97 protein-coding genes, 3 pseudogenes and 1 riboswitch (2 of these 101 running past the window's edge) are annotated in these 115,343 nt (G+C 71.6%); of the genes and pseudogenes, 67 read left to right on the forward strand and 33 right to left on the reverse strand.

Annotated elements, in window-relative coordinates:
* From ACGFRB_RS09495 to ACGFRB_RS09510, 4 genes are all read right to left on the reverse strand, one after another.
* On the reverse strand, window positions 1-1,599 hold the 5' portion of the coding sequence (locus ACGFRB_RS09495; protein ID WP_393241133.1) for a B12-binding domain-containing radical SAM protein. The gene continues 900 nt to the left of window position 1, outside the view; only the first 1,599 of its 2,499 coding nucleotides appear in the window; its start codon is at window positions 1,597-1,599; the stop codon falls past the left edge of the window.
* Window positions 1,600-1,708: 109 nt separating this feature from the next.
* Entirely contained in the window at window positions 1,709-1,858 is a 150-nt protein-coding gene (locus tag ACGFRB_RS09500; RefSeq protein ID WP_393241136.1) for a hypothetical protein, read from the reverse strand.
* Between the two features lie 294 nt (window positions 1,859-2,152).
* Window positions 2,153-4,153 carry an ABC transporter ATP-binding protein gene (locus tag ACGFRB_RS09505; RefSeq protein ID WP_393241139.1) on the reverse strand — a complete coding sequence of 667 codons (2,001 nt, stop codon included), beginning with the start codon at window positions 4,151-4,153 and terminating at the stop codon, window positions 2,153-2,155.
* A complete protein-coding gene (locus tag ACGFRB_RS09510) occupies window positions 4,150-6,012 on the reverse strand; it encodes an ABC transporter ATP-binding protein (RefSeq protein ID WP_393241142.1) in 1,863 nt (620 codons plus the stop codon). The genes ACGFRB_RS09505 and ACGFRB_RS09510 overlap by 4 nt, the downstream gene beginning before the upstream one ends.
* A gap of 281 nt (window positions 6,013-6,293) precedes the next feature.
* Between ACGFRB_RS09510 and ACGFRB_RS09515 the strand changes: the two genes are divergently transcribed.
* The 11 genes from ACGFRB_RS09515 (at window position 6,294) to ACGFRB_RS09565 (ending at window position 19,044) form a co-directional block, all read left to right on the forward strand.
* Window positions 6,294-7,196, forward strand: coding sequence for an ABC transporter ATP-binding protein (locus tag ACGFRB_RS09515; protein WP_393241145.1), 903 nt, complete (start codon window positions 6,294-6,296; stop codon window positions 7,194-7,196).
* Window positions 7,197-7,273: 77 nt separating this feature from the next.
* Complete coding sequence (locus ACGFRB_RS09520) at window positions 7,274-7,993, forward strand: ABC transporter permease (protein ID WP_393241551.1); 720 nt, start codon at window positions 7,274-7,276, stop codon at window positions 7,991-7,993.
* Between the two features lie 285 nt (window positions 7,994-8,278).
* Complete coding sequence (locus ACGFRB_RS09525) at window positions 8,279-9,673, forward strand: sensor histidine kinase (RefSeq protein ID WP_393241148.1); 1,395 nt, start codon at window positions 8,279-8,281, stop codon at window positions 9,671-9,673.
* Entirely contained in the window at window positions 9,663-10,322 is a 660-nt protein-coding gene (locus ACGFRB_RS09530; protein WP_393241151.1) for a response regulator, read from the forward strand. Before ACGFRB_RS09525 ends, ACGFRB_RS09530 begins: the two co-directional genes overlap by 11 nt.
* 135 nt (window positions 10,323-10,457) lie before the next feature.
* Window positions 10,458-11,723 carry a hypothetical protein gene (locus ACGFRB_RS09535; RefSeq protein WP_393241154.1) on the forward strand — a complete coding sequence of 422 codons (1,266 nt, stop codon included), beginning with the start codon at window positions 10,458-10,460 and terminating at the stop codon, window positions 11,721-11,723.
* Window positions 11,724-11,904: 181 nt separating this feature from the next.
* The gene (locus ACGFRB_RS09540; protein WP_393241157.1) at window positions 11,905-13,140 is read left to right on the forward strand and encodes an Ig-like domain-containing protein; all 1,236 of its coding nucleotides are present in this window, start codon (window positions 11,905-11,907) and stop codon (window positions 13,138-13,140) included.
* Between the two features lie 376 nt (window positions 13,141-13,516).
* Window positions 13,517-14,755, forward strand: a complete 1,239-nt coding sequence (locus ACGFRB_RS09545; RefSeq protein WP_393241160.1) for an Ig-like domain-containing protein — start codon at window positions 13,517-13,519, stop codon at window positions 14,753-14,755.
* A 138-nt stretch (window positions 14,756-14,893) separates the two neighbouring features.
* Window positions 14,894-15,661: an enoyl-CoA hydratase-related protein gene (locus ACGFRB_RS09550; protein ID WP_361225016.1), complete on the forward strand. Its 768-nt coding sequence runs from the start codon at window positions 14,894-14,896 to the stop codon at window positions 15,659-15,661.
* Window positions 15,662-15,989: 328 nt separating this feature from the next.
* The gene (locus ACGFRB_RS09555; RefSeq protein ID WP_393241163.1) at window positions 15,990-16,514 is read left to right on the forward strand and encodes an ATP-binding protein; all 525 of its coding nucleotides are present in this window, start codon (window positions 15,990-15,992) and stop codon (window positions 16,512-16,514) included.
* Between the two features lie 470 nt (window positions 16,515-16,984).
* Complete coding sequence (locus tag ACGFRB_RS09560) at window positions 16,985-17,764, forward strand: polysaccharide deacetylase family protein (RefSeq protein WP_393241166.1); 780 nt, start codon at window positions 16,985-16,987, stop codon at window positions 17,762-17,764.
* Entirely contained in the window at window positions 17,764-19,044 is a 1,281-nt protein-coding gene (locus ACGFRB_RS09565) for a beta-propeller fold lactonase family protein (protein WP_393241169.1), read from the forward strand. Before ACGFRB_RS09560 ends, ACGFRB_RS09565 begins: the two co-directional genes overlap by 1 nt.
* Before the next feature lie 72 nt (window positions 19,045-19,116).
* Here the strand turns inward: ACGFRB_RS09565 and ACGFRB_RS09570 are convergent, their stop codons facing one another.
* On the reverse strand, window positions 19,117-19,755 hold the full coding sequence (locus ACGFRB_RS09570) for a GNAT family N-acetyltransferase (RefSeq protein WP_361225005.1): 639 nt from the start codon (window positions 19,753-19,755) through the stop codon (window positions 19,117-19,119).
* Between the two features lie 73 nt (window positions 19,756-19,828).
* Here ACGFRB_RS09570 and ACGFRB_RS09575 point away from each other — a divergent pair, with 73 nt between their 5' ends.
* Window positions 19,829-20,044, forward strand: a complete 216-nt coding sequence (locus ACGFRB_RS09575) for an EF-hand domain-containing protein (protein ID WP_363001107.1) — start codon at window positions 19,829-19,831, stop codon at window positions 20,042-20,044.
* A 109-nt stretch (window positions 20,045-20,153) separates the two neighbouring features.
* Window positions 20,154-21,092, forward strand: a complete 939-nt coding sequence (locus ACGFRB_RS09580) for a CopD family protein (protein ID WP_393241173.1) — start codon at window positions 20,154-20,156, stop codon at window positions 21,090-21,092.
* A 77-nt stretch (window positions 21,093-21,169) separates the two neighbouring features.
* On the opposite strand, the gene ACGFRB_RS09585 is transcribed toward ACGFRB_RS09580, so the two are convergent.
* Complete coding sequence (locus tag ACGFRB_RS09585; RefSeq protein WP_393241176.1) at window positions 21,170-21,745, reverse strand: hypothetical protein; 576 nt, start codon at window positions 21,743-21,745, stop codon at window positions 21,170-21,172.
* 369 nt (window positions 21,746-22,114) lie between these two features.
* Here ACGFRB_RS09585 and ACGFRB_RS09590 point away from each other — a divergent pair, with 369 nt between their 5' ends.
* From ACGFRB_RS09590 to ACGFRB_RS09600, 3 genes are all read left to right on the forward strand, one after another.
* A complete protein-coding gene (locus ACGFRB_RS09590) occupies window positions 22,115-22,897 on the forward strand; it encodes an SAM-dependent methyltransferase (RefSeq protein ID WP_361224999.1) in 783 nt (260 codons plus the stop codon).
* Between the two features lie 187 nt (window positions 22,898-23,084).
* The gene (locus ACGFRB_RS09595) at window positions 23,085-24,593 is read left to right on the forward strand and encodes a class I adenylate-forming enzyme family protein (RefSeq protein ID WP_393241554.1); all 1,509 of its coding nucleotides are present in this window, start codon (window positions 23,085-23,087) and stop codon (window positions 24,591-24,593) included.
* 205 nt (window positions 24,594-24,798) lie between these two features.
* Window positions 24,799-25,560 (forward strand): hypothetical protein, encoded by a 762-nt coding sequence (locus ACGFRB_RS09600; RefSeq protein ID WP_393241179.1) that lies wholly within the window; start codon window positions 24,799-24,801, stop codon window positions 25,558-25,560.
* 90 nt (window positions 25,561-25,650) lie between these two features.
* On the opposite strand, the gene ACGFRB_RS09605 is transcribed toward ACGFRB_RS09600, so the two are convergent.
* From ACGFRB_RS09605 to gcvT, 9 genes are all read right to left on the reverse strand, one after another.
* Window positions 25,651-26,076: a PaaI family thioesterase gene (locus ACGFRB_RS09605; protein ID WP_361224994.1), complete on the reverse strand. Its 426-nt coding sequence runs from the start codon at window positions 26,074-26,076 to the stop codon at window positions 25,651-25,653.
* Complete coding sequence (locus ACGFRB_RS09610; RefSeq protein WP_393241557.1) at window positions 26,073-27,308, reverse strand: aromatic ring-hydroxylating dioxygenase subunit alpha; 1,236 nt, start codon at window positions 27,306-27,308, stop codon at window positions 26,073-26,075. Before ACGFRB_RS09610 ends, ACGFRB_RS09605 begins: the two co-directional genes overlap by 4 nt.
* Before the next feature lie 151 nt (window positions 27,309-27,459).
* Window positions 27,460-28,065 carry a TetR/AcrR family transcriptional regulator gene (locus ACGFRB_RS09615; protein ID WP_393241182.1) on the reverse strand — a complete coding sequence of 202 codons (606 nt, stop codon included), beginning with the start codon at window positions 28,063-28,065 and terminating at the stop codon, window positions 27,460-27,462.
* A gap of 161 nt (window positions 28,066-28,226) precedes the next feature.
* Window positions 28,227-28,451 carry a hypothetical protein gene (locus tag ACGFRB_RS09620; RefSeq protein ID WP_393241185.1) on the reverse strand — a complete coding sequence of 75 codons (225 nt, stop codon included), beginning with the start codon at window positions 28,449-28,451 and terminating at the stop codon, window positions 28,227-28,229.
* Window positions 28,452-28,562: 111 nt separating this feature from the next.
* Window positions 28,563-28,979, reverse strand: a complete 417-nt coding sequence (locus tag ACGFRB_RS09625; RefSeq protein WP_363001090.1) for a DUF6281 family protein — start codon at window positions 28,977-28,979, stop codon at window positions 28,563-28,565.
* Window positions 28,980-29,242: 263 nt separating this feature from the next.
* The gene (locus ACGFRB_RS09630) at window positions 29,243-30,628 is read right to left on the reverse strand and encodes an L-serine ammonia-lyase (protein WP_363001088.1); all 1,386 of its coding nucleotides are present in this window, start codon (window positions 30,626-30,628) and stop codon (window positions 29,243-29,245) included.
* 353 nt (window positions 30,629-30,981) lie between these two features.
* Entirely contained in the window at window positions 30,982-32,238 is a 1,257-nt protein-coding gene (gene glyA, locus ACGFRB_RS09635; protein WP_363001086.1) for a serine hydroxymethyltransferase, read from the reverse strand.
* 10 nt (window positions 32,239-32,248) lie between these two features.
* Window positions 32,249-32,626 carry a glycine cleavage system protein GcvH gene (gene gcvH / locus ACGFRB_RS09640; RefSeq protein ID WP_361224979.1) on the reverse strand — a complete coding sequence of 126 codons (378 nt, stop codon included), beginning with the start codon at window positions 32,624-32,626 and terminating at the stop codon, window positions 32,249-32,251.
* Window positions 32,627-32,769: 143 nt separating this feature from the next.
* Window positions 32,770-33,894 (reverse strand): glycine cleavage system aminomethyltransferase GcvT, encoded by a 1,125-nt coding sequence (gcvT, locus tag ACGFRB_RS09645; RefSeq protein ID WP_393241190.1) that lies wholly within the window; start codon window positions 33,892-33,894, stop codon window positions 32,770-32,772.
* 157 nt (window positions 33,895-34,051) lie between these two features.
* Window positions 34,052-34,158: riboswitch (glycine riboswitch) on the reverse strand.
* Window positions 34,159-34,560: 402 nt separating this feature from the next.
* Between gcvT and ACGFRB_RS09650 the strand changes: the two genes are divergently transcribed.
* The 11 genes from ACGFRB_RS09650 (at window position 34,561) to ACGFRB_RS09700 (ending at window position 46,942) form a co-directional block, all read left to right on the forward strand.
* Window positions 34,561-35,190, forward strand: a complete 630-nt coding sequence (locus ACGFRB_RS09650) for an AAA family ATPase (RefSeq protein ID WP_363001765.1) — start codon at window positions 34,561-34,563, stop codon at window positions 35,188-35,190.
* Between the two features lie 307 nt (window positions 35,191-35,497).
* On the forward strand, window positions 35,498-36,238 hold the full coding sequence (locus tag ACGFRB_RS09655) for an enhanced serine sensitivity protein SseB (protein ID WP_361224974.1): 741 nt from the start codon (window positions 35,498-35,500) through the stop codon (window positions 36,236-36,238).
* Between the two features lie 231 nt (window positions 36,239-36,469).
* Window positions 36,470-37,321 carry an enhanced serine sensitivity protein SseB C-terminal domain-containing protein gene (locus tag ACGFRB_RS09660; RefSeq protein WP_393241193.1) on the forward strand — a complete coding sequence of 284 codons (852 nt, stop codon included), beginning with the start codon at window positions 36,470-36,472 and terminating at the stop codon, window positions 37,319-37,321.
* A 356-nt stretch (window positions 37,322-37,677) separates the two neighbouring features.
* Entirely contained in the window at window positions 37,678-38,679 is a 1,002-nt protein-coding gene (locus tag ACGFRB_RS09665; RefSeq protein WP_393241196.1) for an ABC transporter permease, read from the forward strand.
* Between the two features lie 120 nt (window positions 38,680-38,799).
* Window positions 38,800-40,560, forward strand: a complete 1,761-nt coding sequence (locus ACGFRB_RS09670) for an ABC transporter substrate-binding protein (protein ID WP_393241561.1) — start codon at window positions 38,800-38,802, stop codon at window positions 40,558-40,560.
* A 114-nt stretch (window positions 40,561-40,674) separates the two neighbouring features.
* Complete coding sequence (locus ACGFRB_RS09675; RefSeq protein WP_393241199.1) at window positions 40,675-41,673, forward strand: ABC transporter permease; 999 nt, start codon at window positions 40,675-40,677, stop codon at window positions 41,671-41,673.
* On the forward strand, window positions 41,670-42,782 hold the full coding sequence (locus tag ACGFRB_RS09680) for an ABC transporter ATP-binding protein (RefSeq protein ID WP_363001073.1): 1,113 nt from the start codon (window positions 41,670-41,672) through the stop codon (window positions 42,780-42,782). The genes ACGFRB_RS09675 and ACGFRB_RS09680 overlap by 4 nt, the downstream gene beginning before the upstream one ends.
* Window positions 42,783-42,844: 62 nt before the next feature.
* Window positions 42,845-44,062 carry an ABC transporter ATP-binding protein gene (locus tag ACGFRB_RS09685; RefSeq protein ID WP_393241563.1) on the forward strand — a complete coding sequence of 406 codons (1,218 nt, stop codon included), beginning with the start codon at window positions 42,845-42,847 and terminating at the stop codon, window positions 44,060-44,062.
* Between the two features lie 94 nt (window positions 44,063-44,156).
* Window positions 44,157-44,831 carry a trimeric intracellular cation channel family protein gene (locus ACGFRB_RS09690; protein WP_363001071.1) on the forward strand — a complete coding sequence of 225 codons (675 nt, stop codon included), beginning with the start codon at window positions 44,157-44,159 and terminating at the stop codon, window positions 44,829-44,831.
* Window positions 44,832-44,855: 24 nt separating this feature from the next.
* On the forward strand, window positions 44,856-45,743 hold the full coding sequence (locus ACGFRB_RS09695) for a thioesterase family protein (RefSeq protein WP_393241204.1): 888 nt from the start codon (window positions 44,856-44,858) through the stop codon (window positions 45,741-45,743).
* A 905-nt stretch (window positions 45,744-46,648) separates the two neighbouring features.
* On the forward strand, window positions 46,649-46,942 hold the full coding sequence (locus ACGFRB_RS09700) for a hypothetical protein (protein WP_393241207.1): 294 nt from the start codon (window positions 46,649-46,651) through the stop codon (window positions 46,940-46,942).
* Window positions 46,943-46,964: 22 nt separating this feature from the next.
* Here ACGFRB_RS09700 and ACGFRB_RS09705 read toward each other — a convergent pair.
* Window positions 46,965-47,089: pseudogene (locus ACGFRB_RS09705) on the reverse strand (IS5/IS1182 family transposase); the annotation flags it as partial.
* 229 nt (window positions 47,090-47,318) lie between these two features.
* Between ACGFRB_RS09705 and ACGFRB_RS09710 the strand changes: the two are divergent.
* Window positions 47,319-48,482: a cysteine desulfurase family protein gene (locus ACGFRB_RS09710; RefSeq protein ID WP_393241210.1), complete on the forward strand. Its 1,164-nt coding sequence runs from the start codon at window positions 47,319-47,321 to the stop codon at window positions 48,480-48,482.
* A 100-nt stretch (window positions 48,483-48,582) separates the two neighbouring features.
* On the opposite strand, the gene ACGFRB_RS09715 is transcribed toward ACGFRB_RS09710, so the two are convergent.
* On the reverse strand, window positions 48,583-49,272 hold the full coding sequence (locus tag ACGFRB_RS09715) for a peptidoglycan recognition family protein (RefSeq protein WP_363001759.1): 690 nt from the start codon (window positions 49,270-49,272) through the stop codon (window positions 48,583-48,585).
* 193 nt (window positions 49,273-49,465) lie between these two features.
* Between ACGFRB_RS09715 and mnmA the strand changes: the two genes are divergently transcribed.
* Window positions 49,466-50,602 carry a tRNA 2-thiouridine(34) synthase MnmA gene (gene mnmA / locus ACGFRB_RS09720; RefSeq protein ID WP_393241213.1) on the forward strand — a complete coding sequence of 379 codons (1,137 nt, stop codon included), beginning with the start codon at window positions 49,466-49,468 and terminating at the stop codon, window positions 50,600-50,602.
* Window positions 50,603-50,746: 144 nt separating this feature from the next.
* Here the strand turns inward: mnmA and ACGFRB_RS09725 are convergent, their stop codons facing one another.
* Window positions 50,747-51,727, reverse strand: a complete 981-nt coding sequence (locus tag ACGFRB_RS09725) for an endonuclease/exonuclease/phosphatase family protein (RefSeq protein ID WP_393241567.1) — start codon at window positions 51,725-51,727, stop codon at window positions 50,747-50,749.
* Window positions 51,728-52,106: 379 nt separating this feature from the next.
* Complete coding sequence (locus tag ACGFRB_RS09730; protein WP_393241216.1) at window positions 52,107-52,814, reverse strand: alpha/beta fold hydrolase; 708 nt, start codon at window positions 52,812-52,814, stop codon at window positions 52,107-52,109.
* Window positions 52,815-52,920: 106 nt separating this feature from the next.
* On the opposite strand from ACGFRB_RS09730, the gene ACGFRB_RS09735 reads away from it, so the two are divergent.
* The 11 genes from ACGFRB_RS09735 to gatB all read left to right on the forward strand — a co-directional run bounded on the left by ACGFRB_RS09735 (window position 52,921) and on the right by gatB (window position 66,947).
* Window positions 52,921-53,457, forward strand: a complete 537-nt coding sequence (locus ACGFRB_RS09735; protein ID WP_363001059.1) for a TIGR00730 family Rossman fold protein — start codon at window positions 52,921-52,923, stop codon at window positions 53,455-53,457.
* A gap of 347 nt (window positions 53,458-53,804) precedes the next feature.
* A complete protein-coding gene (locus tag ACGFRB_RS09740; RefSeq protein ID WP_393241219.1) occupies window positions 53,805-55,592 on the forward strand; it encodes an alpha/beta hydrolase in 1,788 nt (595 codons plus the stop codon).
* Window positions 55,589-56,200: a hypothetical protein gene (locus ACGFRB_RS09745; RefSeq protein WP_393241222.1), complete on the forward strand. Its 612-nt coding sequence runs from the start codon at window positions 55,589-55,591 to the stop codon at window positions 56,198-56,200. Before ACGFRB_RS09740 ends, ACGFRB_RS09745 begins: the two co-directional genes overlap by 4 nt.
* Before the next feature lie 122 nt (window positions 56,201-56,322).
* Window positions 56,323-57,018: an SDR family oxidoreductase gene (locus ACGFRB_RS09750; RefSeq protein WP_363001053.1), complete on the forward strand. Its 696-nt coding sequence runs from the start codon at window positions 56,323-56,325 to the stop codon at window positions 57,016-57,018.
* Window positions 57,019-57,169: 151 nt separating this feature from the next.
* Entirely contained in the window at window positions 57,170-58,225 is a 1,056-nt protein-coding gene (locus ACGFRB_RS09755) for a methionine synthase (protein ID WP_393241225.1), read from the forward strand.
* Between the two features lie 32 nt (window positions 58,226-58,257).
* Window positions 58,258-60,444, forward strand: coding sequence for an NAD-dependent DNA ligase LigA (gene ligA / locus ACGFRB_RS09760; protein WP_393241228.1), 2,187 nt, complete (start codon window positions 58,258-58,260; stop codon window positions 60,442-60,444).
* A gap of 430 nt (window positions 60,445-60,874) precedes the next feature.
* Window positions 60,875-63,097, forward strand: coding sequence for an EAL domain-containing protein (locus tag ACGFRB_RS09765; protein ID WP_363001047.1), 2,223 nt, complete (start codon window positions 60,875-60,877; stop codon window positions 63,095-63,097).
* Between the two features lie 277 nt (window positions 63,098-63,374).
* Window positions 63,375-63,671: an Asp-tRNA(Asn)/Glu-tRNA(Gln) amidotransferase subunit GatC gene (gene gatC / locus ACGFRB_RS09770; protein ID WP_361224921.1), complete on the forward strand. Its 297-nt coding sequence runs from the start codon at window positions 63,375-63,377 to the stop codon at window positions 63,669-63,671.
* A gap of 7 nt (window positions 63,672-63,678) precedes the next feature.
* Window positions 63,679-65,181: an Asp-tRNA(Asn)/Glu-tRNA(Gln) amidotransferase subunit GatA gene (gatA, locus tag ACGFRB_RS09775; protein ID WP_361224918.1), complete on the forward strand. Its 1,503-nt coding sequence runs from the start codon at window positions 63,679-63,681 to the stop codon at window positions 65,179-65,181.
* A complete protein-coding gene (locus ACGFRB_RS09780; RefSeq protein WP_393241233.1) occupies window positions 65,178-65,420 on the forward strand; it encodes a hypothetical protein in 243 nt (80 codons plus the stop codon). Before gatA ends, ACGFRB_RS09780 begins: the two co-directional genes overlap by 4 nt.
* Before the next feature lie 15 nt (window positions 65,421-65,435).
* The gene (gatB, locus tag ACGFRB_RS09785) at window positions 65,436-66,947 is read left to right on the forward strand and encodes an Asp-tRNA(Asn)/Glu-tRNA(Gln) amidotransferase subunit GatB (RefSeq protein WP_363001043.1); all 1,512 of its coding nucleotides are present in this window, start codon (window positions 65,436-65,438) and stop codon (window positions 66,945-66,947) included.
* Between the two features lie 83 nt (window positions 66,948-67,030).
* Here gatB and ACGFRB_RS09790 read toward each other — a convergent pair whose 3' ends face one another.
* The 3 genes from ACGFRB_RS09790 to ACGFRB_RS09800 form a co-directional block, all read right to left on the reverse strand.
* Window positions 67,031-67,333: a DUF397 domain-containing protein gene (locus ACGFRB_RS09790; RefSeq protein ID WP_393241236.1), complete on the reverse strand. Its 303-nt coding sequence runs from the start codon at window positions 67,331-67,333 to the stop codon at window positions 67,031-67,033.
* A 126-nt stretch (window positions 67,334-67,459) separates the two neighbouring features.
* Window positions 67,460-67,702: a DUF397 domain-containing protein gene (locus tag ACGFRB_RS09795; RefSeq protein WP_393241239.1), complete on the reverse strand. Its 243-nt coding sequence runs from the start codon at window positions 67,700-67,702 to the stop codon at window positions 67,460-67,462.
* Window positions 67,699-68,523, reverse strand: a complete 825-nt coding sequence (locus ACGFRB_RS09800; protein ID WP_393241242.1) for a Scr1 family TA system antitoxin-like transcriptional regulator — start codon at window positions 68,521-68,523, stop codon at window positions 67,699-67,701. Before ACGFRB_RS09800 ends, ACGFRB_RS09795 begins: the two co-directional genes overlap by 4 nt.
* Before the next feature lie 31 nt (window positions 68,524-68,554).
* On the opposite strand from ACGFRB_RS09800, the gene ACGFRB_RS09805 reads away from it, so the two are divergent.
* The 5 genes from ACGFRB_RS09805 (at window position 68,555) to ACGFRB_RS09825 (ending at window position 72,527) form a co-directional block, all read left to right on the forward strand.
* Window positions 68,555-69,094 (forward strand): ATP-binding protein, encoded by a 540-nt coding sequence (locus tag ACGFRB_RS09805; RefSeq protein ID WP_393241245.1) that lies wholly within the window; start codon window positions 68,555-68,557, stop codon window positions 69,092-69,094.
* Window positions 69,095-69,177: 83 nt separating this feature from the next.
* A complete protein-coding gene (locus ACGFRB_RS09810; protein WP_393241248.1) occupies window positions 69,178-69,465 on the forward strand; it encodes a lactococcin 972 family bacteriocin in 288 nt (95 codons plus the stop codon).
* Between the two features lie 134 nt (window positions 69,466-69,599).
* On the forward strand, window positions 69,600-71,690 hold the full coding sequence (locus ACGFRB_RS09815; RefSeq protein WP_393241251.1) for a bacteriocin-associated integral membrane family protein: 2,091 nt from the start codon (window positions 69,600-69,602) through the stop codon (window positions 71,688-71,690).
* Between the two features lie 46 nt (window positions 71,691-71,736).
* The gene (locus ACGFRB_RS09820; RefSeq protein WP_363001029.1) at window positions 71,737-72,405 is read left to right on the forward strand and encodes an ABC transporter ATP-binding protein; all 669 of its coding nucleotides are present in this window, start codon (window positions 71,737-71,739) and stop codon (window positions 72,403-72,405) included.
* The gene (locus tag ACGFRB_RS09825) at window positions 72,402-72,527 is read left to right on the forward strand and encodes a hypothetical protein (RefSeq protein ID WP_363001027.1); all 126 of its coding nucleotides are present in this window, start codon (window positions 72,402-72,404) and stop codon (window positions 72,525-72,527) included. The genes ACGFRB_RS09820 and ACGFRB_RS09825 overlap by 4 nt, the downstream gene beginning before the upstream one ends.
* A 90-nt stretch (window positions 72,528-72,617) precedes the next feature.
* On the opposite strand, the gene ACGFRB_RS09830 is transcribed toward ACGFRB_RS09825, so the two are convergent.
* Complete coding sequence (locus ACGFRB_RS09830; protein ID WP_393241256.1) at window positions 72,618-73,367, reverse strand: hypothetical protein; 750 nt, start codon at window positions 73,365-73,367, stop codon at window positions 72,618-72,620.
* 236 nt (window positions 73,368-73,603) lie between these two features.
* Between ACGFRB_RS09830 and ACGFRB_RS09835 the strand changes: the two genes are divergently transcribed.
* Together ACGFRB_RS09835 and ACGFRB_RS09840 are read left to right on the forward strand one after the other, a co-directional pair.
* Window positions 73,604-75,886 (forward strand): MMPL family transporter, encoded by a 2,283-nt coding sequence (locus ACGFRB_RS09835; protein WP_393241259.1) that lies wholly within the window; start codon window positions 73,604-73,606, stop codon window positions 75,884-75,886.
* Between the two features lie 89 nt (window positions 75,887-75,975).
* A complete protein-coding gene (locus tag ACGFRB_RS09840) occupies window positions 75,976-76,590 on the forward strand; it encodes a GNAT family N-acetyltransferase (protein WP_393241262.1) in 615 nt (204 codons plus the stop codon).
* Between the two features lie 95 nt (window positions 76,591-76,685).
* Here ACGFRB_RS09840 and ACGFRB_RS09845 read toward each other — a convergent pair whose 3' ends face one another.
* On the reverse strand, window positions 76,686-77,096 hold the full coding sequence (locus tag ACGFRB_RS09845) for a peptidoglycan-binding protein (protein ID WP_393241265.1): 411 nt from the start codon (window positions 77,094-77,096) through the stop codon (window positions 76,686-76,688).
* A gap of 139 nt (window positions 77,097-77,235) precedes the next feature.
* Entirely contained in the window at window positions 77,236-78,276 is a 1,041-nt protein-coding gene (locus tag ACGFRB_RS09850; protein WP_393241268.1) for an AraC family transcriptional regulator, read from the reverse strand.
* Between the two features lie 393 nt (window positions 78,277-78,669).
* Here ACGFRB_RS09850 and ACGFRB_RS09855 point away from each other — a divergent pair, with 393 nt between their 5' ends.
* Window positions 78,670-78,861, forward strand: a complete 192-nt coding sequence (locus tag ACGFRB_RS09855) for a hypothetical protein (RefSeq protein ID WP_363001015.1) — start codon at window positions 78,670-78,672, stop codon at window positions 78,859-78,861.
* Window positions 78,862-78,950: 89 nt separating this feature from the next.
* Window positions 78,951-81,992: an AAA family ATPase gene (locus tag ACGFRB_RS09860; RefSeq protein ID WP_393241271.1), complete on the forward strand. Its 3,042-nt coding sequence runs from the start codon at window positions 78,951-78,953 to the stop codon at window positions 81,990-81,992.
* On the opposite strand, the gene ACGFRB_RS09865 is transcribed toward ACGFRB_RS09860, so the two are convergent.
* The 3 genes from ACGFRB_RS09865 to ACGFRB_RS09875 all read right to left on the reverse strand — a co-directional run bounded on the left by ACGFRB_RS09865 (window position 81,876) and on the right by ACGFRB_RS09875 (window position 84,545).
* Window positions 81,876-82,277, reverse strand: coding sequence for a DUF6191 domain-containing protein (locus ACGFRB_RS09865; protein WP_393241274.1), 402 nt, complete (start codon window positions 82,275-82,277; stop codon window positions 81,876-81,878). The genes ACGFRB_RS09860 and ACGFRB_RS09865 overlap by 117 nt on opposite strands.
* Window positions 82,278-82,298: 21 nt before the next feature.
* Window positions 82,299-83,423 carry a PQQ-dependent sugar dehydrogenase gene (locus ACGFRB_RS09870; RefSeq protein WP_393241277.1) on the reverse strand — a complete coding sequence of 375 codons (1,125 nt, stop codon included), beginning with the start codon at window positions 83,421-83,423 and terminating at the stop codon, window positions 82,299-82,301.
* Window positions 83,424-83,543: 120 nt separating this feature from the next.
* Window positions 83,544-84,545 (reverse strand): aldo/keto reductase, encoded by a 1,002-nt coding sequence (locus tag ACGFRB_RS09875; RefSeq protein ID WP_363001009.1) that lies wholly within the window; start codon window positions 84,543-84,545, stop codon window positions 83,544-83,546.
* A gap of 75 nt (window positions 84,546-84,620) precedes the next feature.
* On the opposite strand from ACGFRB_RS09875, the gene ACGFRB_RS09880 reads away from it, so the two are divergent.
* From ACGFRB_RS09880 to serA, 6 genes are all read left to right on the forward strand, one after another.
* Window positions 84,621-85,583 carry a 2-hydroxyacid dehydrogenase gene (locus tag ACGFRB_RS09880; protein ID WP_393241280.1) on the forward strand — a complete coding sequence of 321 codons (963 nt, stop codon included), beginning with the start codon at window positions 84,621-84,623 and terminating at the stop codon, window positions 85,581-85,583.
* A 365-nt stretch (window positions 85,584-85,948) separates the two neighbouring features.
* Window positions 85,949-89,329: a putative bifunctional diguanylate cyclase/phosphodiesterase gene (locus ACGFRB_RS09885; RefSeq protein ID WP_393241283.1), complete on the forward strand. Its 3,381-nt coding sequence runs from the start codon at window positions 85,949-85,951 to the stop codon at window positions 89,327-89,329.
* A 233-nt stretch (window positions 89,330-89,562) separates the two neighbouring features.
* Window positions 89,563-91,410, forward strand: a complete 1,848-nt coding sequence (locus ACGFRB_RS09890; protein WP_363001003.1) for an acetolactate synthase large subunit — start codon at window positions 89,563-89,565, stop codon at window positions 91,408-91,410.
* A 38-nt stretch (window positions 91,411-91,448) separates the two neighbouring features.
* On the forward strand, window positions 91,449-91,976 hold the full coding sequence (gene ilvN / locus ACGFRB_RS09895) for an acetolactate synthase small subunit (RefSeq protein WP_363001001.1): 528 nt from the start codon (window positions 91,449-91,451) through the stop codon (window positions 91,974-91,976).
* A 159-nt stretch (window positions 91,977-92,135) separates the two neighbouring features.
* A complete protein-coding gene (gene ilvC, locus ACGFRB_RS09900; RefSeq protein WP_393241287.1) occupies window positions 92,136-93,134 on the forward strand; it encodes a ketol-acid reductoisomerase in 999 nt (332 codons plus the stop codon).
* Window positions 93,135-93,449: 315 nt separating this feature from the next.
* Window positions 93,450-95,039 (forward strand): phosphoglycerate dehydrogenase, encoded by a 1,590-nt coding sequence (gene serA / locus ACGFRB_RS09905; protein ID WP_363000997.1) that lies wholly within the window; start codon window positions 93,450-93,452, stop codon window positions 95,037-95,039.
* A 108-nt stretch (window positions 95,040-95,147) separates the two neighbouring features.
* Here the strand turns inward: serA and ACGFRB_RS09910 are convergent, their stop codons facing one another.
* Window positions 95,148-96,371 (reverse strand): PucR family transcriptional regulator, encoded by a 1,224-nt coding sequence (locus ACGFRB_RS09910; protein WP_393241290.1) that lies wholly within the window; start codon window positions 96,369-96,371, stop codon window positions 95,148-95,150.
* 192 nt (window positions 96,372-96,563) lie between these two features.
* Between ACGFRB_RS09910 and ACGFRB_RS09915 the strand changes: the two genes are divergently transcribed.
* Window positions 96,564-97,490, forward strand: a complete 927-nt coding sequence (locus ACGFRB_RS09915; protein WP_361224859.1) for a proline dehydrogenase family protein — start codon at window positions 96,564-96,566, stop codon at window positions 97,488-97,490.
* A gap of 33 nt (window positions 97,491-97,523) precedes the next feature.
* Window positions 97,524-99,164 carry an L-glutamate gamma-semialdehyde dehydrogenase gene (gene pruA, locus ACGFRB_RS09920; RefSeq protein WP_393241293.1) on the forward strand — a complete coding sequence of 547 codons (1,641 nt, stop codon included), beginning with the start codon at window positions 97,524-97,526 and terminating at the stop codon, window positions 99,162-99,164.
* Between the two features lie 204 nt (window positions 99,165-99,368).
* On the opposite strand, the gene ACGFRB_RS09925 is transcribed toward pruA, so the two are convergent.
* From ACGFRB_RS09925 to ACGFRB_RS09935, 3 genes are read right to left on the reverse strand one after another with little or no spacing between them, the layout of a single operon-like run.
* Window positions 99,369-100,139: a hypothetical protein gene (locus ACGFRB_RS09925; protein WP_393241296.1), complete on the reverse strand. Its 771-nt coding sequence runs from the start codon at window positions 100,137-100,139 to the stop codon at window positions 99,369-99,371.
* Complete coding sequence (locus ACGFRB_RS09930) at window positions 100,136-100,654, reverse strand: hypothetical protein (RefSeq protein ID WP_363000988.1); 519 nt, start codon at window positions 100,652-100,654, stop codon at window positions 100,136-100,138. The genes ACGFRB_RS09925 and ACGFRB_RS09930 overlap by 4 nt, the downstream gene beginning before the upstream one ends.
* A 9-nt stretch (window positions 100,655-100,663) precedes the next feature.
* Window positions 100,664-102,901 (reverse strand): glycoside hydrolase domain-containing protein, encoded by a 2,238-nt coding sequence (locus ACGFRB_RS09935; protein ID WP_393241299.1) that lies wholly within the window; start codon window positions 102,899-102,901, stop codon window positions 100,664-100,666.
* 956 nt (window positions 102,902-103,857) lie between these two features.
* Between ACGFRB_RS09935 and ACGFRB_RS09940 the strand changes: the two genes are divergently transcribed.
* From ACGFRB_RS09940 to ACGFRB_RS09980, 9 genes and pseudogenes are all read left to right on the forward strand, one after another.
* Complete coding sequence (locus ACGFRB_RS09940; protein WP_361224853.1) at window positions 103,858-103,989, forward strand: hypothetical protein; 132 nt, start codon at window positions 103,858-103,860, stop codon at window positions 103,987-103,989.
* Between the two features lie 167 nt (window positions 103,990-104,156).
* Window positions 104,157-105,197, forward strand: coding sequence for a 3-isopropylmalate dehydrogenase (locus ACGFRB_RS09945; RefSeq protein ID WP_393241302.1), 1,041 nt, complete (start codon window positions 104,157-104,159; stop codon window positions 105,195-105,197).
* Window positions 105,198-105,460: 263 nt separating this feature from the next.
* Window positions 105,461-106,573, forward strand: a complete 1,113-nt coding sequence (locus ACGFRB_RS09950; protein WP_363000981.1) for a branched-chain amino acid aminotransferase — start codon at window positions 105,461-105,463, stop codon at window positions 106,571-106,573.
* 99 nt (window positions 106,574-106,672) lie between these two features.
* Window positions 106,673-106,941, forward strand: a pseudogene (locus ACGFRB_RS09955) (agmatine deiminase family protein); the annotation flags it as partial.
* A gap of 69 nt (window positions 106,942-107,010) precedes the next feature.
* Window positions 107,011-107,463, forward strand: coding sequence for a hypothetical protein (locus ACGFRB_RS09960; RefSeq protein ID WP_363000979.1), 453 nt, complete (start codon window positions 107,011-107,013; stop codon window positions 107,461-107,463).
* A 55-nt stretch (window positions 107,464-107,518) separates the two neighbouring features.
* Window positions 107,519-107,668 (forward strand): annotated as a pseudogene (locus tag ACGFRB_RS09965) (TetR family transcriptional regulator C-terminal domain-containing protein); the annotation flags it as partial.
* Between the two features lie 81 nt (window positions 107,669-107,749).
* Window positions 107,750-109,144 carry an MFS transporter gene (locus ACGFRB_RS09970; protein ID WP_393241306.1) on the forward strand — a complete coding sequence of 465 codons (1,395 nt, stop codon included), beginning with the start codon at window positions 107,750-107,752 and terminating at the stop codon, window positions 109,142-109,144.
* 287 nt (window positions 109,145-109,431) lie between these two features.
* Complete coding sequence (gene cimA, locus ACGFRB_RS09975; RefSeq protein ID WP_363000975.1) at window positions 109,432-111,063, forward strand: citramalate synthase; 1,632 nt, start codon at window positions 109,432-109,434, stop codon at window positions 111,061-111,063.
* Between the two features lie 183 nt (window positions 111,064-111,246).
* Window positions 111,247-112,608, forward strand: coding sequence for a hypothetical protein (locus ACGFRB_RS09980; RefSeq protein ID WP_393241309.1), 1,362 nt, complete (start codon window positions 111,247-111,249; stop codon window positions 112,606-112,608).
* A 279-nt stretch (window positions 112,609-112,887) separates the two neighbouring features.
* Here ACGFRB_RS09980 and dnaN read toward each other — a convergent pair whose 3' ends face one another.
* A complete protein-coding gene (dnaN, locus tag ACGFRB_RS09985) occupies window positions 112,888-114,039 on the reverse strand; it encodes a DNA polymerase III subunit beta (RefSeq protein WP_393241312.1) in 1,152 nt (383 codons plus the stop codon).
* Between the two features lie 218 nt (window positions 114,040-114,257).
* Between dnaN and ACGFRB_RS09990 the strand changes: the two genes are divergently transcribed.
* On the forward strand, window positions 114,258-115,343 hold the 5' portion of the coding sequence (locus ACGFRB_RS09990; protein WP_393241315.1) for a serine hydrolase domain-containing protein. It continues 69 nt past the right edge of the window; 1,086 of the gene's 1,155 nt are visible here — the first part of the coding sequence; its start codon is at window positions 114,258-114,260; the stop codon falls past the right edge of the window.

The following is a 115,343-nucleotide window of genomic DNA, read 5'->3' on the forward strand; positions in this document are numbered from 1 at the left end:
GCCGGCGGTGACGGTGTAGTCGACGTCGAAGGCCAGATCCTCGCCCTCCTCGGTGGGGACCAGCTCCACGCCGAACAGATCGGGGCGCTCGCCCACGGGGGACAGGACGTCCAGGATGAAGGGGCCGTTGGCGGCGGTGGAGTACGGGACGTCGTACTCCTCGACCGAGCGGCGCAGCGCCTCGTCGGCGAACTCCTGGGTCCGCAGCGCCTCTTGCTCGGTCTCCCCGGGGAAGCCGGTCATGCAGAACAGGTGGACCGGGACCTTGTTGCCCAGCAGGGCATCGAGCGAGGGCTCGATGTCGGCGACCTTGGTGCCCTTGCGCATCAGATCCAGCACGCGCTGGTTGTAGGACTCCAGGCCGAGATCGAGGCGTCGGCAGCCCGACTTCCGCAGCGCGGCGGCGAGTTCGTTGTCGAGTCCCTTGCTGAACCGGGTCTCTCCGTACCAGAACAGGTCGTGCCCGCCGTCGTTCAGCTCGCGCGACACCCCGCGCAGCGAGGTGAGCGTCATGATCTCGTCCACGAACATGAAGGTGTCGGTGCCGTGCCGTTCGGCCAGGGCGGCCATGTCGGCGACGACCCGCTCGGGGCGCCGGACGCGGAACTTGTTGCTGGCGAAGGGGATCGAGCAGAAGGCGCAGTCCCACGCGCAGCTCCGGGACGCCTGGAGCGGGAGGACCGGGCCCGGCGCGAAGTAGCGGTCCAGGGGCAGGTCGCTGAAGTCCGGTGTCGGCAGGTCGGAGATATCGACCATGGCGGCCGGGGTGCGCAGCAGTCCGCCGCGGCCGTCCCGCTCCAGCAGTCCGGGCACGGGGCGGTCGTCGGCGCCGGTGATCCGGTCGCACAGCGCGGGCAGGGCGTCCTCTCCCTCGTAGGACACGAAGGAGTCCACGTACTGGAAGAAGGGGTGCTCCTCCTGCCAGCGGCCCACCATGCGGGTGGTCAGGTTTCCGCCCATCACCACATGGACGTCGGGGCGGGCCCGCTTGACATGGCGGGCCACGGTGAGGGCCGCGATGAGCTGGGTGTCGGCGGATACGGAAATGCCGACCACGGCCAGATCGGAATCGTCCAATGCGGGGATCGGACGGTTCTCCAGGGCCCAGCCGTACACATTCCGGTCCGGCGATCCGGCGGCTTCCAGGACGGAGTCCGAGCGCCGGTGGGAGAAACAGGAGAAATTCCCCCGCAAATCGAAGTTCAGACCGGGAAAGGACGCGGAGACACAGGCGAGCCCATTCCGGACGACGGTCGCCGCGTCGGTGAATGCGGCCGGGTCCGTCAGAACGGAGCGCGATTTCAGGATGGCGCGCGCCTGGTCGATACGGGAAACGGTGTCCCCGAACACGGCGAGGGCCTGCTCGTGGGAATGCCGCTCTTCGGTGGGAATCGTGCGGTGAAGCCGTTCGGCCTTCGGGAGCAGCGCCGTCAGTCCGTCACCCGAGAGCAGCCAGTCCGTCTGCTCGATGCTCAGGTCGAGGGAGGACACCTGCCAGCCGTGCCGGCGCATCGTCGCCGCGAGCAGCGGGACCGCGAGGTGCGGAGCGAAGACGTTCCAGATGGGGGGATTGACGAGAAGAATTCGGGGTTGCCGCATATGAGGTCCCGTGGGATTCCGTGCCGGACAGGGGAGTCGAGTTCAGCCGTGTTTCAGCGTGCGTGCGGTGTGTGCCTCACAGGCTCACGGCGGATCAGCTCAGGGCTGGTCAGCTGTTGGAGGAGTCCTGGAGAAGGGCGTACTTGCTGTTGCTGCGGTTCGGGACGATGGCCTCGACGGAGAGGGCCTCGTCGACCTCGGCGAGGGCGAGCAGGGCGTCGACGTCGAACTCGTTGGCGATCTCGGCGTTCATGTTCATGAAGTGCTCCTTTTGGGGTAGAAGTTGCTTCGTGAAACGCGGTGTGACTGGGCGGCTTTCACTCGACTCCCCAACCGCTCGGCACGCGAAGGAACGTATCTTCATGATCGGCCCATGACAAGATCCCCTACGGCGGAAAGTAGCAAGGCGGCTACTTTCGGCCATGTGGGGGCTTGAAGGGGAGGGGTGGGGGGGGGGGGGGGGGGGGGGGGGGCGGGGCGCGCCGCGCCCCCCCCCCCCCCCCCCCCCCCCCCCCCCCCCCTCGGGGTGGCCGGGCGGGGCCCGTCCGGCGGGTCAGCCCGCCAGGCTGTCGCGCCAGGCCCGGTGCAGTCCCGCGTACCGTCCCTCGCCCCGCACCAGCTCGCCCGGCGCACCGTCCTCGACGATCCGGCCCGCCTCCATCACCAGGACCCGGTCGGCCACTTCGACCGTCGACAGCCGGTGCGCGATCACCACGGCCGTCCGTCCCGCGAGCACCGTGTCCATCGCCCGCTGCACCGCCCGCTCGCCCGGTACATCGAGCGAACTGGTCGCCTCGTCGAGGATCAGTACGGCCGGATCGGCCAGCAACGCACGTGCGAACGCCACGAGTTGGCGCTGTCCGGCGGAGATGCGACCGCCGCGCTTGCGGACGTCCGTGTCGTAGCCGTCGGGCAGGCTCATGATGAAGTCGTGCGCGCCGATCGCCTTCGCCGCCTGCTCGATCTCCGCGCGGGTGGCGTCCGGCCGGCCGATCGCGATGTTGTCGGCGACCGTTCCCGAGAAGAGGAACGCCTCCTGCGTCACCATCACCACGCCCCGCCGCAGTTCGGCCGTGCCGAGGTCGCGCAGATCGACGCCGTCGAGGAGGACCCGGCCGTCGGTGGGGTCGTAGAAGCGGGCCAGCAGTTTCGCGAGCGTCGACTTGCCCGCGCCCGTCGCGCCGACGACCGCGACGGTCTGGCCCGCCGGGATCGTGAGATCGAAGCGCGGCAGCACCTCGCCGCCCGTGCGGTACGCGAACCGGGCCCCTTCGAACGTGACCGCGCGCCCCGGCGTCCCGGTACGGGCGGGGAGTTCGCGGGGCGCGGTCGCCTCCGGCACGCCCGGCTCCTGCGCGAGCAGTCCGGCGATCTTGGCGAGGGAGGCGGCGGCCGACTCGTAGGAGTTGAGGAACATGCCGAGCCGGTCGATCGGGTCGTACAGCCGCCGTACGTACAGCACCGCCGCCGCGAGGACACCGAGCTCCAGCGACCCGTGGGCGACCCGCCACGCGCCCCACAAGCACATGCCGGCGACGGCCGTGTTGGCGACCAGCCGCGATCCGACGACGTAGCGGGCCATTTCGAGCAGCGCGTCCCCGTTGCTGCGCTCGTGGCGGGAGTTGAGGGCGGCGTACTCGGCCTCGTTGGCCCGCTCCCGGCGGAACGCCCGTACCGGGCGGATGCCGTTCATCGTCTCCGCGAACTTCACGATCACCCCGGCGATGGCCGTGGACCGGACCGCGAACACCCGTGCCCCGCGCCGCCGATAGCTCCGTACGAGCAGATACAGCGGCCCGAAGGAGGCGACGGCGACCGCGCCGATTCCGAGGTCCAGCCACAGCAGCAGCGCCGCGATCGACACGAACGACAGGGCGACGCCGATCAGTTCCTGGAGCCCCTCGGACAGCAGCTCGCGCAGCGACTCGACGTCGGTGGTGGAGCGGGAGATCAGCCGCCCGGAGGTGTAGCGCTCGTGGAAGTCGACGCTGAGCTGCTGCGCGTGGCGGAAGATCCGGCCGCGCAGATCGAGCAGGACGTCCTGGTTGATCCGCGCCGAGACCCGGATGAAGGCGTACTGGAGCAGCGCGCCGCCCGCCGCGCACAGCAGATAGCCGAGCGCGACCGCCAGTAGCGGCCCGTGGTCCCCGGCCCGGAAGGCGGGCACCGCGCGGTCGATCGCGTACGCCACGAGCAGCGGGCCCGCCTGGAGCGCGGCCTGCTGGACGAGCAGGGCGAGCGCCGCGAGGGTGACCCGGCGGCGGTGGCCGGCGAGCAGCGAGCGCAGCAGCCGGCCGGTCGCGCCGGGCGCGGAGGGCAGGTCGTCCTGGTCGAAGGGGTCTTTGGCGGCGGCGGGCGACTTGTCGGTGGTGGAGGTGGAGGTGGAGGCGGAGGTGCCGGTGCCGGTGGCGGAGGGCGTACGCGGGCCCGGGCCCGCGCCGGCGTCCGCCGCGCGCATGTCCGTGTCCGTGTCCGCCGGGCCGGGGCCCGCGTCCGTCTCCGTGCCAGGACCCGTACCCCGGTCCGTGCCCCTGTTCGTGCTGATGTCCGTCATCGCGTCTCGACCCTTTCGCCGGTCATCAGCCAGGCGTACTCGGCGCTGGTGCGCAGCAGTTCGTGGTGGGTGCCGACGGCCGTGATCCGTCCGTCCGACAGGAGCGCGACCCGGTCGGCGAGCAGCACCGTGGACGGGCGGTGCGCGACGACCAGGGCGGTCGTCTCGCGCAGCACCTCGCGCAGCGCCGCCTCCACCCGGGCCTCCGTGTGGACGTCGAGCGCCGACAGCGGGTCGTCCAGGATGAGGAAGCGCGGCCGGCCGACGACCGCGCGGGCGAGCGCGAGCCGCTGCCGCTGGCCGCCGGACAGGCTCAGCCCCTGCTCGCCCACCTCGGTCGCGGCGCCGTCCGGCAGCCGGTCCACGAAGCCGTCCGCCTGGGCCACGGCGAGCGCGCGCCGCAGTTCCGGCTCGCCGGCGCCCGGGCCGGTGCCCATCAGGACGTTCGCGCCGACGCTCGCCGAGAACAGGGTCGGCTCCTCGAACGCCACCGCCACCAGCGACCGCAGCCGCTCGCGCGGCATCAGCGCGATGTCCTCGCCGTCGAGCAGGATGCGCCCGCCGGTGGCCTCGTAGAGCCGGGGGACGAGCGCGGTGAGCGTGGTCTTGCCGCAGCCCGTCCCGCCGACGAGCGCCAGGGTCTCGCCGGGCCGGATGTGCAGGTCGACGCCGTCGAGGACGGGCGGCGCGCCGGCCGGGGCGTCCGGGTAATGGAAGGAGACGTTCTCGAACCGCACCCCGTCCGCGCCCGCGCCGGTGGTCGAGCCGACGGCCGCGCCGGTGACCGGGCCCGGGGCCGTTTCCGCAGCCGCACCGGTGACCGGGCCCGCCGCCGGGCCGGCCGGCCGGTCCGTCTCCTCCGGGGCGTCCATCACCTCGAAGTAACGTTCCACCGCGGTACCCGCCTCCTGGCTCATCGCCAGCAGGAAGCCGATCGACTCCACCGGCCAGCGCAGCGCGAGCGCCGTCGACAGGAACGCCACCAGCGTGCCCGCCGACAGATCCCCGTCCGCCACCTGGACGGTCCCGAGGACCAGTGCCCCGCCCACCGCCAGCTCCGGCAGCAGGGTGATCACCGTCCAGATCCCGGCGAGCAGACGGGCCTTGATCAGCTCCGTGCCGCGCAGCCGCTCGGCCAGCTCGCGGAACGCCTCCGCCTGCGCGCGATGGCGCCCGAAACCCTTGACGATCCGGATGCCGAGGACGCTCTCCTCGACGACGGTCGTCAGATCGCCCACCTGGTCCTGCGCCGTGCGCGCCACCACCGCGTACCGCCGCTCGAAGAGCGTGCAGGCGATCATCAGCGGCGCGGCCGGTGCGAGCAGCACCAGGCCGAGCGTCCACTCCTGGGCGAGCAGCACCGCGTAACCGGCCAGGATCGTCACACCGTTGACCAGCAGGAACGTCAGCGGGAACGCCAGGAACATCCGGACCAGCATCAGATCCGTCGTCGCCCGCGACAGCAACTGCCCCGAGGCCCAGCGGTCGTGGAAGGCGACCGGCAGCCGCTGGAGCCGTTCGTAGAGCGCGCCCCGCATCCGCGCCTCGACGCCGGCGAGGGGCCGGGCGACCAGCCAGCGCCGTACGCCGAACAGGACGGCCTCGGCGAGTCCGAGCAGCAGGATGGAGAGCGCGCCGAGCCACACCCCGGTCGTGTCGCCGTCCGTGACCGGGCCGTCGACCAGCCATTTCAGGACGAGCGGAATGACGATCGAGAGCAGCGAGGCGACGATCGCGACGGCGGCGGCGGTGAACAGGCGGGCTCGTACCGGCCGTACGTACGGCCACAGACGCAGCAGCACGCGCACGGTGGAACGTTGGCGCGGCGCTTGCTTGGCGGGGACATCTATTTCGGGCATCAGGACCGAGCGTAGGGTTCACGGCTGACCGCGCTCACCTGGTTTTCGGTCACCCTCGGTTGCCTTCCCGCCGGGCCCTTCCGTCGCGCCTTCCCCCATCCTCGCCCTCCGGACCCTCGCGGACTCACCCCTCCCGCCCCGCCTTCACCTCGCCCCGTCCCCTCCCTCTGGCTCCGCGCCGCCGCGCCCCGGGTCGTAGCCCCGCATCAACCGATCGGTTGACCGCGCTTCGAGCGCGATGGCCGATACCGGCGGCGGGCCCCGCGCCCGAACCTTGAGTCATGCCCATGATCGAGGTTCAGGACCTGCACAAGTCCTACGGCGAGCGCAAAGCCGCCGACGGCATCACCTTCGCGGTCGAGGAGGGGGAGATCTTCGGAATCCTCGGCCCCAACGGCGCCGGGAAGACGACCACCGTCGAATGCGTCGCCGGACTGCGGGTCCCCGACACCGGTACCGTCCGCGTCGGCGGGCTCGACCCCGTCGCCCGGCACACCGAGGTGACCCGGCTGCTCGGCGTCCAGCTCCAGCAGAGCGCGCTCCAGCCCAAACTCACCGTCCGTGAGGCGCTCGAACTGTACGCCTCCTTCTACGAGCACCCCGCCGACTGGCGCGAACTCGCCGGACAGCTCGGTCTCGACGACCAACTCGATACCCGGTTCGCCAAGTTGTCGGGAGGCCGGCAGCAGCGGCTGTTCATCGCCCTCGCGCTGATCGGCAACCCGCGCGCCGTCATCCTCGACGAGCTCACCACCGGCCTCGACCCGCGTGGCCGCCGCGACACCTGGGACATGGTCGAGTCCGTCCGCGACCGAGGGGTCACCGTCCTCCTCGTCACCCACTTCATGGAGGAGGCCCAGCGGCTCTGCGATCGGATCGCCGTCATCGACCGGGGCCGGGTCACCGCCCTCGACACCCCCGCCGGGCTCATCGGCCGTGCCACCGCCGCCACTTCGGTCTCCTTCGAGGCCGACCCGAGGCTCGGCCACCCCGAACTGGCCGCCCTGCCCGGCGCCACCGGCGCCGAGACCCGTGACGGCCGGACCACCGTCACCGGCACGGACGCCACCGTGAACGCCTTCGTCCAGCTGCTCGCCCGCACCGGGTCCACCGTCCGCGGCCTGCGCGTCACCGACGCGACCCTCGACGACGCCTACCTCGACCTGACCGGAGCCGACAAGTGACCCCTCCGTCCACTCCCGCCACCGCGCACGGCCCGGCCGTCGCGCCCCGCTCCGCTCCCGCCCGCCCGGCCCTCACCATGCTGCGCACCGAGATCCGTCTCTTCCTGCGCGAACCCGCCGCCCTGTTCTGGGTGATCGTGTCGCCGACGGTGCTGCTCGCCATCCTCGGCTCGATCCCCTCCTTCCGCGAGGCCACCGGCGACGACGGCCGCCGGCCCGTCGACCTCTACGTCCCCGTCGCGGTCCTCTTCGCCCTGATCATGTCCGGGCTCCAGGCCCTGCCCCCGGTCCTCGCCGGCTATCGCGAACGCGGCATCCTGCGCCGCCTGTCCACCACCCCGGTGCGCCCCGGCGCGCTGCTCGGCGCGCAACTCGTCCTGCACGGCGGCGCCGCGCTGGTCTCCGGGCTGCTCGTGATCACCGTCGGCCGGGTCGCCTTCGACGTGGCCCTGCCCGGGCACGTGCCCGGCTACGTCGTCGCCCTGCTCCTCGCGATCACCGCGAGCCTCGCGCTCGGCTCGGCGGTCTGCGCGGTCTCCCGTACCGCGAAGATGGCCCAGGCGGTCGGCTCGGCGGTCTTCTTCCCCAGCATGTTCACGGCGGGCGTCTGGCTGCCGGTCCAGCAGATGCCGGATACGCTGCGCGGAATCGTCGAGTTCACCCCGCTCGGCGCCGCCTCCCAGGCACTCGACGCGGCCATGCGCGGCGACTGGCCCGCCTGGTCCGCGCTCGGGATCCTGGCGCTGTGGACGGTCCTGCTCACCGGGGCGGCGGTCCGCTGGTTCCGCTGGGAGTGACGGTTCGCGAGTGACGGCACACGGGCGGGGCGGGGCGCGAGTCGAGGACCGGCGGCCGAGGCCGAGGACATGGGGGTGTGCGGCGTGACGACGCAGGCGACACGTACGACGACAGGGGTACGTGCGAGGAGGGGCGGAGCCGCCACGGAGAAGGCGGCAGCCGGAACGCCACCGGTCCCGCCATCCGTCCCGCCACCGGTCCCGACGCCGGCCCGCCCGGCCCCGGCCGCCGCTGCCACGGCGACGGTTTCCCCGGACCCTGCCGGGTCCGCGCGGCCCGCCTCCATGCCGTCCCTTCCCGCGCGGCCCCGCGCCACCACGCCCACCCCCGTCGAGGAGCGCTGGCGGCAGTTCTTCCGCTGGGGCCCGTACGGGCTGCTCGCCCTCGCCACCCTCTTCTCCGCCGCCGCGAACGACGCGTTCGGCGACCAGTCCCACCCCCGGGCGATGGCCGTCCTCGTCCCCGTGACGCTGACCCTGCTCGTCTGCTGGTCACTGCGCCGGGGCGGTCGGGGCGACCGGGGCGGTGCGGTGCCGCAGGAGGGGCCCGGCCAGGCCTGCGCCGCCGGGGTCACGGCGGCTTTTGGGGCCGGGAGCGAGCACCGTCCGGCGTCGCCCGTCCTCGTCCCGGGGGCACCCGGCGCCGCCTCCGTCTGCTACTTCGTCGCCCGCACCGCCCTCGCTCTCGCGCTCACCTGGGCCAACCCGCTCTTCGCGATCTTCGCCTGCGTCGGCTACTTCGACACCACCCACCTCCTGCCGCCCCGCCCCGCGCTCACCCGGGCGGGGCTGCTCGCCGTCGCGTTCACCCTCGCCGGCTCGCAGTCCGGCGGACTCCCGCCGCGCTCCGGCCTCCAATGGGTGCTGTTCGGCGGTCTGTTCGTGATCAATGCCAGCCTTGCCATCGGCCTCTCCCACCTCGGGGCGAAGGAGGCCGAGAAAGCGGTCGCGCTGGCCCGGACCAACACCCGCCTGGAGCAGGCGCTCGCCGAGAACGCCGCGCTCCAGGCCCAGTTGCTGCTCCAGGCGCGGGAGGCGGGGATCGCGGACGAGCGGCGGCGGCTCGCCGCCGAGATCCACGACACGATCGCGCAGGGTCTCACCGGGGTCATCGCCCAGCTCCAGGCCGTCACCGCGACCTCGGACCCGGCCGTCGCCGGCGTCCATCTGCGCCGCGCCGCCGAACTCGCCCGGCACAGCCTCGGCGAGGCCCGGCGCTCGGTCCACGACCTCGGCCCGGCCGCTCTCGAACACGCCACGCTCCCCGACGCGTTGGAGCAGACCGTGGCCACCTGGTCCGAACGTACCGGCATCAGCGCCCGGTTCACCGTCACCGGCACCGAACTCCCGCTCCACGACGAGATCGCCGCGACCCTGCTGCGGATCACCGAGGAAGCCCTCGCCAACGCCGAGCGCCACTCCGGCGCCGCCCGCGCGGGCGTCACCCTCTCCTATATGGGGGACGAGATCACCCTCGACGTACGCGACGACGGCCGGGGCTTCGACCCCGCCACCGTCCCCGCCCGCAGCGGCGCGGGCGGCTTCGGCCTCGGCGGCATGCGGGCCCGCGCCGAACGCCTCGCGGGCGCCCTCACCGTGGAGGCCGAACCCGGCCACGGCACGGCCATCAGCGCCCGCGTACCGTTGGCCTACCCGGACGGAGACCGAGATGCGGCCTGAGACGCGCCCTGAGATCACCCTGCTCATCGTCGACGACCACCCCGTGGTCCGCGACGGACTGCGCGGCATGTTCGAGGCCGGCCCCGGCTTCCGGGTCCTCGGCGAGGCGCCGAACGGCGTCGAGGGCGTCGAACTCGCCGGGCGCCTCGACCCCGACGTGGTCCTGATGGACCTGCGCATGCCCGGCGGCGGCGGTGTCGACGCGATCGCCGAACTCGTCCGGCGCGGCGCCCGTTCCAGGGTCCTGGTCCTCACCACGTACGACACGGACACCGACACCCTCCCGGCCATCGAGGCGGGCGCCACCGGCTATCTCCTCAAGGACGCGCCGCGCGAGGAACTGTTCGCCGCCGTCCGGGCCGCCGCCGAGGGCCGCACCGTCCTCTCCCCGGCGGTCGCCGGCCGCCTCGTGACCCGGGTCCGCACCCCTGCGGCTCCCGCCGACACTTCTCTCTCCGCCCGCGAACGCGAGGTCCTCGCCCTCGTCGCCCAGGGCACCCCCAACCGCGAGATCGCCGCCGAACTCTTCATCAGCGAGGCCACGGTGAAGACCCATCTCACCCACATCTACGCCAAGTTGGGCGTCAAGGATCGTGCGGAGGCGGTGGCGGTCGGCTACCAGCGCGCCATCCTGGGCGGCGCCCGCTGACTCCCGGGTCCGCCACTCCCACCACCCCGTTCGTCGCCCCGTCGCCCCTCCCACCTGCGGTTTCCCGCCTGCTTCCGCCGACCTTGATCGCTTACCATCCGGGTCAAGCAGTCGAACGGACGAAGGAATTCCAGGGTGGGGACCAGAAACGATCATCGGGCCGGGCGGCGTCGTGTCGCCGTCGCGGCTCTGCTGCCGCTGCTGCTCGTGGCGGGGTGCGGGCCGGGCGGCTCCGGGGCGGCGGCCGGGAGCGAGCCGCCGAAGCCGACGCCGACGCCGGTCTACGAAGTGAGCCTCGGCGGCCAGTTGGCGGCCGTCACCAGGGCGACGAAGGAAGCGGGCAACGCGGCCTTCACCTCGACCCTGAGCTACGGCTCGGCCCGCGGCACCGCCGTGGACCGGTCCACCGGCACGCAGGACTACACCGCGAACACCGCCCGCGTGGAGCGCGTGTTCAAGGTCCCGCACACCTTCCCCGGACAGGCGGCCGCCGACATGTTCGGCAGCCGCTCCGGCGGGCCCGCTGTGCGCGAGACGTACGCGATCCACGGCAGCGAGATCGACTTCCGCACCCGCCAGGGCGACTGGCTGCGCTACTCCTCGCGGGGCCCCAAGGAGCTGACCGACCTCATGGACGGTCTGCTCCAGCGCGCCGGGGACGCGGCACCGTACGGCGGGACGCTCGCCGAGCTGGTCCGCATGGCCCGCGAGAAGGAACAGCCGGTCAAGGGCGCCGACGGCAGCCGCACGTACAAGCTCGACGTGCCTCCGCGCCTCGCCCGCTACGGACTCCCGAACAGCGTCGGAAACATGCTGGTGGAAGGCGAGGACAGCCGCGCGGTCGATCTGACCGTGGTGGCTGACGACAAGGGGCGGCTCCTGAAGGCGACCGCCGACTACACGCCGGTCCTGGACGTGTTGCGGAAGGCGGGGATGCCGCGCGCGATCACCTCCGTCAAGGCCGAGTACGTCCTCACCGGCCACGGCGCCACCAAGGTGCCCGCGGCCGGGGACCGGGACGGAAAGACCGAGGACGCCGCGAAGGTGCTGCGGCCGCTCGCCGAGACGAAGCCGGGCGCGTGCGGTTCCACCGACACCGGTCTCGACGACGTCGAGCTGATCCGGCCCGTCGCCTGTGGGGCCGATGCCGATCTGCGGGTCTTCGGGCAGCTGAAGTTCAAGGAGTCGTTCGAGGGCGACGACGGCTTCGCCTTCGCCGAGAAGCGGTCCAGTGATCTCTGCGGGCGGAAGTTCGGCGCGGCGCCGTCCGCCTGGGTCCGCGACGCCCGCCCGACGGGCACCTACTATGCCAATGGCTCGCCCACCGTCTCCATCGGCTCGAACAACGCCGAGGTCGAGGGCGACTACACCTGCTACGTACGGGTCTCCGACCGAGGCTGACCGCTCAGGGCCGGGTTGGGGTCCGTACGCGAGCCGCGCCCGGCCCGGGTCCGGGCCGCGTCAACGCCTCCTCCAGGACGCCCCGCCGACGCCCGCCCGGCCCGCCCGCACGTACCCCCTCACCCACCCCCGCACGCTTCCCCGCACGTTTCCCCGCGCGGTGTCCGTCGTTGGGCGGGGCGTGAGAAGTGTGCGAAAGCGGGCGGGCGGCGCGCTCGCGGTGGCCGGGTTGTCGGCCGGACTGTTCGTGGGGATGGCCGGGCTCAGCGGCTGCAAGCTGGGCGGCGGCACGGTGACGATCGACCTGAAGCTGCCGGGTGGCCGGGCGCCGGGCGACGTGATCCGGGTGAACCCGGAGGACGGCAGCCGAGGGGCGCCCGCCGACGGACCCCTGGAAGTGTCCGTGACCAGCGGACGCCTGGAACGGGTGACGGTCGTCCAAGTCGAGGACGGCCAGTCCACCCGGGTCGCGGGGGAGATCTCCACGGACGGGCTGCGCTGGCGGCCGAGCCCCGGCACCCGGCTCGCGCTCGCCGCCAAGTACAGCGTCGACGCGGTCGCGCTGGACGGCCACGGCCGCCGCTCGGCCCGGCACACCACCTTCACCACCGTCGTGCCCGAGAACCGCTTCATCGGCTACTTCAAGCCGGAGAACCGCTCCACCGTCGGCGTCGGGATGATCGTCTCCCTCTCCTTCAACCAGGGGATCCGCAACCGCGCGGCGGTCGAGCGGGCGATCAGGGTGACGTCCGATCCGCCCGTGGAGGTCGCCGGCCACTGGTTCGGCACGGACCGGCTGGACTTCCGCCCCGCCGCGTACTGGCGCCCCGGCACCCGGGTCACCGTCGACCTCGATCTGCGCGATGTCGAGGGCGCCCCCGGCACGTACGGGATCCAGCGCAGGACGGTCGCCTTCACCGTCGGCCGCGCGCAGCTCTCCCGCGTCGACGCCGAGCGGCACACCATGGACATCCGCCGCGACGGCGAGTTGCTCACCACGCTGCCCATCACCGCCGGTGCGGCGTCGACCACCACGTACAACGGGAAGATGGTGGTCACGGAGCTGTACGACGTGACCCGGATGAACGGGGCCACGGTCGGCTTCGGCGGCGAGTACGACATCAAGGACGTGCCGCACGCGATGCGGCTCACCGACTCCGGGACCTTCCTGCACGGCAACTACTGGGCGCCGGCGGACACCTTCGGCGCGACGAACGTCAGCCACGGCTGTGTCGGACTGCGCGATGTGAAGGGCGGCGGCGCGGACACCCCGGCGGGCTGGTTCTTCGACCGGACGCTGATCGGCGACGTGGTGGAGGTCGTGAACTCCCGCGACTCGGTCGTGTCCGCCGGCAACGGGCTGAGCGGCTGGAATCTCAACTGGACCCAGTGGAAGGCGGGCTCGGCCCTGCACTGACCCCTGCCAGGGCCCTCGGCCGTACGGTCACAGGGCCCTGGCCGAAACTCCCCCACGACTCTCGGCCGACCTCTTTCCATGCCCCTCGGCAGATCTCTTCCACCGCCTTGTTCCGCCGGCGCCTCCGCTCCCTCCCGGCGGCGCCCACCCACCCCCTCAGGGCATCCGCAGCCCCTTTAGCACCTTTTTCTGTTGCCGGACTCCCAGATTCCGGGGATTTCGGGGCTCGTTCGAGTGAACTGCGACGGAACGGTGACATTCGAAGGGAAGTTTCGTGACCAGCGGTGTGGTTATCTGACGCTGTGTGCGCGGGAGGAGTCGCGCACCGGGGGTGGGAACCGGCGAAGCCGGTGCCATATGAGGGGAGAACAGGATAGTGAACGGGCAGCCGATATCCGCAGCTTTCGCGGGACGTCGCAGTCGCCGGGCCATCCGGGGCCTGGGTGCCCTGGCGACGGGGACGATGCTTCTCGTCCTGACCGCGTGCGGGGGCGGCGACGACAAGGGCGCCTCGGGCTCGGTGGGCGCCGGGTCGGGCGGGGACACCGCCGCCTCGCAGGCGGTCGTCGCGATCGCTCCGAAGGACGGCGCCGACGCGGTCGCCACCAACGGCGCGCTGAAGGTGACGGCCGAGAAGGGCAAGCTGACCACGGTCACGGTCGCCGACTCCGAGGGCCACGAGGTCGAGGGCAAGATGTCCGCCGACGGCGCCAGCTGGGAGCCGACCGGGCATCTTTCGGCCAGCACCAAGTACAAGGTGCACGCCATCGCCAAGGACTCCGCGGGTCTTGAGTCGGCGAAGGACACGAGCTTCACCACGCTCGTCCCGCAGAACACCTTCATCGGTCAGTACACGCCGGAGAACGGCCAGACCGTCGGCGTCGGCATGCCGGTCTCCATCCGGTTCAGCCGCGGCATCACCGACCCTGAGGCCGTCGAGCGCGGCATCAAGGTCACGGCCGAGCCGGCCGTGGACATCGAGGGCCACTGGTTCGGCAACGACCGGCTCGACTTCCGTCCCGAGGACTACTGGGCCGCCGGCACCAAGGTGACCGTGCAGCTCAACCTCGACGGTGTCGAGGGCCGTCCGGGTGTGTACGGCAAGCAGAAGAAGACCTTCTCCTTCACCATCGGCCGCCGTCAGGTCTCCACGGTCGACGCGAGCGCCAAGACGATGAAGATCGAGCGCGACGGAGCGGTCATCAAGACCATCCCGATCAGCGCGGGCGCGCCGTCCACGACCACGTACAACGGTCAGATGGTCATCAGCGAGAAGTTCAAGATCACCCGGATGAACGGGGCCACGGTCGGCTTCGGTGGCGAGTACGACATCAAGGACGTGCCGCACGCCATGCGACTGTCCAACTCCGGCACCTTCATCCACGGTAACTACTGGGGTTCGCCCTCGATCTTCGGCACCACGAACACCAGCCACGGCTGTGTGGGCCTGCGCGACGCGCGGGGTGCCGGTGACAGCTCGATGCCGGCCGCCTGGTTCTTCGACCACTCGCTCATCGGCGATGTCGTCGTCGTGAAGAACTCCCGCGACAAGCAGATCCAGCCGGACAACGGCCTCAACGGCTGGAACATGTCCTGGTCGGAGTGGAAGGCCTGACGCTCCAGGCGTCGACAGGCTGACGGCCTGACCGGCCCACGGCCCGGCGTTCGGGCCTGGCGGACCATCACACGGGACCCGGTGCTGTGACCAACGGCACCGGGTCCCGCGCCGTACACGGCGGCTAACCTTCCGGGCATGACTGTGAACCTCGAAGTCGCCGAAGGCGTCGGCACGATCCGTCTCGACCGTCCCCCGATGAACGCCCTGGACATCGCCACCCAGGACCGGCTGCGCGAGCTGGCCGAGGAGGCGACCCGTCGCGACGACGTGCGCGCCGTGATCCTCTACGGCGGCGAGAAGGTGTTCGCCGCCGGTGCGGACATCAAGGAGATGCAGGTCATGGATCACGCGGCGATGGTCGTGCGGTCCCGCTCGCTCCAGGACTCCTTCACCGCCATCGCCCGCATCCCCAAGCCCGTCGTCGCGGCCGTCACCGGGTACGCGCTGGGCGGCGGCTGCGAGCTGGCGCTCTGCGCCGACTACCGGATCGCCGCCGACAACGCCAAGCTGGGCCAGCCCGAGATCCTGCTCGGTCTGATCCCCGGCGCCGGCGGCACCCAGCGCCTCTCCCGTCTCATCGGTCCCTCCCGCGCGAAGGACCTCATCTTCACCGGCCGCATGGTGAAGGCCGACGAGGCGCTCCAGCTCGGCCTGGTCGACCGCGTCGTCCCGGCCGCCGAGGTCTACGAGCAGGCATATGCCTGGGCGGCGAAGCTGGCCCAGGGCCCGGCCATCGCGCTGCGCGCGGCCAAGGAGGCCGTGGACCAGGGGCTGGAGGCCGACATCGACACCGGTCTCGCCATCGAACGCACCTGGTTCGCGGGCCTGTTCGCGACGGAGGACCGCGAGCGCGGCATGCGCAGCTTCGTCGAGGAGGGGCCGGGCAAGGCGAAGTTCGTCTGAGCCGCCGTCCGAACTCGTACGTTGTACGCCTGAACTCGTACATCGTACGTCTGGGCTCGTACGTTGTACGTCTGGGCTTGTACGCCGTACGACCCGAGTCCTCCGTACGCCCGAAGTCCCCCGCGCGCGCCCGCGCGTGACGAACGGCCCGCGTCCGGTTCTCCGGCCGCGGGCCGTCCCATGTCCGGGCTCCGGAGCGATAGGGCCTCATGGCCCCTGGGGCACCCTCGGCATGTGCCATTGTCACTGGCCCGGAATTGTCGATTCTGGAGGGGCGATTCCCGGGGAACGGCCCCGCGAACGGCCCCGGGCGGCCATGATGGTGGGCATGGCGGGCCTGGAGGGTATGGAGCAGCCGCGGCAGCGCGGCACGGGCGTCGTCGCCCGATGGGGGCCCGGCGCCGAGGACGAACAGGCGGCGGAGACGTACCGGGTGACCACACAGGCGCTGGCCGAGTACGGCAACCCGGCGGAGGAGGACGTACGGCTGCCGTCGCTTCCCCGGTCCGCCGCACTCGCCCGCCGGCTCACCCAGTGGGTGGTGCTGCGCGAATGGAGTCTCGGACCGCAGATCGCCGAGCACGCGGTCCTGCTCGTCTCCGAACTGGTCGGCAACGCCGTGCGTCACACCGGCGCCCGCGCCTTCACTCTGCGGATGCACCGCCGCCGCGGCCGGATCCGGATCGAGGTGCGCGACCCCTCGCGCGGACTGCCCTGTCTGATGCCGGTGCACGAGCTCGACACCAGCGGCCGGGGCCTCATGCTCGTCGACAAGCTCTCCGACCGCTGGGGCGTCGATCTGGCCCCGCGCGGCAAGACCGTCTGGTTCGAGATGCGGGTGCTCGACCGCTGACGTCCCCGACCGCCGACGCCCCCTGTCAGCTGTCGAGCCCCGCCTGCCGCCTGCCGCCTGCCGCCCCCGCACGGCCCCCGTCGGCACGCCCCCCCCGGACGCACGAAAGCCCCCGTCCGCCGTTGGTGGGGCGCGTGGGGGCTTTCGTGTGATGCGCCGTGGACGGGGGGGTGTATCCACAGCCGCTTGACGACCTGGCCCGGGTCAATGGGGGTCGTGGCACCGACTATCTCAGACAGGTGGCCTTGTAGCCAAAAGGCCCTAACAGGCATATACGGACAATCAAGGGTGTGGCGCAGATGAATCCTCGGTGATGTACAGCACTCACCTTTCAAACGATGAATAAATATAGGGTTTACTGGTTGTTTCCTCCCTCCGTCCGCATGGTGGACACGGGGCAAAGGGTGTAAACACAGGATCAAGCGGGCCAGATCATTATCTTTCGGGATCAATCGGCCTTAAATGGACTTGTGACGCCGACCGACCGCCGCAGTGCCCTCCGGGCGGGCGCGGCCACCGCCCTTGTGGGGGCCTTCGCCACCGCCTGCGGGACCCGCCCCACCCCCGGACTGGCGCCCGCCGACGCCCACTCCAGGGGCCCCGCCCCCGCCGCGCCCGTGGCCGCCCCGCTGCCCCGCCGCTACCCCGGCCGTCCCGCCGAGATCGCCACCGGCCCGCCCGACCGTCCCCGCGTCGCGCTCACCTTCCACGGCCAGGGCGACCCCGCCCTCGCCCGCGCCGTACTGGAACGAGCCGAACACGGCGGCGCCCGGCTCACCGTCCTCGCAGTCGGCGACTGGCTCGACCGGCACCCCGAGATGGCCCGGCGCGTCCTGGACGGCGGCCACGACCTCGGCAACCACACCCAGCGCCACATCGGCATCAACGACATGACCGAAGCCGAGGCATATGCCGAGATCGACGGCTGTGCCCGCCGGCTGCGCCGTCTCACCGGCTCCATCGGCACCTGGTTCCGGCCCTCGCGCACCCAGCACGCGAACGACACCGTCCGCCAGGCCGCCCAGCGCGCCGGATACCCGCACGTCCTGTCCTACGACGTCGACTCCCTCGACTACACCTCGCCCGGCGCGCACGCCGTCGTCGCCAACGTCACCGAGCGCGTCCGGGCCGGATCGATCGTGAGCCTCCACCTCGGGTACCCCGACACCGTCACCGCGCTGCCCCTCCTCCTCGCCGACCTCGACCGCCGCCGCCTGCGCGCGGTGACCACCACGGAGCTGCTGAGCTGATGCCGAACCCCACCCGCACCCGCGCCCGCGCAGGCACCCGCCCCCACGCCCACACCAGCACCTGCCCTCGTCCCGGCACCCGCGCCCACCTCAGCGCCCGCACCCGCGCGCTGACGGCCGCCGTCCTGCTCCTCCTGCTCGGCCCCGGCCTCGCCGCCTGCGGCGGCGGCTCCGCCCCGGCCCCGCACGCCACCGGCACCAAGGAGGCCGCCGCGGCCGCCGCCGTACCCAAGCGGGCCGTCGACCCCGCCCTCCTGCCCGGCATGCCCCCGCCGCTCGATCCGCACGACCTCTACGCCGCCGACCGCCCGGGCGCGCTCTCCCCGGTCGTCAAGGACTTCCCCTCCCGGGTCTACGTCCCCAACACCAACTCCAACACCGTCTCCGTCATCGACCCGGCCACCTACAAGGTGATCGAGACCATCCCGGTCGGCAAGCAGCCCCAGCACGTCGTCCCCTCCTGGGACCTGAAGACCCTCTGGGTCAACAACGACCGGGGCAACACCCTCACCCCCATCGACCCGGCCACCGGCAAGGCCGGCAAGACCGTCGACGTCCACGACCCGTACAACCTCTACTTCACCCCGGACGGCAAGTACGCCGTCGTCATGGCCTCGCTCGACCGCGAACTCGTCTTCCGCGACGCGCACTCCATGGAGCGGAAGAAGAGCGTCCCCGTCAGCTGCTACGGCGTCAACCACGCCGACTTCTCCGCCGACGGCCGCTACTTCGTCGTCTCCTGCGAGTTCTCCGGCGAGCTGCTCAAGGTCGACACCGCCGGGATGAAGGTCGTCGGCCAGCAGAAACTGCCGTTCAAGGGCGCCATGCCCCAGGACGTGAAGATCTCCCCGGACGGGAAGACCTTCTACATCGCCGACATGATGGCGCACGGCATGTGGGTGCTCGACGGCGAGAAGTTCACCACCCCGCACCTGCTGCCCACCGGCAAGGGCTGCCACGGGCTCTACGTCTCCCGCGACTCCAAGGAGATGTACGTGTCCAACCGGGGCGAGGGCACCGTCTCCGTGTTCGACTTCACCCAGGACAAGCTCACCAAGAAGTGGAAGCTGCCCCAGGGCGGCTCGCCCGACATGGGCGGGGTCTCCGCCGACGGCAAGGTGCTGTGGCTGTCCGGCCGTTACGACTCCGAGGTGTACGCGATCGACACGGCGAGCGGCAAGCAGCTGGCCCGCATCCCCGTCGGCAGCGGCCCGCACGGACTGGCCGTCTACCCGCAGCCGGGCCGCTACTCGCTGGGCCACACGGGAGTGTTCCGCTGACATCGCGGGCCGGGGCCATCCCCGGGGCCACTCCCGGGCCCCCTCCCGGGGCCCGGCCCGAGGGCTCGGCGCTCACCCCTTCAGCAGCAACGCCTCGCTGCACACCGGACGGTAGCCCGCCGCCTGGAAGGCGCGGACGCTGCGGGCGTTGCCGGGGGACTGCTGGGCCCAGATCACCGGGTCCGGGGTGAGATGGCGGGCGGCCCGCGCGAGGGCCCGGCCGAGGCCCCGGTGGCGTACGTCCTCGTCGACCTCGATCGCCGCCTCCATCCGGCCCGCCACGCCCCGGCCGAGGGTGAGCAGACCGCCGTCGGTGACCCAGACCCGTACCTCGTCCCGGAACGCGAGCGCGCGGGCCACCCGAGGGTGTTCCTGGTCCGCGATCTCGCGCAGCGCGATCTCCGGCGGGCCGGGCAGCGCGCCCGCGACCGTCAGCAGGTCGATCGTGTTCATGGTGCGACCGGTCCGGTCCATCAGCGCGGTCAGGAACCGCGGGTTCATGCTCGCCGACAGCGGATCGCCCGCCGTCGCGGCCAGTTCCGCCCGGATCCAGGCCGGGTCCTCGTCCAGGAACACCACCGTGTGCGCGGTGAACGCCAGCACGCCCGCGTCCCGGCCGCTGGGCTGCGGAAGCACCGTCGTCGACCCGTCCGGCACGGGGAATTCGCCCCGGGCCGCCGCCTCCAGAATCCCCGCCACTCCCACGTTCATGCCCCCATCATGAACCACCGGCAGGCCCGATAATCTGACCCCGACATCGAAGCATCGAGAAGGGGCGGAAGCAGTGGCGGACATCGAGTCGGCGCGTACGGCATTCGACAAGTTCGACGTGGACGGGGACGGCTTCATCACGGCCGCCGAGTACAAGCACGTCATGGCCGAGATGGGCGACTTCCACGTGACGGAGTCCGTCGCGGAGGCGCTCATCAAGCAGCGCGACGACAACGGCGACGGCAGGCTCTCCTGGGACGAGTTCTGGTCGCACCTCAGCAAGGCCTGATCCCCGCGGGTACGGACAGGCGGCGGACCCCTCGGGGTCACCCGTACGGCGTAGACCATGCGTACGTACGCGAGTTGCCGCCCGTCCGGACCCCGGCGACGATCGATCGGTGACGCCTCCCGGACCTCCCGAACCTCCCGGGCCCTTCGGCACTCCGATACGCCGGACGGCCGCGGCCGCTCTCGCGGTCCTCGCCGTCCTCGTCACGGCCCTGCTCGGGGACTCGCTCGCCCAGTCCGGCACCGGCGAGCTGGAGATCCCCGCCGCCGGAAGCATCACCGTGCTCCGGCTCCTCGTCGTCACCGCGCTGGCCGTACAGATCGGCGAACTCGCCGGCGTGCGGATCGCGGGCGACGGACCACTGCCACGCCGCTGGTCCCTCACGGCCGCCGTCACCGGATGCGCCGCCTCCGCCGGACTGCTCGTCCTGCTCTCCGCGCTCAGCGGACTGAGACTCGGCACCGTGTACGGGCTGCGCGAGGGCCGGCTCATCCTGATCACCGCCAACGCCTTCGTCCTCGCCGCGCTCTGCGCCGCCACCACCCGGCACCGGGAACTCGCCGCGCTGCCGCTCGCCGTCGCCGTCGGCGCGGAGGCGCTGCGCGCCCACCCGGAGGCGTACAGCCCGGTCTTCGGCGTGAGCCTCACCGTGATCCATCTGACCGCCGCCTCGCTGTGGTTCGGCACGCTGTTGTACGTGCTGCGCGTGATGCGGCTGCGCGGCGGCCGGCGGGGGCGGGGCGCGCTGCTGCGGTACGCCCGGATGGCCGGCTGGCTCTTCGCCGCCCTAGTCGTCACCGGCACCTGCTCGACCCTGCGCCGGCTGCCGCTCGACGGGGTGCTCACCACGGCGTACGGCAGGGTGCTGCTGGTCAAGCTCGCCCTCTTCGTCCTCGCCGCGCTGCTCGCGCTGACCGCCCGCCGCCGGCTGACGCGGGGCGCCGACGCCCAGCCGCCGGCCCGCGTCGAACTGGGCGTCCTGGCGGTCGTGCTGCTGGTGTCGGCGCTGCTCACGGTGGTCCCGGACCCGCACTGGCTGTTGCCGTAGCGCCCGCCGGCGGACACCGTCAGGCAGGGCGGCAGAGGGGGCAGGGGGCAGAGGGTGTCAGGGGGTGTCAGGGGGTGTCAGTCGAAGCAGCCGCTGTCCGCCCCGTTCAGCTCGGAGTTGATCGAGATCTCGAATCCGGCGCCCGAGTCGAACTCCGGGCCGGCTACGTAGTCGTAGTTCTCCTTCAGCTGCCGGGCGTCGGTGAAGTGCACCGACAAGGTGAAGGTGTCGCCGTCCTTGCCCCTGGTGAAGCAGAGTCCTTCCTCCGCCCTGCCCGTGCCGTGCCCCTGTTCGGCGCCGCGCCGCAGCAGCCAGCCGTCCTTGTCCGCGGCGGTGCGGTAGAAGTCCAGGACCTTCTCCCGGGAGCCGGGGTGGGCAAAGACACGCTCGGCGTACAGCCAGCCTGCACCGCTGTCCTCGGAGCAGCCCGCCTCCACCTCGCCCAGGCCCTTCGGGGTGATCGCCCCCTCCGGGGCGGCTTGCAGGACCGGGTCGGAACGCATCGCCTTCACACGGTCCGCGGTGCCGCCGCAGACGTCGAGCGAGGCGAGCGCGTCGCAACCGGTCAGACCACCGGTGAGCAGGGCGGTGGCCAGGAGCAGGGTGGCGGGCCGGGCGAGTGTTCGGGTGGCGGGGTGGTTCGGGTGTCGCATGGGGTCTCCGGAAGGTTTCGGACGGACGAGTTCCACGGGTCCGGAAGGGAGGGCGACCGGAGTGCGAAGGGAAGTACGGCGGTACGGCGGTACGGGATCGGGGCTGCCGCGGCGGGCCCGGAGAGGCTCAGAGCCCCGGGGCGGTCACTGCCCACGGGCTTCCCGGGGGCTCCCGTACCGGGCCGGCTGTGACCATGCCCGGAGCCGTCTCCGTATCCGTATCCATATGCGTATCCGTGTTCGAGCGCATGGCGTGGACCCTACAGGGCGTCCTGCCCGCCGCCCAGAGCCGTCGCCGGCGGGAGCGGGTGGCAGCAATGTGTCAGCTGTGGACGGGAGTTGGCGGATCGCCGCGATACGTTGACGCGCGTGACAGACATCGGATCGCGCATCGACACATCCCGCCCGCACACCGCCCGGATCTGGAACTACTGGACCGGCGGCAAGGACAACTACCCCGTCGACCGGGAGGCCGGCGACCGGATCCGGACGCTGCACCCCGGGATCGGGGAGTACGCGAAGGCGGACCGGCTGTTCCTCGGACGGGCGGTGCGCCACCTGGCCGAGGAGCGGGGCATACGCCAGTTCCTCGATATCGGCACCGGCCTGCCGAGCGCCGACAACACCCACGAGGTCGCCCAGCGCGTCGCCCCCGAGTCCCGGGTCGTGTACGTCGACAACGACCCGCTCGTCCTCGCGCACGCCCGCGCGCTCCTGGTCGGCACGCCCGAGGGCCGCACCGACTACCTGGACGCCGATCTCCGTGACGTCGACGCGATCCTGGCCGCCGCCGCGAAGACCCTCGACTTCTCGCAGCCGGTCGCGCTGATGCTGCTCGGAGTCGTCATCTTCATCGAGGACGACGAGGAGTCGTACGCCATCGTCCGCCGACTCATGGACGCGCTCGCCCCCGGCAGCCATCTCGTCCTGTCCCATACGGTCACCCACCCCGACATGCCGGACGTCGACGAGGCGGTGGCGTTCTGGAACGAGCACGGCACCCCGAAGCTCACCCAGCGCACCCCGGCCGCCGTCGCCCGCTACTTCGACGGCCTGGAACTCCTCGACCCCGGCGTGGTGACCTGCTCCGCCTGGCGCCCGGAGGCCGAGGGCGAGGCGGTGGCGATGTACGGCGGCGTGGGCCGCAAGTAGCGCCCCGGACGGGCGGGTGAACCGGCGATCCGCGTCGACCGGGCCCCGCATTCCCCGCACGCCACACGACAGTTGAAGCTTCCCCGGCGCTTTGAACGATGATTCAATTCCCGCCATGCCGAGGAACCCTCGGCATGGCGGCAGCCCCCATGGAACAGCGGAGGACCCTGCGGTGAACCTGACATGGATGCTGGAAGGGTCGGCCCGCGGGTGTGGCGGGAAACCGGCCCTCGTGTCCGATCTGGGGACGATGACGTACGCCGAGCTGCTCGCGGCCTCCAAGCGGGCCGCCGCCGTGCTGCGCGACCGCGGGGTGCGGCCGGGCGACCGCGTGGGGGTGATGACGTACAACACCCCCGCCTTCGCCGTGGCGGCGTTCGGGATCTGGCGGGCCGGGGCGGCGCTCGTCCCCATCAACCACAAGCTGACCGCACCCGAACTGGCGTACCTCGCGGGACATTCCAAGCTGCGGGTCGCCGTCGTCGCGGAGGAACTGGCCGGACGAATGCGCGAGGGCGCCCCCGAGGTCGACGCGCTCACGACGAACGACACCGGCGACGGAGGGTTCGACACGCTGGTCGCCGGGGCGCCGGAATGGGAGGGCGTGGAGACCGGCCCCGACGACATCGCGCAGGTGCTCTACACCTCCGGGACGACCGGCGCGCCCAAGGGCTGTCTCCACTCGCACCGAGGGCTGTCCGCCGTGCCCGCCCACACCACGGCCGCCGCCGGGCTGCGCCGCGACGACCGGTTCCTGCTGGCCATGCCGATCTGGCACGCCTCGCCCCTGAACAACTGGTTCCTGTCCATGATCTATCTGGGCGGCACCGTCGTCCTGTTGAAGGAGTACGAGCCTCTCGCCTTCCTCGAAGCCGTGCGCAGGCACCGGGTCACGGCCTTCTTCGGCGCCCCCATCGCCTACCTCGCCCCGCTGAAGGTCCTCGCCGCGACCGGGGGCGACGTGTCCGAGTTCCAGCTGCCGAACGTGCGGCTGTGGGCCTACGGCGGGGCGCCGCTGGGCGCGGAGACGGTGCGGACGCTGGAGGCGGCGTACGGTGCGGACCGCTTCTGCCAGGTGTACGGGATGAGCGAGATGGGGCCGGTGGGCTCCGTGCTCCGGCCCCAGGACCAGCTGGTCAAGGCCGGGTCGATCGGGGCGGGCGGCATGCCGGGCGTGGACATCCGCGTGGTGGGGGAGGACGGCCGGGACGCCGGGGCCGGCGAGATCGGCGAACTGTGGCTGCGGTCGGGGACCCGGATGCTGGGCTACCTCGACGACCCGGAGGCGACGGAACGCGCCTTCGAAGGCGACTGGTACAAGTCGGGGGATCTGGCGCGGGTGGACGAGGACGGCTATCTGTTCATCGTCGGCCGGGCCAAGGACGTCGTCATCACCGGTGGGGAGAACGTCTACGCGCCCGAGGTGGAGGAGGCGATCCTGGGGCATCCGGCGATCCGGGACGCCGCCGTCGTCGGACGGCCGCACCGGGACTGGGGCGAGACCGTCGTCGCCGTGGTGGAGGCCGGCGAGGCGGTGACGCTGGAGGAACTGCGCGCGTTCCTCTCCGGCAGGCTGGCGAAGTACAAGATCCCCCGGGATCTGGTGGTGGTCCCGTCGCTGCCGCGCACGCCCTCGGGCAAGGTGCGCAAGCACGTCCTGCGCGAGCAGGTGCGGGAGGTGGGGTCCGGCGTGTGACGCCGCGCCCTGCCCGACGTGCCCCCGCCCGACGTACCCCGGCCCCTGACCTGCCCGGCGCGGGTCGCTTCTCGCGGGGTGAAGATCGTCCGATGTGGATCGTGATCAACACGGCGTACAACCCTTTGTGGATCACAGCTGTCTGAAAATACGCGCGAGAGAAGCCATCTCCGGCGCTTTTCGGTACAGAGGATGTGGGGACCGCATGGGGAAGAAGCTCTGGAGAGCTGTCGTGGCCGGTGGGGCGGCTGCGGTATTTACCGGCCTGGCCGCGTTTCCGGCCGGCGCGGCCGAGGGTGGGGCCGCGTTCACCCGTGTCAAGGTGAACGGCGGCAAGCCGGTCGTGATCGGGGTGGCGAACGAGGTCAAGGTGCCCACCTTCTTCAGGCTGACGACCCCCCACAAGGTGAAGTGGACGGACGTTTTCCTGTACCGCGGCGAGACGGACAATCGGGCGTGGCACGCCATCGAGACGAACGACTGTGGTGTGGTGATTTCGCCCTGCGACGTCATCGAGACGATGTACTTCAACCCGAGCGTGTGGTCCCTGCACAACAGCGAGGCCGGGGCCTGGAAGGTCGCGGGCGAGGTGCGTTTCAAGGACGGCACCGGTGACATCGACGACGTGGGTCAGACGGTCTACGTCAAGCGCAACTCCCGTCTGTCCGTGAAGGCTTCGCCCAAGCCGGTGGCCAAGGGCGGCACCCTCACCGTGACCGGAAAGGTCACCCGGGCCAACTGGGAGACCCAGAAGTACGTCTCCTACGAGGGCCGCAAGGTGAGCCTGCAGTTCAAGCCGGCCGGAACCACCTCGTACACCTCGGTGAAGACGGTGTACGCGAACGGCAAGGGCGACCTCAAGACGACCGTGAAGGCGTCCAAGGCGGGTACGTGGCGCTGGATGTACGGCGGCAACACCACGACCGGGGGGTCGACTTCGGCCGGGGACTACGTCGTGGTGAAGTGACCTCCCGGCGTTCCCGTGCCGTACGGGAGCGCCGAGCGGACACGGAGGCGCGTCCGCTCCCCAGCGGGGGACGCGCCTCCGCGAGAGGGCTCAGCCCTCCTTCTTGCCCGCGCTCACGATCGTCCCCTGTGCCACCGCGACCAGGCGCTCCTCGCCCTGCTCCGAGACGACGTAGACCGAGCACTGGCACACGGCCTGGCGCCGGGTCGTGGCGGTCGCCTCGGCGCGGGCGACGACGACCTCGCCCACGGCCGGCCGCACATAGTTGATCTTGTATTCGGCGGTGAGCGCGTCACCGCCGAGGGCGAGCCCTCCGGCGAAGGTCAGCGCGTTGTCGGCCAGGTAGCTGAGGACTCCGCCGTGGACGAAGCCGTGCTGCTGCTGGATCTCGGGCCGGTTGACGACGCGGATCTCGGCCGTGCCGGGGCCCACGGCGGTGAGTTCGGCGCCCAGGAACATGCTGAACGGCTGGGCCTGGAAGATGCCGTGCGCGAAAGCGTCGAGGTCCGTGGTCATGAGTGCTGTCCTGTCGCTCGGGGGACGGTGGGGCTCGTGGGAGTCATGGTGCCCGCGGGAACGGTGGAGGAATCGCCGCCCGGGCCGGTGTCCGGGGCGGCGGTGTCCGGGTCGGTGAGCCGTTCGTCGATGTTGTCCTGGAACATCGCGAGCAGACCCTCCGCGAGGCCCAGGACGTGGTGGTCGCTGCCGCCGTGGAGGAGGGTGCGCTGCACGTCCTCGGCGATGGCGAAGTCCTCCTGGTCGAAGACCGTGTCGTTCGTGAACTCGAAACGCTTGGCCAGCGCGCTCTGCCCCGCCGATCCGGGGAAGTCGCCGTCCCGGTACAGCATTTCATGGGTCCAGATGGTGCGGTCCGGAGCGAGGGGCCAGAACGTGTTGATGGACACGTAGTCCGGATGCAGGATGAAGAAGGTGTTGGGGAAGAGCGTGTAGTACACCGACGCGTAGTCCAGGATGCGCCACTCCTCCCGCGGCTTCCGGGCCGTCTCGCCGATGTTGGTGCGCGCCGCGGACAGCCGGATGTGCGGGCCGTCCTCGTCGTGCGCGATCACCCCCTTCTTGAAGGCGAAGGCGAGGGTGTCCCGGTGCAGATACGGGACGTGGTAACCCTCCAGATACGTCTTGATCAGCAGCTTCCAGTTGGCCTCCTTGACCACCTTGGTCTTCTTGTACCGGACCAGCGAGGCGACGTCGAAGTTCACCAGGTCGTCGTGGAAGGTCCCGAGGAAGCCGGGTATGTCGAGCGTCTCGCCCGGTGTGCGGCCGACCCAGATCAGGCCGCCGGACTCGGCTGCGGGCAGCTCCACCAGCCCGTAGTCGCAGGTCTTGACGCCGGGGAAGTCATGGGCGCGGGTGATGCCCTTCAGGGCGCCGTCGAGCCCGTATATCCAGCCATGGAAGGGGCAGATGAAGTTCTTCACCGTGCCCGTCGGCTGGTCGGCGAGACGGGCTCCGCGGTGGCGGCACTGGTTGTAGAAGGCGCGGACCCGGCCGTCCTCGCCCCTGACCGCGATGAAGGGGAACCGGTCCCAGTCGCTGGTGAGATAGGCCCCGGGCTCGGTGAGCGCGGAGGCGTGTCCCGCGATCAGCGGATACCGGGAGAAGGCCGAGGCCATCTCCCGGTCGAGGAGGGCCTGGTCGGTGTACTTCGTCACCGGGATCGTGACGACCTCGTCGAGCATCTTCTCGTCCCGGCGTGTCTCGCGCAGTGCGAGAAGCCGCTCGATCATCGCCACTTGCTCACTTTGCCGCATGGGGCCCCCGTCGCAGGTCAAGCTCTGAATCCACGTTCAATTCATGGTACGGAGGGTGCGGGGGTGAGGCAATGAGCTTCCGCGGTGCGGGATTTCGGCCGGGCGGGACGGGGGTCGATGGAACGGGTCAGGTGCGATCGGCCGGTCGGGCGGGACCGGCCGGGAGGGGGCGGGAAGGCGCGCCGCCGAGGGCGCGCAGACAGAAGGCGCGGATCTCGGCGACCAGTTGCTCGTCGGGCACCTCCGCCTTCTGCGAGACCTCCGGCGAGAGCCTGCCGACCAGCGCCTCGGAGATGGCGCCGATGGCGGCGCCGGCGGAGACGGCCGCGTTCTGCGGGGCGAACAGCCCGTCCGCGACGCCGTCGCGGACGACGCCCTCGCACACCTGCGCGTACTCCCGCCGGTACGCCAGCCGCTCCCGTTCCACCACCGGCGAGACCGGTTCGAAGAGCAGGGCCCACGCCAGCCGCCGCCCGCGCAGGGCGCGCCGCGTGAACGTGTCGGCGAACGCTTCGAGCCGGGCCCCGGGACGCGCGGGCGCGGCGTCCACCGCCCCGCGTACGGCGGCCAGTTCCCGCCCCGCGGCCCGGCGGAAGACCTGGGCGAGCAGCTCGTCCCTGCTGCCGAAGTACGAGTAGAGCGAGCCCGCGCTCACCCCGCACGCGGCGGCCACCGCGGCCACCCTCGCCCCGGCGAACCCCTCCCGGGCCACGAGTTCGTGCGCGGCGCGCACGAATGCCTCTTCCTTCGTGCGCGCGTGCCGCTTCGTCCGTTCCGTACGCCGGTACACCATGGCGGGAGCAGGGCCTTCCGTGTCGTTGCAGGGAAGCAACAGTGAACCAGGGAAACCCTCGTGGGGTGGGCGGCGGTCCGGGGCGGGGCTCGGCCCCGGGGTCAGCCCCTGAGGATCGCGCGCTTGGCCTCGACGGCCGCGGGGTCGACCGGGCCGTGCTCGCGCTCCGCGTCCTCGATGAGCTCCCGTAGCCGGTCCCGCTCCAGCCGGCGCCGGCCAGGGGAGTCGGCGGGGGCGGGCATGCCTTGTACGTCCGTACGTACCGTGAGCGCGGTGAGGGCGCCTTCGCGGAGCGAGTCTTCGCCGGGCGTCGGAGGGGTGGCCATAGGCCCGAGCGTACCGAGGCCCATCGGGCGGGACGATCGCCCGGCCGACGGCTCCGTGCCCCTCCGGCTCCTTCCCGGCCGGGTCTTCGGCGACGGACTCGGGAAGCGGCCTCAGGAAGCGGCGTCCAGCGACGTGAGATCCGCGCCCTCGACCGCCACCAGCACGGCCTCGCCCGGATTCGGCCCCGCCGCCACGGCGACCGCCGGATCGACGCCCTTGACCTCGAATACGGTCACCTTCTCCGGCTTCTCCGCCGCACCGGCCCCGCCCGATTCCTCACACCCGGGCAGCAGGCCGGTTCCGAGATCCTTGCCGACCGTGAACTTCGTGCCGGTCTCGGACCGCCCCCTCACGTCGAGATAGGACCGCCCCTCGTACGTCACGACGTACGCGCACTTCGTCTCCGAGGCCCCCTCGCCGGCATCACTCGCCCTGAGACCGTCATCGCAGCCGGTCCCCACACCCGCCAGGACCGCCACCACCGCCAGAGCCCTCGTCCACCTGCGCACCCGCGGCTTCGCTTCCATCCCGCACCCTCCCTCTCTCCGGCATCCCCCAAGGCCCAGCGCCCTTCGAGCGCCTTTCGCCTGGCGATGCCACTCGGCGATCCGACGGCCGAGGGGCCTCACCGGTTCCGCCTCGCCCCACCACGCCCGCGGAAGGCAACGGACGGCGCGGCGAAGAAAGCAGGACCGCACCCGCAGGCCCGCCGCACACCGGGGCCGGTCCAGCCGCTCGTCAGAACCCGGTCAGAGGGCTCGGGCATGCTGATGCGTGCCGGAAAGAGGACTCAGCACTCGATGATGTTCACCGCGAGCCCGCCCCGCGCCGTCTCCTTGTACTTCACGCTCATGTCCGCGCCCGTCTCCTTCATGGTCTTGATGACCTTGTCGAGGGAGACCATGTGGCTGCCGTCGCCGCGCAGCGCCATCCGGGCCGCCGTGACGGCCTTGACCGCCGCCATGCCGTTGCGCTCGATGCACGGGATCTGGACCAGGCCGCCGACCGGGTCGCAGGTCAGGCCCAGGTTGTGCTCCATGCCGATCTCGGCCGCGTTCTCCACCTGCTCGGGGGAGCCGCCGAGGACCTCGGCGAGCGCGCCGGCGGCCATCGAGCAGGCCGAGCCGACCTCGCCCTGGCAGCCGACCTCGGCGCCGGAGATGGAGGCGTTCTCCTTGAAGAGCATGCCGATGGCACCGGCGGCGAGGAGGAAGCGGACCACGCCGTCCTCCTTCTCCTCCTCGGAGGCGCCGCCGGCCGCGAAGTTCATGTAGTAGTGCAGGACGGCGGGGATGATGCCGGCCGCGCCGTTCGTCGGGGCGGTGACCACCCGGCCGCCCGCCGCGTTCTCCTCGTTCACGGCCATCGCGTAGAGGGTGATCCACTCCATCGCGTGCGCGGCCGGGTCGCCCTCGGAGCGCAGATTGCGGGCGAGGGTCGCGGCGCGGCGGCGGACCTTCAGACCGCCGGGCAGGATGCCCTCGCGGGACATGCCGCGCGCGACACAGGCCTGCATGACCCGCCAGATCTCCAGGAGGCCCGCGCGGATCTCGGCCTCGGTGCGCCATGCCTTCTCGTTCTCCAGCATCAGCGAGGAGATCGACAGACCGGTCTCCTTGGTGAGCCGGAGCAGCTCGTCGCCGGTGCGGAAGGGGTGGGCGAGGACGGTGTCGTCCGGGATGATCGGGTTCTCGCCGGCCACCGCGTCTTCGTCCACGACGAAGCCGCCGCCGACCGAGTAGTACGTCTTCTCCAGGAGCGGCGCGCCCTCGATGTCGTACGCGAGGACGGTCATGCCGTTGGCGTGGTACGGCAGGGCCTTGCGGCGGTGCAGGATCAGGTCGTCGTCGAACGAGAACGGGATGTCGTGCGCGCCGAGGAGGTTGATCCGGCCGCTCGACTTGATCCGCTCGAACTCGCCGTCGGCGCTCTCCACGTCCACCGTGCGCGGCGAGTGGCCCTCCAGGCCCAGCAGGACGGCCTTCGGGGTGCCGTGGCCGTGGCCGGTCGCGCCGAGGGAGCCGTACAGCTCCGCGCGTATGGACCCCACGTGGGCGAGCAGCCCCTCGTTCTTCAGCCGCCGGGCGAACATCCGCGCCGCGCGCATGGGGCCCACCGTGTGGGAGCTCGACGGGCCGATACCGATCGAGAACAGGTCGAAGACCGAGATGGCCACGGGAACTCCTTGTGGGGGCTGGACGCCATTGTCTGCCGGGGTGGTGCAGAACGTGCCGTGAAAGGTGTGCGGGGACAGACGTGGGTGGGGCACCGCGCGCTCTGGCAGGGTCACTGTCCAGTGTGCGTGGTGCCCCGGGGGTTTCGTACGGACGAACCGGAGAACAAAAGCGTACGAAATTATTTCTTCAGGATCTTCTTGATCTTTCCGAGCTTTCAGCCTGGTCAGGCCCGTCAGGCCCATCCGGCTCGTCAGGCTCTTCGATCATCCCGAATATGTGGCTCGTGCCGGCCCGGCGAACCCGTAGGGGCCCGTGCGACCGGCTCATGATCGCCTCGGGCCCCGCGGGATCACTACAGACCGGGGTACAGCGGGTGCTTGTCGGCGAGCGCCGTCACACGGGCCTTCAGCGCCTCGGCGTCGAAGCCGGGCTTCAGCGTCTCGGCGATGATGTCGGCGACCTCGCGGAAGTCCTCGGCCTGGAAGCCGCGGGTGGCGAGGGCCGGCGTGCCGATGCGCAGACCGGAGGTGACCATCGGCGGGCGCGGGTCGTTCGGAACGGCGTTCCGGTTGACCGTGATGCCCACCTCGTGCAGCCGGTCCTCGGCCTGCTGACCGTCCAGCTCCGAGTTGCGCAGGTCGACCAGGAGCAGGTGGACGTCGGTGCCGCCGGACAGCACGGAGACACCGTGCTCCGTGACGTCGTCCGCCACCAGGCGCTCGGCGATGATCCGCGCGCCTTCCAGGGTGCGCTGCTGGCGCTCCTTGAACTCCTCCGAGGCCGCGACCTTGAAGGAGACGGCCTTGGCCGCGATCACGTGCTCCAGCGGGCCACCCTGGAAACCGGGGAAGACCGAGGAGTTCAGCTTCTTCGCGAACTCCTTCTTCGCCAGGATGATGCCGCCGCGCGGGCCGCCGAGCGTCTTGTGCGTGGTCGAGGTGACCACGTCCGCGTACTCGACCGGGTTCGGGTGCAGACCGGCCGCGACCAGACCCGCGAAGTGGGCCATGTCGACCCACAGGTACGCCTCGACCTCGTCGGCGATCCGGCGGAACTCGGCGAAGTCCAGCTGGCGCGGGTAGGCGGACCAGCCCGCGATGATCACCTTGGGGCGGTGCTCCTTGGCGAGGCGCTCGACCTCGGCCATGTCGACCCGGCCCGCGTCGTCCACGTGGTACGCGACCACGTTGAACTGCTTGCCCGAGAAGTTCAGGCGCATGCCGTGGGTCAGGTGGCCGCCGTGGGCCAGGTCCAGACCGAGGATCGTGTCGCCCGGCTGGGCGATCGCGAACAGGGCGGCCTGGTTGGCGGACGCGCCGGAGTGCGGCTGCACATTGGCGTACTCGGCGCCGAACAGCTCCTTGATCCGGTCGATCGCGATCTGCTCGGCGACGTCGACGTACTCGCAGCCGCCGTAGTAGCGGCGGCCCGGGTAGCCCTCGGCGTACTTGTTGGTGAGGACCGAACCCTGAGCCTCCATGACCGCGACCGGAGCGAAGTTCTCCGAGGCGATCATCTCGAGGGTGTTCTGCTGACGGCGGAGCTCGGCGTCGACGGCGGCGGCGACGTCCGGGTCCAGCTCGTGGAGGGGAGTGTTCAGAAGCGACATCGAGTGATCCTTAGTTGCCCGAGAACTCGGTGTACTCGTCGGCGGAGAGCAGATCGTCCGGCTCCCCGGTGACGCGTACCTTGAAGAGCCAGCCACCCTCGAACGGAGCCGAGTTCACCAGCGACGGGTCGTCGACGACGTCCTGGTTGGCCTCGACGACCTCGCCCGTGACCGGGGAGAACAGGTCGCTGACGGACTTGGTGGACTCCAGCTCGCCACAGGTCTCGCCCGCGGTCACGCTCTCACCCACCGCCGGCAGCTGCGCGTACACGACGTCGCCGAGGGCGTTCGCCGCGAACTCCGTGATGCCGATCGTGGCGACGCCGTCCTCGACGGCCGACAGCCACTCGTGCTCCTTGCTGTAGCGAAGTCCCTGGGGGTTGCTCATGGCGTGATTCTCCTGGATCGGGGGAGTGCGGATGAACGGGGGTCTTACGGGATGAGACGGAAGGTGAGACGAATCACCTCAGCGGCGTACGCCGGGGCGCGCGGTCCGGCCCGCGGGCGCGGGCCCCGGCGTACGGCTGCGGTCTACTTCTCGCGCTTGTAGAAGGGCAGCGCCACGACCTCGTACGGCTCGTGGGTGCCGCGGACGTCGATGCCCACGCCCGCCGTGCCGGCCTCGGCGAACGCGGCGTCCACGTAGGCCATGGCGATCGGCTTGCCCAGCGTCGGGGACGGGGCGCCGGAGGTCACCTCGCCGACGACCTCGCCCGCCACGACCACGGACATGCCCGCGCGGGGCACCCGGCGGCCCTCGGCGATCAGGCCGACCAGCTTGCGCGGCGGGGCGGTCTCGGCCGCCGCCGCGGCCTTCTCCAGCGCCTCGCGGCCGACGAAACGGCCCTCGTTCGTGGTCTTCTCGAACTTGACGACCCGGCCGAGACCGGCGTCGAAGGGGGTGAGCGCGGTGGTCAGCTCGTGGCCGTACAGCGGCATGCCCGCCTCCAGGCGCAGCGTGTCGCGGCAGGACAGACCGCACGGGACCAGACCGGCGCCGGCGCCCGCCTCGGTCAGCGCCTGCCACACGCCCTCGGCGTCCTCCGGCTTCAGGAACAGCTCGAAGCCGTCCTCGCCGGTGTAACCCGTGCGGGCGATCAGCGCGGGCACGCCCGCGACGGTGCCGGGCAGACCCGCGTAGTACTTCAGGCCGGCCAGGTCGGCGTCGGTGAGCTTGGCCAGGATGCCGGCGGACTCGGGGCCCTGGACGGCGAGCAGGGCGTACGCGTCGCGGTCGTCGCGGACCTCCGCGTCGAAGCCGGCGACACGCTCGGTCAGCGCGTCGAGGACGATCTGCGCGTTGGAGGCGTTGGCCACCACCATGTACGTGGTCTCACCGAGGCGGTAGACGATCAGGTCGTCCAGGATCCCGCCGTCCTCCTGGCAGATCATCGTGTAGCGGGCGCGGCCGTTGCCCACCGTGGAGATGTTGCCGACCAGCGCGTAGTCCAGGAACGCGACCGCCTGCGGACCGGTGACGGTGATCTCGCCCATGTGCGAGAGGTCGAACAGACCGGCCTTGGTGCGGACCGCCGTGTGCTCCTCGCGCTCGCTGCCGTAGCGCAGCGGCATGTCCCAGCCGGCGAAGTCGGTCATGGTCGCGCCGAGCGAGCGGTGGAGCGCGTCGAGGGCGGTCAGGCGGGGGGCAGTGCTCATGGGGTGACTCCCGGGTCCCAGGCGTGCGGGGGCACGACGTGCATGACGGTGAGGACATCCTCCCCATCTGTCATGGAACCTGAGAGGTTCACCGAGGAGTTCCCCGGCTTGCACCTTGGGTGGGGGCGCGACGGCGCGCCCCGCTTTTCAGATCTGCCTCGTCCGCGCGGTACGGGGCCTGAGAGATTCAAGGGAGGTACTTGCTCCTTCGGCGCCCGGTGCACGGCGTATGCCTGTGCCCCGGAACTCTCCCGCGCGGATTCGAGCGGCCGGTATGCGGTTGTACGCGCTGGTGGCGCGGGTGTGCGCTCGTGCGAGCGAGTGGCGCGCTCATCATTGCACGGCGGGTCCGCCCGGCAAATCGCTTGTGTCCCATTACCGTTTCTTTACACTTTGTGGGCAGGGTCCTGGCGGGCCCGATCGGGGTTCCGGCATGTCCGACAGGGGGAGATGGCGATGACGATCCGGCACACCGGTGCGTATACGGCGGACTCCGGCTTACCACTGAGGCGAGCGGTCGCGGGGCCCCGCCTCCCGGCCCACGCCCCGGGCCGCGTCCCCGCTCCCGCACCGGGCCGTGACACCGCACCCGCCCCGGACCGTGACACCGCACCCGCCCGTGGGCGGCGGGCTCGCGGGGTGGGGCGCGAGGGGACGCGCGACGGGGTGCGCGAGGCGGTACGGGACAGAGCCCGGGCCCGCACCCGGCGCCGCGGCCGGTTCCTGCGCGACCTGCGCGAGCGCGGCGGGCGCAGCCCCCGCGTCCTCACCTTCGCCGCCGGGGACGTCGTGGTGGTCTCCGGGCTGCCCGGGGCCGGGAAGTCCACGCTCATGGGCCGGGTCGCCGGCGGCCGGGCCGTCGACTCCCAGGACACCCGCGAGCGCTGGGAGGCCCGGCTGCCCCGCTTCCTGCCGTACGCCCTCTACCGTCCGCTCGCCCGGATCGCGCACTACGCGGGACTGCGCCGCGCGCTCGGAGCCGGCGCCGGGGTGGTCGTCCACGACTGCGGCAACCAGTCCTGGGTGCGCGGCTGGCTCGCCCGCGCGGCCCGGCGGCGCGGCGGCACCCTGCATCTGATCCTGCTCGACGTCGACCCGGCGACCGCCCTGGACGGCCAGCGGGCCCGCGGCCGTACGGTGTCCGGCTATGCCTTCGCCCGGCACCGGCGCGCCATCGGCCGGCTGATCCGTACCGCCGCGTCCGGTGCCCTGCCGCACGGCTGCGCCTCGGTCACCCTGCTCGACCGGGAGGCGGCCGACGCGCTGCGGAGGATCGACTTCCGGGAGCTCGTATGACACGCGCGCGTGACGAAACCCGCACCCCTCCCGCTCCCCGCGGCCGGGGCGCGCCGTTAAGGTGCTGATCGCACCCGTGTGGCCCGGCGGGCAGGGGCCGGCGGGCCCGAGGGGGCCGGGCCGACGCCGTGGCGGGCGGGAAGCCGGGGAAGCCGGAACACCGGAGAACCGGGAAGCCGGAGAACCGGATCCGGAAAGTCGGAAAGCCGGAAGACCGGGAAACCGGGTCAGCCGGAAAGTCGGGAAGCCGGGCCGTGAGGTCCGGGAGCCGTGGAGCCGTGAAGGCGCGAAGGGGACGAAGAACAGCGTGGACGTGACGTGGCCGGGCAATGAACTCGAGGAGATACTGGCCGCCTCGCTCGGCAACCCGGCGGCGGGTGGCCGGCTGGTCGAGGTGCTCGGCCGCAGCAACGTCTGGATCCCGCTGCCCAACGGCGGCGGCCCCGACAGCCCCGACCTCGATCTGCCCACCCTGGAACTGGACGGCGCCGCCTATGTGCCCGTCTTCAGCTCCGAGCGGGAGTTCCGCGCCTGCGTCGGCGACCACATGTCGTACACCGTCGCCCCCGCCCGCGAGTTCGCCCGAGGTCTGCCCCCGCAGCTCGGCATCGCCGTGAACCCCGGCGGCACCATCGGTGTCCCGCTGCCGCCGCCCGCCGTCGTCGAACTGTGCCGGGTCGGCCGCAGCGAGCTGGACGGACCGGCCGCCGGCGGCCGGGTCCGCCTGTTCGAGCCCGACTGGCAGGACGACCCGGTCGACTTCCTGTCCGCCGCGTCGGCCGAGTTCGAGGCCACCGGAGTCGTCGCCACCGCCCGGCGGGCCCTCGCCAGCGTCGAGGGCACCGAACCCGCCCTCTTCGTCGGCGTCCAGCTCGTGGAGGGGACCGAGCCGGACCTGACGGTCCCGCTGGACGCCCTCGGCCGCGCTCTCGGCCGGGTCGAAGTCGCCTGGCCCGTCAACCTCGTCCTGCTCGACGTGGCCCAGGACCCGGTCGGCGACTGGATGCTGGAGAAGGTGCGCCCCTTCTTCCAGCGCGCCGCCGTGTGACGGACCCCCGCTTTAAGCTGAACTCATTCAAGACCCACGGATCCGGCCCGGGCGCGGCGGATCCGGCCCGGTGGGGCCTGGTCCGGCAGGGCCCCGGTTCGCCGGGTCCCGGCAGCGCCCGGCCCACTTCGCCCGGACGCATCCATACGACCGGGCCACCGACCGTACGACAGCGACACAACGACATCCGCGACAACCGCGGCGACACGGACAAGAGGGGCGGGACCGAGGGTGAGCGCGTCAGGCACCGCTGCCGCCGGACAGGTCGAGCACATGCTGCGCGAGGTGACGCCGGGGCGCCACGACGCCTACGAGCGGCTGCTGTACTCCCTGGCCGGCTCCGAGGTCTGGATGCTGCTCTGGCAGGGCATACCCGGCGCCCCCGACGCCCAGTACGGGAACATGGAGGTCGACGGCTTCGGCTACGCCCCCTGTGTCACCTCCGCCCAGGAACTCGCCGCCTCCGGCTGGACCCGCGCCCACGAGCGCGTCGGCGGCCTGGAGATCGCCCGCGCCCTGTTCCCCGACCGCTGGGGCATCTGGCTCAACCCGCACGCCCCCGGCGGCGGCGTCGGCATCCCCTGGGCCGACCTGCGCCGCGTCGCCACCGGTCTGGACCGGATGCCCGCCGGACCGCTGCGGCTTTCCGAACCGTCGCTGGAGATGCCGCACTTCTACGCGCTTCTGTCGCAGAACGCCCATCGCACCCCGGCCGTCCGCTCGCTGCGCCGCGCCTGGGTGCAGCCCGCGCTCGGCTCCCCGTACCTCGCCATCGGTCTGGACCTCTACGACTCCTCGCCCGCCGCGGTCGACTCGGTGCGCGCGATGATGCGCCAGACGGTCGGCGCCGTCCCCGACGGCCTGCCGGTGTCCACGGTCGCCATGTCCGATCCGTACGACCCGGTCGCCCTGTGGCTGTACGCGCACGCCCGGCCGTTCTACGACCGTGCCGCGCACGCCGCGCACGCCGCGCCCCTCACACCCGGCTACGGCTATCCGCCCGCCGCGCCCCGCACGCCCGGTTACGGCTATCCGCCCGCCGCTCCGGGACTCGGCGCCTCCGCCGCCCCGCACGCTTACTGACGAGTAGTCACCAGGTTCGCCACCAGGCCGCCGAATCGCCCGTTTCCACCCCTCCTGTCGCCCCAATTCGCGCCCGTCACTGTGTGGTTGGGGCGGTTGTCCGTTCTGGCTGAATAGTGTCCGAGATGGTCCGCTGAACCAGCCGGAACGTTCGGATAACGGAAGACAACGAACCGCATCACGGTTGCGCAACCATTCCCCACCAGGTCTGGCGGGTGATCGCGGGCCATTGAAGACTCCCCGGAACACCTGGCGTTCGGTTTCTTCCGAGCCGGTGCCCAGCAGTTGTTCCACCAAGCCGCTACCCGCGGCGGTCAAGGGCCGGCGACCCGGCGGCCGAGAGGGGTCCTCACCAGATGACGGCACCACAGCAGGAGACGAGTGCGGCCGAACAGGCCGGCGCCGTCGACGCCGTCCCCGGCGCGGCGGCCAAGGCCATCGAAGGCCGTTCCCTCTGGCAGATCGCGTGGACGCGGCTCAAGAAGGACAAGCTCGCGCTCGCGGGCGGCTGCGTCGTCGTCCTCCTGATCCTGGTCGCGGTCCTGGCGCCGTGGATCGTGGCGGCGTTCGGTCACCCGCCGAACGAGTTCCACGAGGACCAGATCGACGCCCTGTTCGGCACCCCGGTCGGCAGCTGGGGCGGCATCAGTTCCGACTTCCTGCTGGGAGTCGAGCCGGTCAACGGCCGCGACGTCTTCAGCCGCATCGTCTACGGCGCCCAGATCTCGCTGCTCGTCGCCTTCCTGGCGGCGGTGTTCGCGGTCTTCCTCGGCACCGTGCTCGGCATCGTCGCCGGCTACTTCGGCGGCTGGATCGACGCCGCGCTCAGCCGGGTCATGGACGTCATGCTGGCCTTCCCGCAGCTGCTGTTCACCATCGCCCTGGTCTCCGTGCTCCCCAACGAGCTGCTCGGACTGACCGGTTCGGGTGTCCGCATCGCCGCCCTGGTCGTGGTCATCGGCTTCTTCGGCTGGCCGTACGTCGGCCGTATCGTCCGAGGTCAGACGCTTTCGCTGCGCAACCGCGAGTACGTGGAGGCCGCCCAGAGCCTGGGCGCCGGCCGGCTCTACATCCTGCGCCGCGAGCTGCTGCCCAACCTGATCGCCCCGATCACCGTCTACGCGACGCTGATGATCCCCACCAACATCCTCACCGAAGCGGCGCTGAGCTTCCTCGGCGCGGGCGTGAAGCCGCCCACCGCCTCCTGGGGACAGATGCTGTCCAAGGCCGTCAACACCTACGAGTCGGACCCGCTGTTCATGGTGATCCCCGGCCTCGCGATCTTCATCACCGTCCTGGCGTTCAACCTCTTCGGCGACGGCGTGCGCGACGCGCTCGACCCGAAGGGTTCGCGCTGACCCGTTCGCCGACGCGACACCACGAAAAGCCCTGCCCCCTGCCGATGAGGCAGGGGAAATCTTCCTCGGCGGACCGACCCGATAGGCCCCGCCCCCAACCCGGAGGTTGCCGGAACCATGATGAACACCTCTTCCAGGCGCAGGATCGCCGCGGGCGCGCTGCTCGCCGCGGCCACGATGGTCGCCACCACCGCCTGCGGCGGCGGCAACGGCTCGGACAAGGACAAGGGCACCTCCGGCCTCGCCTTCAACGGCGCCGTGAACAAGGTCCTCAACGCCTCGGACAAGAAGGGCGGCGAGCTGAAGTTCATCGGCACGCAGGAGTCCGACTCGTGGGACCCGCAGCGCGGTTACTACGGCTTCATGTGGGACTTCGCCCGCTACTACACCCGTCAGCTGATCTCCTACAAGGCCGCCCCCGGCGCCGAGTCGACCGAGCTGGTCCCCGACCTCGCCACCGACACCGGCAAGATCTCGTCCGACGGCCTGACCTACACCTTCACCCTGAAGGACGGGGTCACCTGGGAGGACGGCAAGCCGATCACCTCCAAGGACATCAAGTACGGCATCGAGCGCACCTGGGCGCAGGACGTCATCTCCGGCGGCCCGATCTACCTTCAGGGCGTCCTCGACCCCAAGAAGGAGTACAAGGGTCCGTACAAGGACAAGTCGGCCGACAAGCTCGGTCTGAAGTCGATCGAGACGCCGGACGACAAGACCATCGTCTTCAAGCTCCCCAAGGCCAACGGAGACTTCCTCCAGATGCTGGCGATGCCCGTCGCCTCTCCGGCCCGCCAGGACAAGGACACGGGCTCCAAGTACGGCCTGAAGCCGTTCTCCTCCGGCCCGTACAAGTGGGACTCGTACACGCCGAAGAAGTCCATCAAGCTGGTTCGCAACGACAAGTGGGACGCCAAGACGGACACCATCCGCAAGGCGCTTCCGGACTCGATCAGCGTCACGTTCAGCACGAACGCCGACGACATGGACAACCGTCTGGTCGAGGGCGAGTACGACATCGACATCAACGCGACCGGTGTCGGCGCCGCGGCCCGTCAGAAGGTGCTCCAGCAGCACAAGGAGAACGCGGACAACCCGCAGACCGGCTTCATCCGGTACGCGGTCTTCCCGCAGTCGGTGATCCCGAACGTCGAGTGCCGCAAGGCCATCATCTACGCGGCCGACAGCAAGTCCCTGCAGACCGCCCGCGGTGGCCCGCAGGCCGGTGGCGACATCGCGACCAACATGCTGCCGCCCATCGTCAAGGGTTCGGACGTGAAGGCCGACCCGTACGGCAAGCTCAGCGGCAAGCCGGACATCGCCAAGGCCAAGGACGCCCTCAAGAAGTGCGGTAAGCCGAACGGCTTCAAGACCACGATCGCGGTCCGCAACAACAAGCCGATCGAGGTCGCGACCGCCGAGTCGCTCCAGCAGTCGCTGAAGGCCGTCAACATCGACGCCCAGATCGACCAGTACGACGGCGCCCAGACCACCGGCATCATCGGCTCGCCGAAGGTGGTCAAGGACAAGGGCTACGGCATCGTCATCATGGGCTGGGGTGCCGACTTCCCGACCGGTCAGGGCTTCCTGCAGCCGCTGGTCGACAGCCGCTTCCTCCTCGACTCGGGTAACAACAACTACTCCGAGACCAAGGACCCGGCCATCGACGCGCTGTTCGACAAGGCGCTGAAGGAGACCGACCCGGTCAAGGCCGGCGAGATCTACAAGGAGATCAACACCAAGGTCTCCGAGAAGGCGATCTACCTGCCGTTCACCCACGAGAAGAACATCATCTGGCGCAGCTCTCGACTGACCAACGTCTACACGGCCGACGCCTACAACGGCCGCTACGACTACGCGTCGCTCGGCGTCGTCAAGTAAACCGACCCGCTTCAACGGCGCACCACCCGCCGCCAGGTCCGAAGGGCAGGTGATGGCCGCGCGCGGCGGCCGGGCACCCCGTGAAGGGGTCCCGGCCGCAGTCCGGCCGACCGCATGCTTGCATACATCATCCGACGGCTGATCGCCGTCGCGCTGATGCTGATGGTCGTCACGCTCGTGACGCTCAGCATCTTCTTCCTCATACCCAAGCTGACCGGCAGCGACCCTGCCGCGATGTTCGTCGGCAAGCAGGCGGATCCGGCCACCATCGAGGGCATCCGGCAGAAGCTCGGCCTCGGCGATCCGCTCCTGGTGCAGTTCTGGCACTTCGTCTCGGGCATCTTCGTCGGCCGCGACTACGTGGGCGGCGGCTCGTCCATCCACTGCGCGGCCCCGTGCTTCGGCTACTCGTTCAAGACCGAGCAGGACGTCTGGAGCATCCTGGTCGACCGGATCCCGGTCACCCTCTCCATGGTCGTCGGCGCGGCCATCATCTGGCTGATCCTGGGTGTCTCCGCCGGCGTCGTCTCCGCGCTCAAGCGCGGCACCGTGGTCGACCGCGCCGCGATGGTCACCGCCCTCGCCGGCGTCTCGCTCCCCATCTATTTCACCGCCATGCTGGCGATGCTCGTCTTCCGCACCCAGCTGCACTGGCTCGACGCCCGGTACGTGCCGATCAGCGAGAACCCGGGCAGCTGGTTCATGGGTCTGCTGCTGCCCTGGGTGACCCTCGCCTTCCTCTACGCGGCGATGTACGCGCGGCTCACCCGCGCCACCATGCTGGAAGTGCTGGGCGAGGACTACATCCGTACCGCCCGCGCCAAGGGCCTCACGGAGCCCGTCGTGCTCGGCAAGCACGCCATGCGCTCCACGATGACCCCCATCCTGACCATCTTCGGCATGGACTTCGGCGCCCTCGTCGGCGGCGCGGTCCTGACGGAGACCGCGTTCAACCTCCCGGGCCTCGGCAACGCCGCCTTCTCGGCGGTCAGCGAGCGCGACCTGCCGATCATCATGGCGGTCACCCTCATCACCGCCGCGTGCGTGGTCTTCGCCAACCTCCTGGTGGACCTGCTGTACGCGGTGATCGACCCCCGAGTGAGGCTCGCATGACCGACAAGCTCGCCAAGACCGGAGCCGCGCTCGGCGAACCGGTCGCCGCGTCCAAGGGCGCACCGTCGGACGCCTTCCTCGACGTACGCGACCTCAAGATCCACTTCCCGACCGACGACGGCCTGGTCAAGTCCGTCGACGGTCTCACCTTCCAGCTGGAGAAGGGCAAGACCCTCGGCATCGTGGGCGAGTCCGGCTCCGGCAAGTCGGTCACCTCGCTCGGCATCATGGGCCTGCACACCGTCGGCCAGTACGGCCGGCAGAAGGCCCGGATCTCCGGCGAGATCTGGCTGAACGGCGAGGAGATCCTCTCCGCCGACCCCGACCGGGTGCGCCGGATGCGCGGCCGCGAGATGGCGATGATCTTCCAGGACCCGCTGTCCGCGATGCACCCGTACTACACGGTCGGGCACCAGATCGTGGAGGCGTACCGCGTCCACCACAAGGTCGACAAGAAGACCGCCCGCACCCGCGCCGTCGAACTCCTCGACCGGGTCGGCATCCCCGAGCCCGCGAAGCGGTTCGACAACTACCCGCACGAGTTCTCCGGCGGTATGCGCCAGCGCGCGATGATCGCGATGGCGCTGGTCAACAACCCCGAACTGCTCATCGCGGACGAGCCGACCACCGCGCTCGACGTGACCGTCCAGGCCCAGATCCTCGACCTGATCCGGGATCTGCAGAAGGAGTTCGGCTCCGCGGTCGTCATCATCACCCACGACCTCGGCGTCGTCGCCGAGATCGCCGACGACATCCTCGTGATGTACGGCGGGCGGTGCGTGGAGCGCGGCACGGCCGAGGAGCTCTTCTACCAGCCCCAGCACCCGTACACCTGGGGTCTGCTCGGGTCCATGCCCCGCATCGACCGCGAGCAGACCGAGCGGCTCATCCCGGTCAAGGGCAACCCGCCCAGCCTCATCAACGTCCCGAGTGGCTGCGCCTTCAACCCGCGCTGCCCGTACGCGGACGTCCCCAAGGGCGGCATATGCCGGACCGATCGCCCCGAGCTGAAGCTGACGGAGGCCGGTGACCGCCACTTCGCGGCCTGCCACCTCCCGCAGGGTGAGCGGAACCGGATCTGGACCGAAGAGATTGCGCCGAAGCTGTGAGCGACACCAAGGCCGTGGGCGACACCAAGGCCGCGAGCCATCCCAAGGCGGTGAGTGACACCATGGAGCCCTTGCTCAAGGTCACGGGCCTGCAGAAGCACTTCCCCATCCGCAAGGGGCTGCTGCAGCGCCAGAGCGGTGCGGTCAAGGCCGTCGACGGGATCGACTTCGAGGTCTACCCCGGCGAAACCCTCGGCGTCGTCGGCGAGTCCGGCTGCGGCAAGTCGACGATGGGCCGGCTCATCACCCGGCTCCTCGAACCGACCGGCGGCACCATCGAGTTCGAGGGCACCGACATCTCCCACCTCGGGGTGGCGAAGATGCGTCCGCTGCGCCGCGACATCCAGATGATCTTCCAGGACCCGTACGGCTCCCTGAACCCGCGCCACACGGTCGGCGCGATCATCTCGGCCCCCTTCAAGCTCCAGGGCGTCGAGCCCGAGGGCGGCCTGAAGAAGGAGGTCCAGCGGCTGCTCGGACTCGTCGGCCTCAACCCCGAGCACTACAACCGCTACCCGCACGAGTTCTCCGGCGGCCAGCGCCAGCGCATCGGCATCGCCCGCGCGCTCGCGCTCAAGCCGAAGCTCGTGATCGCGGACGAGCCCGTCTCCGCCCTGGACGTCTCCATCCAGGCCCAGGTCGTCAACCTCCTCGACGACCTCCAGGACGAGCTCGGCCTCACGTACGTGATCATCGCGCACGACCTGTCGGTCATCCGGCACGTGTCCGACCGCATCGCCGTCATGTACCTGGGCAAGGTCGTCGAGCTGGCCGACCGTACGTCCCTCTACCAGGCGCCGATGCACCCGTACACGCGCGCGCTGATGTCGGCCGTGCCGATCCCGGACCCGCGCCGCCGGGGCCAGAAGAGCGAGCGCATCCTGCTCACCGGCGACGTCCCGTCGCCGATCGCGCCGCCGGCCGGCTGCCGCTTCCACACCCGCTGCTGGAAGGCGACGGAGGTCTGCAAGACGCAGGAACCGCCGCTGCTCGAACTTCGGCCCGGCCAGCGGGTCGCCTGCCACCACCCGGAGAACGCGGAGGGGATCACCATCCCGTCGGCGCGGGAGACGGTGGAGGTGACGGCGGGGGGACCGGCGGAGCCGGGGAAGGCTGCGAAGGCTGAGGCTGGGGAGCCCTCGAAGACTGAGGCGGGGAAGGCCTCGAAGGCTGGGGCCAAGGCCGCTGAGGGAGCCGCTGAGAAGCCGGCTGAGAAGGCGGCGGAGAAGGCGGCCGAGAAGGCGGCGGAGAAGGCGGCGGACAAGCCTTCGGAGGACTGAGTTCGCGAGCGGTACGTATGTGAGGCTCCCATCACTCTCGTGGCGGGAGCCTCACGGCGTCGGGGGACCGTGTCGGAGACTGCACAATTGGGCGGTGCTCCACGATTTGTTCAATCCGTCCGTCCAACACGCGCTCGATCTCGTCGGCATCTTCGTCTTCGCGATCTCGGGCGCGCTGCTCGCCGTCCGCAGGAATTTCGACGTCTTCGGCATGGCCGTACTCGCCGAGGTCACGGCGCTGGGCGGCGGACTCTTCCGGGACCTCGTCATCGGCGCCGTCCCCCCGGCCGCCTTCACCGATCTCGGCTACTTCCTCATGCCGCTGGTCGCGACCGCCCTCGTCTTCTTCCTGCATCCGGAGGTCGAACGGACCCAGACGGCCGTCAACGTCTTCGACGCGGCCGGCCTCGGTCTGTTCTGTGTGACCGGTACGACGAAGGCGTACGACTACGGACTCGGTCTGACGTCCTCGGCCGTGCTCGGCATGGCCACCGGCGTCGGCGGCGGTGTGCTGCGCGACATCCTGGCGATCGAGGCGCCGTCGCTGCTGCGCTGGGACCGGGACCTGTACGCCGTGCCGGCCATCGTGGGCGCGACGATCGTGGTGCTGTGCATCCGCTTCGACGTGCTCAACGCGTACACCAGCACCGCCGCCGTGCTCGCCGCCTTCGTGCTGCGGCTGCTCGCGATGCGCTTCCACTGGCGGGCGCCGCGCGCCTGGAACAGGCGTTCGTCCACACGTGAGTCCGAAAAAGCTACCGCTCAGTAGGGTCGGCCCTGTACCGTCGCGCCCATGAGCATGAGCAGCACCGAGACGACCCCGACCCCGGACCCGGCCCAGGCCACGCCCTCCGGTGGGGTGACGAGCGAGTTCGACCGCGACACCGCCATCGCCCTGCGCGAGCCCGGCGTCTACGACGCCGAACTGTCGGCTGGGTGGACGATCATCCAGGCCGTGAACGGCGGCTACCTCCTCGCTCTCCTCGGCCGCGCGCTCGGCGACCACCTGCCGCACCCGGACCCGTTCACGATCTCGGCGTACTACCTCACCCCGTCCGTGCCGGGCCCGGCGGTCATCCGCGCCGAGACCGTCCGCACCGGCCGGACCCTCTCCACCGGCCAGGCGTCCCTCTTCCAGTACGCGCAGGACGGCACCGAGGTCGAACGCATCCGCGTCCTCGCCTCCTACGGCGACCTCGACACGCTCCCCGACGACGTCCGCACCTCCGCGACGCCGCCCGCGATCGCCCCGATCGACCAGTGCTTCGGCACCTCCGACGGCCCCACCCCCGACATCCCCGGCTCCTCGGCCATCACCGAACGCCTCGACCTGCGGCTCGACCCGTCGACCGTCGGCTGGGCCATCGGCGCGCCCTCCGGCAAGGGCGAGATGCGCGCCTGGTTCGGCCTCGCCGACGGCCGCGACCCCGACCCGCTGTCCCTGCTCCTCGCCGTCGACGCGCTGCCGCCGACCTCCTTCGAGCTCGGCCTCAAGGGCTGGACCCCCACCGTCGAACTCACCACCCACATCCGCTGCCGCCCGGCCCCCGGCCCGCTGCGCGTCTCCATCACCACCCGCAACCTCGCGGGCGGCTTCCTCGAAGAGGACGCCGAGGTCTGGGACTCCGCCGACCGCCTGGTCGCCCAGTCCCGCCAGCTGGCCCGCGCACCGCGGGGTTGATGCCCTCCCTTTTTGTGCCTCCTTCGCCTCCGGGGTGCTGGAGTCGGACTCACGGCACCGGGGGTGGGCCCGCACGTGCGCGAGGCGGTTGGGGGCTGGGTTCGTGGGTGGGTGCGGCGCTGGTGTGCGGCCCGCACGTGCGCGAGGCGGCTACGGGTGGGCGCATGTTGTTTGCGTCGCGTTGGCCTTTTTTGTGCCTCGGTTCGCCTCCGGGGTGCTGGAGTCGGACTCACAGCACCGATCGTGCTCGGCCCACTCGTTCCTCGCGGGCCTGTGCGCGTTCGGCACTGTTCCCCCGACGCACCCCTTCGGCTCACTCGGCCGTACGCAGCGACCTGCGGTCAGGCGTAACGGCAGGGGTGTGGCCCGCACGAGTGCGAGGCGGCTGGGGTGGGGCTTGTACGTGAGCGCGGCCGGCGGGGCTGGGTTCGTGGGTGGGTGCGGCGCTGGGGCCTGGCCCGCACGGGCGCGAGGCGGCTGAGGTGGGGCTTGTACGTGAGCGCGGCCGGCGGGGCTGGGTTCGTGGGTGGGTGCGGCGCTGGTGCGCGGCCCGCACGTGCGCGAGGCGGCTACGGGTGAGCGCATGTTGTTTGCGCAGCGTTGGCCTTTTTTGTGCCTCCTTCGCCTCCGGGGTGCTGGAGTCGGACTCACAGCACCGATCGTGCTCGGCCCACTCGTTCCTCGCGGGCCTGTGCGCGTTCGGCACTGTTCCCCCGACGCACCCCTTCGGCTCACTCGGCCGTACACAACAACCCGCACCTAGACGTAACGGCAGGGGTGTGGCCCGCACTCACGGTGCCTCCGGGGGTGGGCCCGCACGTGAGTGCGGCGGCTGGTGTCTGGCCCGCGCGAGTGTGAGGCGGCCAGGTTCTGTCCGGTGGATCATGAGGTCATACGATCTGTCCATGATTGATCTCCAGATCCGGCGCGAGGACGGCACGCTCGAAGCCTGCGCGAAGCGCGGTGTGGCCTGGGGCCCCGAGCTGGCTGGTCTTGATCAGTCAGTGTTTCCCATGCTGGGACACCTGCTGCCGTACGCGGACACCGTTTTCAATCACCGGCAGGTGTCGACCCTGTTGGCGGAGGTACCGCGGTTGCCCCCGGGCGTGCTGACCGATGAGTTCACGCGCGAGTTGATCGAGCTGGGGCAGGCGGTTCTCGACGGACCGCATCTGTATCTGTGGTTCGTCGGGGACTGAGGCCGCGAGTCGGCTCGGCCGGGAGCCCGAACCGGACAGCGGCGGTGGTGACAGCGCCGTGGAAGGCGTAGGCCCTTTTGTTACAGCGGGTGGCGAAGGCCCGGGAGATCTTGAGTGGTTGATCGTCCGCTCGACTTCATTGCGGCGCCCGGCCCGCACGCGAATGCGGTGGCGGGGGTGAGCCCGCACCGGTTCGCAACGGCAGGGTGGGCCCGCACCCGCAGGGGGCCGGGGCCCGCACGCACAGAGTGGGGCGGGCCCGCGCCGGATCCGGAGCGGCGGGCGCCGTCTCCGGGTGACGCCCGTCTCAGTCCCGCCCCCGCACCCCGGACACCCTCCCGCGACGGGTGGGCGGACTCGTAGAATCGGTCCCACCATGGCTTACCTCGACCACGCCGCGACCACGCCCATGCTTCCCGAGGCGATCGAGGCGATGACCGCCCAGCTCGCCGTCACGGGCAACGCCTCCTCGCTGCACGCCGCCGGCCGGCGTGCCCGGCGGACCGTGGAGGAAGCCCGTGAAGCCCTCGCCGGGGCGCTCGGGGCCCGGCCCAGTGAGGTCGTCCTGACGTCCGGCGGCACCGAGGCGGACAACCTCGCCGTCAAGGGCCTGTACTGGTCCCGCCGCGCCGCCGACCCGGCCCGCACCCGCGTTCTCGCCAGCCCCGTCGAGCACCACGCCGTCCTGGACGCCGTCGACTGGCTGGCCACACACGAGGGCGCGACCGTCGAATACCTGCCGGTCGACTCCTACGGCCGGGTCCACCCCGAGGCCCTGCGCGAGGCCATCGCCCGCGACCCCGGATCCGTCGCGCTCGCCACCGTGATGTGGGCCAACAACGAGATCGGCACCCTCATGCCGGTCCGTGAACTCGCCGACGTCGCCGCCGAGTTCGGGGTGCCGCTGCACGCCGACGCGGTCCAGGCCGTCGGCCAGGTCCCGGTCGACTTCGCCGCCTCCGGACTCGCCGCGATGACCGTGTCCGGCCACAAGATCGGCGGCCCGTACGGGATCGGCGCGCTCCTCCTGGGGCGCGAGCACACCCCCGTACCCGTGCTGCACGGCGGCGGCCAGGAACGGCACGTCCGCTCCGGCACGCTCGACGTTCCCGCCGTCGCCGCCTTCGCCGTCGCCGCCCGGCTCGCCGAGGAAGGCCGCGAGGAGTTCGCCCGTACGGTCGGAGCCCTGCGCGACGAGCTGATCGACGTCGTCCGTACGGCTGTCCCCGACGCCATCCTCGGCGGCGACCCGGTCGACCGGCTCCCCGCCAACGCCCACTTCACCTTCCCCGGCTGCGAGGGCGACTCGCTGCTGCTGCTCCTCGACGCCGCCGGCATCGCCTGCTCCACCGGCTCCGCCTGCACCGCGGGCGTCGCCCAGCCCAGCCACGTCCTGCTCGCCACCGGCGCCGACCCGGACCTCGCCCGCGGAACCCTGCGCTTCAGCCTCGGCCACACCTCCACCAAGGAGGACGTGGCGGCGGTCGCCGAGGCGATCGGCCCCGCCGTCGAACGGGCCAGGGCCGCCGGCCTGAGCTGACCGATCGGTCCCGGGGGCGGGGCCGGGGCCGGGGGATGGATCCGTGGTCGGGGGTTTGGCGCCGGTCTCGGAACCGGCCACCCGGCCCCCACGCCGGGCCTCAGCCCAGCTTCGCCCGCGCCTCCCGCACCAGCCGCAGATACCGGGGCCAGTCCCAGTGCGGCCCCGGGTCGGTGTGGTCGGTGCCGGGTACCTCCACGTGCCCGATGACATGCCGCCGGTCCACGGGTATCCCGTAGCGGTGGCATATGTCCGCCGTGAGCCGCGCCGACGCCTCGTACATCGCCGGCGTGAAATCCTCGGGCCGGTCCACGAACCCCTCGTGCTCGATCCCTATGCTGCGCTCGTTCATGTCCCGGTTCCCCGCGTGGAAGGCCACGTCGAGTTCCCGGATCATTTGCGCGATGTGCCCGTCCTCGCGGACCACGTAGTGCGCGGCGGCCCCGTGCCCCGGGTCCTGGAACACCTTGAGCGCGGAGCCGTAACCGCCCTGCGTCACATGGATCACGACCCGGTCGATCGGATAGTCGCCGGGACGGTTGGCACGCCGCCAGTTGAAGCGGGACGCCGCCACCCACTCCGCGCCCTTGTGATCCAGCTCGCCCTCGACCCTCTTGGCCTCCACCCCGGGCAGCCGCCACCACAGCCGGCCCAGCTCGTCCCGGGCGAACACGGCCGTCCCGGCGACCGCGACCGCGCCGCCGACGAGCACGGCCCGTCGCCCGGGCCCCGCCGGTCCCTTACCGCTCCCGCCCGCCTTGCCCGCGCCCTTGCCCGCCCCCGCGCCCATCCCCATCCCCATGCCCTTGCTCTCGGCCCTGGCCCGGCCCTGGCCCGTCGGTCTCTTCCCCGGCTCCGTCACGACGTCCTCACCGGCTCCTTCGCGGCCGGCTTCCCCGCCCGCATCCCCGTTGTCCCCACATGACGAAAGAACGCGCACGGCCGCGACCCCGGTTCCCGGCGCCCCGTACCCTGGTAGGGCTATGACTCAGACCCCGCCGCAGCGCCCCCTCCGCGTCCTCGCCGCCATGTCCGGCGGAGTCGACTCCGCCGTCGCCGCCGCCCGTGCCGCCGAGGCGGGCCACGACGTCACCGGTGTGCACCTGGCCCTCTCCGCGAACCCGCAGTCCTTCCGCACCGGCGCGCGGGGCTGTTGCACCATCGAGGACTCCCGTGACGCCCGGCGCGCCGCCGACGTCATCGGCATCCCCTTCTACGTGTGGGACCTGGCCGAACGCTTCCGCGAGGACGTCGTCGACGACTTCATCGCCGAGTACGAGGCGGGCCGTACGCCCAACCCGTGCCTGCGCTGCAACGAGAAGATCAAGTTCGCCGCGCTGCTCGACAAGGCCCTCGCCCTCGGCTTCGACGCCGTCTGCACCGGCCACTACGCCACCGTCGTCACCCGCGAGGACGGCGTCCGCGAGCTGCACCGGGCCTCCGACCAGGCCAAGGACCAGTCGTACGTACTCGGTGTGCTCGACGAGAAGCAGCTGGCCCACGCCATGTTCCCGCTCGGCGACACCCTCACCACCAAGGACGAGATCCGGGCGGAGGCGGAGCGGCGCGGTCTCGCGGTCGCGAAGAAGCCTGACAGCCACGACATCTGCTTCATCGCCGACGGTGACACCCGGGGCTTCCTCGCCTCCCGCCTGGGCACGGCGGAGGGCGACATCGTCGACGAGTCCGGTACGAAGGTGGGCACCCACGAGGGCGCGTACGGCTACACCATCGGCCAGCGCAAGGGCCTGCGCATCGGGCACCCCGCGCCGGACGGCAAGCCGCGCTACGTCCTCGACATCTCGCCCGTGAACAACACCGTCACCGTCGGCCCCGCCGAGGCCCTCGACGTCACCGCGCTCACCGCCATCAAGCCCCGCTGGTGCGGTATCGCGCCCGACGGCCCCGGCCGCTACACCGCGCAGCTTCGCGCGCACGGCGACGAGACCCCGGTCAGCGCGGTCATGGTGGACGGCGGACTGTCCGTCACCTTCGACGAGCCGGTCCGGGGTATCGCCCCCGGGCAGGCGATCGTGCTGTACGACGGCACCCGCGTCGTCGGCTCGGCGACGATCGCGACGACCACGCGCCGGACGGCGGAAGCCACCGCCGGAGCCTGAGATACGTTTCCGGCCCGGATGCCCGGATGCCCGGATGCCCGGATGCCCGGATGCCCGGATGCCCGGATGTCCGGGCACCTCGATGACGAAGAAGAGCGGTCGGCCTGATGGCCGGCCGCTCTTCCGTATCCCGTGTCCCGTCGGTCACCAGCCGACGCGCGCCGCCACGGGCAGATGGTCGCTGCCCGTGTCCGGCAGGACCCACGAACTCTTCGGCGCCAGGCCCCCGACCAGGATCTGATCGATCCGTGCCACCGGGAAGGACGCCGGCCAGCTGAAGCCGAAGCCGCGCCCGGCCGACTCCTGGACCGAACGCAGCCGCGAGGTAAGGCCGTCGAACACGCGGTCGTCGGTCGTGCCGTTCATGTCGCCGAGCACTACCACCCGCTCGTTCGGCTCGGCGGCGACGGCCTTGGTGAGGGCGACCGCGCCGGCGTCGCGCGAGTCCGTCCAGAAGCCGCCCCTGGGCATCAGCCGCACCGACCCGAGGTGGACCACGTACACCGCGAGGGGTCCCCGCTCGGTGGTCACCGTGGCGCGCAGCGCCCGGGGCGGCTCCATGGGACGGTCCTCGGACCGCCGGGTCTTCGCCAGCGGTCCGACGTCGCCCCGCAGGACGTCGACCGCCCGGGAGTCCGACAGCGGCAGCTTGCTCCACAGCCCGACCGTGCCCTGGACCGAGTGATACGGGTAGGCCGTCGCCAGCTCGCGCGCGTACACGTCCGCGGCCCGCGGAGTCATCTCCTGGAGCGCCAGCAGGTCCGCCCCGGCGGCGGTCAGATCGCGGGCGGTGCCGGCCGGGTCGGCGTTCTCGGCGCCCACGTTGTGACTGACCAGGGTGAGATCGCCGCCGGGCCGGGACCTGTCGGAGAAGACTCCGCCGAAGAGAGCCAGCCACGCCGACACCGGCAGCAGTAGCGCGACGACCGCCGCGGCCGAGCGACGCCACAGGGCCCCGGCGAGGAGCAGCGGGACGAAGAGACCGAACCAGGGCAGGAACGTTTCCACCAGGCTGCCGAGACCGCCCCGGTCCGTGATCTCCGAGTGCAGCGCGAGCAGCAGACCGAGGAGCAGCGCCGCCACCGTGAGCACCGGGCCGCGCGTCCACGGGCCCGGCTTGGCCAGGCCGGGGACGGCCCGTCGTATGCGGCGCGGGCGGGCGCCCGGAACGTCTCGTCGTGCGTCGTCCACGGGCGGTCGTCCTTCGGGAAAGTGCGGGCGGTGCGGGCGGTGCGGGTGGTACGTGCGGCCGGAGCACCGGGCCGCGGTGGCGGCCCCGCGCGTTCCGGCGGCCGGGAGCAGTGTCCCAGGGCGCGTTCTCCCGGCGGCGGGGGAGGGGGGCCTCGGACGCGGCCCCCCTCCCACACGCACCGCCGCTCCGACCCGGCCGGTTCGCCCGGTTCGCCCGGGCCCGGTCCGTCCGATCCGGCTACCCGGCCCGACCTGGCTCGCCATGGACCCGTCGGACCCGACCCAGGCCCCCCTCCCACCCGGTCCCGCCGGATCACACCCCCGCCAGTTCCCTCGCGTGGAAGTCCACGAGGACCGGCGCGAGGACGTGCGGGGCGACCTCGTGCGTCTGGCCGGTGAGGGTACGGTGCCGGCCGCGCCGGACGGCGGCGGCGACGGTACGGGCCGCGCGCCGCGTCCCGGCCGGGCTCGCCCCGCCGTCGATCACGAGTACGCGCGCGTGGACCCGGTCCAGCCCGCCCGCGTCCACCACGCCGTACGACCGCCCGCACACCGACGACCGCTCGTCGCCCCCTGACGGCCGCTCATCGCCCCCCGACACCCACTCGCCCTCCGCCGCCACCGCCGCGCGGACCGGCAGCGGCTCGTACGGCTCGTACACCGACAGCCGGCCCACCGGAACCCCGGCCGCCACCGCGGCGAGCGCGAGCGTGCCGCCGGACGCCGTTCCATGCATGGCCGCCGTCACGCCGGTCTCCTCGCGCACCGCCTCGACGAGCGCCGCCAGATCGCCGATCTCCCGAGCTTCCCGGCCCGCCCGGCGGTCGTACGCGACCACCGTGAAGTGCCGGGCGAGCAGCGCCGCCAGCGCCCGCTCGCTCCCAGCCGTCGCCGCCCCCGGCGCGCCGCCCACCAGGATCAGCGGCGGGCCGTCCCCGTACCGCTCGTAGGCGATTCGTGTGCCGTCCTGCGCCCTGACCAGGCCCTTGGTGCGGGCCGGTGTGGTTGTCACCTCGTCCATGAAAGGGGAGACCGCGGGCCCGCACGGAACTCATCGCTCGCCGCCGGAAAATCTCGAAAAAACCCCGATGTCACAGGGTGTCAGTGCCAAGGCCTACGGTTCTGCCATGAATATTTGCGTCTTCCTCTCCGCCGCCGACCTCGCCGACCAGTACACCGTCCCCGCCCGCGACTTCGCGGAGCGCATGGGCAAGGCGGGCCACACCCTGGTGTGGGGCGGCTCCGAGTCCGGCCTGATGAAGGTCGTCGCGGACGGTGTCGAGGAGGCCGGGGGCCGGCTGGTCGGCGTCTCCGTCGACTTCCTCGCCGCCAAGGCGCGGCAGGGCGCCGACGAGATGGTCATCGCCAAGGACCTCGCCGAGCGCAAGGCCCTGCTGCTCGCCAAGTCGGACGCGATCGTCGTCATGGTCGGCGGCACGGGCACGCTCGACGAGGCCACCGAGATCATGGAGCTGAAGAAGCACGGCAAGCACGACAAGCCGATAGTCCTGCTCAACACCGCCGGGTTCTACGACGGCCTGAAGAGCCAGTTCCGCCGCATGGAGGAGGAAGGCTTCCTGCCGATCCCGCTCGCCGACCTGGTCTTCTTCGCGGAGGACGGCGAGGCCGCGCTGGCGTACCTGGAGTCGAGCCGCCAGGCCTGACCGTGCGCGGGGCCCTGCCCCTGTCCGGATCGCCCGCGCGTCTCCTCGCGCGCGGGCGGGTCTCGCCGCGTCCGCGTCCCGTCCCGTCCGCGCCCCGACACGTCCGGCCTCTCGCCCGCGTGCCCCGGCACCGACGTGTCCGACGAAGCGTTCGACGACATGTCCCACGCCCACGCGTGCGCCGTCTCCGATACGCGATCGGGTGGCCCGCGTTCCCCCGCTGACGCACCGGCCACCCGATCGTGTGCCGATCGGCCGCGCGGCACCGCCGGAGGGGACCGGCGCTACTAGCGTCGGCGCGTGACCCACTTCACCACCCGCGCCCGCGCTCCGTACGGGCCGCGCCGATGAGCACGGCAGGCCCCACCCTGACCTGGCGGCTGCTCCGGGATCTCAGGCTCACGGAACTGGCGGAGGCGGGCGACGGCTGGCAGCAGCTCTCGCACCGCGCCGGCACCGACCGGGGCCGTGTCGACCGGGCGATGACCGCGCGGCTGCGCGAGACCCAGGCGGGCGAGTCCGCCGAGGCCGCGCTCGGCCGGCTGCGCCGGCTGAGCCGCAATTTCCAGTACCTGCACACCGAGTGCGGCCTGGTCCGGTCCACCCTGGACGCCCTGGCGGCGGACCTGGCCGAACCCCAGCGCCGGCTCCGAGGCGCCCTGCGGGACGCCGAGGAACGGGGCTTCACCGTCCACGAGGACGGCTCTGTCGCCTACCCGGCCGCCCCCGCCGACAGCCCCGTCCCGGGCGTCGGCGACACCACGGCCCCCGGCGGTACGGCCCGGGGCAGCCTCCCGCTGGACCCGCGCCGGCTCGCCGACGCCGCCCGGCACCCGCTTCCCTTCTCCTCCGCCAACCCGCACGCCGCGCGGGCCCAGGACATCGCCGACCGGATCGCCGACGCCGTCACGACCGCCGCCTCCATCGACGCGACGTTCGCCAGGACCCTCGACGGCCTCCGCGCCGCCGAGGGCCTCGACACCACCGGGAAGACCCGGAAGGACGTCGCCCGCGACACGGCGGACGTCCGCTCGGCGGTCGGCCACCACCTCGTCGCCGCCATCCCCGTGGACAAGAGCCCGGCCGACCGCCTCGCCTGGTGGGAAGGGCTCACCGACGAGCAGCGCCGGGAGTACCTGGACATCGCCCCCGACCTGATCGGCGACGTCGACGGCATCCCCGCCGCCGTGCGCGACGAGGCCAACCGCCGCTATCTCCCGCTCCTCATCGAGGAGATGGAGGAGGAAGGCGGCCAGGAGTCCAAGATCGAAGCCCTCCGCATGATCCAGGACAGGCTGGACGAGCCGAGCGAGCCGCCGATGTTCCTGCTCGACGTCGACGACAGGGGCAACGGCCGCGCGATCGTCTCCTACGGCGACCCGGACACGTCCCGGAACGTTTCGGCGTACGTGCCGGGGCTGGGGACGAAACTGGACGCCGATTTCGTGACGGACACGATGAAGCGCGCCCAGGACACGGCCATCGGGGCGCGCCGGCTGGACCCGTCCAGCGCCGCGATCGTCTGGCTCGGCTACGAGGCGCCCAACGCGGCGACCGTCCTGTCCACCGGCAACGCGGCGGCGGGAGCGCCCGCGTACCGCGCGTTCATGGAGGGGCTCGACGCGACGAACAAGAACGCCGATCCCCACCTCACGGCCATCGGTCACTCGTACGGCTCGCTGACGGTGGGCACGGCGGCCCGCCGAAGCGGCGGGATCCCGGGCGTGGACGAGGTGATCCTGCTCGGCAGCCCGGGGGTGGGAGTGGACCGGGCCGAGGACCTCGGCGTCGGAAAGGAACATGTATTCGTCGGGTCGGCGGAGAACGATCCGGTGACACACCTCCCCACCCCGGTCGAGTTCGCCCTCGGGGCGGTCATGACCGCCGGTCCTGCCGGGGCGCTCCAGGCGAGCCGGGTCACCGACCATCTCTACTTCGGCGAGGACCCGGCCGCCGCCGGCTTCGGAGCGCGGCGCTTCGAGGTCGACGACGGGCCCAGGATGGTCGCGGAACTGGGCGGCTTCGACGCGCATTCCCAGTACTTCACACCGGAACTGGACCGTCAGTCGGCCAACAACATCAGCCGGATCGTCGTCGGGCGGGCCGACCAGATCACCAGGGAGGCGTACCGGTGAAACGAGGGGAGCGGAGGGCGCTGCGGCGCGCCGCCGCCGTCGTCGTCCCGGCCGTCGTCCTGGCGGGTGTCATCGTGGCCGGCTGCGGACAGCGGAGCGGCGGAGGAGCGAACACGGACATGAACATGCAGGAGGCGGCGGAGCGCGCCGACCGGATGCTGGACGAGACGCTGAAGGCCGTCGTGCCCGAGGTCCAGTGGGCCCATGAGACCTGGACCAGCGGGAGTTGCACGGTGACGCGGCGCCGGACGGTGACGACGGTCATCTCCGAGCAGCGGCGGGGCAATTTCCTCGGGGTGATCGAACGCTCCTGGAAGAAGAGCGGCTACGAGATCACCGGAGTCAACCGGAATCAGGAGATGCCGTCGATCTTCGCCCGGAGCCCCGAAGGCTTCCAGTTCGATCTCACGGTCGGCCACCAGGGGCAGGCGTTCTTCGATGTGACGACGCCTTGTGCCGAGAAGTCGGATGTCGCCGACCCCGTGGCCGCACCCAACGGTCCCCGGTACGCCTACGGCAAGATCCCCACCCCTCACGTCCACTCGGACTTCTGGTCCGCCACCACCCCGGTTCCCCCCTCCGTCCCCTCGCCCGCCCCGCCCTCCTGAGCCCCGGCCTCCGCCGGGCGCCCGGCCCCGAGCCCCAGCCCGGTGCGAGGGCCCCGCCCAAGCCCCGACACAAGCCCTGGTCAGAGCCCCCTGGCCGGATCCCCTGGTGAGACCATGGGGCCATGGCTACTCATGTGATCACCGGAGCCGGCTCGGGTATCGGGGCCGCCGTCGCGCGGCGGCTGCACGCGCGCGGGGACGAACTCGTGCTGCACGCGCGCGATGCCGGGCGGGCGAAGGAGCTGGCGGCGCTATTCCCCGGGGCGCGGACGCTCGTCGGGGACCTCGCGGATCCGGACCGCCTGTCGTGGGCGTTCTCGCACCAGAAGATGCCCGAGCGCGTCGACACGCTGGTGCACGTCGCCGGCGTCGTCGACCTCGGGCAGGTCGGCGAGCTGACCCCGAAGGCCTGGCACCACCAGCTGAACGTCAACCTGATCGCCCCCGCCGAACTGACCCGGCACTTCCTGCCGCAGCTGCGGGTCGGCAAGGGGCACGTGGTCTTCGTCAACTCGGGCTCCGGCCTTCGCGCGAACGCCGAGTGGAGCGCGTACGCCGCCTCCAAGCACGGCCTGAAGGCGCTCGCCGACGCGCTGCGGCTGGAGGAGCACGGAAACGGGGTGCGGGTCACGTCCGTGTACCCGGGCCGGACCGCGACCCCCATGCAGGCGAAGGTGCACCAGCAGCAGGGCGCGGAGGAGGAGTACGACCCCGCGCGCTGGATCGACCCGGAGTCCGTCGCCACGACGATCGTCATGGCGATCGACCTGCCGAGGGACGCCGAGGTCAACGATCTGACGGTCCGACCGGGCCGCTGAGCGGACCCGACGGCCCGACGGCGACGGCCCGACGGCGTGACGACCTGAGGGCCTGACGGCTCGGCGGCGGGCGCGGGACCATCCCCGCCCGCCCTCCGCCGGAGCCCTCCGCCCGAACCGTCGCCGACCCCCCGCCGCGTACCCTTCCGGGGTGAGCGAGAACACCAGCGAGACCACCGCGCCCGTCGAGCCCGCGCCCTTCCCCTGGGCCCCCGCCACCGGCGTCGGATCCCTGCCCGGCGGGGACGCGCGGGAGGCGGCGAAGACCGTGACCGGATCCTTCGAGGACTTCCCGTTCCTCGCGGAGCTGCCCGCGCGCGGCCCCGGCGCGGACATGATCGGGCGGACCACGGGGATGCTGGTCGAGCTGTACGCGCGCGTGGAGCCGAGCGGCTGGCGGCTCGGCGACCGGCCCGGGCGCGACACCCGGCGCGCGCACTCCTGGCTGGGCGAGGACCTGGACGCCCTGGAGGAGTTCACCCAGGGGTACGAGGGCGCGCTGAAGGTGCAGGCGGTCGGGCCGTGGACGCTCGCCGCCGCGCTCGAACTGCGCGGCGGCGAGGCGGCGCTGTCCGACGCGGGTGCCTGCCGCGATCTGGCCGGATCGCTCGCCGAGGGGCTGCGGCTGCACCTGGCCGAGGTACGCAAGCGGGTGCCGGGGGCCCGGGTGGTGCTCCAGCTCGACGAGCCGTCGCTGACCTCCGTGCTCCTCGGGCAGGTCCGTACGGCCAGCGGTTACCGCACCCACCGGGCCGTGGACCGGCAGGTGGTGGAGAGCACCCTGCGCGAGGTCATGGGGGCGCACGAGGGGCCCACCGTGGTGCATTCGTGCGCGCCGGGCGTGCCGTTCGCGCTGCTGCGCCGGGCCGGGGCCGCGGGGATCTCGTTCGACTTCTCGCTTCTCACCGAGCGTGACGAGGAGCCGATCGGCGAGGCCGTGGAGGCCGGTACGAAGCTGTTCGCCGGTGTGGTGCCCGCCACGGACGCCGCCGCGGGGGCGGTCACGGGGGGATTGTCGGACCCGGGCGGTAGCGTCATGGGTGTCAGGACGCTGTGGCGCAGGCTGGGGCTGAATCCGGGGACTCTCGCCGAGTCCGTCGTGGTCACCCCGGCCTGTGGTCTGGCGGGTGCCTCGCCGGCGTACGCGCGCAAGGCTCTCGCCCACTGTGCGCGGGCGGCACGCTCGCTCGCGGACAACCCAGAGTGACCGGATTCCAGGCTACGGGAGGACGAGAAACGGTGACAGTCGAACAGGGGGCCTCCGCCGCCCCCGCCGAGGCGCGGGAGAAGCACGCCGAGCTGGCGGAGCAGGTCGAGGAGCACCGCTTCCGGTACTACGTGAAGGACCAGCCGGTCGTCAGCGACGCGGAGTTCGACCGGCTCCTGCGGTCGCTGGAGGAGCTGGAGGAGGAGTACCCGGATCTGCGGACGCCCGATTCGCCGACCCAGAAGGTGGCGGGCTCGTACGAGACGGAGTTCACCTCCGTCGAGCACCGCTCGCGGATGCTGTCGCTGGACAACGCGTTCGACGACGCGGAGCTGGCCGCCTGGGCCGAGCGGATCGCCAAGGACGTCGGCGCGGGCACGTACCACTTCCTGTGCGAGCTGAAGGTCGACGGTCTCGCCGTCAACCTCACGTACGAGAACGGCCGGCTGACCCGGGCCGCGACCCGCGGCGACGGCCGTACGGGCGAGGACATCACGCCCAACGTGCGCACGATCGCGGACATCCCGCACCGGCTGCGCGGCGAGCGCGTCCCGGCGCTGGTCGAGATCCGCGGCGAGGTCTACTTCCCGATGGCCGGCTTCGAGGCGCTGAACGCGCGCCTGGTGGAGGCCGGTGACAAGCCGTTCGCCAACCCGCGCAACGCGGCGGCGGGTTCGCTGCGCCAGAAGGACCCGAAGGTGACGGCGACCCGGCCGCTGCACATGGTGGTGCACGGCATCGGCGTGCGCGAGGGCCTGGAGATCTCCCGTCTCTCGGACGCCTACGAGCTGCTGCGCGAGTGGGGCCTGCCCACCGCCCGGCACAACAAGGTGGTCGACTCCCTCGACGGCGTACGGGAGTTCATCACGTACTTCGGCGAGAACCGGCACTCCGTCGAGCACGAGATCGACGGCGTCGTCGTCAAGCTCGACGAGATCCCGCTCCAGGGCCGGCTCGGCTCCACGGCGCGCGCCCCGCGCTGGGCGATCGCCTGGAAGTACGCGCCGGAGGAGGTCAACTCCAAGCTGATCGACATCAAGGTCGGCGTCGGCCGCACCGGACGCGTCACGCCGTACGCGCAGGTCGAGCCGGTGACCGTGGCCGGTTCCGAGGTCGAGTTCGCCACCCTGCACAACCAGGAGGTCGTCAAGGCCAAGGGCGTGCTGATCGGTGACACGGTCGTGCTGCGCAAGGCCGGTGACGTCATTCCGGAGATCCTCGGCCCGGTGGTGGACCTGCGGGACGGCACCGAGCGCGAGTTCGTGATGCCGGCCGAGTGCCCCGAGTGCGGGACGCCGCTGAAGCCGATGAAGGAGGGGGACATCGATCTGCGCTGCCCCAACGCGCGGACGTGTCCCGCCCAGCTGCGCGAGCGGCTGGCCTTCCTCGCCGGCCGCTCGTCCCTCGACATCGAGAACTTCGGCATGGTCGCGGCGGCGGCGCTCACCCGCCCGCTGGAGCCGGCCGAGCCGCCGCTGAGCGATGAGGGCGATCTGTTCGACCTGACGATCGAGCAGCTGCTGCCGATCCGGGCGTACGTCCTCGACCCGGACAGCGGGCTGCCCAAGCGGGACCCGAAGACCGGCGAGGAGAAGATCGTCTCGGTCTTCGCCAACCAGAAGGGCGAGCCGAAGAAGAACGCGCTCGCCATGCTGAAGCACATCGAGGAGGCGAAGACCCGTCCGCTGGCCCGCTTCCTCAACGGTCTGTCGATTCGTCACGTCGGACCGGTCGCGGCCGAGGCGCTGGCCCGCGAGTTCCGCTCCCTGGAGCGGATCGAGCAGGCCACGGAGGAGGAGCTGGCGGCGACCGACGGGGTCGGCGGGATCATCGCCGCGTCCGTGAAGCGCTGGTTCGAGGAGGAGTGGCACCGCGAGATCGTGCGCAAGTGGCGCGCGGCCGGGGTCGCCCTGGAGGACGAGGGCGCGGGGGAGGAGCAGGGTCCCCGTCCGCTGGACGGACTGACCGTGGTCGTCACCGGCACTCTGAAGGACTACACCAGGGATGGCGCAAAAGAGTCGCTCCAGAGCCTCGGAGCGAAGGTGACCGGTTCCGTTTCGAAGAAGACCGCTTTCGTGGTCGTCGGTGACAACCCTGGTTCCAAGTACGACAAGGCCATGCAACTGAAGGTTCCGGTTCTGGACGAGGCGGGCTTCGCCGTCCTGCTCGAACAGGGCCCCGACGCCGCGCGGGACGCCGCTCTGCCCGTCGCCGAGTAGCCCCCCGGGCCCGCCGGACCTCGCCCCGGCCCCGGTCCGCGGCGGAGTCGGCCGTGCGCCCCTCGGGGGAGGCGCACGGACGGTTTCCGGCCGCGGCCGGGCCCACCGAGGGCCCGCCGAGGGCCCGTCGGGGGTCTTCAGGGAGGGGGCTAGCTCACCCGTTCGGCGCATACCAGATCGTTACGGGTGGCGGGGTCGCATTCGGGCAAGAGAAGGAGAGCACTGCCCGCAGTGGCCCTTCGCGGCCTACTGTGGTGACTGTGCGTCCGTCGCGCACGGCCGTGCGAGGGCCCAGCCGGCGCGACAGCGGAACACGCGGTTCGGACAACACTCGGCGCGGCGACCGCCCGGCGGCATGGCGACGGACCTGCCGGCGGCAGGTCGGCGGCGCCGTGTCGCGACGGCACCGCCGGCTGTGAGAGGGACGGGAATGAAACCGACCGAGAGTGCCGCCCCCATCGCGCGGCCCCAGGCCCGTGCGGCCTTCGTGGGCTTCGCCTCCGGGCTGCCCGCGGCACTGGTGGGCATCGCCGCCGTCGCGTTCGCCGCAGGACTCCACCACACCCTGAGCACCGGTCAGGCACTCTTCCCCGACGGCGCGGCCGGCTGGTCCCTCGCCGTCCTCACCGGCCTCATCGTGGGCCACCTCGTCGCGCTCGGCCGCGACCGCTGGTGGGGCGGCACCGGCTCCGGCGCCGCGCTCACCCTCGCCGTCCTCCTCCTGTACGGCTGGGTGCCGGCCGCTCTGGTCTCGCTCTCCGTCGTCGTACTCGTCGCCGCCGCCCGCCGCCACCGCTGGCGCCAGGGCCTGCTGCACGGCGCCGTGGACGTCCTCGGCACCGGCGCCGCCGCCCTCGTCCTCGCGACCTTCGGCGACGTCCCCACCGTCGCCCACCCCTGGCAGCCCCTGGACGGCGGCATCGCCGACGTCCCCGAGATCGTCCTCGCCGCCGTCGCCTACCTCGCCTGCACCCGCCTGCTGCTCTGGTACGCGCTCGCGCCGCGGGGCGGCGGACTGCCCACCATCGCCCGCAGCGCCCTGCTCCGCCAGGGCCTCGTCGCCCTCGCGCTGTTCGCGATCGCCCCGCTCGTCTGCGTCGTCACCGCCTCCCGCCCCGCGCTCCTGCCGCTCTTCGCCGTCCCGCTGATCGCCCTCGACTCCACCCTGTGGATCGCCCGCGCCCGCGCCGAGGAACAGCTCCGCGACCATCTCACCGGCCTGCCCAACCGCCAGTGGCTCCTGGAACGCACCTGGACCGCCCTGGAGGAGGCCGAGGGCGAAGGCGTCCGCTCCGCCCTCGTCCTCATCGACCTCGACCGCTTCCGGTCCGTCAACGACACCCTCGGCCACCTCGCCGGCGACCGGCTGCTGCTCCAGATCGCCGAACGGCTCCGGCTCGCCCTGCCGCGCGGCGCCGAGGCGGCCCGGCTCGGCGGCGACGAGTTCGCCGTCCTGCTGCCGACGGCGGACTCCACCACCAGCGCCCAGCGGGTCGCCCGCCACCTCGTCGCCGAGCTGTCCTCCCCGCTCGACCTCGATGGCCTCACCCTCGTCCTGGAGGCCAGCGCCGGCGTCGCCGTCTTCCCCGAGCACGCCCAGGACGCCGAGGGCCTGCTGCGCCGCGCCGACGTCGCCATGTACCAGGCGAAGCGGGACCGTACGGGCGTCGAGGTGTACGAGTCCAAGCGCGACTCCAACACCCCCGACCGCCTCGGCCTGCTCGGCGACCTGCGCCGCGCGCTCGACGCCGGCGACGTCGAACTCCACTACCAGCCCAAGGTCCGCTTCGACGGGCAGGTGGCCGGTCTGGAGGCGCTGGTCCGCTGGGTCCACCCGGACCGGGGGAAGGTCCCGCCGGACGAGTTCATCGCGATAGCCGAGTCCTCCGGACTGATGCCGCACCTCACCGAGTACGTCCTGGAGACCGCGCTCGCCCAGGTCGCCCGCTGGCGGGCCCAGGGCCTGGACGTACCCGTCGCTGTCAACGTCTCCCCGCGCGACGTCCACACCCCCGGCTTCGCCGGCGCCGTCGCCGCCCGCCTCGCCCGCCACGGCGTCCCGGCCGGCGCGCTCCAGCTGGAGATAACCGAGCACGTCCTCCTGGAGGACCCGCAGCGGGCCGCCGACACCATGGCCGGCCTCACCGGCCACGGCGTCAAGATGTCCCTCGACGACTTCGGCACCGGCTACTCCTCGCTCGTCCATCTGCGCCGCCTCCCGGTGAGCGAGCTGAAGATCGACCGCTCCTTCGTCGCCCGTCTCGCCGTCGACAACGAGGACGCCGAGATCGTGCGCTGCACCGTCGACCTCGCCCACTCCCTCGGCCTGCTGGTCGTCGCCGAGGGCGTCGAGGACGACGAGACCTGGGAGCGGCTGCGCGACCTCGGCTGTGACGCCGTCCAGGGCTGGCTCGTCGCCGCCGCCATGCCGCCCGCCGAGGCCACCGCGTGGCTGCGCGCCCGGGGCGAGCACGGCTGGCGCCGCCCCTCCGAGATCGCCGCGGAGGCGGCGGCACTGGCGGCGGCGCAGGCGGCGGCATTGACGGCGGCGCAGGTGGCGGCGCAAGCGGCGGCCCAGACGGCGGCGAACGCGAACGCCGGGATCACCGCCGTGACGGACGCCGACCGCCCCTCGGGCCAGGTCGCCCTGTAGCGCGCAGAACCGTTCCGGTCCGGCTCCCGACCCGAGCCGGACCCGAGCCGGACCCGAGCCCGAGCCCCCGGCGCGGCCCCCGGAAGCACCTTCCGGCAGCCCCGGGAACGGACTCCCGGCAGCCCCGGGAACGGACTCCCGGCAGTCCCGGAAGCGGACTTCGGACGTCCCCCGGACCCCTCCCGCCGGCCCCCCGGAGCAAACCGTTTCACGGGCAGGGGCGCGGGCCCCATAGGATTGGCCCCAACACCATCAAACTCACCCCGTGAGGATCCGCATGCCTGGCATCACGCGCGAGGAGGTCGCCCACCTCGCACGGCTGGCACGTCTGGAGCTCAAGGCAGAAGAACTCGACCACTTCGCCGGACAGCTCGACGACATCATCGGCGCGGTCGCCCGCGTCTCCGAGGTCGCCGACCAAGACGTACCGCCGACCTCCCACCCGCTGCCGCTGACCAACGTCATGCGCGCGGACGAGGTCCGACCGTCGCTCAGCCCGGAGCAGGCGCTCTCCGGCGCCCCCGCCCAGGAGCAGCAGCGTTTCAAGGTGCCGCAGATCCTCGGGGAGGACTGACCACTCCATGACGGACCACAGCACCATCATCAAGCTCACCGCCGCGGAGATCGCGGCGAAGATCGCCTCCGGCGAGCTGACCGCCGTCGAGGTCACCGAGGCCCACCTGGCCCGGATCGACGCCGTCGACGAGAAGGTCCACGCCTTCCTGCACGTCGACCGGGAGGGCGCCCTCGCCCAGGCCCGCGCCGTCGACGAGAAGCGCGCCCGCGGCGAGAAGCTCGGCCCGCTGGCCGGCGTCCCGCTCGCGCTCAAGGACATCTTCACGACCCAGGGCATCCCCACCACGGTCGGCTCGAAGATGCTGGAGGGCTGGATCCCTCCGTACGACGCCACGCTGGTCAAGAACCTGAAGGCCGCGGACGTGGTCATCCTGGGCAAGACCAACATGGACGAGTTCGCGATGGGCTCCTCCACGGAGAACAGCGCCTACGGCCCGACCGGCAACCCCTGGGACCTCACCCGGATCCCCGGCGGCTCCGGCGGCGGTTCCTCGGCCGCGCTCGCCGCGTACCAGGCCCCGCTCGCGATCGGCACGGACACCGGCGGTTCCATCCGCCAGCCCGCCGCCGTCACCGGCACCGTCGGCGTCAAGCCGACCTACGGCTCGGTGTCCCGCTACGGCATGGTCGCCTTCTCGTCCTCGCTCGACCAGGGCGGCCCGTGTGCCCGTACGGTCCTCGACGCGGCCCTGCTGCACGAGGCCATCGCCGGCCACGACCCGCTCGACTCGACGTCCATCGACGCCCCGGTCCCGCCGGTCGTCGAGGCCGCCCGTAACGGCTCCGTCGCCGGCATGCGCGTCGGTGTCGTCAAGCAGTTCCGCGGCGAGGGCTACCAGGCCGGTGTCGTGCAGCGCTTCGACGAGTCCGTCGAGCTGCTGAAGTCGCTGGGCGCCGAGATCGTCGAGGTGGACTGCCCCACCTTCGACCTCGCGCTGTCCGCGTACTACCTGATCGCGCCGTCCGAGTGCTCCTCGAACCTGGCCCGCTTCGACGGTCTGCGCTACGGCCTGCGGGCCGGCGACGACGGCTCGCGGTCCGCCGAGGACGTCACCGCCCTGACCCGCGAGGCCGGCTTCGGCCCCGAGGTGAAGCGCCGCATCATCCTCGGTACGTACGCGCTCAGCTCCGGCTACTACGACGCGTGGTTCGGCTCGGCCCAGAAGGTCCGTACCCTCATCACCCGCGAGTTCGAGAAGGCGTTCGAGCAGGTCGACGTGCTCGTCTCCCCGACGACGCCGACCACCGCCTTCCCGATCGGCGAGCGCGCCGACGACCCGATGGCGATGTACCTCGCGGACCTGTGCACCATCCCGACCAACCTGGCCGGCAACGCCGCCATGTCGCTGCCCTGCGGCCTCGCGCCGGAGGACGGCCTGCCGGTCGGCCTGCAGATCATCGCCCCCGCCCTGAAGGACGACCGCCTTTACAAGGTCGGTGCCGCCGTCGAGGCCGCCTTCGTGGAAAAGTGGGGTCACCCACTGCTTGAGGAGGCTCCGTCGCTGTGACCAGTGCACTGCAGAAGGCCAAGGGCTTCAAGAAGTCCAAGACCGGTACGTACCTGTCCATGGGCACCACCGCGTTCGGTGCCGTCGGTGTCGCCAAGCAGATCAAGAAGGCGCGTACCGAGCACGACACGCTCAAGCTCATCGACGCCGTCGTGTCCGCCGCCGCCATCGTGACCGGCCTCGCGATCCTGTACCGCGAGCTGAAGCGCCTCGGCGACGACGACGTCCTGCTGGGCTGAGAGGGAAGTTCCACCGTGACTGTCACTGAACTGCTGTCGTACGAGGCGGCTCTCGCCGCGTACGACCCCGTCATGGGCCTTGAGGTCCATGTCGAGCTGGGCACGAAGACGAAGATGTTCTGCGGCTGCTCCACCGAGCTGGGCCAGGACGCCAACACGCAGACGTGCCCGACCTGTCTCGGCCTGCCCGGCGCCCTGCCGGTCGTCAACGAGATCGGCGTCGAGTCCGCCATCAAGATCGGCCTCGCGCTGAACTGCTCGATCGCCGAGTGGTGCCGCTTCGCCCGGAAGAACTACTTCTATCCGGACATGCCGAAGAACTTCCAGACCTCCCAGTACGACGAGCCCATCGCCTTCGATGGCTACCTCGACGTCCAGCTGGAGGACGGCGAGATCTTCCGCGTGGAGATCGAGCGCGCCCACATGGAGGAGGACACCGGCAAGTCCACCCACGTGGGTGGCGCGACCGGCCGTATCCACGGCGCCTCGCACTCGCTGCTCGACTACAACCGGGCCGGCATCCCGCTGATCGAGATCGTCACCAAGCCGATCGTCGGCGCGGGCGAGCGGGCCCCCGAGGTCGCCAAGGCGTACGTCGCCGAGCTGCGCGAGCTGATCCGTGCCCTGGGCGTCTCCGAGGCGCGCATGGACAAGGGCCAGATGCGCTGCGACGTCAACCTGTCGCTGATGAAGAAGGATGCCGAGCAGTTCGGCACCCGCTCGGAGACGAAGAACGTCAACTCGCTGCGCTCCGTCGAGCGGGCGGCGCGCTTCGAGATCCAGCGTCACGCGGCGGTCCTGGAGGCCGGCGGCACGATCATCCAGGAGACCCGTCACTTCCACGAGGACGACGGCTCCACCACCTCGGGCCGCATCAAGGACAACGCCGAGGACTACCGCTACTTCCCCGAGCCGGACCTGGTGCCGGTGGCCCCCTCGCGCGAGTGGGTCGAGGAGCTGCGGAAGGGTCTGCCCGAGCTGCCGCGCCTGCGCCGTAACCGGCTGCGCGAGGAGTGGGGCGTCGCGGACCTGGAGATGCAGTCCATCCTCAACGCGGGCGCGGTCGACCCGATCGTCGCCACCATCGAGGCGGGCGCGGACGCGGCGTCGGCGCGCAAGTGGTGGATGGGCGAGCTGGCCCGTAACGCCAACGAGCGCGGTGTCGCCCTGGACGAGCTGCCGATCACCCCGGCGGATGTCGCCCGGGTCTCCGCCCTGGTCGCCGGCGGCGACCTGAACGACAAGCTGGCCCGTCAGGTCATCGAGGGCGTTCTCGCGGGCGAGGGTACTCCGGACGAGGTCGTCGAGAAGCGCGGTCTGAAGGTCGTCTCCGACGACGGCGCGCTCGGTACGGCCGTGGACGAGGCCATCGCGGGCAACGCGGCCATCGCCGACAAGATCCGCGGCGGCAAGGTCGCGGCGGTCGGCGCCCTGGTCGGCGCGGTCATGAAGGCCACCCGTGGCCAGGCCGACGCGGCGAAGGTCAAGGACCTGATCCTGGAGAAGCTGGGCGTCAGCGAGGGCTGATCCGGCCCGTTTCCACGGACGCGAGAGAGCGGCCCGCACCCTGAGGAGGGGTGTGGGCCGCTCTTTCGTTCGTTCGGGCATGGTCAGTGGGTGGTGCCGAGGAAGGTGTTCCAGGCGGTGGGGGAGACGGTGAAGACGGGGCTGGTGTCGCCGAGTTTGGAGTCGCGGACGTGGACGGCGGCGGGGTGGGCGGCGACTTCGACGCAGTCACCACCCTGGCTGCCGCTGTAGCTGGATTTGCACCAGTGGTAGGCGATCTCCAGGCAGTTACCGCCCTGGCTGCCGCTATAGCTCGACTTGTGCCAGTCGTAGGCGACTTCGAGGCAGGCGCCGCCTTCGTCGCCGCTGTAGCTGGACTTGAACCATGAAAGTGGCGCTGCGCTCATGTCGCTCCTGTCGGGGGTATCCAGGGTCTGCGAGCGCAGCATTCCCCCTGCGGCTTGGAGAATGCCGACGAGACGAGAGAGCGGCCCGCACCCCTGGGGGTATGGGCCGCTCTCTCGTGCGGTCGGTCAGTGGGTCGTGTTGACGAACACGTTCCAGGTGGTGGGAGAGACGGTGAAGACGGGGCTGGTCTCTCCGAGCTTGGAGTCGCGGACGTGGACGGCGGCGGGGTGCGCGGCCACCTCGACACAGGCGCCGCCCTCGCTGCCGCTGTAGCTGGACTTACGCCAGTCGTAAGCGACTTCGAGGCAGTCACCGCCCTCGCTGCCGCTGTAGCTGGACTTGAACCACGAAAGTGCTGCTGAGCTCATGTCACTCCTGCCGTACGTTCCAACAGGCCCATGGTTTCCTCGGGCGTCAGGGCCTGTGAACGCAGCATTCCATACTTGGCCTGCAGGATCCCGACCTCGTCGGGGTCGTCGATGAGGAAGCTGACCCGCTGCCCCTCGATGTAGGCCACGTGTTCGTGGTCAGGCGTTTCGATGAGCACCATGGGGCCGTCGAGCGCCGCGTGCTTCGTTCGTGTCTTCGGGATGATCTGCAGGCCGATGGTGGGGAGTTCGGCCATTTCACGCAGATGGAGGATCTGCCCTCGCAGTACCTCCGGCCCGCCGATCGGACGCTCCAGGATGGACTCGTCCAGCAGGAAGGACATCAGCGGCGGCCACGGGGTCTTGTCGAAGATCCGTTGACGGTCGATCCGGTCGAGCATCCGGTCCTCCGCCTCCTGCGCGGTGATCGGCGGGTACAGGCAGTCGAAGACCGCGCGGGCGTACTCCGGCGTCTGGAGCAGCCCAGGAACAACCCCGTTCTGGTAGGAGCAGAGGCTGATTGCCTGCGCCTCCAGCTCAATGAAGTCTTGTACGAAGACGGGGTAGCGCTCTTTCTTCGGCGCCTTCGCGACCACCACCGACAGCGCCCCACCGGTGTTCAGCAGGTCGTCCATCTCGCCGGCGATCTTCAGTCGCAGTGCCCGGCGCCCCTGCTCGATCGATCCGAGCGTCTCCAGGCCCAAGTTCACCTGAGAGGCCAACTGCGGCTGTGTCAGTCCCGCCTGTCTGCGGTACAGCGCCAGGAGCGCGCCGACCACTTCCCATGACGGGACCTTTTTGGTCTTGTTGGTGTGTTGCATGAGCGGTCCATCCCCACGACACACGGACACGATGCACGACAAACCCGTACAGCGATTTTGTACGGGTCGGGTCCCTGGGGCGAGTGGGGCGGAAGAGTCCACTGTGGGCGCCGTGAACGACCAACTCCCCCTGTTTCGCGAGGCGTTCTACCGCCGCGAACGCCTGTCCGTCCCGCTCGCGCGGGACTTCACCCGGAAGGCTCTGGCCGACTGGGGCGCGCACACCCGTGCGGATGACGTACTCCTGTGCGTCAGCGAGCTCGCCACCAACGCCCTCCGCCACGGCGTCCCACCCGGCCGGGGCTTCCGTCTCGTCCTCTTTCTGCACCACCCCGCCCTCCTCCGTGTCGAAGTCCACGACAGCGGCGACGGCGACCCGGCGGTCCGCACCCCCGACGACGAATCGGGCCGGGGCCTCCAGATCGTCGATGCCTTGTCCGACCTCTGGGGCGTGGGTGAACGGGACCCCGGCAAGATCGTCTGGTGCCAATTCGGCCTGGGTGACTTGTTGTTGACGTGCCCTGAACAGGCCAATGGGGTGGCGGATGGCCAACCTTTGAGGATTTCTTGACCCTCGACCAAGGCCGTGGAAATCTCTGATCGATCGCGATCACAAACACCTTGCAACTGATCGAGACCCTTGGGGGATTCGTCATGATCAAGCGCAGCCTGAAGATCGCCGCCGTCACCGGCGCGCTCATCGTCGCCGGCGCCGCTCCGGCGCTCGCCACCATCACCTACCCGGCCGAGGGTGGCGAGTGGGACCACGGCGCGGGCACCGCCATGGTGTGGTCCGACTACCTGCACCCCTCGAAGTGCCACGGCTCCACCTCGGTCGGTACCTACACTGACACCGACACGGCTTCGGCGGGCTCCTGGAGCATGACCGGTGCTCCCGTCATGCTCTCCGGCAACAAGGCCTACTACAAGACCACTTGCTGATCCTCGGCGGGGCCTCGTGCCCGGCCTCGCCGATGTGAGCCGTTCTCGCCCCAGGAGGCCCCAGGGCCTCCTGGGGTGAGTCGTCCCCCGGCTGTTCCGCCCCATGGAGTCCTGCTCCCCGACCTGGGTTGTCGATGCTGCACCGAAGTATCAAGTTCGTCCACGCCGCCGTGCTGGCGTTCTCCGCCGTCCTGTCCTTCCTCTTTCTCCGGGACCTGGACGCGCGCTGGGTCATGGGAAACTCGGCCATCGTCTGGGTGACGGACACCAAGGGGACGGTAAGCGGCACCCAAGTCGCCGCCCTCATGGGCGAGTACGCCGAACGTCATCAGGTGGCCATCGCCCGTGAGACGCCGGACCTCAAGGAGCCGTACAGCCGCAGGCACCTCTATCTGGCGACCGGCGGCCCTCACTCCGACTGGCTGACCGGCGGCTATCCTGCCTTCGACCAGGGCTACCGCACCGACGTGCACCCCGTATCCGATCTCGGCAACCGCGACCCGCGTGGCTATTACTACATCTTCGGCCCCGACCGCGCCGCGGTCGAGATCGCCGACATCTTCACCGGCATGGGTCTCGAAGCGGGGATCTACCACCCGTACTCCGTCGACCAGTTGACCCCCGTCTACGCCGACAGCGCACTTTTGCGCTCCCTCTTCGTCGTCGCGCTCGCCGTCGTGACCATGACCGGCGCCGGCATCATGCTCAACGCCAAGGCGTACGGGGTGCAGCGCCTCCAGGGCCGCTCCTTCGGGCGGATCATCGGCGACGACCTTCGGCAGCTGACCGTGTTCTGGTCGGTCGCCCTGCTCGCCACGGCGGCGCTGTCGGCCGCCGTGCTCGGCGTGTACAACGGACTCGCCTGGTTCAGCCTCTTCGGTACCGTCGCGCTCGGCTTCGCCGTCGTCCTCGGTCTGGTGTCCCTCGCCGTCCACACGATCACCCTGCAACTCACCTTCCGTACCGGGGTGCTGCGCGCCCTGAAGGGCGAACTTCCCGCTCGTACCGCCTCGATCAGCACGTACCTCGTCCGCGTCCCCGCGCTGCTCCTCGCCGTGGCCATCACCGGCGACGTCGTCTCCGCCGGACAGAACATCGCCGACCGAGAGCAGAGCGCCGCCGCCTACCAGCGGATCGGCGAGGCGACTTCGATCACCCTCAGTGGCAGCGTGGCCAGCGAGAACGGCCTGAAGGAGCTCACCGAGAACGTGGGCGCCTGGCTGCACGCGGCGGACCGGGACGGGCAGGTCGTTTTCGTCGGGCACCGGCACTTCCGCAACGAGCGGGACCGGACCGGGCTCCCCGACCGTGACCTGCTCGTCGTCAACGAGTCCTATCTCGCCGCCCAGCCCATACGGGACGCCGACGGCCGCCGCCTCCCCGCGACGACCGGCGACGACCCCCGGATCCGGCTGCTGGTCCCGGCCGGCCTGGAGCGGTACACGGACAAGCTCACCGGACTCGTCCCCGGCAACCTCAACCCGGGCCACCCCGAGCAGGTCCCCGCCGGCAAGGTGACCCCCGTCCGCATCGAGGACGGTCAACGCCACTTCACGTACAACCCCCGGGCCCGGCTGCTCGGCCGGACCAACCCCGGCGCCGACGAGTCCTACGTACGCGATGCGGTGATCGTCGTCTTCCCCGACGGCGCGCCCTATGTGAGCGACCGCAGTTACATGTCGTACGCCTCCCAGCAAAGCCTGGTCTTCAAGAACCCGGACGACGTCACCACCGGCATCACCGCGCACCACCTGGAGGCGTACGTCACCGGTGTCAGCCCGGTCGGCGCGCACGCGGCCGTTCAACTCCGCGACCTCGTCGGGGAGTTCCGGCTCCAGCTCTTCAACCTCGCGGTGGCCGTCCTTGTGCTGCTCATCACCGGGGTCGGGGCCTGCATCGTCCACTCGCGCAAGAACGCCCAGGCCATCTTCGCCCGGCACATCAGTGGCTGGCGGTTCGCCGCCGTCCACCGCCCGCTGCTGATCCTCGAAGGCGTGCTGGCCGCGTTCCTTCTCGTGTGGGTGCCCGTCCAGGTGTGGCGGCAGAACCAGGCGGCCGAGGAGGTCGCGGCCAGCGGCAAGGCGCCGCTCGCCCCGCACATCGAGCTATCGGCCCTCGATCTGACCGCCAACGCCGGACTCGTCGTCGCCGAGGTCGCCGCCGTCCTCCTGGCCCTGGCCCTCTTCCACCGCCGGATCGTCAAGGAAGGGGCATCGGAAGCGTGACCCCGACCCCTGCCCCACGCCTCTGCCGTACCACCGGAGTCACCCCGTGATCGAGATCCAGAACCTGAGCAAGTCCTACGGCCCGCGCACCCTCTGGTCCGGCCTCGACTTCACCATCCGGCGCGGGGAACTGCTCGCGCTCGTCGGCGCCAGCGGTTCCGGCAAGTCGACCCTGCTCAACTGCCTCGGCCTGCTGGACAGCCCCACCTCGGGCGCCATCCTCAGCGGGGGACGTGACATCACCCGCTTCGGCCCGCGCGCCACCCGTCTCTACCGCCGCGACACCCTGGGCTACCTCTTCCAGAACTACGCCCTCATCGAGAACGCGACCGTCGCCGCCAACCTCGAAGTCGCCATGAAGCCCCAGCGCAAACGGGCCGGGGCCCCGACCGTCGCCGAGGCCCTCGAACGCGTCGGGCTTGCCGGCCGGGAGAAGGAACAGGTGCACCGGCTCAGCGGCGGCGAGCAGCAGCGTGTCGCCCTGGCCCGGCTCATCGTCAAGCAGCCCGCCCTCGTCCTCGCCGACGAGCCCACCGGCGCGCTCGACCTGACCAACACCACCCTCGTCGTGGACATCCTCCGCAGCATGAGCGAGGACGGCTGCGCCGTCGTCATCGCCACCCACGACGACGCGGTCCGCGACCGCTGCGACAGCGTCCTGGTCGTCGGAAGCGCGACCGAGCCCGTGCCCGTGAAGGAAGTGCAGAGCGCATGAAGATCCGTCTCACCTGGGCCGTCCCGGCCGGAATCGTCCTCGTCGTGGCGATCGCCGTCCTCGCCGTCTACGGGACGCATGCCTTCACCCTGCTCGGCCGCATCGGGAACACCATTTTCTAGGCCGCACCCGCCGGGAAGACCGAAACGACACCGGGCCCGTCCGCGCCACTGACGGCGCGGACGGGCCCGATCGGGTTCCGGAGGCGCGGCTCAGCAGGGCCGGGAGCCGGGGCCGTCGAAGCGGGCCCAGATCGGGGTCCAGTCTCGGGCGTACAGGACGATGTTGGCGTCCTTCTGGACCCGCAGCCAGGCGCCCAGGCCGCCACAGCCGTGCGTGCCCGTGTTCCATAGCGGGTTGCCCCACCCGTCGTAGAGGACGACGTTGCCGTCCCACTGCATCCACAGCGACGTCTTCCAGTTGCCCTGGGTCCCGGTCTGCCACAGGGCCTTGTAGGACGACTCGTTGTGGTCGTAGAAGACGAGGTTGCCGTCAGCCTGGACCCACAGCTCGTACCAGCGGTTGAACATGACGTTGACGGCGATGTACGTGTCCGAGGTGAGGCACTCGCCGGGGTTCAGATAATCGTGGTAGCCCCACCCCTGCGGGGGTGTGGAGCAGCCGGGCCCGGGGAAGTCCTGGGTCGTCGCCCCGCCCTGGGGCGTCGCCTTGCCCGGGGCCCCCACCCGCCCCGCGAGAAGGCCCCGCTCCTGGGCCTCCCGCAAGGTCGGCAGGCCGTCGAGCGGCGCGGACGGCAGGACGGGGACCGTGCGGTCCCCCTTCTTCGGGCGGGCGGACGCGTCGGGCCCCGGGTGGGGCGTGGCGCTCGTCGTGTGCGTGGTGGTGGCGGTGGTCGCTGGGGCCGTGGCCGGACCCGTCTGGGCGACGGCGCCGGTCGCCAGCGGGCCGCAGACGAGGGCGGCGGCGAGGGCGGTGCCTGCCAGGGTTCGTCTCAGGTTCATGCCGCCATGTCAGCGCGCGCCGTTCACCGGTCCGTCAACAGGCGATGAATGTGCCGGGAGAGCGCTTGATCGGTACTTCCTCCGCCCGGTTGCTCTCCCGGTGCCTCTCCCGGTCGCTCTCCCGGCCGCCCGACCCCCTCGCGCATATGCCCTGTGAGGAACGCCACGAAAAGGGCAAAGGATCATTATTGGCTGCAAGAGTGGCCGCACCGCCCATCCACCCTGGGAGCACGCCCGTGGCAGCCATCGCACGATGGTGCGTCAAGCACCGCCTCGTCGTCGTTCTCCTGTGGCTGTTCACCCTCGGCGGGACCGTCGCCGGCGCGGCCGTCGCGGGCAGCGCGTACTCCTCCGACTACGAGGCCCCCGGCACCGAGTCCAGCCGCGCCCGGGCCCTGCTCGACCAGGGCTTTCCCGGCGCAGGCGTCGACACCGGCACCATCGTCTGGCACACCGAACGCGGCAGCGTGCGCGATCCCGCCGTCGAGCGCCGGACGACCGCCATGCTCCACCAGGTGGAGGCGCTGCCCGGGATCGCCTCCGTCACCTCCCCGTACGGCTCCGTGCCCGGCCGGATCAGCGCCGACGGCCGGACCGCGTACGCCGAGGTCGCCTTCGCCGCCCAGGACGACGGGGTGCCGCCGGAGCGGGCCCAGGCCCTCGTCGACACCGCCCGGACCGCCGCCGGAGACGGTCTCCAGGTCGAGCTGGGCGGCTGGGCCGTCGGCCTCACCGAGGCACCCGGCGGACATCTCGCCGAGGCCGTCGGAGTGATCGTCGCGGCCGTCGTCCTCTTCCTCGCCTTCGGCTCGCTCGCCGCCTCCGCGCTGCCCATAGCGACCGCGCTCGTCTCCGTCGGCACCGCGTACGCCGCCATCGTGCTGCTCGGGCACCTGATGACGGTCGCCGACTTCGCCCCCATGCTCGGCATGCTCATCGGCCTCGGCGTCGGCATCGACTACGCGCTGTTCATCGTGACCCGGCACCGGGCCGGGCTCAAACGCGGCCTGCCGGTCGGCGAGGCGGCCAGGACCGCCGTCGCCACCACCGGCCGGGCCGTCGTCTTCGCCGGAGCCACCGTCTGCATCGCGCTGCTCGGCATGCTGATGCTGCGGCTCGGCTTCCTCAACGGCGTCGCCATCGCCGCGTCCCTGACCGTCGTCCTCACCGTCGCCGCGTCCGTCACCCTGCTGCCCGCGCTGCTCTCCCTCATCGGCATGCGCGCGCTGAGCCGCCGCGAACGCCGCCGACTCGCCGAGCACGGCCCCCAGCCCGAGCTGCCCACCGGCTTCGCGGCCCGCTGGTCCGCCTTCGTCGAACGCCGCCCGAAGCTGCTCGGCGCGTTCGCCGCCGCCGTCGTCCTGCTGCTCGCGCTGCCCACCTTCTCCCTCCACCTCGGCACCTCCGACCAGGGCAACAACCCGGCCGGCGCCACCACCCGCAAGGCGTACGACCTGATCGCCGACGGCTTCGGACCCGGCGTGAACGGACCGCTCACCCTGGTCGCCGGACTCGACGGCGCCGACGACCGCCTCGCGCTCGACACGCTGCCCGCCCGCCTCGCGCACACCGAGGGCGTCGCCTCGGTCTCCCCGATCACCTACAGCCCCGCCGGGGACACCGCCGTCCTCACCGTCGTCCCCGACTCCTCGCCCCAGTCCAAAGCCACCAGCGACCTCGTCCACCGGATCCGCGGCGAGGTCCTCCCGGCCGCCGCGCACGGCAGCTCGCTCCAGGTGTACGTAGGCGGGGTCACCGCCTCCTACGACGACTTCGCCGAGATCCTCGTCGGCAAGCTGCCCCTGTTCGTGGGAGTCGTGATCTCCCTCGGCTGCGTCCTGCTGCTGCTCGCCTTCCGCTCGATCGGTATCCCGCTCAAGGCCGCCGTGATGAACATCGCCGCCGTCGCCGGAGCCTTCGGCATCGTCGTCGCGGTCTTCCAGTGGGGCTGGGGGAGCGAACTGCTCGGCCTCGGCAGCGCCGGGCCCATCGAACCCTTCCTGCCCGTGATCATGGTCTCGGTGCTCTTCGGACTCTCCATGGACTACCAGGTCTTCCTGGTCAGCCGGATGTACGAGGAGTGGCTGGAGACCGGCGACAACCGGCGGGCCGTCCGGGTCGGGCTCGCCGAGACCAGCCGGGTGATCAACTCGGCGGCGGTCATCATGATCTCCGTCTTCCTCGCCTTCGTCCTCTCCGGCGACCGGGTCATCGCGATGTTCGGGATCGGGCTGGCCGCCGCCGTCGCGCTCGACGCGTTCGTCCTGCGCACCCTGCTCGTGCCCGCGCTCATGCACCTGCTCGGCGGGGCCAACTGGTGGCTGCCGCGCCGGCTCGACCGGATCCTGCCCCGGATCAGCATCGAGCCGCCGGAGTGCCGGGTCGCCGCCGAGGTGCGTACGGGTGCGAGTGCGGGCGCGGGAGCCGGTGCGAGTGCGGGAGCCGGTGCCGGTGCCGGTCCCGAAACACGTGCCGAAATCCGTACCGAAGCACGCGAAGAGACCAGGTCAGGCGCCTGAGCGGCGGAAATCGGCCGCGCCTGCGGGGCCTGCCGTGCGAAGATCCCCGCGCGACAAGCGCCCCTGACACAGCCGGAGGAAAAACAAGGATGTTCGCGATATCGCTGGGTGACGACGGTGCCGAGCTGACCCCGCTCCAGCCTTGGCAGGCGGAGGAGTTCTTCGCCCACATCGACGGCTCCCGCGCGTTCATCGGTGCCCACATCGGGCTGCCCGACGCCGTCTGTGACCTCGCCGCCGCCCGGGCGTTCCTGCGGGCGTACGCGCAGAAGAGCGTCGACGACGCCGGATACCTCTACGGCATCCGTTTCGAGGGCCGGCTGGTCGGCGGTCTGATGTTCCGGACCTTCAACACCACCAACGAGACCGCCGAGGTCGGCTGCTGGGTGGAGGAGTCCGCCGCCGGGAAGGGCCTGGTCACCCGTGCCTGCCGGACCATCATCGACTGGGCCGTGGAACAGCGCGGCATGCACCGCATCGAGTGGGTCGCGCCGTCCGGGAACACCCCCAGCCTCGCCGTCGCCCGCCGTCTCGGCATGAGCCGCGAGGGAGTGCTGCGGGAGCAGTACCCGTACCGGGGCAAGCGCGCCGACATGGAGGTCTGGTCGGTCCTCGCCCACGAGTGGCGGGCGGCGAAGGCGGCCGCCGCGGCGGAGGCAGGGGCGGAAGCCGGGACGGCCGGGGCCGGGGCGACCGCGAGCTGAACGGCCGGCGAGGCCGGAGCCCCTTCTCCATGGGCTCCGGCCTCGCCGTTCCTGTCGTCTGTCACCGGACCGTCCCCCTCGGCCGGACGGTCGGATCAGAAGTTCGACGGGACGTAGTTGTAGCAGTAGTTGGTACCGCCGTAGTACTGGTCGCCCTCGATCAGCAGCCAGCCGCCGGTGCTCTTGCCGACGATGCCGTCCGCCGTGAGGTTGAAGGGCGCGGTGCCCTGGTACCACTTGACCCAGCTCTTGGTGTTGGGGCCCCACTGGCCGTCCTCGGTCAGCGGGCGGCCGTGGCCCAGGTCCTCGGCGACGTCGTTGAGGAGATGCTGCACGCACCACACCCCGTGCGTGTTGTTGGCGTAGCCGTCGCCGATGTAACCGGCACTCGGGGACGCCTGTGCCTGCGTCATGGTGCCGACCGTGAGGAGCGCGACCGCGGCCGTGAGGCCGGCCGCCTTCGCCGCGGTGGCCCGGAGCAGACTCTTGCGCGTCTTCGTTGCCATGGAGACCGTGTCCCTTCCATCTGTCTGTCTGGTCGTCCGACTGTCTGGTTGTCGGATTCGATTGCCGGGCGCCGCGGCGTGATCGCCGCCGTCCGACGGGAACCAGACTGTCCCGGGCCGTGATCTCCGGACTATCCGCTCAGGGACCGGAGCCCGGTCCGTTTGTGGATAGCCGGGGCCGCCCACGCGAGGTATCCGAGGGCAGCCGGCCGTACGCCCGCCGGTACTCGGCGCTGAACCGGCCGAGGTGGGTGAAGCCCCAGCGGCAGGCGACCTCGGTGACCGAACCGGTGGCCCGGCCCTCCGCGATGGCCGTCAGCTCGTGGTGGACCCGGTCGAGCCGGACCCGGCGCAGATACGCGAGCGGTGTGGTGTCCAGGTGGGTCCGGAACCCTTCCCGCAGGGTCCGTACGCCGACCCGGGCCGCCCGCGCGATGTCGGAGACCGAGACGGCCTCGTCCGCGTGCTCCGCGCAGTAGGTCATCGCCCGCCGCAAGGCGCTCGGCAGCATCGCCGTCGCGCCGCCGCCCGCCGAGACGCCGGCCGCCGCGCCGCTCCAGGAGTGCGGCTGGACGTCCAGCAGGGTGTCGGCCAGGAGGCGTTCGAAGTGCCGTACGCCCAGGTCGGAGTGGTGCGCCAGCGGGGAGGCGAGGAACAGCCGGAAGGCGTGCACGAGCGCCAGCCAGGACCGTACGGCCGGGTCCGCCGGGTCGAGCTGGTGCCGGTGGAAGCGCAGCGGCCTGGTCGGTACGTCCCCCAGGCGTACCGTGAGCACGTCGTCCACGAGCCGCCGGGACAGCGCCAGCGCCCCATTGACGGCCCGGGGGTCCCACTCCATCGACACCACGTCCCCCGGCCCGGCGACGGACAGCGGGGACGCCAGCGCCGTGCCGTTGACGGTCACCGTCCCGCCGCCGGCCTGCGGCAGGATGACGTTGTAGAAGTCGGGCAGTTCCCTCACCAGCAGCCGCACCGGGGTGCCGTAGGCGAGGTCGTACAGTCCCACCGGGCCCTCGTGGAAGGCCCGGAACCGGCCGGGCAGCCGCTGCTCGCCCAGGACCGTCAGCCGGTGCGGCGACAGCCGCCCGCCCACGATCCGGCACAGCTCCTCGATGTCCCCGCCCTCGTAGATCGGGACCGGACCCCCCGTACCGGCCCCGTGCGCCGGTGCGGTGCTCACCAGGCTCGCCAATTCCTGTCCCCCCTGTAGCCCATGGGATGCCGTGCGCGCCGCCCGCGCGGCGCCGCCCCACTGTGGAGCCCGGGGGGTGGCGGGACAAAGGAGATCGGGACGGTAAGTGATCGGCGTGTCGCAAACCATGACGAACCGTCAGGTCGGAACCGGTGGCCCGGTGTCGCGGTCGGTACGGCGTCCGGACGGGCTCCGTAAGGCCCCCCGCGCACGCTTCAGGGCTTCGTAAGGCCCTCTGCGCATGCCCTAAGGACCTGCCTACGCCGAACATGCGGCACCCTCCCGATGCGACCGCACCCCCTCGGCGAGCAGAGTGGAGACATCAACGAGGGGCGACGCCGGAAGCGGCGAACAGCCCCCGGAAAACCAGAGGAGATGGCCATGTTCACGTACGAACTCCACCGCGCCCAGCACGCCGAGCTGGTCCGCCAGGCCGACACCCGCCGCCTCGCCCGGGAAGCCGCCCGGGCCGGCCAGGCCACCCGGACCGCCCGCACCGGCCGCCGCAGCGGACGCCAGGAAACGGAGGGGCGGGTGAGTACCCTCGCCGACCGCTTCACGCGCGCCGCGTGAGCCCGGACGGCTGCGTGAGCCGGGCCGGGCACGTGAGCCCGAGCGGCCGCGGGAGCGGTGGCCCGAGCACGGGGGCGGTCGCCTGTGCGATGCTCGGCGCTGTGGAGACCAGGTCAGTCAGCCCCGTGTTCGTCGGCCGGGCGGGCGAACTCGCCGCCCTCGCCGAGGCGCTGCCCCGTGCCGGCGCGGGAGAACCGCAGGCGCTGCTCGTCGGCGGCGAGGCGGGCGTCGGAAAGACCCGCCTCATCGAGGAGTTCACCCGCCTCGCCACGGACCGGGGCGCCGTCGTCGCCGTCGGCGGCTGTGTGGAGATCGGCGCGGACGGACTGCCGTTCGCGCCCTTCTCCGCCGCGTTGCGCGCCCTGCGCCGCGCGCTGCCCGAGGAGTTCGACACCGCGGCCCGCGGCCAGGAGGGCGAACTCGCCCGGCTGCTCCCCGAGATCGGCGACCCGACCGGACACGACCCCGCCGCCGAGGACGCCACCGCCCGCCTCTTCGAGCTGACCGCACGGCTCCTCGAACGCGTCGCCCAGAACCACACCGTCGTCCTCGTCCTGGAGGACCTGCACTGGGCCGACGCCTCCACCCGCCATCTGCTCGCCTACCTCTTCCGCACCCTCGCCCGGGGCCGGGTCGCCGTCGTCGCCACCTACCGCTCCGACGACATCCACCGCCGCCACCCGCTGCGGCCCCTGCTCGCCGAACTCGACCGGCTGCGCTCCGTCCGCCGCGTCGAACTCGCCCGCTTCACCCGCGCCGAGGTCCACCGCCAGCTCACCGGCATCCTCGCCGCCGAACCCGACCCCGCCCTCCTCGACGCGATCTTCCGCCGCTCCGACGGCAACGCCTTCTTCGTCGAGGAACTCGTCGCCTCCGAAGCCTGCGGCCGCACCGTCGGCTCCCTCAGCGACTCGCTGCGCGACCTGCTCCTCATCCGGGTCGAGACCCTCCCCGAGACCGCCCAGCAGGTCGTCCGCACCGTCGCCGAAGGCGGCTCCACCGTCGAGTTCGGCCTGCTCGCCGTCGTCACCCGGCTGACCGAGGACGCCCTGATCGAGGCGCTGCGCGCCGCCGTCGGCGCCAACATCCTCGTCCCCGCCCCCGACAGCGACGGCTACCGCTTCCGGCACTCCCTCGTCCGCGAGGCCGTCGGCGACGACCTGCTGCCCGGCGAACGTTCCCGGCTGCACCGGCGCTACGCCGAAGCCCTGGAAGCCGACCCCGGTCTGGTCCGCGCCGACGAACGCGCCAGCCGGCTCGCCACGTACTGGTACCACGCCCAGGACGCCGCCCGCGCCCTGCCCGCCGTCCTGCGCGCCTCCGTCGAGACCCGCAAGCGCCACGCGTACGCCGAACAACTCCGGCTCCTCGAACGGGCCATGGAACTCTGGGACACCGTCCCCGACGAGGTCCGCGGCGCGCTGCGCCCCATGGACTACGCCGAGTCCTACCCCGCCTGCGGCTGCGACCCCGAACACACCCCGCTCACCTATCTCGACCTGCTCGCCGAGGCCGCCGTCGCCGCCCGGCTCTCCGGCGCCCGCGAACGCGCCCTGAAGATCGGCCGGACCGCGCTGCGCCTCCTCGGCGGCGAGGAGGCGGACGATCCGCTGCGCGCCGCCTGGTTCCACGTCGAGCGGGCCCGCCTCGAATCCCAGCTCGGCCGAGGCGACGGCTGGGCCGACATCAGCCGCGCCGAGGAACTCGTCCGCGGCCTGCCGCCGTCCGCCGTACACGCCCTGGTGCTCGCCATCGCCGCCGGCTGGGGCATGCTCCGCCTGACCGGCTCGGAGTCCCTCGCCGCCGCCGAACGCGCCGTCGAATACGCCCGGTTGGTCAAGGCCGAGGGCACCGAACTCACCGCCCGGCTCACCCTCGGCACCATCATGGTCGCCGCCGGGGACACCGAGGCCGGACTCGCCGAGATGCACGCCGTACGCGAACGGACCGCCGCCCTCGGCCAGTTGCACGAGACCGCCCGCGCCTACATCAACATCTCCTCCAGCCTCGAAGGGCTCGGCCGCTCCCGGGAAGCCGTGCAGGTCGCCACCGACGGGATCGCCTTCGTCCGCGCCCACGGCCTGCTCGAATCCGCCGGCTGGATCCGCGCCAACCTCGTCGAGTCGCTCTTCGCGCTCGGCGAGTGGGACCGCGTCCAGGAGGAGTCCGAACTGCTGCTGCGCACCGCCGCCGCGTCCTCCAAGCCGGGCGGCACCGCCCTGCTCCAGCTCGCCCGGCTCGCCCTGCTGCGCGGCGACACGGCGGCGGCCGCCGCCCAGGTCACCGAGGCCCGCGCCCGGTACGGCACCGCCCACGACCCCATTCCCCAGTACATCCTGCCCACGACCCGGGCCGCCGTCGCCGTCGCGGCCGTCGAAGGCCGGATCGACGAGGTACGGGACGGACTCGCCGCCGCCGTCGAGAGCGGCTTCCCGCCCGGCACCCACCGCTACGGCTGGCCGCTGCTGCTCGCCGCCGCCGTCGCCGAGGCCGACCTCCGGGGCCTGCCGGCCGCCGACGAGGGCCGGGCCGGCGCCCTCGACCGGATCCGCCGCTGCCTGCTGAGCCTGGCCGCCCCGCACCCCGTCTGGCAGGCGTACTCCCTCTACGTCTCCGCCGAACTCGCCCGCGCCGAGGGCCGCGACACCGCCGCCCGCTGGACCGAGGTCGCCGCCGCCTTCGCCACCCTGGACCGGCCCCACGAGCTGGCCCGCGTCCGCTACCGGCTCGCCGACGCCCTGCTCGCCGAAGGCGGCCGGCGCGACGAGGCCGCCGCCCTGCTCCGCGACGCCCACACCACCGCCGTACGCCTCGGGGCGCAGCCGCTGCGCGAGGACACCGAACTCCTCGCCGCCCGGGCCCGGCTGGCCCCGCTCACCGGCGAGCCGGCCGCGCCCGCCGCGCCCGACTCCGGGCAGGACGACACCTTCGGGCTCACCCCGCGCGAACAGGACGTGCTGCGGCTGGTCGCCGAGGGCCGTACCAACCGGCAGATAGCCGAGACCCTGTACATCTCACCGAAGACGGCCAGCGTCCACGTCTCCAACATCCTCGCCAAGCTCGGCGTCTCCGGCCGGGGCGAGGCCGCCGCTCTGGCGCACCGGCTGCGGCTCCTGGAGAGCCCGGTCTGACCCTGGTGCCGGTCCTGGATCCGATTTCGGTACCGGTCCTGGATCCGATCCTGGTCCCGGCTCGGGCTCCGGTTCCGCATGCCCGGGCGGGGCGGCCGGGGCGGGACCGGCCGGGGCCGGGATCCGTATCGTCACCTTGCCCGAGGCGAGATCTATCGGGCCCCGGTACGGATCGGCGTCACCCAGATCCTCCCGGGTGAGTGCCAGACGCTGCCGCTCGTCGTCCGTGTGCTTGCGACCGGGAGCGAAGAACTCCTCCGCGACGTTGAACACGCTTCCTCCCACCGCGCCGGTTACCAGGAGTGCCTACCGGGTGAACTCCAGCCGCAGGATCCGGTCGTCCCCGGGGCGTGGTGTGCCGCGGGTGTCGGTCTGGCTGGTGGTCAGCCACAGGCCGCGGCCGTCCGCGGTCACCAGGACCGTGCGCAGCCGCCCGTACTGTCGAGAGAAGAACGCCCGGGGCTGCCCGGAGAGTTCCGTTCCCGTGAGGGGGATCCGCCACAGCCGCCGGCCGCGCAGCGCCGCCATCCAGATCGCGCCCCGGGCGTACGCGATCCCGCTCGGCGACGCCTGTGCCGGATGCCACTGGGCGACCGGGTCGACGAGTCCGGCGCGCCCCGCCTTGCCCTCCACCAGCGGCCAGCCGTAGTTCCGGCCGGGGAGGATGAGGTTCAGCTCGTCCCAGGTGTCCTTGCCGAACTCCGACGCCCACAGGCGTCCCGCCTCGTCCCAGGCCAGGCCCTCCACATTGCGGTGGCCGTACGAGTAGACGACGGAGGCCGGGAAGGGGTTGCCGGGTGCCGGGCGGCCCTCCGGGGTCATCCGCAGGATCTTTCCGCCGAGCGAGTGCCGGGCCTGGGCGAGCCCGTCGTTCCCGGTCTCGCCCGTCCCCGCGTACAGCATCCCGTCCGGCCCGAACGCGATCCGTCCGCCGTTGTGGATGAACCCCTTCGGGATCCCGGTGAGCACCGGCTCCGGTGCCCCGAGCCGGTCGCCCACCGCGCCGCCGTACCTCATTCGGACGATCCGGTTGTCGGTGGCCGAGGTGAGGTACGCGTACAGCTGCCCGTCCCGGTACGCGAGGCCCAGCAGTCCGCCCTCACCGCCCGGAGTCACCCCGGGAACCTCACCGAGCGAAGTGTGATGTCCACCGGGGACCGAGACACGGGTGACGGTACGGGCGTCGCGCGAGGAGACGAGCAGATCGCCGTCCGGCAGCTCGACCAGGCCCCACGGGGACTTCAGATCCTTGGTGAGGGTGGCGGCCACCGCGACGGCGGGCGGCGGCGAGGCCGTGGTGGCGGGCGGGTGCGCCGTCGGGGTCGTGGCGGGGGAGCCGGCGGGCGCCGAGCATCCCGTCACCAGGAGGAGCGGCAGCGCGACGGCGGCGGTGAGCAGAACAGCGGAACCACGGTCGAGGCCACGGCGCATGATCCGGGTCCTTTCCGGGCGGGTGTCCGGCGGAGTTCTCTCCTTGATACACCGCTCGCGGGCACCCCGCCCGGACGCCGGGCCCGTGCTGCCCGTCCGGTCCGCCCGGCTGCCGGGCCGTCAGTCCCAGGACCCCTGGGGCACGGGCAGCGCCGCGATCTCCGCGAGATCCGCCGCGTCCAGGACGAGTTCCGCCGCGCGCGCGTTCTCCACGGCCCACGACTCGCGCTTGGTGCCCGGGATCGGGATCACGTGCCGCCCCTGGGCGAGCACCCAGGCGAGTGCCACCTGTGCCGGGGTGACCCCGGCGCCGTGCCGGGCCGCGACCCGGCGCAGGCCCGCCGGCACCGCCTGGTTCGCGGCCATCATCTCGGCCGTGAACCGGGGGTGCCGGGCGCGCGGGTCGTCCGCCTCGAAGCCGACGCCCGGCGTCAGGGTGCCGGTGAGGAACCCGCTGCCCAGCGGCATCGCGGCGAGGAACCCCACCCCGCGCGCCGCACACCAGGGCAGCAGCCGCTCCAGCGCCTCCGGCGACCACACCGACAGCTCGGCCTCGACCGCGCTGACCGGGAAGACCTGCTGGATCCGCTCCAGTTGCCGGATCGTTCCGGCATGGCCGCCGCCGGGGGTGCGCCGGCGAGTGGTCCGCGCGCCGACCGCGCACAGCCCGAGCGCGCGGACCTTGCCCTGCCGGACCAGATCGGCCATGGCGCCCCAGGTCTCCTCGATGGGCACCTCGGGGTCGGCCCGGTGCAGTTGGTAGAGGTCGATCACATCCGTCTGGAGCCGCCGCAGCGAGGCGTCGCAGGCCCGCCGGACATAACCGGGCCGGCCGTTGGCCACCACGTGCTGATCGCCCACGAGCAGCCCGCACTTCGTGGACACGAAGGCGTCCGCCCGGCGCTGTCGCAGCACCCGGCCCAGCAGCAGTTCATTGGTGAAGGGCCCGTACATGTCGGCCGTGTCGAGCAGGTTCACCCCGGCGTCCAGCGCCGCGTGCACCGTCCGCAGCGAGAGGTCGCCACGCCGCTGGGAGGCGCTGTACGCCCAGTTCATCGGCATGCATCCGAGGCCCACCGCACCCACACCGAGCGCCGTCGCCCCGATCGTCCTGCGCTCCACTTGCCGGTACCCCTCCCTGTGCCGTCCCCCAAAGTAACCAATGACGTGCGGGATTCTTCGCATAGCCTCCCGGTCATGACTGTGCATGAGACTCCCGTGGACGTATGGCTTCCGATTCCCGCCGACGAGATCGACGGACTCCCCGAACCGGGCGTGTCCGGCCTGAACTACCTTTTCTGGGACGGCGGACCGGATCTTCCCGGTGATCCGGCGAACTGCGCCTTTTATGTCGTGCCGTACATGAAGGGCGAGAAGATCGCGGTGCGCCCGCTGTCCGGGATGAGCCGGGTCCGCGTCGTGCAGACGTTGTCGGCGGGCATCGACCATGTGACCCCCGGAATCGGAATGCTGCCGTCCGGCGTCCGGCTCTGCAACGCGAAGGGTGTCCACGAGGCCAGCACGGCCGAACTGACGCTCGCCCTCATACTCGCCTCGCTGCGCGGCATCCCCGGCTTCGTTCGAGGCCAGGACGCGGAGGAGTGGCGGTCAGGCTTCTACCCCGCCCTCGCCGACAAAACAGTTCTGATTGTTGGGTACGGCTCCATCGGTGCCGCGATCGAGGACCGGCTCACGCCCTTCGAGTGTGCGCGGGTGGTGCGCGTCGCACGTTCCCCGCGCATGGGGGAGCACGGACCGGTGCACGCCCTGGACGACCTGCCGGAACTGCTCCCGCAGGCCGATGTCGTCGTGCTGTCCACGCCGCTCACCCCGCAGACCAGGCACCTTGCCGACGCGGCCTTCCTCGGCCGGATGAAGGACGGCGCGCTGCTCGTCAACGTGGCGCGTGGGCCGGTGGTGGACACCGAGGCGCTCCTGAAGGAGGTCGAGGCGGGCCGGATCACGGCCGCCCTGGACGTCACCGACCCGGAGCCGCTGCCCGCCGGACACCCGCTGTGGCACGCGCCGGGTGTCCTGGTCACCCCGCATGTGGGGGGCTCCACCTCCGCTTTCATGCCGCGCGCCAAGCGGCTGCTCGCGGCCCAGCTCACCCGCTTCGCGGCGGGCGAGGAGCCGGTGAACGTCGTCCTCACGACCTGAGTCGCCCGATTGGGGGTGTCTTGGCGACCGCGCGAGCTGGGCATGATCGGCACGGCACCCCCCGCAGGGCGCTGCGACGGCGTGCGCCCCCGCGTGCGCATCGCGCCACCCCCAGGCCGTCACGGAGAGTACTGCGACCCTGTCCCTGAGTGACGAACCTGGTGTATGGTCCCGGAGCGGGGGACTGCGTCGAGTACGAGCGGACGCTGGGGAGTGACGTGACGGGACATCAGATTCCGAGGGGGGCGACGGATGACGTACGGACGGACGACCGCCGGTCCGGTGCCGCGATGCCGCCGCCGGCCGCCCTCTCATACCGCATCGCCCTCCCGGCCCCCCGCGCGGCCGAGGGGGCGGGGACCTGTGTGTGCATCCGCCCCGCGGCGGGTGGAGCGCCGCCGCCCGGGGCCGCCGACGGCCCCGGTGACGCCGCCCGTGTGGACCGGGGCTGCGTCTGCGGATGCGGCTGCGACTGCGCCTCGGGCGGTGGTCATGCCGCCCTGGCGTGGCCGGACGCCGAGGCGAGCCGCTCCGCGCTCACTCGCGGCGTGCCCGCCCCGCGCGGCGGGCACACGGCCGCCGGAGCGGACGAGGGCGGCGGAGGTCAAAGGGTGCGGCAGCACCCGGGTGAGACGCGGGGGTGGGCGATGATCGCCGGGGCGCTCGCCGAAGGCACGGCCGGCGCCAAGGGTGCCGTCGACGCGGCCGGACACGCTCCGTGGATCGGCCACCCCGACCCCGACGACCGGTTCGGCCCGGCCGGCTACCCCGACTTCACCGGCTTCACGGACTTCACCGACCCGGGCGATCGCGCCGGTCGCACCGGTCATGCCGATCGGCCCCATGGCGCCGCTCACGAAGGCCCCCAAGACCCCCAAGACCCCCAAGACCCCGAAGGCGTCGGCGGACCGCCCGGCAAGGCCGCCCGCTCCGGTCCCGGCCTCGGCGCGGTGCTCGCCCAGATCGGCCTCGGGCTGATCTGCGGGGGATACGCGACCGGCGCGGCCCTCGGCTGGGGCTCGGCCGAACTGGCGGTCGTCATGGGCGACTTCGGACTGAGCGCCGCCGCGCTCGCCGCCACGGTCTCCTGCCTGCTCTACGCCCGCCTCCAGCATCCCCACCGGGGTGTCCGCCCCGCCTGGCTGCTCTTCGCCGTCTCCTCGTTCATGGCCGCCGTCGGCAACGGCGTCTGGGGCTGGTACGAGGTCGTCCTCGACCGCCCGGTGCCGAGCCCCTCCCTGGCCGACCTCTGCTTCTTACTCTTCGCACCGCCCGCCATCGTCGGCCTGCTCGTCCTCGCCCAACGGCCCCGTTCCCGGGCCGGATGGGTCTGCCTCGGCCTCGACTCCTGGCTGATCGGCGGCTCGCTGCTCACCCTGTCGTGGAGCCTCGCGCTCGCGCACACGGCCTATCTGCCGGGCGAGAGCGTCACCCGGGCCGCGCTCTCCCTCGCGTACCCGCTGCTCGACATCGTCCTGGTCAGCATGGTGCTCGCCCTGCACTTCCGCCGCTCGCACCTGAACCGCTCGGCGGTCAACACCGCCATCGCCGCCCTGGCGCTCACCGTGCTGTGCGACGCCCTGTTCACCTCGCCGCTGCTGCGCGAGCACTACAGCTCCGGCCAGCTCCTGGACGCCGGCTGGTTCGCCGGCTCCCTGCTGCTCGCCTACGCGCCCTGGGGTGCCCGCCGCGCCGCCGAGGCGCACCGCGCCCCCGTGCCCCCGCCCGCCCCGCGGCCCCGCGGTCCGCGCAGCCGCCCGTTCGCCGCGCTCACCCCGTACCTCGCCGCCGCCGTCTGCACCCTGAGCATCCTGTACAACGTGGTCGAGGGCCGCCGGGTGGACCGCGTCGTCGTCCTCACCGGCTGCGCGGTCGTCCTCGCGCTCGTCGTCCGCCAGGCGATCATGCTGGTCGACAACATCGCCCTCACCCATGAACTGGCCCAGAAGGAGAACCACTTCCGGTCTCTCGTGCAGGGCTCCAGCGACGTCATCATGATCGCCGCGCCCTCCGGAGTGCTGCGCTACGTCAGCCCCGCCGCGGCCGGGGTCTACGGGCGCGAGGCCGAGGAACTGGTCGGCTCCGCGCTGGCCTCCCTCATCCACCCCGAGGACCTCGGCGCCGTCGTCCACGAGGTGCGCCGGTTCCTCGCCGCCGCCCCCGCCGAGGAGCCCACCACCCGCATCGAGTGCCGCTTCCGCTCCGGCGGCGGCAGCTGGCTCAACGTGGAGTCCACCGTCAACCGCCACCAGGGCGGTCTGCTCTTCAATAGCCGTGACGTCACCGAACGCGTCCGGCTCCAGGCCCAGTTGCGCCACAACGCCGAGCACGACCCGCTCACCGGTCTGCCCAACCGGGCGCTGTTCACCGACCGGGTCCGCGGCGCGCTCAGCGGGCGGCGCGCCACCGACCCCGGCACCGCCGTGCTCTTCATCGACCTCGACGGCTTCAAGGCCGTCAACGACCGCCTCGGCCACCAAGCCGGCGACGACCTGCTCGTCCAGGCCGCCCGCCGCCTCCAGGACTCCGTACGCGCCGGGGACACCGCCGCCCGGCTCGGCGGCGACGAGTTCGCCGCGCTCATCCTCGGCGACGGCACCCACGAGCGGTCCGCCCGCGAACACCGGGTCCACGAGATCGCCGACCGGCTGCGCGTCACGCTGTCCCAGCCGTACCGCGTCGGCGGCGGCGCCGAGGTGCGGGTCGCCGCCTCCATCGGCGTGGCCTTCGCCGACCCCGGCGTCGGCTCCGGGGACCTGCTGCGCAACGCCGACCTGGCCATGTACCGGGCCAAGGCGGCCGGCAAGAACCGGGTCGAGCTGTACGCCCCGCAGATGCAGGCCGAGGTGGAACGCCGAACCGAACTGGCCACCCGGCTGCGCACCGCCCTGCACGACGGCGAGTTCGCCCTGCTGCACCAGCCCGTGGTCGACCTCGCCACCGGCCGGATCGCCGCCGTCGCCGCCCAGGCCCGCTGGCGCTCCACCCAGGGCATCCTGTTCACCCCCGCCGAGTTTCTGCGCGCTTCCGACGACGGCGAACGCACCGCCGAACTCGGCCACTGGCTGCTGCGGGAAGCCGTCGAGCAGGCCGCCGACCGGGTGAGCAGCGGCCACCGCACCCCCGTCACCGTCCGGCTCACCGCCCGCAGGCTGCTCGACCGGTCCATGCCGCTCGGCACCGTGGAAGCCCTGCTGGCCCGGCACAAGCTGCCCTCCGGCGCCCTGATCGTCGAGCTCGCCGACTGCGACCCCCAAGGCCCCAGGGACCTGAGGGACCCCCGGGTCGCCTTCGCCGAACTGGAACAGCGCCTGGCCGCCCTGCGCCGCCTCGGCGTCCGGATCGCCCTGGACGGCTTCGGCAGCGGACATGCCGCCATCGACGCCCTGCGCGGCCTCCCCGTCGACATCCTCAAGATCGACCACAACCTCGTCGAGGGCATCGTGGAATCGGCCAGACTGCGCAAGATCACCAGCGGCCTGCTGCGGATCGCCGGCGATCTCGGGATGCAGTCCGTCGCCGAGGGCGTGGACCAGCCCGAGCAGGTGCTCGCCCTGCGCGCCATGGGGTGCACCCACGCCCAGGGCGCCGCCTTCGCCGGCCCGCTCGACGAGTACCGGCTGCGCCGTGCCCTGGTCAGGGGCGGCTACCCGCTGCCGGTGGCAGCGGAGGCGGGAGTCCCCGTGACCGCCGGAAACGGACCCTCGCTCCGCTCACATGATGAGACGCCCATCCCACCCACTTGACAGTAACCGTGCGCCGGGGGGAGGGTCAGTGACATGCGCACCCGAATTCTCGTACTTGGACAGCGCGTCGGCTGAGGAAGGCCTGCGAAAGGCCTCCTGACACAACACCGACGCGCTCCCCTCGCTTGCCTCCCGGCACGAGGGGTTTTTTGTTGCACTGGCTCACCCCGAAGTCGTCTCAAACCCCCGCAAGACACCTCGCACAAACCCTCTGCTTCGAGAAGAGATTGCTGATGACCGAGCAGGCCACCGGGCACCATCCGCAGCCGCGGACCCGTCACGGCGCACCGACCGCCACCCCCGTCGAGCACGTCACGGGTGCGCAGTCCCTCATTCGCTCTCTCGAGGAAGTAGGGGCCGACACCGTCTTCGGCATTCCGGGCGGAGCGATCCTGCCGGCGTACGACCCGATGATGGACTCGCGCCGGGTGCGCCACATCCTGGTCCGTCACGAGCAGGGCGCGGGCCACGCCGCCACCGGCTACGCCCAGGCCACCGGCAAGGTCGGCGTCTGCATGGCCACCTCCGGCCCCGGCGCCACCAACCTGGTCACCCCGATCGCCGACGCCCACATGGACTCCGTCCCGCTGGTCGCGATCACCGGTCAGGTCGCCTCGCACGCCATCGGCACCGACGCCTTCCAGGAAGCCGACATCTGCGGCATCACGATGCCGATCACGAAGCACAACTTCCTGGTCACCCGCGCCGAGGACATCCCGAAGACGATCGCCGAGGCCTTCCACATCGCCTCCACCGGCCGCCCGGGCCCCGTCCTCGTCGACATCGCCAAGGACGCCCTCCAGGCGAAGACCACCTTCAGCTGGCCGCCGCAGCTGGACCTGCCGGGCTACCGCCCCGTCACCAAGCCGCACGCCAAGCAGATCCGCGAGGCCGCCAAGCTGATCAGCGCCGCCAAGCGACCCGTCCTGTATGTCGGCGGCGGTGTCATCAAGGCCGGCGCGACCGCCGAGCTGAAGGTCCTGGCGGAGCTCACCAACGCCCCCGTCACCACCACCCTGATGGCGCTCGGCGCGTTCCCCGACAGCCACCCGCTGCACGTCGGCATGCCGGGCATGCACGGTTCGGTCACCGCCGTCACCGCGCTGCAGAAGGCCGACCTGATCGTTGCCCTCGGCGCCCGCTTCGACGACCGCGTCACCGGCAAGCTGGACAGCTTCGCCCCGTATGCCAAGATCGTCCACGCCGACATCGACCCGGCCGAGATCGGCAAGAACCGCGCCGCCGACGTCCCGATCGTGGGCGACGCCCGCGAGGTCATCGCCGACCTGGTCCAGGCCGTCCAGGCCGAGCACGCCGAGGGCAACAAGGGCGACTGCACCGCCTGGTGGAGCGACCTCGCACGCTGGCGCGAGACCTACCCGCTCGGCTACGACCTGCCGAAGGACGGCAGCCTGTCGCCGCAGCAGGTCATCCAGCGGGTCGGCGAACTCGCCCCCGAGGGCACCATCTTCGCCGCCGGTGTCGGCCAGCACCAGATGTGGGCCGCCCACTTCATCGGCTACGAGCAGCCCGCCACCTGGCTCAACTCCGGCGGCGCCGGGACGATGGGCTACGCCGTCCCCGCCGCCATGGGCGCCAAGGCCGGCATGCCCGAGCGCACCGTCTGGGCGATCGACGGCGACGGCTGCTTCCAGATGACCAATCAGGAGCTCACCACCTGCGCCCTGAACAACATCCCGATCAAGGTCGCCGTCATCAACAACGGCGCGCTCGGGATGGTCCGCCAGTGGCAGACCCTGTTCTACAACCAGCGCTACTCCAACACCGTGCTGCACTCCGGCCCCGACAACGTCGACCCGGCGGCCAAGGGCACCCGCGTCCCGGACTTCGTCAAGCTGTCCGAGGCCATGGGCTGTGTCGCGCTGCGCTGCGAGGACCCGGCCGACCTCGACCGGGTGATCGCCGAGGCGAACGCCATCAACGACCGCCCCGTCGTGATCGACTTCATCGTCCACCAGGACGCGCAGGTCTGGCCGATGGTCGCCGCCGGCACGTCCAACGACGAGGTCATGGCCGCCCGCGGGGTGCGCCCCGACTTCGGCGACGGCGCGGACGACTGACGGCAGAGCGAACCGGAAGACAGGAAGAGATCCCCACCATGTCCACCAAGCACACGCTCTCCGTCCTGGTCGAGAACACCCCCGGCATCCTCGCCCGGATCGCCGCCTTGTTCTCCCGACGAGGCTTCAACATCGACTCGCTCGCGGTCGGTGTCACCGAACACCCCGACATCAGCCGCATCACCATCGTGGTCAGTGTCGAGGACCTGCCCCTTGAGCAGGTGACGAAGCAGCTCAACAAGCTGGTCAACGTCCTCAAGATCGTCGAACTCGAGCCCGGCGCCGCGATCCAGCGCCAGCTCGTCCTGGTGAAGGTCCGCGCCGACAACGAGACCCGCTCCCAGATCGTCGAGATCGTCGAACTCTTCCGCGCGAAGACCGTCGACGTGTCGCCGGAGGCGGTCACCATCGAGGCCACCGGTTCGGGTGACAAGCTCGAAGCGATGCTCAAGATGCTGGACCAGTTCGGCATCAAGGAACTCGTCCAGTCCGGCACCATCGCCATAGGGCGCGGCGCCCGGTCCATCACCGACCGGTCCCTGCGGGCCCACGACCGCAGCGCCTGACCCTTCCGCGGTACCCGGCACAACCGCCGCGTGTCATGCCGTCAAAAGGCCCCGGCCGCCGCTGTCATCAGGCGGCCGACCAGGCAAGACCCGGCACCCCGACCTTCCGCGCCGCACCGTACGGTGGGACGCATCACCAGCACCTCAAGGAGACCCCCAGTGGCCGAGCTGTTCTACGACGACAACGCCGACCTGTCCATCATCCAGGGCCGCAAGGTCGCGGTGATCGGATACGGCAGCCAGGGCCACGCCCACGCGCTGTCGCTGCGTGACTCGGGCGTCGACGTCCGCGTCGGCCTGCACGAGGGCTCGAAGTCCAAGGCCAAGGCCGAGGAGCAGGGCCTGCGCGTCGTCACCCCGGCCGAGGCCGCCGCCGAGGCCGACCTGATCATGATCCTGATCCCGGACCCGATCCAGGCCAAGGTCTACGAGGAGTCCATCGCGCCGAACCTGAAGGACGGCGACGCCCTCTTCTTCGCGCACGGCTTCAACGTCCGCTTCGGCTTCATCAAGCCCCCGGCCGGCGTGGACGTCGCCCTCGTCGCCCCGAAGGGCCCGGGCCACCTGGTCCGCCGTCAGTACGAGGAAGGCCGCGGCGTCCCGGCGATCGCCGCCGTCGAGCAGGACGCCACCGGCAACGCCTTCGCCCTGGCCCTGTCGTACGCCAAGGCCATCGGCGGCACCCGCGCCGGTGTCATCAAGACCACCTTCACCGAGGAGACCGAGACCGACCTCTTCGGCGAGCAGGCCGTGCTGTGCGGCGGCGCCAGCGCCCTGGTCAAGGCGGGCTTCGAGACCCTGGTCGAGGCCGGCTACCAGCCGGAGATCGCCTACTTCGAGTGCCTGCACGAGCTGAAGCTGATCGTGGACCTCATGTACGAGGGCGGCCTGGAGAAGATGCGCTGGTCCGTCTCCGAGACCGCCGAGTGGGGCGACTACATCACCGGCCCGCGGATCATCACCGACGCCACCAAGGCCGAGATGAAGCAGGTCCTCGCGGAGATCCAGGACGGCACCTTCGCCAAGAACTGGATGGACGAGTACCACGGCGGTCTGAAGAAGTACAACGAGTACAAGACCCAGGACGAGCAGCACCTCCTGGAGACCACCGGCAAGGAGCTGCGCAAGCTCATGAGCTGGGTGAACGACGAGGCGTAAGCCTTCTGGGCGCGGGCCGGACCGTGTGTCCGGCCCGCGCTCGGCATGTCCCGTACGGGGTCGAGCCGTGTCCCGGATGGGCCGCGCCGGACCCCGTACGGCCCAGGTTGCCCGCCCCGTACGGCGCTTGGACACCCCGGCCAACCACGGACGGGTGATCCTTCCAACGCGGCGTACAAGACCTTCCGGCGCACCACCTACACTGCACAACAACATCGCGTCCAGCCCACAGCGTCGTGCGCTTCCACGCGGCAAGCCCCCTCCACCGCTTCGGCCGTCGGGACGGCCGTCCGCACTGCCCTTGTGAGGACTCACGTGAGCTCGAAACCCGTCGTACTCATCGCTGAAGAGCTGTCGCCCGCCACCGTCGACGCACTCGGACCGGACTTCGAGATCCGGCACTGCAACGGCGCCGACCGCGCCGAGCTGCTCCCCGCGATCGCCGATGTCGACGCCATCCTCGTCCGTTCGGCCACCAAGGTCGACGCGGAGGCCATCGCGGCCGCGAAGAAGCTGCGCGTCGTCGCCCGCGCCGGGGTCGGCCTGGACAACGTCGACGTCTCCGCCGCCACCAAGGCCGGCGTGATGGTCGTCAACGCCCCGACCTCCAACATCGTCACCGCCGCCGAGCTGGCCTGCGGTCTGCTCCTCGCCACCGCCCGCAACATCCCGCAGGCGAACACGGCGCTGAAGAACGGCGAGTGGAAGCGCTCGAAGTACACGGGTGTCGAGCTGAGCGAGAAGACCCTCGGCGTCGTCGGCCTCGGCCGCATCGGCGTCCTGGTCGCCCAGCGCATGTCGGCCTTCGGCATGAAGGTCGTCGCGTACGACCCCTATGTGCAGCCCGCCCGCGCCGCCCAGATGGGCGTCAAGCTGCTCTCCCTGGACGAGCTGCTCGAAGTCGCCGACTTCGTCACCGTCCACCTGCCGAAGACCCCGGAGACCCTCGGTCTCATCGGTGACGAGGCGCTGCGCAAGGTCAAGCCGAGTGTCCGCATCGTCAACGCCGCCCGCGGCGGCATCGTCGACGAGGCCGCGCTGTACGCGGCGATCAAGGAAGGCCGGGTCGCCGGCGCAGGCCTCGACGTGTACGCCAAGGAGCCCTGCACGGACTCCCCGCTCTTCGAGCTCGACCAGGTCGTCTGCACCCCGCACCTGGGCGCCTCCACCGACGAGGCCCAGGAGAAGGCCGGCATCGCCGTCGCCAAGTCGGTGCGCCTCGCGCTCGCCGGCGAGCTGGTCCCGGACGCGGTCAACGTCCAGGGCGGCGTCATCGCCGAGGACGTGAAGCCGGGTCTGCCGCTGGCCGAGAAGCTCGGCCGCATCTTCACCGCGCTGACCGGCGAGGTCGCCGTCCGGCTCGACGTCGAGGTGTACGGCGAGATCACCCAGCACGACGTCAAGGTGCTCGAACTCTCCGCGCTCAAGGGCGTGTTCGAGGACGTGGTCGACGAGACCGTGTCGTACGTCAACGCTCCGCTGTTCGCGCAGGAGCGCGGCGTCGAGGTGCGCCTGACCACCAGCTCCGAGTCGCCCGACCACCGCAACATGGTCACCGTGCGCGGCACCCTCGCCGGCGGCCAGGAGGTCTCGGTCTCCGGCACGCTCGCCGGCCCGAAGCACCTCCAGAAGATCGTCGCCGTCGGTGACTACGACGTCGACCTGGCGCTCGCCGACCACATGCTGGTGCTGCGCTACGACGACCGTCCGGGAGTCGTCGGCACCGTCGGCCGGATCCTCGGCGAGGCCGGGCTGAACATCGCGGGCATGCAGGTCTCCCGTACCGAGGAGGGCGGCGAGGCGCTGGTCGTGCTCTCGGTCGACGACAGCGTCCCGGCGGGCGTGCTCGCCGAGATCTCGGAGGCGATCGGCGCCGCCGCGGCCAGCTCGGTCAACCTGGTCTGACCTGCTCGTTCGCGGCTCCCGTTTTTCGCTGATCCCGCAGCCGCCGTGCCCGGCCCCTTCGGCCGGGTGCGGCAGCCGGGCACGGCGGCAGGGTGCGACGGAGGGTCGTCAGAGCCGGGCCGCCTTGAGCGCCATGTGCAGCAGCAGCCGGTCCTCGCCCTCGTCGAGGTCGAGACCAGTCAGCTGTTCGACCCGTGCCAGCCGGTAGTACAAGGTCTGGCGGTGGATCCCGAGCGCGGTCGCCGTCCGCCCCGCCTGTCCCGCGTGGTCGAGGAACGCCTCGGCCGTGCGCGCCAGCTCGATATGGGCTGGGGCGAGCAGGGCGCGCACCACCGGGTCGGGCCCGGTCCGGGGGAGCGCGGTGAGCATCCGGTACGGGCCGATGGCCGACCACTCGGCGAGCGGCCCGAGGTGCGGATGCGCGGTCGCCGCGCGGGCGGCCGAGGACGCCTCGCGCCACGAGACGTCGAGGTCCGCGAGCCCCCGCCGGGGCGCGGCGATCCCGGCCATCCCGGCGGCGTCACCCGCGGCGGTGCGCAGCCGGCCGGCCGCGGTGGCGGCGGGGGAGAGGTTGTCGGCCGCTCTCAGACGTACGAGCACGGCGAGCGCGCGTCCCGCCGGGGCGCCCGGCGCGGGTCCGGTGGGGTCGGCCGGTCCGTCGGGTCCGTGGGCGGCCGGACCACCGGTGAGCAGACCGCCCGGCGGGGTCCACGGCACCGTGCACAGGGCCGAGGCGGCCGGGACGGACCGGGGCGAGGGGGAGTCCTCGCCGGGCCAGGGCGCGAGGCAGACCAGCGCGTGCAGCCCGTCCCCGTCCGGGCCGAGCGCCGTGCGCAGGGCGGCCACCGCCGTGTCGTACGGCCGGCCGCGCTGCGCCGTCAGAGTGGTCCGCAGCTCCCGGGAGACGTCGGCCCCGGCCCGTTCCTCGGCGGCCAGCAGATCGCCGATCCGGGCCGCGACGTCCATCGCGGCGCTGAGCCGTTCGGGGGAGGGGCCCGGCTCGGCGTCGAGCAGCCACACGTAACCGAGGGCCACGCCCCGGTGGCGTACGGGCAGACAGATCCGGTCCCGGTAGACGCCCGCGTCCGGGGTGGCCGGGATCCGCACCGGGCCGGTCGCCCGGGTGATCCCGAAGCCCTCGAACCAGGCGCGGACCGCCGGGCTGGACTTCTTGGTGAGGATCGACCGGGTGCGGACCGGGTCCATGGCGCTGTCGTCGTCGCTGTCGTGCGCGCCGAAGGCGATCAGCCCGAAATCGCGGTTCTCCAGGGTCGCCGGGGTGTCGAGCAGTGTCGAGATCTCGTCCACCAGCTCCTGGTAATCGCCCTTCACGGCGCCATTCTCGCACCGTGGGCGTCATATTTCAGACAGATGTCCAAGCGCGTGGTCATGGATGCGTGACAGCTGTAGATGGCGGCCGACACGAGTGGTCCATAGGTTTCAGAGTGGTTCTTCGTGCTGTTCCCGGCGATTCGCAAAGATCGGGTACGGCACATTCGTCACCCTTGCCTTTGGAGGTGCCTCGTGCTGGCTCCCGTGATCCTCGCCGCGTCGCGCAGCGACAAAATGCGCCGTTTCGTTTCGGCCGCCCCCGGGACCAAGCAGGTCGTGGCACGCTTCATCGCCGGTGAGACGGTGAACGACGTGGTCCCGATCGTGCGGGACCTGTCCGCCCGCGGCCTGGAGATCACCCTCGACGTCGTCGGTGAGGACATCACCACCGTCGAGCAGTCCTACGCCGCCCGTGACGCCTACCTCGAGCTGATCGGCAAGCTGAAGGACCTCGGCCTCGGCGCCCGCGCCGAGATGTCGGTCAAGCTGTCGATGTTCGGCCAGTCCCTGGAGAACGGCCACGAGCTGGCCCTCGCGAACGTCCGCCCGGTCGTCGCGGCCGCCGCCGAGATCGGCACCACGGTCACCCTCGACGCCGAGGACCACACCACCCTCGATTCGATGTTCGCCATCCACGAGGAGCTGCGGAAGGACTTCCCGCAGACCGGCTGTGTCATCCAGGCCTACCTCTTCCGTACCGAGGAGGACGCCCGCCGCCTCGCCGCCGCCGGCTCCCGGGTGCGTATCGTGAAGGGTGCCTACAAGGAGCCCGAGTCGGTCGCCATCCAGGACAAGGCGGAGATCGACAAGGCGTACGTCCGGATCATGAAGATCCTGATGGACGGCGAGGGCTACCCGATGATCGGGTCCCACGACCCGCGCCTGATCTCCATCGCCCAGGAGCTGGCCCGGAAGGCCGGCCGCAAGCTGGACGAGTACGAGTTCCAGATGCTCTACGGCATCCGCACCGAGGAGCAGAACCGGCTGGCGGCCGAGGGTCACCGGATGCGTGTCTACACCGCGTACGGCACCGACTGGTACGGCTACTTCATGCGCCGTCTGGCGGAGAAGCCGGCCAACCTGCTCTTCTTCGTCCGCTCCATCCTCACCAAGGGCTGAGCCCACTACCTCTTTGAAGGAGTCCCGAGAGACATGGACGCTGTAACCCAGGTCCCCACTCCCGTCAACGAGCCGGTGCACGGCTACGCCCCCGGCTCTCCCGAGCGCGCGCGCCTGGAGGTCAAGCTCAAGGAGCTGGCCGACAACCCGCGTGACCTCCCGATGACCATCGGTGGCGTCAAGCGCATGGGCGGCGGCGACGAGTTCAAGGTCGTCCAGCCGCACAACCACAAGGCCGTCCTCGGTACCCTGCGCGGTGCCACCCAGCAGGACGCCCAGGACGCGATCGACGCCGCCCTGGCCGCCGCCCCGGCGTGGCGCGCGATGTCCTTCGACGACCGCGCCGCGATCATCCTGCGTGCCGCCGAGCTGCTGGCCGGCCCGTGGCGCGAGACGCTGGCCGCGTCCACCATGCTCGGCCAGTCGAAGACCGCCCAGCAGGCCGAGATCGACACCCCGTGCGAGCTCGTCGACTTCTGGCGCTTCAACGTGTCCTACGCCCGCCAGATCCTGGCCGAGCAGCCGCCGGCGAACGCGCCGGGCGTCTGGAACCGTCTGGACCACCGCCCGCTCGAGGGCTTCGTCTACGCGATCACGCCGTTCAACTTCACGGCCATCGCCGGCAACCTGCCGACCGCCCCGGCCCTCATGGGCAACGTGGTCGTCTGGAAGCCGTCCCCGACCCAGACCCACTCCGCCGTGCTCCTCATGGAGCTCCTGGAGGAGGCCGGTCTGCCGAAGGGTGTCATCAACCTGGTGACCGGTGACGGCATCGCCGTCTCCGAGGTGGCCCTGAACCACCGCGACCTGGCCGGTATCCACTTCACCGGCTCGACCAAGACCTTCCAGCACCTGTGGAAGACGGTCGGCAACAACATCGAGAACTACCGCTCGTACCCGCGGATCGTCGGCGAGACCGGTGGCAAGGACTTCGTCGTCGCCCACCCGAGCGCCGACCGTGCCGTCCTGAAGACCGCCCTGACCCGCGGTTCCTTCGAGTTCCAGGGCCAGAAGTGCTCCGCGTCCTCGCGTGCGTACATCCCGGCCTCCATCTGGAACGACGGGTTCAAGGAGGAGTTCGCGGCCGAGGTCGACGGCATCACCATGGGTGACGTCACCGACCTGTCGAACTTCATCGGCGCCGTCATCGACGACCGTTCGTTCGCCAAGAACAAGGCCGCGATCGACCGTGCCAAGGCTGACGAGACCTGCACGATCGTCGCCGGTGGCACCTACGACGACTCGGTCGGCTACTTCGTCCGCCCGACCGTCATCGAGTGCTCCGACCCGGAGAACGAGGTCTTCACGACCGAGTACTTCGGTCCGATCCTCGCGATCCACGTATACGACGACAGCTCTGCCGACAAGTACGACGAGATGCTGACCCAGATGGAGTCGGTCTCGGACTACGCCCTCACCGGCTCCGTCATCTCCGGTGACCGCGCCGCCGCCGCGTACACGATGGAGAAGCTGCGCTTCGCGGCCGGCAACTTCTACATCAACGACAAGTCGACCGGTGCCGTCGTCGGCCAGCAGCCCTTCGGTGGCGGCCGCGCGTCGGGCACCAACGACAAGGCCGGCGCCCCGCAGAACCTGATGCGCTGGACGCTGACCCGCGCCATCAAGGAGAGCCTGGTCTCGCCGACCGAGTACGGCTACCCGCACATGGGCTGACCAGCCCTCTTCCGGGCCGCCGCCTCGCGCGTGCGGCCCGGCCCCTGACACCGCCCCCTTCCCCGGTCCCCCAACCGAGGACGGGGGCGGTTTCCATGGGGGGAGATCCCTCAGGGCATCTTCTTCAGGGGTCACCCGTACGGGAGACACTCTTCAGGGGTCACCCGTACGGGTTGCGGGCGTGCGGGTTCCGGGCCGCGTTCTTCAGACCGCGTTCTTCTGGCGGCGCGCGAGGGCGTCGGCGGCCGCGCGGCGGCGCTGGTCGTGGACGTCGACCAGGACGCCGGCGCTCTGTCCGGAAGTGGGCGCGCCCACCCGGATCCGTTCGGCGACCGAGGCCAGCTTGGCGTCGTCAGGACCGACGGTGAGATAGAAGAGGGACTCGTCGACGTTCCGGTCGTCGCCGCCCCACCGCACCACTCCACCGAGCTCGGCGAGGATGTCGCGCAGGACCGCGAGTTCGACGGGGAAGAACCCGCCCTCCGTCCCGGGCGGGTAGTGCCCGGGACGGATCCGGACGGCGGTGCCGGAGGCCAGAGCGCGCGCGGTGCCCCGGAGTCCGGCCGGAGCACTCCAGCCGACGGCCTCGCCGGGCTGGAGCGCCGCGATCTCGTAGTGGAAACGCCGCACGAGGTGCACCAGGACGGACTCGGGCGCGCCGGAGCGGAGCTGGAGGCCGGCGAGCGGCGTGCCGGGCACGGGGCGGGTGGCGATGGAACCGCCCTGGTCGGCGGCGGTCTCCATGGGCCAGCCGCCCGCCGAGCGGGCCCCGGTGAGCAGTCGCTCGTTGCGTGCCTTTGCCCGGGCGACGCCCGCGCGGACGGCCTCGGGGAAGGTGTAGGTGCGGGGCTCGGCGGCGTACGCAGGGGAGGCCAGGGCCTCGGCGTACGGAAGGGCCGCTGCCGCGGTCGCGACGGCGGCGGCGCGCAGCAGGAGGCCTCGGCGGGACAGCGGGGAGGCGGGAGTGGCGCTCACGTGGTCCTCTTCTCAGGGTTCTCGGAGTGCTCGGAAGGCTGCTTGGCGGGCTGCCTGGAAGGCGGGGCAGGCGTGGGGCGCCCGGCCGCGGCGGTACGGCGGTGCTCGGCGACGGCGATCAGGGCGAGGGTCGCCGCGATCACCGCGCAGCCCGTCATCAGCGGCGTCACGGCCCCGGGGACGGCCGCCGCGTACGAGCCGCCGGACGCCAGCCGGCAGTCGAGCGCGGGCGGCAGGTAGGACACCTCGAAGGAGCCCACCTGCCCGTACAGCGAGGGATTCGCGTCCTGGCAGGCCTGGGCGGTGCCGCTCTCGTCGCGGAAGAGCGACACGAGGCCCCAGACCCAGGCCGAGGCGGCGGCGGCGCCGGCGAGCGCGGCGCCGCCGCGCGCCACGCCCCCGGGCCCGCCCCTGCCGATCGCCGGGAAGCCGTATCCGGCCAGGCCGAAGGCGGCCAGGGCGGCGATGGCGATGCCGAGCAGAAGCGGCAGGGCGGCGGGGTACGAGGTGGTCATCGGCCTACCTCATCCGGCGGCGAGCTGGCGGACGAGATTGTTGTACTTCTCGAAGATGTGGTAGAGCCCCATCCGCTTTCCGGCGTCGGTCTCGGCCTGGGTGCCCCATCCCTGGTAGCGGCGGATGATCTCGAAGATCTCCCCCTCGGTGTAGTCCAGGCTCATGGGGCGCAGCACGGTCTCGCCGGACGGCGGGTTGCCGCCGCCGGGCTTGCCCACGACGCCCCACAGGTGGATGAGCGGCACGGTCCGCATGGAGAAGGCGTTGTCCTTGTTGATCTTCTGCCACATCTCCCAGATGTCACCGTCCTTGGACGGGTCGGTGGGAGTCCCGGTGACGAAGCCCTGCGCGATGCCGTAGTTCCAGGCGCGGATGCCGACGTTCCCGCTGATCTGCGCGATCCCGGTCGACGAGTCCTTGACCAGCCCGATGCCGGTGAGGTGGTACGCGGCGACCTGGTGGTCCACGGCCTGGTCGAGCAGGTCGTAGTGCCGCATCTCCCAGTACGCCGAGGTCTGGATCAGTGCCTTGCGCATGGCGTACGCGCGGGAGAGCTGGGTGGTCTGCGCGTCGTGCGCCATGATCGTCTCGAAGCACTGGGTGTGCGTGAAGAGACGGGCGTCGGTGCCGGAGCCGCCGTCGTCGTCGAATCCGATGCTGCGCATGTACCGGCTGAGGTCGTCGTGCAGCGCGTTGAGGAAACCGCCGTCGAAGCCGACGTCGGGGAGCGGCGGGCGGGGGGCGTCGAAGGAGCCCTGGCCGGTGTCCCGGCCCGAAGCGACGTCGACGTCGATCTCGATGGCACCGGCGCCCGACCCCACGTTGCGGGTGACGATCTGGTCGTACGCCCAGTCGGCGGGCAGCGGGTAGCCGAAGTTCCCGGAGAAGCCGGAGGACATGTCGGAGACGAACGAGGCGGTGGAGTGTCCGGCCTCGCCGACCCGGGTGCAGACGTTACGGGGCCCGTACACGCCGATCGCGAACCGTCCGCCGTCGACCTCAAGCGCGTCCACGATGCCCTTGAAGTGCGGCAGGACATTCGATGTCACCTCATGGTCGAGGGCGTCGAAGTCGACGGCGAAGAAGATCCGGGTGCCGGGCTTGAAGCCGTGGTCGAGGGCGGCGTTGGCGGCGGCCTGGCCGGCGGCCCGGCCCGCCGCGTAGGTGAAGCCCGAGGCGTCCCGGCCGTACGTCTGGTAGATCGGAAAGCAGCGCAGACCGTTCGCGGCGATGGTGGCCAGTTCGCCGGGCTGGATGGCCTTCTCGGGCAGCGAGGTGGAGCTGGGGTTGGTGAGGTAGCGGCCGATGTACTTCACCCCGGCGGCCTTGAGCGCGGCCGCCCGGGCGTCCGTGATCTTGGTGACTCCGTCACAGGCCTCGCCACTGCGGTTCTGGTCGCCGTAGGAGACGAGCAGGGAGGCCCAAGTGGAGAAGTCACCGGTGCCGGAGACCGGGAGCTTCGCGAAGGACTGGAAGCTCTGGACCGCCGTGGCGACCGCGCTGGTGAAGTCGCCGAAGGCGACCGACCGCTGGTTGAGGATCATCGCGCCGGTGAAGAGCCGCGCCCAGTTGCCGGAGCTGCCGACCGTCAGGGTGTGCGACTTGAGACCGGACTGCGTGCCGGGGCCGAAGACGCCGTTGGCGACGCCGTCCGCCATACCGAGCTCGTACTGGACGGCGAAGAGCAGCGACTTGGCGACATCGCGCGAGTGGTGGCCGTCGCAGGGAATGGCGTAGAAGTCCGAGCGCAGGATGTACTGGCCGTTGAGCCACTGCTGGACGGACCGGACGGCGCCGGAGCCGCCGGAGACGGTGACGTACGCGTCCATGTTGAGCAGGCCCTTGACGACCTTCGGCCACAGCGCGCTGCCCGGGTAGACCGTGCCCAGTCCCATGTCGGAGTTGAGCTGGGCGACGGACTGCTGGACCCGGGAGCTGTACGTGCCGTCGATGCCGCCGCCGTCGTACCCCTTGCAGTACAGGGCGGACTGGAGGATCCGGCAGAAGTCCGCGGACGGGACGTTGGACGCGTCGATCTTGCCGTACTTCGAGGCCAGCGCCGCGAGGGTGGCGGGGCCGAAGCTGTTCGACAGGGCGGTGATGCCGAGCTCGTACTGGAGCGCGCGGGTCAGGGCGTACATCGTGTTCCAACCGGTCTGACCGTTCTCCTCGACGGTCATGCCGATGCGGCTGCCATAGACGCGATTGACGAAGACCTGTGCTTGGCGCACCATCTCGTCGGCCATGGGGTGTCTCCTCTCCGTAAGGGCAAGCGGGGGCAAGCGGGAGCAGGGAAGAGCGGGTCGCGCACGAGCGGGGTGGTACGGGCCGGGGCCGCCGGACGGGCCGGGGGTGGGGGTGAGGTCCTGGTGCGGTGGCTCGGGAAGGGGCGGCTCGGGGCGGGTTGGGTCCCGGGAAGACGCGGGATTCGGGGAAGCGCCGGGTACGGGAGGACGCCGGGGCCGGGAGGTGCCTCGGCTGGGGACGCCGGGGCGGGAGTGATCAGCCTCTGGACGGTCTCTGGGCAGGGGCGGAGACCGGAGTGGTCGTGGTGACGGTGCCGAGCGGCGCCGTGGTGACGCGGTGTGTCCTCGAAGCAGAACGCACGGATGGCTCCTGTGGTGTTCTCCCAGGCGGGCGCCCCGACAGTGGTGCCGGCGGTCGGGAGGCCCGCGTGAACAGACGCGAAGGACCCGTCAGTGAGGTCAACTCCCTTGTAGGCCTTTCGAGTTGACCATTTCATGACCCAAGTGAAGAGGGGTGGGGATATGTCGGGGTGATCTATATCGAATCGGTCTTCTCGCGCGGACTTCGTGATCATTCCGTGTCCGAGGAGCCGTCGAATGTGCGCCCTGGAACACGCACAACCTTCCCTCGTTCACTCACCTCGCGCGCGATCTTTCCCCGCAGTCCCCGCGGTGCGCCCATCCGAACGGGACGATCGCGTCTCAGATAGTAGGAAGCCCGAGTATTTGTGGAGACAAGTGCGAGGGTCTGTCCTAGCTTTGTAGGAGCCGAACGTCTCGCTTCATCAGCGAATGGCGGCCCAGAGCGCGACGCCCCGCGCAGGCAACCCCTGCGGCGGCGCTCCCCGCCCCTCCGGCGCCCGCACGTACGCACGTACGCCTGCGCGTACGCACCTTCGCTCACCGTGGATCTCCGCACGTCCGGATGATCGTGGATCTCAAGGAGTCGATCTCTCATGGCCGCTCAGACCGCCCGCCGCGTCCGCCACTCCGCCGCCCGCTCCACCGACGAGGCCCGCCAGAACGCCGCGGCCGCCCTCCAGCGCGCCCTCGACCGCCGTGACAACGGCGGCTCCACCGGTCACTGATCCCTCTTCGCCCCCGTCTACGCCCCGTCTTTTCGGGGGTCCGGCATCCCTCGGGTCCCGGCGCGCGGCCGCGTCACCTGAGCGCCGTGTCCACGATCCAGGAAGCGACGCCGTCCGCATCGTGGACGTCATGTGTCAGACGGTGGGACGGCACGTAAGGTACCCGCATGTCTCACAGCATCGATCTCGCAGTCATCCCCGGCGACGGCATCGGCCAGGAGGTCGTGGCCGAGGGCCTCAAGGTCCTCGCGGCCGTCCTCCCGCAGGATGTGAAGCTGGAGACCACCACGTACGACTTCGGCGCCCGGCGCTACCACGCCACCGGCGAGACCCTCACCGACGCCGACCTCGACGCCCTCAAGCGGCACGACGCCATCCTGCTCGGCGCGATCGGCGACCCGTCGGTCCCCTCCGGCGTCCTGGAGCGGGGCTTCCTGCTGAAGCTCCGCTTCGCCTTCGACCACCACGTCAACCTGCGCCCCTCGAAGCTGCTCCCCGGCGTCGCCACTCCGCTCGCCGGCCAGCCCGCGATCGACTTCATCGTGGTCCGCGAGGGCACCGAGGGCCCGTACACCGGCAACGGCGGCACCATCCGCAAGGGCACCCCGCACGAGGTCGCCACCGAGGTCTCCGTCAACACGGCCTTCGGTGTCGAGCGGGTCGTCCGCGACGCCTTCGCCCGCGCCCAGGCCCGCCCCCGCAAGAAGCTCACGCTGGTCCACAAGAACAACGTGCTCACCTTCGCGGGCCACCTCTGGACGGACGTCTTCGAGAAGGTCGGCCGCGAGTACCCCGAGGTGACCTGCGACTACCTGCACGTCGACGCCGCGACGATCTTCCTTGTCACCGACCCGGCCCGGTTCGACGTGATCGTCACCGACAACCTCTTCGGCGACATCATCACCGACCTCGCCGCCGCCGTCTCCGGTGGCATCGGCGTCGCCGCCTCGGGCAACATCAACCCCAGTGGCGAGTTCCCTTCCATGTTCGAGCCGGTGCACGGCTCCGCGCCGGACATCGCGGGCCAGGGCAAGGCCGACCCGACGGCCACCGTGCTCTCGGTCGCCCTCCTGCTGCGCCACCTCGGACACGAGTCCGAGGCCGCCCGGGTCGAGGCGGCCGTCGCCGCCGACCTCACCGAGCGCGGCGACCGCGTCCGTACGACGGGCGAGATCGGCGACGCGCTCGTGGTACGGGTAGCGAGCTGACCCGCCGGTTTCCGCAAGGCAGCCGCCGGGTCGCAGACGCCCGGCGGCTGTACCGACGACGGCCGCGGAGGGCACCATCACTTCGGACCGCGTCCACACCGTTTCGTGCACCGGCCGTCACGCGCGATAATCGAACGTGGGGCCGCGGCATGCGTGAATGCTCGGACGTCCTGGCAGTGACTCACGTGACATGACATGTGACGTGGGTGGCTGCGGAGCGGCGTGAGCGCGGTCCGACACACACAACGGTGAAGGACACGCACATGACGACGCCCACGATCGAGCTCAAGCCCTCTTCCAGCCCGCTGTCCGCCGTAGAGCGCGAGGCCATCCTGGCCGACCCGGGATTCGGCCGGCACTTCACCGACCACATGGTCACCATCCGCTGGACCGAGGGCCGCGGCTGGCACGACGGCCAGCTCGTGCCGTACGGCCCGCTCGCCCTGGACCCCGCGACCAACGTCCTGCACTACGCGCAGGAGATCTTCGAGGGCCTGAAGGCGTACCGCCGCCCCGACGGCTCGGTCGCCACCTTCCGTCCCGACGCCAACGCCCGCCGCTTCCAGGCCTCGGCCGCCCGGCTCGCCATGCCCGAGCTGCCGGTCGAGACCTTCATCGAGGCCTGCGACCTCCTCGTCCAGCAGGACAAGGAGTGGGTGCCGGCGCACGGTGGCGAGGCCTCTCTCTACCTGCGCCCGTTCATGATCGCGACCGAGGTCGGCCTGGGCGTCCGCCCGGCCAACGAGTACCTGTTCGTGGTCATCGCCTCCCCGGCCGGCCCGTACTTCCCGGGCGGCGTGAAGCCCGTCTCCATCTGGGCTTCCGAGGACCGGGTCCGCGCCGTCCCCGGCGGCATGGGCGACGCCAAGACCGGCGGCAACTACGCGGCCTCCCTGCTCGCGCAGGCCGAGGCGGCGGCGAAGGGCTGCGACCAGGTCTGCTACCTCGACGCCGTCGAGCACAAGTGGGTCGAGGAACTGGGCGGCATGAACCTGTACTTCGTGTACGGGGGCCGCGACGGCGCTCCGACGCGGATCGTCACCCCGACCCTCACGGGCTCGCTGCTCGCGGGTGTCACCCGTGACTCGCTCCTGAAGATCGCCCGCGACCTCGGGTACGAGTCGGAGGAGGCGCGCGTCTCCATCGACCAGTGGCAGAACGACACCGAGAACGGCACCCTCACCGAGGTCTTCGCCTGCGGTACCGCCGCCGTCATCACCCCCGTCGGCACGGTCAAGGCCGAGCGCGGCGAGTGGCAGCACTCGGGCGGCGAGCCGGGTGAGGTCTCGATGAAGCTGCGCGAGGCGCTGCTCGCCGTCCAGACCGGCAAGGCCGAGGACGTGCACGGCTGGATGCACGAGCTCGGCAAGAAGTAAGGGCTCGAAGAAGGGCCGAGGAAGGCCTGAGGAAGGGCCGGAGAAGCCCTTCGACCGGAGCGCCCGGGTGGCCACACCGCCCGGGCGCTCCGGCGTATCCGGGGCCGGGCGCTGGAGGTCGTGGAGGTGCCGGCCCCGACCGTGCTGAAGAACGAGGACGGCGGCTGGGCCGACTACTCGTACATCAACCACTACCTCTGCAACGGCGCCGTGATCCTCTGCGCCTTCGACGACCCGCACGACGAGATCGCGGCCGGGATCTTCCGCCGGCTCTTCCCCGAGCGCGAGATCGTCCTGGTCGACGCCCCCCGATTTTCGCGGGCGGGGGAGGCGTCCACCGCATCACCCAGCAGCAGCCCGCCGGGTGAGGTTCTCTTGAGGAAGGCTCAGGGAAACGCGGGTGCGGGGCCCGGGGCGGGCGTGCCAGGCTGACCGTCATGCCCGGCCCGAACCCCCGCCCCGGCGCGTACGCGCTCACCTTCCACTACTCCCTGCCCGACGACGCCTGGTATGTGGAGCTGGACGACCTCGCCGACGGCGGGCGGACGGTGCTGACCGGGGTCGTGCCCGACGAGGACCCGGCGCGCGAGCCGACCGTCTCTTACGACCCGGTCGCGGGGCACCAGGACATCCCGTACGACGTCGTGCGCTGGTTCCTGGACCACGTCGAGGAGGAGATCCGCACCTCGCGCGCGTGGATGGCGCTGCGGCCCGAGATCGTCGAGGTGATCCGGACACTGCGCGAGGAGTACCTCGGGGTGATCGGCGACGAGGAGGTCGCCCCCGTGCTCGCCGGGCTGCGCGGCACCGTACCCGAGGCCGATCTGGCCGACGTGATGCACCACGCCTTCGGCCGCGGAGCGGACGGAAGCCTGCCGGAGGGCCCCTGACAGGGAGACCCCGAGAGGGCGACCCCCGACGATCCCTGACAGGGGGTCCCTGGGGAGGACCCCGGACGCGGACCGGGCGGCGCACCGGACGCGGGCCCTGCTCGACGGATTCAGCGTGCACGTCGCGGTCGGCATCCCCGGCACGGGGCGGGAGCAAGTCCTCGATCATGTAAGGGAGTTCATCTCCGAAACCCTGCTTCCGTGATCTTTAGGAACGCAAGTAATCCCGATCGTTGTGCCATGTTCCCTTGTTGGGGGCAGCGGTCTTCCGGCACGGTGTCGGGCCATGGGACGAGAGCACTGGAAGAAGATCTGGGTCGGCTCCGCCGGCAACATGGTCGAGTGGTTCGACTGGTTCGTGTACGCGAGTTTCGCGACGTACTTCGCGGGGGCGTTCTTCCCCGAGGGCAACGACACCGCCAAACTCATGAACACCGCCGGCATCTTCGCCGTCGGCTTCTTCATGCGGCCGGTCGGCGGCTGGCTGCTCGGCCGGGTCGGTGACCGCAAGGGCCGCAAGGCGGCCCTCACCCTCACCGTCACCCTGATGTCCGCCTCGGCGGTCCTCATCGCCGTCGCCCCGACGTACGGCGTGGCCGGTTACGGCGGCGCCGCCGTACTCCTGGTCGCCCGGCTCCTCCAGGGGCTGTCGGTGGGCGGCGAGTACGCCGCCAGCGCCACGTACCTCACCGAGGCGTCCGCGCCCGAGCACCGGGGCTTCGCCTCCAGCTTCCAGTATGTGTCGATGACCGCCGGCCAGATCCTCGGCCTCGGCCTCCAGATCATCCTCCAGCGCACCATGTCCGACGACACCCTGCACAGCTGGGGCTGGCGCATCCCCTTCATCGTCGGCGCCCTCGGCGCGGCCGTGGTGTTCTACCTGCGGCGCACCATGCTGGAGACCGAGGTGTACGAGGAGACCGCGGACGACGGGGTGGCCAGTGGCGAGAAGGGCACGATCAAGGCGCTGTGGGCGCACAAGCGCGAGGCGCTGCTCGTGATCGCGCTCACCATGGGCGGCACCGTGGCCTACTACACGTACACCACCTACCTCACCAAGTACCTGTCCAACTCCGCCGGACTGCCCAAGCGGACCGCCACCCTGGTCTCCTTCTGCGCGCTGATCGTCTTCGCCTGCCTGCAGCCGCTGGCCGGCCGGCTCTCCGACCGGATCGGCCGGCGCCCGCTGCTCATCACCTTCGCCGTCGGCTCGACCCTCCTCACCGTGCCGATCATGACGATGCTGAAGCACGCGGGTTCCTTCTGGCCGGCCCTCGGTCTGTCGCTGCTCGCGCTCGTCGTCGTCACCGGGTACACCTCCATCAACGCGTGCGTGAAGGCCGAACTGTTCCCGACCGGCATCCGCGCGCTCGGGGTGGCCCTGCCGTACGCCATCGCCAACGCGCTGTTCGGCGGCACCGCCGAGTACGTGGCGCTGTGGTTCAAGGACGCGGGCGTGGAGTCCGGCTACTACTGGTACGTCGCGGGCTGCGCGGCCGTCTCGCTGATCGTGTACGTGACGATGCGCGAGACCCGGGACATCGACCTGGGGCGGGTGGCCGGAGCCGGTGCGGGGTCCGGGGCGGGGTCGGGATCCGGCGCCGGGTCCGGGTCCGGGGCTGAGGGGGCTTCGGCGGGGCCGGCCGGGAAGCCGGTCCCGTCCGCCGATTCCGCATCGTGAGATCGGCGTCCACAGCGCTCGGAGCCTGTGGCAGACTGCCGGCGTGCTCGCTACCACGATGATTATCGGCAGCAGCGCGCCGGTCCGCAGTGACCGCTGAGCCGTGGGACCGTATATCCCCACGGCCGGCGGCCATCGTGCCCCAGACCCGCGCGCAGACCTCTCGCACCCGCGAGGGGTTTTTTCGTTTTCAGAGCCCCATCACAGGCCGAAACGGACCGCGCGTGAGAATGGGGGCAAGTGGATCCAGACCTTCCGGAGCCACATCCGACAGGAGCCATCACGTCATGACCACGGAGAACGGCGAGAACGGCCGAAGCGCCGTCCGCGACGACCGCGACGTCTTCCACGTCTTCGACACGACGCTGCGCGACGGCGCGCAGCGCGAGGGCATCAACCTCACCGTCGCCGACAAGCTGACCATCGCGCGGTATCTCGATGACTTCGGCGTCGGCTTCATCGAGGGCGGCTGGCCGGGCGCCAACCCGCGCGACACCGAGTTCTTCGCGCGCGCCCGGCGCGAGATCACGTTCAAGAACGCCCAGCTCGTCGCCTTCGGCGCCACCCGCCGGGCCGGCTCCACCGCCGCCGAGGACCCGCAGGTCAAGGCGCTGCTCGACTCCGGCGCCCCGGTGATCACGCTGGTCGCCAAATCGCACGACCGGCACGTCGAACTGGCCCTGCGCACCACCCTGGAAGAGAACCTGGAGATGGTCCGCGACACCGTCTCCCACCTGCGCGCCCAGGGCCGCCGGGTGTTCGTCGACTGCGAGCATTTCTTCGACGGCTACAAGGCCAACCCCCTCTACGCCAAGGACGTCGTCCGCACCGCGCACGAGGCCGGCGCCGACGTCGTCATCCTCTGCGACACCAACGGCGGCATGCTGCCCGCCCAGGTCCAGGCCGTCGTCGCCACCGTCCTCGCCGACACCGGCGCCCGGCTCGGCATCCACGCCCAGGACGACACCGGCTGCGCCGTCGCCAACACCCTCGCCGCTGTCGACGCCGGTGCCACGCACGTGCAGTGCACCGCCAACGGCTACGGCGAGCGGGTCGGCAACGCCAACCTCTTCCCCGTGGTCGCGGCGCTCGAACTCAAGTACGGCAAGAAGGTGCTGCCCGATGGCGCGCTCGCCGAGATGACCCGGATCTCGCACGCCATCGCCGAGGTCGTCAACCTCACCCCCTCCACCCACCAGCCGTACGTCGGCGTCTCCGCCTTCGCCCACAAGGCCGGGCTGCACGCCTCCGCGATCAAGGTCGACCCCGACCTCTACCAGCACATCGATCCCGAGCGGGTCGGCAACACCATGCGGATGCTGGTCTCCGATATGGCGGGCCGCGCCTCCATCGAGCTCAAGGGCAAGGAGCTGGGCGTCGACCTCGGCGGCGACCGCGAACTGGTCGCCCGCGTCGTCGCCCGGGTCAAGGAGCGCGAGCTCCAGGGCTACACGTACGAGGCCGCCGACGCCTCCTTCGAACTGCTGCTGCGCGAGGAGGTCGAGGGCCGGCCGCGCCGCTACTACCGCACGGAGTCCTGGCGCGCCATCATCGAGGACCGCCCGGACGGCACCCACGCCAACGAGGCCACGGTGAAGCTGTGGGCCAAGGGCGAGCGCATCGTCGCCACCGCCGAGGGCAACGGTCCCGTCAACGCCCTCGACCGGGCGATGCGGGTCGCCCTGGAGCGGATCCATCCGCAGCTCGCGCAGGTCGAGCTGACCGACTACAAGGTCCGCATCCTGGAGGGCCGCCACAGCACCGAGTCGACGACCCGGGTGCTCGTCACCTCCACCGACGGCAACGGGGAGTGGCGGACGGTCGGCGTCGGCACGAACGTCGTCGCCGCCTCCTGGCAGGCCCTGGAGGACGCTTACACCTACGGGCTGCTGCGGGCGGGCGTCGAACCGTCGGAGTGAGCAAGGGGGCCGGTGCCCCGGGGCGAGGAAGCCCGGGGCACCGGCCGCCGGCCGCCGGACATCAGGGATCTCCGGTCGCCGGGACCCGCGGGTCTCCGGGGAAATCAGGGGCGCCTTTCAGGGAAATCCCCTATGTCCCGTTCGATTGCGTTCGGGTAGCGTCGAGGCATGAGGATCAGGGCCATGTCCACCCGGCAGACGGCGACCGCGCTCACCGGCCTGCTGCTCCTGCCGTTTCTGCTGCTCCTGCTCCTGGCGCCCACCGCGGGCGCCAGGTCCGCCGGGGTCGCCGACGTGGCCGCCGCCCTGCGCCAGGGGCCGGTGTACGTGGATCCGGCGGCGGCCGGGCAGCTGTCCAAGGCCGACGCGGACGCGCTCGCGAAGAAGATCAAGGACGCGGACAAACCGCTGTTCGTGGCCGTGCTGCCCGCGAACGAGCAGTACCCGCCGAAGGACCTCTTCTCGAATCTGCGCACCCGGACGGGGATCACCGGCCTCTACGCGATACGCCTCGGCGACGGCTTCGACGCCAAGGCCGACCACACGGTGATCTCGAAGACCGCCGTGCACAACCTCGTCACCGCCGCACGACAGCCCGGCGTGGACACGAAGACCGAACTGAACGACTTCGTCGACCAGGCCCTGCCCACCCTGCGCGGCTCCGCGCCCGCGTCCTGGGGCGCCTCCGGTACCGACTCCGGGGTGCCGACGGGCGCCCTGATAGGCCTGGGCGCGGTGGTCGTGGCCGGCGGCGCCGGGGTGTACGCGGTCGCGCGTCGCAACCGGCTGCGCAAGGAGGCCGAGGAGCGGGCCGCGCTGGACAGGCTGCGGGTCGTCGTCGACGAGGACATCACCGCCTTCGGCGAGGAACTGGACCGGCTCGACTTCCAGCCCGGCGAGCCGGGCGCCACCGATGCCATGCGCGCCGACTACGAACGGGCCCTGGACTCCTACGACCGGTCGAAGTCCCTGATGGCCGCCGCCACCCGGCCGGGCGAGGTGCGCCCGGTCACCGAGACCCTGGAGGACGGCCGCTTCGCGCTCGCCGTGCTGGCCGCCCGGCGCGAGGGCCGGCCGCTGCCCGAGCGGCGCTCCCCCTGCTTCTTCGACCCGCGCCACGGCCCGTCCGTCGCGGACCGCACCTGGACCCCGGCCGGCGGCGCCTCCCGCGAGGTCCCGGTCTGCGCCGCCGACGCGGCCCGCCTCGACGACGGTCTCGACCCGCAGGCCCGTACGGTCGAGACCGACGCCGGCCGCCGCCCCTACTGGGAGGCGGGCCCGGCCTACGGCCCCTGGGCCGGCGGCTACTTCGGCGGCGGCATGCTGCCCGGCCTCCTGGTCGGCACCATGCTCGGCTCGATGCTCGCCACCCCGGCCTACGCCTCCGAGTACGGCGGCGGGGACTTCCAGGGCTTCCAGGGCGGCGACGTCTCGGGCGCCGACTTCGACCCCGGTGACTTCGGATCGGGCGACTTCGGCGGAGGCGGCGACTTCGGGGGCGGCGGGGACTTCGGCGGGGGAGGCGACTTCGGCGGCGGCTTCTGACGCCGGGGGTCCCGGCGGGCCCGGTGGTCCTGGGGCCTGGCGGCTCTGGTGACCCCGGCCGTCCGGTGACCTTCGCGGCCCCGGTAATTCTGACGGTCTGTCCGGCGGTCCCGGGGACCCGGCGTCCTCTGCGGTCCGTGGCCTATGGCAGTCCCGGTGACCCCGGCGGCTCCCGCAGCCCAGCGGACCGTCGTCCCGGGAGCCCCGGTGATACCGCCGGTCCCGCCAGTTCTGCCGACGGTGCCGCGGGTCCTTCGGGCCCGGCGGGTCTCCGCCCCCTCAGACCAGGGGCTTGACGGACATCAGCAGGTGGCGGTGGGATCCGGCCCCGACGTCGGCGGCGCCGGCGGCGTCGGTGAGCAGGGCACGCTGGCCCGGGCCGAGAAGGCGCAGGCCCAGCTGCGGGGCCTCGAAGGAGGCGAGTGCGTCGAGCAGATAGCCCGGGTTGAAGGCGACCGTCATCGTCTCGGCGCCGGTCAGTACGGCCGGCAGCCGCTGCGAGGCCACGTCGTCCTCGTATCCGGCCTGGAGGTGCACGGTCGTGCCGTCGAAGGCGAGCTGCACGGGGCTGTCGCCCTCCGCGACCACCGCGACCCGCTTCACGGCCTCCACCAAGGGCGCCCGCTCGGTGACCGCGACCGCGTGCTCGCCCAGCGCGAAGAGCTTGTCGTGCCGGGGCAGCCGTCCGTCGAGCAGGCGGGTGGTGGTGCGCAGACCACCGCTCTCGAAACCGAGCGAGCCCGCGTCCAGGGCCAGCCGGACCGTACCCGCGCCCGCGAGCGACCGGGCGATCTCGACCAGCCGACGGGCCGGCACCACCACATCGGCGATGTTGCCCGTCCCTTCCCCGGACCCCGCCTCGCCTCCGGACCCAGGCGCCTCCGGCTTCCAGTCGAGGGTGCGCACCGCGTACCGGTAGCGGTCGGTGGCGGCCAGTGTCATCGTCGTGCCGTCCAGGGCGAGCCGGATGCCGGTGAGTACCGGCAGCGAGTCGTCCCGGCCCGCCGCCACCGCCACCTGACCGACGGCCGCCGCGAAGGCGTCCGCGTCCACCGCACCGCGCCAGGCGGGCAGCAGGGGCGGGGCCGGATAGTCCTCCAGCGGCAGCAGGGAGAGGCCGAAGCGGGCCTCGCCGCTCGTCACCGAGAGCCGGGCTCCCTCGATCGCGCACTCCACCGGTCCGTGCGGCAGCACCTTGCAGATGTCGAGAAGCCGACGGCCGAGCACCAGAGCCCGGCCGTCCCGGGCGACCTCGGCGCCGGCCTCGATCCGGGCGGACGCCTCGTAGTCGAGCCCGGAGACGCGAAGCCGCCCGTCCGCCGCCTCCAGAAGCAGCCCGCCCAGGACGGGTACGGGGGAGCGGGCGGGCAGTACGCGGGCGGCCCAGGCCACGGTCTCGGTCAGAACGGCGCTGTCGATGCGGAATTCCATTCCGCCGACGCTAACGACCACCACTGACAATCACGCCGCACGCCGGCCCGCAACTCCGGCCGCCCCAAGCCGAGATCCGGACGTGGCCGTGTCCTTCGTCCTTCCTGTCGTCGGACCGGACTCCCTCCTGAGAACCGGTCCCGAGCATCGGGAATCCGGCAACGCAGTTGATCGTTCCGCTGTTCGAGACCGGGAACGGACCAAGGGGGAGCGGGGACATGACCGAGGTGCACGGGACGGTGGCGGCCGGATTCGAGTCCGTACGGGAGGCGTTCGCGACCGTCGCGGCGGCCGAGGCCCGCGACGGCGGCGCGCAGCTCGCCGTCTACCACCGGGGCCGTCAGGTCGTCGACCTCTGGGGTGGTGACGGCGTCGACGGAGACTCCTTGCTTGCCCTCTACTCCTCCTCCAAGGGCGTGACGGCCCTCGTCGTCGCCCTTCTCGTCCAGGACGGCGTACTCGACCCGGACCGTGAAGTGGTCTCCTGGTGGCCCGAGTTCGCCGCCGAGGGCAAGGAACGTCTGACCCTGCGCGAACTGCTCGCGCACCGCTCCGGGGTCATCGGCGTCGAAGGCGGCTTCACCCCCGCCGAGCTCACCGACGACCGCGCCGCGGCCGCCCGGCTCGCCGCCCACCGCCCGTACTGGGAGCCCGGCTCCGGCCACGGCTATCACGCGCTCACCTTCGGCGCGCTGGCCGGCGAGGTGGTCGTGCGGGCCACCGGCCGGACGGTCCACGAGCATTACGAGGAGCGGATCCGCGCCCCGTACGGCATCGACTACCACCTGGGCCTGCCCGAGGAGTTGGAACCGCGTTTCCGTACGGCGCTGCCGCTGGTTCTGTCCCCCGCCCAGGCGGCCTTCCTGAGGGCCGGCAAGGGCGGGCCGGACAGCCTCCTCGACCTCGCCTTCGGGCAGCACGCCGACCCGCCCTTCGACGCGGTCGCGTACGGCAACACGCGCGCCGTACGGGCCGCCTCCCCGCTCTCCGCCGGTGGCGTCGGCAGCGCGCGGGGACTCGCCCGGGTGTACGCGGCGGTCGCGGGCGAACTCGACGGCCGCCCGCCGCTGCTCGCCCCCGGCACGCTCGCCGAGGTCTCCCGCGTCCACTCCTCGGGCAAGGACCTGGTCACCGGCGAGCACAACGCGTTCGGCCTGGGCTTCGTCCCGCTCGCCACCCGCCACCCCGAGCTGGGCCCGACCGCCATCGGCCACAGCGGTGTGCCCGGCAGCCAGGCCTTCGCGGATCCGTCCCGCGCGCTCTCCTACAGCTACGCCCGCCGCCGTTTCGCCTTCCTCGGCGGC

Origin of the sequence: Streptomyces sp. NPDC048718, assembly GCF_043198875.1 — a bacterium.
Lineage (GTDB): Bacteria > Actinomycetota > Actinomycetes > Streptomycetales > Streptomycetaceae > Streptomyces.

What these genes read in the sequence shown, in the direction of transcription:
- ACGFRB_RS09530 (WP_393241151.1), top strand. Translation starts at nt 9,663, where the DNA reads ATGCGGCCTGAGACGCGCCCTGAGATCACCCTGCTCATCGTCGACGAC.
- gcvH (WP_361224979.1), bottom strand. Translation starts at nt 32,626, where the DNA reads ATGAGCAACCCCCAGGGACTTCGCTACAGCAAGGAGCACGAGTGGCTG.
- ilvN (WP_363001001.1), top strand. Translation starts at nt 91,449, where the DNA reads ATGTCCACCAAGCACACGCTCTCCGTCCTGGTCGAGAACACCCCCGGC.
- ACGFRB_RS09845 (WP_393241265.1), bottom strand. Translation starts at nt 77,096, where the DNA reads ATGGCAACGAAGACGCGCAAGAGTCTGCTCCGGGCCACCGCGGCGAAG.
- ACGFRB_RS09830 (WP_393241256.1), bottom strand. Translation starts at nt 73,367, where the DNA reads ATGAACCTGAGACGAACCCTGGCAGGCACCGCCCTCGCCGCCGCCCTC.
- ACGFRB_RS09520 (WP_393241551.1), top strand. Translation starts at nt 7,274, where the DNA reads ATGCTGCGCACCGAGATCCGTCTCTTCCTGCGCGAACCCGCCGCCCTG.
- ACGFRB_RS09730 (WP_393241216.1), bottom strand. Translation starts at nt 52,814, where the DNA reads ATGGACGAGGTGACAACCACACCGGCCCGCACCAAGGGCCTGGTCAGG.
- ACGFRB_RS09595 (WP_393241554.1), top strand. Translation starts at nt 23,085, where the DNA reads ATGCTGGAAGGGTCGGCCCGCGGGTGTGGCGGGAAACCGGCCCTCGTG.
- pruA (WP_393241293.1), top strand. Translation starts at nt 97,524, where the DNA reads ATGGACGCTGTAACCCAGGTCCCCACTCCCGTCAACGAGCCGGTGCAC.
- ACGFRB_RS09585 (WP_393241176.1), bottom strand. Translation starts at nt 21,745, where the DNA reads ATGCGACACCCGAACCACCCCGCCACCCGAACACTCGCCCGGCCCGCC.
- ACGFRB_RS09945 (WP_393241302.1), top strand. Translation starts at nt 104,157, where the DNA reads ATGTCTCACAGCATCGATCTCGCAGTCATCCCCGGCGACGGCATCGGC.
- ACGFRB_RS09805 (WP_393241245.1), top strand. Translation starts at nt 68,555, where the DNA reads ATGCACGACAAACCCGTACAGCGATTTTGTACGGGTCGGGTCCCTGGG.
- ACGFRB_RS09750 (WP_363001053.1), top strand. Translation starts at nt 56,323, where the DNA reads ATGGCTACTCATGTGATCACCGGAGCCGGCTCGGGTATCGGGGCCGCC.
- ACGFRB_RS09685 (WP_393241563.1), top strand. Translation starts at nt 42,845, where the DNA reads ATGGAGCCCTTGCTCAAGGTCACGGGCCTGCAGAAGCACTTCCCCATC.
- ACGFRB_RS09890 (WP_363001003.1), top strand. Translation starts at nt 89,563, where the DNA reads ATGACCGAGCAGGCCACCGGGCACCATCCGCAGCCGCGGACCCGTCAC.
- ACGFRB_RS09765 (WP_363001047.1), top strand. Translation starts at nt 60,875, where the DNA reads ATGAAACCGACCGAGAGTGCCGCCCCCATCGCGCGGCCCCAGGCCCGT.
- ACGFRB_RS09935 (WP_393241299.1), bottom strand. Translation starts at nt 102,901, where the DNA reads ATGGCCGACGAGATGGTGCGCCAAGCACAGGTCTTCGTCAATCGCGTC.
- ACGFRB_RS09810 (WP_393241248.1), top strand. Translation starts at nt 69,178, where the DNA reads ATGATCAAGCGCAGCCTGAAGATCGCCGCCGTCACCGGCGCGCTCATC.
- ACGFRB_RS09860 (WP_393241271.1), top strand. Translation starts at nt 78,951, where the DNA reads ATGCTCGGCGCTGTGGAGACCAGGTCAGTCAGCCCCGTGTTCGTCGGC.
- ACGFRB_RS09715 (WP_363001759.1), bottom strand. Translation starts at nt 49,272, where the DNA reads ATGGGCGCGGGGGCGGGCAAGGGCGCGGGCAAGGCGGGCGGGAGCGGT.
- ACGFRB_RS09940 (WP_361224853.1), top strand. Translation starts at nt 103,858, where the DNA reads ATGGCCGCTCAGACCGCCCGCCGCGTCCGCCACTCCGCCGCCCGCTCC.
- ACGFRB_RS09790 (WP_393241236.1), bottom strand. Translation starts at nt 67,333, where the DNA reads ATGAGCGCAGCGCCACTTTCATGGTTCAAGTCCAGCTACAGCGGCGAC.
- ACGFRB_RS09565 (WP_393241169.1), top strand. Translation starts at nt 17,764, where the DNA reads ATGCCGAACCCCACCCGCACCCGCGCCCGCGCAGGCACCCGCCCCCAC.
- dnaN (WP_393241312.1), bottom strand. Translation starts at nt 114,039, where the DNA reads ATGGAATTCCGCATCGACAGCGCCGTTCTGACCGAGACCGTGGCCTGG.
- ACGFRB_RS09930 (WP_363000988.1), bottom strand. Translation starts at nt 100,654, where the DNA reads ATGACCACCTCGTACCCCGCCGCCCTGCCGCTTCTGCTCGGCATCGCC.
- ACGFRB_RS09695 (WP_393241204.1), top strand. Translation starts at nt 44,856, where the DNA reads ATGAGCATGAGCAGCACCGAGACGACCCCGACCCCGGACCCGGCCCAG.
- ACGFRB_RS09800 (WP_393241242.1), bottom strand. Translation starts at nt 68,523, where the DNA reads ATGCAACACACCAACAAGACCAAAAAGGTCCCGTCATGGGAAGTGGTC.
- ACGFRB_RS09620 (WP_393241185.1), bottom strand. Translation starts at nt 28,451, where the DNA reads ATGGCCACCCCTCCGACGCCCGGCGAAGACTCGCTCCGCGAAGGCGCC.
- ACGFRB_RS09670 (WP_393241561.1), top strand. Translation starts at nt 38,800, where the DNA reads ATGAACACCTCTTCCAGGCGCAGGATCGCCGCGGGCGCGCTGCTCGCC.
- gatA (WP_361224918.1), top strand. Translation starts at nt 63,679, where the DNA reads ATGACGGACCACAGCACCATCATCAAGCTCACCGCCGCGGAGATCGCG.
- ACGFRB_RS09710 (WP_393241210.1), top strand. Translation starts at nt 47,319, where the DNA reads ATGGCTTACCTCGACCACGCCGCGACCACGCCCATGCTTCCCGAGGCG.
- glyA (WP_363001086.1), bottom strand. Translation starts at nt 32,238, where the DNA reads ATGTCGCTTCTGAACACTCCCCTCCACGAGCTGGACCCGGACGTCGCC.
- ACGFRB_RS09970 (WP_393241306.1), top strand. Translation starts at nt 107,750, where the DNA reads ATGGGACGAGAGCACTGGAAGAAGATCTGGGTCGGCTCCGCCGGCAAC.
- ACGFRB_RS09525 (WP_393241148.1), top strand. Translation starts at nt 8,279, where the DNA reads ATGCCGTCCCTTCCCGCGCGGCCCCGCGCCACCACGCCCACCCCCGTC.
- ACGFRB_RS09680 (WP_363001073.1), top strand. Translation starts at nt 41,670, where the DNA reads ATGACCGACAAGCTCGCCAAGACCGGAGCCGCGCTCGGCGAACCGGTC.
- ACGFRB_RS09570 (WP_361225005.1), bottom strand. Translation starts at nt 19,755, where the DNA reads ATGAACGTGGGAGTGGCGGGGATTCTGGAGGCGGCGGCCCGGGGCGAA.
- ACGFRB_RS09700 (WP_393241207.1), top strand. Translation starts at nt 46,649, where the DNA reads ATGATTGATCTCCAGATCCGGCGCGAGGACGGCACGCTCGAAGCCTGC.
- ACGFRB_RS09960 (WP_363000979.1), top strand. Translation starts at nt 107,011, where the DNA reads ATGCCCGGCCCGAACCCCCGCCCCGGCGCGTACGCGCTCACCTTCCAC.
- ACGFRB_RS09880 (WP_393241280.1), top strand. Translation starts at nt 84,621, where the DNA reads ATGACTGTGCATGAGACTCCCGTGGACGTATGGCTTCCGATTCCCGCC.
- gcvT (WP_393241190.1), bottom strand. Translation starts at nt 33,894, where the DNA reads ATGAGCACTGCCCCCCGCCTGACCGCCCTCGACGCGCTCCACCGCTCG.
- ACGFRB_RS09950 (WP_363000981.1), top strand. Translation starts at nt 105,461, where the DNA reads ATGACGACGCCCACGATCGAGCTCAAGCCCTCTTCCAGCCCGCTGTCC.
- ACGFRB_RS09625 (WP_363001090.1), bottom strand. Translation starts at nt 28,979, where the DNA reads ATGGAAGCGAAGCCGCGGGTGCGCAGGTGGACGAGGGCTCTGGCGGTG.
- ACGFRB_RS09840 (WP_393241262.1), top strand. Translation starts at nt 75,976, where the DNA reads ATGTTCGCGATATCGCTGGGTGACGACGGTGCCGAGCTGACCCCGCTC.
- ACGFRB_RS09555 (WP_393241163.1), top strand. Translation starts at nt 15,990, where the DNA reads ATGGCGGGCCTGGAGGGTATGGAGCAGCCGCGGCAGCGCGGCACGGGC.
- ACGFRB_RS09740 (WP_393241219.1), top strand. Translation starts at nt 53,805, where the DNA reads ATGAGCACGGCAGGCCCCACCCTGACCTGGCGGCTGCTCCGGGATCTC.
- ACGFRB_RS09980 (WP_393241309.1), top strand. Translation starts at nt 111,247, where the DNA reads ATGTCCACCCGGCAGACGGCGACCGCGCTCACCGGCCTGCTGCTCCTG.
- ACGFRB_RS09870 (WP_393241277.1), bottom strand. Translation starts at nt 83,423, where the DNA reads ATGCGCCGTGGCCTCGACCGTGGTTCCGCTGTTCTGCTCACCGCCGCC.
- ACGFRB_RS09795 (WP_393241239.1), bottom strand. Translation starts at nt 67,702, where the DNA reads ATGAGCTCAGCAGCACTTTCGTGGTTCAAGTCCAGCTACAGCGGCAGC.
- ACGFRB_RS09675 (WP_393241199.1), top strand. Translation starts at nt 40,675, where the DNA reads ATGCTTGCATACATCATCCGACGGCTGATCGCCGTCGCGCTGATGCTG.
- ACGFRB_RS09550 (WP_361225016.1), top strand. Translation starts at nt 14,894, where the DNA reads ATGACTGTGAACCTCGAAGTCGCCGAAGGCGTCGGCACGATCCGTCTC.
- gatC (WP_361224921.1), top strand. Translation starts at nt 63,375, where the DNA reads ATGCCTGGCATCACGCGCGAGGAGGTCGCCCACCTCGCACGGCTGGCA.
- mnmA (WP_393241213.1), top strand. Translation starts at nt 49,466, where the DNA reads ATGACTCAGACCCCGCCGCAGCGCCCCCTCCGCGTCCTCGCCGCCATG.
- ACGFRB_RS09510 (WP_393241142.1), bottom strand. Translation starts at nt 6,012, where the DNA reads ATGCCCGAAATAGATGTCCCCGCCAAGCAAGCGCCGCGCCAACGTTCC.
- ACGFRB_RS09500 (WP_393241136.1), bottom strand. Translation starts at nt 1,858, where the DNA reads ATGAACATGAACGCCGAGATCGCCAACGAGTTCGACGTCGACGCCCTG.
- ACGFRB_RS09735 (WP_363001059.1), top strand. Translation starts at nt 52,921, where the DNA reads ATGAATATTTGCGTCTTCCTCTCCGCCGCCGACCTCGCCGACCAGTAC.
- ACGFRB_RS09815 (WP_393241251.1), top strand. Translation starts at nt 69,600, where the DNA reads ATGCTGCACCGAAGTATCAAGTTCGTCCACGCCGCCGTGCTGGCGTTC.
- ACGFRB_RS09855 (WP_363001015.1), top strand. Translation starts at nt 78,670, where the DNA reads ATGTTCACGTACGAACTCCACCGCGCCCAGCACGCCGAGCTGGTCCGC.
- ACGFRB_RS09665 (WP_393241196.1), top strand. Translation starts at nt 37,678, where the DNA reads ATGACGGCACCACAGCAGGAGACGAGTGCGGCCGAACAGGCCGGCGCC.
- ACGFRB_RS09505 (WP_393241139.1), bottom strand. Translation starts at nt 4,153, where the DNA reads ATGACGGACATCAGCACGAACAGGGGCACGGACCGGGGTACGGGTCCT.
- cimA (WP_363000975.1), top strand. Translation starts at nt 109,432, where the DNA reads ATGACCACGGAGAACGGCGAGAACGGCCGAAGCGCCGTCCGCGACGAC.
- ACGFRB_RS09515 (WP_393241145.1), top strand. Translation starts at nt 6,294, where the DNA reads ATGCCCATGATCGAGGTTCAGGACCTGCACAAGTCCTACGGCGAGCGC.
- ACGFRB_RS09600 (WP_393241179.1), top strand. Translation starts at nt 24,799, where the DNA reads ATGGGGAAGAAGCTCTGGAGAGCTGTCGTGGCCGGTGGGGCGGCTGCG.
- ACGFRB_RS09825 (WP_363001027.1), top strand. Translation starts at nt 72,402, where the DNA reads ATGAAGATCCGTCTCACCTGGGCCGTCCCGGCCGGAATCGTCCTCGTC.
- ACGFRB_RS09610 (WP_393241557.1), bottom strand. Translation starts at nt 27,308, where the DNA reads ATGATCGAGCGGCTTCTCGCACTGCGCGAGACACGCCGGGACGAGAAG.
- ACGFRB_RS09605 (WP_361224994.1), bottom strand. Translation starts at nt 26,076, where the DNA reads ATGACCACGGACCTCGACGCTTTCGCGCACGGCATCTTCCAGGCCCAG.